Source organism: Dyella sp. Tek66A03, assembly GCF_052567735.1.
On the sequence record NZ_CP199584.1, the window covers coordinates 3,315,643 to 3,430,985 of the forward strand.

97 protein-coding genes, 1 tRNA gene and 1 riboswitch (1 of these 99 running past the window's edge) are annotated in these 115,343 nt (G+C 62.6%); of the genes, 39 read left to right on the plus strand and 59 right to left on the minus strand.

The genetic code is table 11. The annotated features are described in order from the left end of the window. Nucleotides 1-536: the final stretch of a hypothetical protein gene (locus ACT01B_RS14720; protein ID WP_445143984.1), read on the plus strand. Its footprint begins 724 nt before the window's first position; only the last 536 of its 1,260 coding nucleotides appear in the window; its start codon lies off the left edge, out of view; it ends in the stop codon at nucleotides 534-536. After that, complete coding sequence (gene greB / locus ACT01B_RS14725; protein WP_445143985.1) at nucleotides 533-1,030, plus strand: transcription elongation factor GreB; 498 nt, start codon at nucleotides 533-535, stop codon at nucleotides 1,028-1,030. The genes ACT01B_RS14720 and greB overlap by 4 nt, the downstream gene beginning before the upstream one ends. On the opposite strand, the gene ACT01B_RS14730 is transcribed toward greB, so the two are convergent. The 5 genes from ACT01B_RS14730 to ACT01B_RS14750 form a co-directional block, all read right to left on the minus strand. After that, complete coding sequence (locus ACT01B_RS14730) at nucleotides 1,024-1,545, minus strand: hypothetical protein (protein WP_445143986.1); 522 nt, start codon at nucleotides 1,543-1,545, stop codon at nucleotides 1,024-1,026. The genes greB and ACT01B_RS14730 overlap by 7 nt on opposite strands. A 104-nt stretch (nucleotides 1,546-1,649) precedes the next feature. Continuing rightward, nucleotides 1,650-2,693, minus strand: coding sequence for a phosphate/phosphite/phosphonate ABC transporter substrate-binding protein (phnD, locus tag ACT01B_RS14735; protein WP_445143987.1), 1,044 nt, complete (start codon nucleotides 2,691-2,693; stop codon nucleotides 1,650-1,652). 86 nt (nucleotides 2,694-2,779) lie between these two features. After that, entirely contained in the window at nucleotides 2,780-3,583 is an 804-nt protein-coding gene (locus ACT01B_RS14740; protein WP_445143988.1) for a DUF3025 domain-containing protein, read from the minus strand. A gap of 22 nt (nucleotides 3,584-3,605) precedes the next feature. Continuing rightward, nucleotides 3,606-4,943 (minus strand): 30S ribosomal protein S12 methylthiotransferase RimO, encoded by a 1,338-nt coding sequence (gene rimO, locus ACT01B_RS14745; protein ID WP_445147494.1) that lies wholly within the window; start codon nucleotides 4,941-4,943, stop codon nucleotides 3,606-3,608. 177 nt (nucleotides 4,944-5,120) lie between these two features. Next, nucleotides 5,121-5,801 (minus strand): TetR/AcrR family transcriptional regulator, encoded by a 681-nt coding sequence (locus ACT01B_RS14750; RefSeq protein WP_445143989.1) that lies wholly within the window; start codon nucleotides 5,799-5,801, stop codon nucleotides 5,121-5,123. 113 nt (nucleotides 5,802-5,914) lie between these two features. On the opposite strand from ACT01B_RS14750, the gene ACT01B_RS14755 reads away from it, so the two are divergent. From ACT01B_RS14755 to ACT01B_RS14765, 3 genes are all read left to right on the plus strand, one after another. After that, on the plus strand, nucleotides 5,915-7,462 hold the full coding sequence (locus tag ACT01B_RS14755; protein WP_445143990.1) for an MDR family MFS transporter: 1,548 nt from the start codon (nucleotides 5,915-5,917) through the stop codon (nucleotides 7,460-7,462). A gap of 190 nt (nucleotides 7,463-7,652) precedes the next feature. Beyond that, nucleotides 7,653-8,324, plus strand: coding sequence for a dienelactone hydrolase family protein (locus ACT01B_RS14760; protein WP_445143991.1), 672 nt, complete (start codon nucleotides 7,653-7,655; stop codon nucleotides 8,322-8,324). Beyond that, nucleotides 8,321-8,737, plus strand: coding sequence for an HIT domain-containing protein (locus ACT01B_RS14765; protein ID WP_445143992.1), 417 nt, complete (start codon nucleotides 8,321-8,323; stop codon nucleotides 8,735-8,737). Before ACT01B_RS14760 ends, ACT01B_RS14765 begins: the two co-directional genes overlap by 4 nt. A gap of 143 nt (nucleotides 8,738-8,880) precedes the next feature. On the opposite strand, the gene ACT01B_RS14770 is transcribed toward ACT01B_RS14765, so the two are convergent. From ACT01B_RS14770 to apbC, 3 genes are all read right to left on the minus strand, one after another. Continuing rightward, nucleotides 8,881-9,345 (minus strand): hypothetical protein, encoded by a 465-nt coding sequence (locus ACT01B_RS14770; protein WP_445143993.1) that lies wholly within the window; start codon nucleotides 9,343-9,345, stop codon nucleotides 8,881-8,883. 128 nt (nucleotides 9,346-9,473) lie between these two features. Then, a complete protein-coding gene (gene dcd / locus ACT01B_RS14775) occupies nucleotides 9,474-10,040 on the minus strand; it encodes a dCTP deaminase (RefSeq protein ID WP_445143994.1) in 567 nt (188 codons plus the stop codon). A gap of 1,023 nt (nucleotides 10,041-11,063) precedes the next feature. Next, nucleotides 11,064-12,152: an iron-sulfur cluster carrier protein ApbC gene (gene apbC / locus ACT01B_RS14780; protein ID WP_445143995.1), complete on the minus strand. Its 1,089-nt coding sequence runs from the start codon at nucleotides 12,150-12,152 to the stop codon at nucleotides 11,064-11,066. A gap of 135 nt (nucleotides 12,153-12,287) precedes the next feature. Between apbC and ACT01B_RS14785 the strand changes: the two genes are divergently transcribed. Beyond that, a complete protein-coding gene (locus tag ACT01B_RS14785) occupies nucleotides 12,288-12,734 on the plus strand; it encodes a DUF2147 domain-containing protein (protein WP_445143996.1) in 447 nt (148 codons plus the stop codon). A 175-nt stretch (nucleotides 12,735-12,909) separates the two neighbouring features. Here the strand turns inward: ACT01B_RS14785 and ACT01B_RS14790 are convergent, their stop codons facing one another. Genes ACT01B_RS14790 through ACT01B_RS14800 form a run of 3 tightly spaced genes read right to left on the minus strand, consistent with a single transcriptional unit; the run spans nucleotide 12,910 to nucleotide 15,519 of the window. Further along, a complete protein-coding gene (locus ACT01B_RS14790; protein ID WP_445143997.1) occupies nucleotides 12,910-13,716 on the minus strand; it encodes a DeoR/GlpR family DNA-binding transcription regulator in 807 nt (268 codons plus the stop codon). Next, complete coding sequence (locus ACT01B_RS14795) at nucleotides 13,709-14,350, minus strand: HAD family hydrolase (protein WP_445143998.1); 642 nt, start codon at nucleotides 14,348-14,350, stop codon at nucleotides 13,709-13,711. The genes ACT01B_RS14790 and ACT01B_RS14795 overlap by 8 nt, the downstream gene beginning before the upstream one ends. Further along, nucleotides 14,347-15,519, minus strand: a complete 1,173-nt coding sequence (locus ACT01B_RS14800; RefSeq protein WP_445143999.1) for an MFS transporter — start codon at nucleotides 15,517-15,519, stop codon at nucleotides 14,347-14,349. The genes ACT01B_RS14795 and ACT01B_RS14800 overlap by 4 nt, the downstream gene beginning before the upstream one ends. A gap of 317 nt (nucleotides 15,520-15,836) precedes the next feature. On the opposite strand from ACT01B_RS14800, the gene metG reads away from it, so the two are divergent. The 9 genes from metG to ACT01B_RS14845 all read left to right on the plus strand — a co-directional run bounded on the left by metG (nucleotide 15,837) and on the right by ACT01B_RS14845 (nucleotide 28,121). Further along, nucleotides 15,837-17,942 (plus strand): methionine--tRNA ligase, encoded by a 2,106-nt coding sequence (gene metG, locus ACT01B_RS14805; protein WP_445144000.1) that lies wholly within the window; start codon nucleotides 15,837-15,839, stop codon nucleotides 17,940-17,942. Nucleotides 17,943-17,955: 13 nt separating this feature from the next. Next, nucleotides 17,956-18,564, plus strand: coding sequence for an RnfABCDGE type electron transport complex subunit B (locus ACT01B_RS14810; protein ID WP_445144001.1), 609 nt, complete (start codon nucleotides 17,956-17,958; stop codon nucleotides 18,562-18,564). Beyond that, a complete protein-coding gene (gene nth, locus ACT01B_RS14815; protein WP_445144002.1) occupies nucleotides 18,561-19,199 on the plus strand; it encodes an endonuclease III in 639 nt (212 codons plus the stop codon). The genes ACT01B_RS14810 and nth overlap by 4 nt, the downstream gene beginning before the upstream one ends. Before the next feature lie 151 nt (nucleotides 19,200-19,350). Then, entirely contained in the window at nucleotides 19,351-19,659 is a 309-nt protein-coding gene (locus tag ACT01B_RS14820) for a hypothetical protein (RefSeq protein WP_445144003.1), read from the plus strand. A 266-nt stretch (nucleotides 19,660-19,925) separates the two neighbouring features. Continuing rightward, on the plus strand, nucleotides 19,926-20,591 hold the full coding sequence (locus ACT01B_RS14825) for a response regulator (protein WP_445144004.1): 666 nt from the start codon (nucleotides 19,926-19,928) through the stop codon (nucleotides 20,589-20,591). After that, nucleotides 20,588-21,988 (plus strand): ATP-binding protein, encoded by a 1,401-nt coding sequence (locus ACT01B_RS14830; protein ID WP_445144005.1) that lies wholly within the window; start codon nucleotides 20,588-20,590, stop codon nucleotides 21,986-21,988. Before ACT01B_RS14825 ends, ACT01B_RS14830 begins: the two co-directional genes overlap by 4 nt. Before the next feature lie 215 nt (nucleotides 21,989-22,203). After that, nucleotides 22,204-25,443, plus strand: coding sequence for an efflux RND transporter permease subunit (locus ACT01B_RS14835; protein ID WP_445144006.1), 3,240 nt, complete (start codon nucleotides 22,204-22,206; stop codon nucleotides 25,441-25,443). Beyond that, the gene (locus ACT01B_RS14840) at nucleotides 25,433-26,620 is read left to right on the plus strand and encodes an efflux RND transporter periplasmic adaptor subunit (RefSeq protein WP_445144007.1); all 1,188 of its coding nucleotides are present in this window, start codon (nucleotides 25,433-25,435) and stop codon (nucleotides 26,618-26,620) included. The genes ACT01B_RS14835 and ACT01B_RS14840 overlap by 11 nt, the downstream gene beginning before the upstream one ends. Nucleotides 26,621-26,624: 4 nt before the next feature. Continuing rightward, entirely contained in the window at nucleotides 26,625-28,121 is a 1,497-nt protein-coding gene (locus tag ACT01B_RS14845; RefSeq protein ID WP_445144008.1) for an efflux transporter outer membrane subunit, read from the plus strand. Between the two features lie 268 nt (nucleotides 28,122-28,389). On the opposite strand, the gene ACT01B_RS14850 is transcribed toward ACT01B_RS14845, so the two are convergent. Next, the gene (locus ACT01B_RS14850; protein ID WP_445144009.1) at nucleotides 28,390-29,991 is read right to left on the minus strand and encodes a hypothetical protein; all 1,602 of its coding nucleotides are present in this window, start codon (nucleotides 29,989-29,991) and stop codon (nucleotides 28,390-28,392) included. A gap of 189 nt (nucleotides 29,992-30,180) precedes the next feature. On the opposite strand from ACT01B_RS14850, the gene rnt reads away from it, so the two are divergent. The 6 genes from rnt to phoU all read left to right on the plus strand — a co-directional run bounded on the left by rnt (nucleotide 30,181) and on the right by phoU (nucleotide 35,803). Continuing rightward, the gene (rnt, locus tag ACT01B_RS14855; RefSeq protein ID WP_445144010.1) at nucleotides 30,181-30,840 is read left to right on the plus strand and encodes a ribonuclease T; all 660 of its coding nucleotides are present in this window, start codon (nucleotides 30,181-30,183) and stop codon (nucleotides 30,838-30,840) included. Nucleotides 30,841-31,120: 280 nt separating this feature from the next. Further along, the gene (gene pstS / locus ACT01B_RS14860) at nucleotides 31,121-32,083 is read left to right on the plus strand and encodes a phosphate ABC transporter substrate-binding protein PstS (protein ID WP_445147495.1); all 963 of its coding nucleotides are present in this window, start codon (nucleotides 31,121-31,123) and stop codon (nucleotides 32,081-32,083) included. A gap of 193 nt (nucleotides 32,084-32,276) precedes the next feature. Beyond that, nucleotides 32,277-33,296, plus strand: a complete 1,020-nt coding sequence (gene pstC / locus ACT01B_RS14865) for a phosphate ABC transporter permease subunit PstC (protein WP_445144011.1) — start codon at nucleotides 32,277-32,279, stop codon at nucleotides 33,294-33,296. Next, on the plus strand, nucleotides 33,296-34,168 hold the full coding sequence (gene pstA, locus ACT01B_RS14870) for a phosphate ABC transporter permease PstA (protein WP_445144012.1): 873 nt from the start codon (nucleotides 33,296-33,298) through the stop codon (nucleotides 34,166-34,168). Before pstC ends, pstA begins: the two co-directional genes overlap by 1 nt. Next, nucleotides 34,161-34,976, plus strand: coding sequence for a phosphate ABC transporter ATP-binding protein PstB (gene pstB / locus ACT01B_RS14875; protein ID WP_445144013.1), 816 nt, complete (start codon nucleotides 34,161-34,163; stop codon nucleotides 34,974-34,976). Before pstA ends, pstB begins: the two co-directional genes overlap by 8 nt. A 92-nt stretch (nucleotides 34,977-35,068) precedes the next feature. Then, on the plus strand, nucleotides 35,069-35,803 hold the full coding sequence (gene phoU / locus ACT01B_RS14880; RefSeq protein ID WP_445144014.1) for a phosphate signaling complex protein PhoU: 735 nt from the start codon (nucleotides 35,069-35,071) through the stop codon (nucleotides 35,801-35,803). A 64-nt stretch (nucleotides 35,804-35,867) separates the two neighbouring features. Here the strand turns inward: phoU and ACT01B_RS14885 are convergent, their stop codons facing one another. The 3 genes from ACT01B_RS14885 to rnr are packed head-to-tail and all read right to left on the minus strand — an operon-like array spanning nucleotide 35,868 to nucleotide 39,364. After that, a complete protein-coding gene (locus ACT01B_RS14885) occupies nucleotides 35,868-36,134 on the minus strand; it encodes a CBU_0592 family membrane protein (protein ID WP_445144015.1) in 267 nt (88 codons plus the stop codon). Continuing rightward, entirely contained in the window at nucleotides 36,131-36,877 is a 747-nt protein-coding gene (gene rlmB, locus ACT01B_RS14890; RefSeq protein ID WP_445144016.1) for a 23S rRNA (guanosine(2251)-2'-O)-methyltransferase RlmB, read from the minus strand. The genes ACT01B_RS14885 and rlmB overlap by 4 nt, the downstream gene beginning before the upstream one ends. A gap of 3 nt (nucleotides 36,878-36,880) precedes the next feature. Then, nucleotides 36,881-39,364, minus strand: coding sequence for a ribonuclease R (gene rnr / locus ACT01B_RS14895; protein ID WP_445147496.1), 2,484 nt, complete (start codon nucleotides 39,362-39,364; stop codon nucleotides 36,881-36,883). 264 nt (nucleotides 39,365-39,628) lie between these two features. Between rnr and ACT01B_RS14900 the strand changes: the two genes are divergently transcribed. Next, a tRNA-Leu gene (locus tag ACT01B_RS14900) sits at nucleotides 39,629-39,713 on the plus strand. Between the two features lie 72 nt (nucleotides 39,714-39,785). Here ACT01B_RS14900 and ACT01B_RS14905 read toward each other — a convergent pair. Both ACT01B_RS14905 and ACT01B_RS14910 read right to left on the minus strand, forming a co-directional pair. After that, nucleotides 39,786-40,079 (minus strand): GYD domain-containing protein, encoded by a 294-nt coding sequence (locus ACT01B_RS14905; RefSeq protein ID WP_445144017.1) that lies wholly within the window; start codon nucleotides 40,077-40,079, stop codon nucleotides 39,786-39,788. 215 nt (nucleotides 40,080-40,294) lie between these two features. Then, on the minus strand, nucleotides 40,295-40,714 hold the full coding sequence (locus ACT01B_RS14910; protein WP_445144018.1) for a VOC family protein: 420 nt from the start codon (nucleotides 40,712-40,714) through the stop codon (nucleotides 40,295-40,297). A 224-nt stretch (nucleotides 40,715-40,938) separates the two neighbouring features. Continuing rightward, a riboswitch (glycine riboswitch) is annotated at nucleotides 40,939-41,032 on the plus strand. Between the two features lie 53 nt (nucleotides 41,033-41,085). Between ACT01B_RS14910 and gcvP the strand changes: the two genes are divergently transcribed. Then, a complete protein-coding gene (gcvP, locus tag ACT01B_RS14915) occupies nucleotides 41,086-43,977 on the plus strand; it encodes an aminomethyl-transferring glycine dehydrogenase (protein ID WP_445144019.1) in 2,892 nt (963 codons plus the stop codon). A gap of 558 nt (nucleotides 43,978-44,535) precedes the next feature. Continuing rightward, complete coding sequence (locus tag ACT01B_RS14920; protein WP_445144020.1) at nucleotides 44,536-45,855, plus strand: carbohydrate-binding protein; 1,320 nt, start codon at nucleotides 44,536-44,538, stop codon at nucleotides 45,853-45,855. 180 nt (nucleotides 45,856-46,035) lie between these two features. Here ACT01B_RS14920 and ACT01B_RS14925 read toward each other — a convergent pair whose 3' ends face one another. From ACT01B_RS14925 to ACT01B_RS14965, 9 genes are all read right to left on the minus strand, one after another. Continuing rightward, nucleotides 46,036-47,328 carry an adenylosuccinate synthase gene (locus ACT01B_RS14925; RefSeq protein WP_445144021.1) on the minus strand — a complete coding sequence of 431 codons (1,293 nt, stop codon included), beginning with the start codon at nucleotides 47,326-47,328 and terminating at the stop codon, nucleotides 46,036-46,038. 129 nt (nucleotides 47,329-47,457) lie between these two features. Beyond that, a complete protein-coding gene (locus ACT01B_RS14930; RefSeq protein WP_445144022.1) occupies nucleotides 47,458-47,643 on the minus strand; it encodes a DUF2065 domain-containing protein in 186 nt (61 codons plus the stop codon). Nucleotides 47,644-47,656: 13 nt separating this feature from the next. Further along, complete coding sequence (gene hflC / locus ACT01B_RS14935) at nucleotides 47,657-48,526, minus strand: protease modulator HflC (protein ID WP_445144023.1); 870 nt, start codon at nucleotides 48,524-48,526, stop codon at nucleotides 47,657-47,659. Continuing rightward, complete coding sequence (gene hflK / locus ACT01B_RS14940) at nucleotides 48,523-49,698, minus strand: FtsH protease activity modulator HflK (protein WP_445144024.1); 1,176 nt, start codon at nucleotides 49,696-49,698, stop codon at nucleotides 48,523-48,525. The genes hflC and hflK overlap by 4 nt, the downstream gene beginning before the upstream one ends. A gap of 241 nt (nucleotides 49,699-49,939) precedes the next feature. Then, nucleotides 49,940-51,250, minus strand: coding sequence for a ribosome rescue GTPase HflX (hflX, locus tag ACT01B_RS14945; protein WP_445144025.1), 1,311 nt, complete (start codon nucleotides 51,248-51,250; stop codon nucleotides 49,940-49,942). Between the two features lie 163 nt (nucleotides 51,251-51,413). Then, entirely contained in the window at nucleotides 51,414-51,689 is a 276-nt protein-coding gene (gene hfq / locus ACT01B_RS14950; RefSeq protein ID WP_445144026.1) for an RNA chaperone Hfq, read from the minus strand. 172 nt (nucleotides 51,690-51,861) lie between these two features. Continuing rightward, nucleotides 51,862-52,776: a tRNA (adenosine(37)-N6)-dimethylallyltransferase MiaA gene (gene miaA, locus ACT01B_RS14955; protein ID WP_445144027.1), complete on the minus strand. Its 915-nt coding sequence runs from the start codon at nucleotides 52,774-52,776 to the stop codon at nucleotides 51,862-51,864. A 127-nt stretch (nucleotides 52,777-52,903) separates the two neighbouring features. Then, nucleotides 52,904-53,662, minus strand: coding sequence for a carbonic anhydrase (locus ACT01B_RS14960; RefSeq protein WP_445144028.1), 759 nt, complete (start codon nucleotides 53,660-53,662; stop codon nucleotides 52,904-52,906). Between the two features lie 283 nt (nucleotides 53,663-53,945). Further along, entirely contained in the window at nucleotides 53,946-55,157 is a 1,212-nt protein-coding gene (locus ACT01B_RS14965) for an MFS transporter (RefSeq protein ID WP_445144029.1), read from the minus strand. Between the two features lie 277 nt (nucleotides 55,158-55,434). Here ACT01B_RS14965 and tdh point away from each other — a divergent pair, with 277 nt between their 5' ends. The 3 genes from tdh (at nucleotide 55,435) to kbl (ending at nucleotide 61,605) form a co-directional block, all read left to right on the plus strand. After that, nucleotides 55,435-56,469, plus strand: a complete 1,035-nt coding sequence (gene tdh / locus ACT01B_RS14970) for an L-threonine 3-dehydrogenase (RefSeq protein WP_445144030.1) — start codon at nucleotides 55,435-55,437, stop codon at nucleotides 56,467-56,469. 183 nt (nucleotides 56,470-56,652) lie between these two features. Next, nucleotides 56,653-60,309: a DUF748 domain-containing protein gene (locus ACT01B_RS14975; protein ID WP_445144031.1), complete on the plus strand. Its 3,657-nt coding sequence runs from the start codon at nucleotides 56,653-56,655 to the stop codon at nucleotides 60,307-60,309. 102 nt (nucleotides 60,310-60,411) lie between these two features. Next, entirely contained in the window at nucleotides 60,412-61,605 is a 1,194-nt protein-coding gene (kbl, locus tag ACT01B_RS14980) for a glycine C-acetyltransferase (RefSeq protein WP_445144032.1), read from the plus strand. Nucleotides 61,606-61,720: 115 nt separating this feature from the next. Here kbl and ACT01B_RS14985 read toward each other — a convergent pair whose 3' ends face one another. From ACT01B_RS14985 to ACT01B_RS15000, 4 genes are all read right to left on the minus strand, one after another. Continuing rightward, nucleotides 61,721-62,518, minus strand: a complete 798-nt coding sequence (locus tag ACT01B_RS14985) for a pseudouridine synthase (protein ID WP_445144033.1) — start codon at nucleotides 62,516-62,518, stop codon at nucleotides 61,721-61,723. 184 nt (nucleotides 62,519-62,702) lie between these two features. Continuing rightward, entirely contained in the window at nucleotides 62,703-63,818 is a 1,116-nt protein-coding gene (locus tag ACT01B_RS14990) for an OmpA family protein (RefSeq protein WP_445147497.1), read from the minus strand. A gap of 669 nt (nucleotides 63,819-64,487) precedes the next feature. After that, nucleotides 64,488-65,603 carry an OmpA family protein gene (locus ACT01B_RS14995; protein WP_445144034.1) on the minus strand — a complete coding sequence of 372 codons (1,116 nt, stop codon included), beginning with the start codon at nucleotides 65,601-65,603 and terminating at the stop codon, nucleotides 64,488-64,490. 210 nt (nucleotides 65,604-65,813) lie between these two features. Then, nucleotides 65,814-67,265, minus strand: a complete 1,452-nt coding sequence (locus tag ACT01B_RS15000) for a bifunctional 2-methylcitrate dehydratase/aconitate hydratase (RefSeq protein ID WP_445144035.1) — start codon at nucleotides 67,263-67,265, stop codon at nucleotides 65,814-65,816. A gap of 531 nt (nucleotides 67,266-67,796) precedes the next feature. Here ACT01B_RS15000 and acnD point away from each other — a divergent pair. From acnD to ACT01B_RS15015, 3 genes are all read left to right on the plus strand, one after another. Beyond that, nucleotides 67,797-70,406, plus strand: coding sequence for a Fe/S-dependent 2-methylisocitrate dehydratase AcnD (acnD, locus tag ACT01B_RS15005; RefSeq protein ID WP_445144036.1), 2,610 nt, complete (start codon nucleotides 67,797-67,799; stop codon nucleotides 70,404-70,406). A gap of 106 nt (nucleotides 70,407-70,512) precedes the next feature. Further along, nucleotides 70,513-71,700 (plus strand): 2-methylaconitate cis-trans isomerase PrpF, encoded by a 1,188-nt coding sequence (gene prpF, locus ACT01B_RS15010; RefSeq protein WP_445144037.1) that lies wholly within the window; start codon nucleotides 70,513-70,515, stop codon nucleotides 71,698-71,700. A 250-nt stretch (nucleotides 71,701-71,950) separates the two neighbouring features. Then, the gene (locus ACT01B_RS15015; RefSeq protein WP_445147498.1) at nucleotides 71,951-72,634 is read left to right on the plus strand and encodes a TerC family protein; all 684 of its coding nucleotides are present in this window, start codon (nucleotides 71,951-71,953) and stop codon (nucleotides 72,632-72,634) included. 95 nt (nucleotides 72,635-72,729) lie between these two features. Here ACT01B_RS15015 and ACT01B_RS15020 read toward each other — a convergent pair whose 3' ends face one another. From ACT01B_RS15020 to ACT01B_RS15070, 11 genes are all read right to left on the minus strand, one after another. Further along, a complete protein-coding gene (locus ACT01B_RS15020) occupies nucleotides 72,730-74,025 on the minus strand; it encodes an acetate kinase (RefSeq protein WP_445144038.1) in 1,296 nt (431 codons plus the stop codon). 343 nt (nucleotides 74,026-74,368) lie between these two features. Then, nucleotides 74,369-74,926, minus strand: a complete 558-nt coding sequence (locus ACT01B_RS15025; RefSeq protein WP_445144039.1) for a hypothetical protein — start codon at nucleotides 74,924-74,926, stop codon at nucleotides 74,369-74,371. Between the two features lie 49 nt (nucleotides 74,927-74,975). Further along, nucleotides 74,976-75,662, minus strand: coding sequence for a C39 family peptidase (locus tag ACT01B_RS15030; protein ID WP_445144040.1), 687 nt, complete (start codon nucleotides 75,660-75,662; stop codon nucleotides 74,976-74,978). Then, complete coding sequence (locus tag ACT01B_RS15035; RefSeq protein WP_445144041.1) at nucleotides 75,659-76,054, minus strand: hypothetical protein; 396 nt, start codon at nucleotides 76,052-76,054, stop codon at nucleotides 75,659-75,661. Before ACT01B_RS15035 ends, ACT01B_RS15030 begins: the two co-directional genes overlap by 4 nt. Nucleotides 76,055-76,222: 168 nt before the next feature. Beyond that, on the minus strand, nucleotides 76,223-77,086 hold the full coding sequence (locus ACT01B_RS15040) for a hypothetical protein (RefSeq protein ID WP_445144042.1): 864 nt from the start codon (nucleotides 77,084-77,086) through the stop codon (nucleotides 76,223-76,225). A 447-nt stretch (nucleotides 77,087-77,533) separates the two neighbouring features. Then, nucleotides 77,534-78,679, minus strand: a complete 1,146-nt coding sequence (prpC, locus tag ACT01B_RS15045; protein ID WP_445144043.1) for a bifunctional 2-methylcitrate synthase/citrate synthase — start codon at nucleotides 78,677-78,679, stop codon at nucleotides 77,534-77,536. 75 nt (nucleotides 78,680-78,754) lie between these two features. Continuing rightward, nucleotides 78,755-79,642, minus strand: a complete 888-nt coding sequence (gene prpB / locus ACT01B_RS15050; RefSeq protein ID WP_445144044.1) for a methylisocitrate lyase — start codon at nucleotides 79,640-79,642, stop codon at nucleotides 78,755-78,757. 301 nt (nucleotides 79,643-79,943) lie between these two features. Continuing rightward, nucleotides 79,944-81,839: a propionate--CoA ligase gene (gene prpE / locus ACT01B_RS15055; RefSeq protein WP_445147499.1), complete on the minus strand. Its 1,896-nt coding sequence runs from the start codon at nucleotides 81,837-81,839 to the stop codon at nucleotides 79,944-79,946. Between the two features lie 131 nt (nucleotides 81,840-81,970). Then, nucleotides 81,971-82,312: a hypothetical protein gene (locus ACT01B_RS15060; RefSeq protein ID WP_445144045.1), complete on the minus strand. Its 342-nt coding sequence runs from the start codon at nucleotides 82,310-82,312 to the stop codon at nucleotides 81,971-81,973. Nucleotides 82,313-82,474: 162 nt separating this feature from the next. After that, nucleotides 82,475-83,461 carry a malate dehydrogenase gene (locus ACT01B_RS15065; RefSeq protein ID WP_445144046.1) on the minus strand — a complete coding sequence of 329 codons (987 nt, stop codon included), beginning with the start codon at nucleotides 83,459-83,461 and terminating at the stop codon, nucleotides 82,475-82,477. Nucleotides 83,462-83,544: 83 nt separating this feature from the next. After that, complete coding sequence (locus ACT01B_RS15070) at nucleotides 83,545-84,744, minus strand: pyridoxal phosphate-dependent aminotransferase (RefSeq protein ID WP_445144047.1); 1,200 nt, start codon at nucleotides 84,742-84,744, stop codon at nucleotides 83,545-83,547. Nucleotides 84,745-84,979: 235 nt separating this feature from the next. Here ACT01B_RS15070 and ACT01B_RS15075 point away from each other — a divergent pair, with 235 nt between their 5' ends. Then, the gene (locus ACT01B_RS15075; RefSeq protein ID WP_445144048.1) at nucleotides 84,980-85,237 is read left to right on the plus strand and encodes a GlsB/YeaQ/YmgE family stress response membrane protein; all 258 of its coding nucleotides are present in this window, start codon (nucleotides 84,980-84,982) and stop codon (nucleotides 85,235-85,237) included. Nucleotides 85,238-85,295: 58 nt separating this feature from the next. Here the strand turns inward: ACT01B_RS15075 and ACT01B_RS15080 are convergent, their stop codons facing one another. The 3 genes from ACT01B_RS15080 to ACT01B_RS15090 all read right to left on the minus strand — a co-directional run bounded on the left by ACT01B_RS15080 (nucleotide 85,296) and on the right by ACT01B_RS15090 (nucleotide 88,453). After that, entirely contained in the window at nucleotides 85,296-85,724 is a 429-nt protein-coding gene (locus tag ACT01B_RS15080; RefSeq protein WP_445144049.1) for a YidB family protein, read from the minus strand. A gap of 154 nt (nucleotides 85,725-85,878) precedes the next feature. Further along, nucleotides 85,879-86,388 carry a peptidylprolyl isomerase gene (locus tag ACT01B_RS15085; RefSeq protein ID WP_445144050.1) on the minus strand — a complete coding sequence of 170 codons (510 nt, stop codon included), beginning with the start codon at nucleotides 86,386-86,388 and terminating at the stop codon, nucleotides 85,879-85,881. A 118-nt stretch (nucleotides 86,389-86,506) separates the two neighbouring features. Next, nucleotides 86,507-88,453 carry a 3-hydroxybutyrate oligomer hydrolase family protein gene (locus ACT01B_RS15090; RefSeq protein WP_445144051.1) on the minus strand — a complete coding sequence of 649 codons (1,947 nt, stop codon included), beginning with the start codon at nucleotides 88,451-88,453 and terminating at the stop codon, nucleotides 86,507-86,509. Between the two features lie 184 nt (nucleotides 88,454-88,637). On the opposite strand from ACT01B_RS15090, the gene typA reads away from it, so the two are divergent. The 3 genes from typA (at nucleotide 88,638) to ACT01B_RS15105 (ending at nucleotide 93,030) form a co-directional block, all read left to right on the plus strand. Then, nucleotides 88,638-90,482, plus strand: a complete 1,845-nt coding sequence (gene typA / locus ACT01B_RS15095; protein ID WP_445144052.1) for a translational GTPase TypA — start codon at nucleotides 88,638-88,640, stop codon at nucleotides 90,480-90,482. A 225-nt stretch (nucleotides 90,483-90,707) separates the two neighbouring features. Then, a complete protein-coding gene (locus ACT01B_RS15100) occupies nucleotides 90,708-91,541 on the plus strand; it encodes a class I SAM-dependent methyltransferase (RefSeq protein ID WP_445144053.1) in 834 nt (277 codons plus the stop codon). Between the two features lie 199 nt (nucleotides 91,542-91,740). After that, nucleotides 91,741-93,030 carry a carbohydrate porin gene (locus ACT01B_RS15105; RefSeq protein ID WP_445144054.1) on the plus strand — a complete coding sequence of 430 codons (1,290 nt, stop codon included), beginning with the start codon at nucleotides 91,741-91,743 and terminating at the stop codon, nucleotides 93,028-93,030. Here the strand turns inward: ACT01B_RS15105 and ACT01B_RS15110 are convergent, their stop codons facing one another. After that, nucleotides 93,031-93,639: a class I SAM-dependent DNA methyltransferase gene (locus tag ACT01B_RS15110; RefSeq protein ID WP_445144055.1), complete on the minus strand. Its 609-nt coding sequence runs from the start codon at nucleotides 93,637-93,639 to the stop codon at nucleotides 93,031-93,033. 142 nt (nucleotides 93,640-93,781) lie between these two features. Between ACT01B_RS15110 and ACT01B_RS15115 the strand changes: the two genes are divergently transcribed. The 3 genes from ACT01B_RS15115 (at nucleotide 93,782) to ACT01B_RS15125 (ending at nucleotide 97,017) form a co-directional block, all read left to right on the plus strand. After that, a complete protein-coding gene (locus ACT01B_RS15115) occupies nucleotides 93,782-94,069 on the plus strand; it encodes a hypothetical protein (RefSeq protein WP_445144056.1) in 288 nt (95 codons plus the stop codon). A gap of 174 nt (nucleotides 94,070-94,243) precedes the next feature. Further along, complete coding sequence (locus ACT01B_RS15120) at nucleotides 94,244-95,803, plus strand: DUF1800 domain-containing protein (RefSeq protein WP_445144057.1); 1,560 nt, start codon at nucleotides 94,244-94,246, stop codon at nucleotides 95,801-95,803. 11 nt (nucleotides 95,804-95,814) lie between these two features. After that, the gene (locus ACT01B_RS15125) at nucleotides 95,815-97,017 is read left to right on the plus strand and encodes a DUF1501 domain-containing protein (RefSeq protein ID WP_445144058.1); all 1,203 of its coding nucleotides are present in this window, start codon (nucleotides 95,815-95,817) and stop codon (nucleotides 97,015-97,017) included. 157 nt (nucleotides 97,018-97,174) lie between these two features. On the opposite strand, the gene ACT01B_RS15130 is transcribed toward ACT01B_RS15125, so the two are convergent. The 8 genes from ACT01B_RS15130 to ACT01B_RS15165 all read right to left on the minus strand — a co-directional run bounded on the left by ACT01B_RS15130 (nucleotide 97,175) and on the right by ACT01B_RS15165 (nucleotide 106,070). Continuing rightward, nucleotides 97,175-97,621, minus strand: coding sequence for a DUF1579 family protein (locus ACT01B_RS15130; protein WP_445144059.1), 447 nt, complete (start codon nucleotides 97,619-97,621; stop codon nucleotides 97,175-97,177). A 3-nt stretch (nucleotides 97,622-97,624) separates the two neighbouring features. After that, a complete protein-coding gene (locus tag ACT01B_RS15135) occupies nucleotides 97,625-98,530 on the minus strand; it encodes a sensor domain-containing protein (protein WP_445144060.1) in 906 nt (301 codons plus the stop codon). Beyond that, entirely contained in the window at nucleotides 98,530-98,892 is a 363-nt protein-coding gene (locus ACT01B_RS15140) for a PadR family transcriptional regulator (protein ID WP_445144061.1), read from the minus strand. The genes ACT01B_RS15135 and ACT01B_RS15140 overlap by 1 nt, the downstream gene beginning before the upstream one ends. 633 nt (nucleotides 98,893-99,525) lie before the next feature. After that, complete coding sequence (locus ACT01B_RS15145; RefSeq protein WP_445144062.1) at nucleotides 99,526-101,031, minus strand: efflux transporter outer membrane subunit; 1,506 nt, start codon at nucleotides 101,029-101,031, stop codon at nucleotides 99,526-99,528. A 10-nt stretch (nucleotides 101,032-101,041) separates the two neighbouring features. Beyond that, nucleotides 101,042-102,157 (minus strand): ABC transporter permease, encoded by a 1,116-nt coding sequence (locus ACT01B_RS15150; protein ID WP_445144063.1) that lies wholly within the window; start codon nucleotides 102,155-102,157, stop codon nucleotides 101,042-101,044. A gap of 1 nt (nucleotide 102,158) precedes the next feature. Beyond that, the gene (locus ACT01B_RS15155) at nucleotides 102,159-103,289 is read right to left on the minus strand and encodes an ABC transporter permease (RefSeq protein ID WP_445144064.1); all 1,131 of its coding nucleotides are present in this window, start codon (nucleotides 103,287-103,289) and stop codon (nucleotides 102,159-102,161) included. After that, complete coding sequence (locus ACT01B_RS15160; protein WP_445144065.1) at nucleotides 103,286-105,064, minus strand: ATP-binding cassette domain-containing protein; 1,779 nt, start codon at nucleotides 105,062-105,064, stop codon at nucleotides 103,286-103,288. The genes ACT01B_RS15155 and ACT01B_RS15160 overlap by 4 nt, the downstream gene beginning before the upstream one ends. Then, nucleotides 105,057-106,070 carry an HlyD family efflux transporter periplasmic adaptor subunit gene (locus tag ACT01B_RS15165; RefSeq protein WP_445144066.1) on the minus strand — a complete coding sequence of 338 codons (1,014 nt, stop codon included), beginning with the start codon at nucleotides 106,068-106,070 and terminating at the stop codon, nucleotides 105,057-105,059. Before ACT01B_RS15165 ends, ACT01B_RS15160 begins: the two co-directional genes overlap by 8 nt. 126 nt (nucleotides 106,071-106,196) lie before the next feature. Between ACT01B_RS15165 and ACT01B_RS15170 the strand changes: the two genes are divergently transcribed. Then, nucleotides 106,197-106,880, plus strand: coding sequence for a TetR/AcrR family transcriptional regulator (locus ACT01B_RS15170; protein ID WP_445144067.1), 684 nt, complete (start codon nucleotides 106,197-106,199; stop codon nucleotides 106,878-106,880). Nucleotides 106,881-107,461: 581 nt separating this feature from the next. On the opposite strand, the gene ACT01B_RS15175 is transcribed toward ACT01B_RS15170, so the two are convergent. From ACT01B_RS15175 to ACT01B_RS15195, 5 genes are all read right to left on the minus strand, one after another. Continuing rightward, complete coding sequence (locus ACT01B_RS15175; protein ID WP_445144068.1) at nucleotides 107,462-108,073, minus strand: hydrolase; 612 nt, start codon at nucleotides 108,071-108,073, stop codon at nucleotides 107,462-107,464. Between the two features lie 364 nt (nucleotides 108,074-108,437). Beyond that, entirely contained in the window at nucleotides 108,438-108,932 is a 495-nt protein-coding gene (locus ACT01B_RS15180; protein ID WP_445144069.1) for a cupin domain-containing protein, read from the minus strand. A 90-nt stretch (nucleotides 108,933-109,022) separates the two neighbouring features. Beyond that, the gene (locus tag ACT01B_RS15185; RefSeq protein ID WP_445144070.1) at nucleotides 109,023-109,988 is read right to left on the minus strand and encodes an alpha/beta fold hydrolase; all 966 of its coding nucleotides are present in this window, start codon (nucleotides 109,986-109,988) and stop codon (nucleotides 109,023-109,025) included. 347 nt (nucleotides 109,989-110,335) lie between these two features. Continuing rightward, entirely contained in the window at nucleotides 110,336-110,974 is a 639-nt protein-coding gene (locus tag ACT01B_RS15190) for a response regulator (protein ID WP_445144071.1), read from the minus strand. Nucleotides 110,975-110,976: 2 nt separating this feature from the next. Continuing rightward, nucleotides 110,977-114,018, minus strand: coding sequence for a two-component regulator propeller domain-containing protein (locus ACT01B_RS15195; RefSeq protein ID WP_445144072.1), 3,042 nt, complete (start codon nucleotides 114,016-114,018; stop codon nucleotides 110,977-110,979). A gap of 157 nt (nucleotides 114,019-114,175) precedes the next feature. Between ACT01B_RS15195 and ACT01B_RS15200 the strand changes: the two genes are divergently transcribed. Next, nucleotides 114,176-114,535: a hypothetical protein gene (locus ACT01B_RS15200; protein WP_445144073.1), complete on the plus strand. Its 360-nt coding sequence runs from the start codon at nucleotides 114,176-114,178 to the stop codon at nucleotides 114,533-114,535. Between the two features lie 296 nt (nucleotides 114,536-114,831). Here the strand turns inward: ACT01B_RS15200 and ACT01B_RS15205 are convergent, their stop codons facing one another. Then, the gene (locus tag ACT01B_RS15205; RefSeq protein WP_445144074.1) at nucleotides 114,832-115,089 is read right to left on the minus strand and encodes a hypothetical protein; all 258 of its coding nucleotides are present in this window, start codon (nucleotides 115,087-115,089) and stop codon (nucleotides 114,832-114,834) included. Nucleotides 115,090-115,343 lie beyond the last annotated feature (254 nt).

Below are 115,343 nucleotides of genomic sequence, written 5' to 3' on the forward strand. Positions count from 1 at the left end.
ACGAGGTCCAGGCCATGGCAACCACGGACCGCCGTGGCGCGCTCGGCATGCTCGCTGCACGCCTGCAACATCGCAGCGCACCACCGTCACTGCATCAGGCCTATCGCGACCTGCTTCGCCAGGAAGGCTTGCGTGATGCCCTGCTGGTGCACGGCCAGATCTGGATCGCCGCCTTGATGGCGAATGGCGAGTCACGCCGCGCGCTGGGCATCGTGCAGGAATGCCTGGAGCTGGACAGCCACTTCATACCCGATGATCCCACCACCGCAGGACCACTGGCTGAACTCGCCGCGCGCTCCAGCATGAACCGTCTCGCGTTGCAGCTGTGCCGCGGTTTTCTTGCACAGTGGCCCCGTTCACCCCGGGCCCCGCACTATGGATTGGTGGCGGTGCGCCTGCTGGCCGCCATGCCCGACCGGCAGGCCGAGGCGGCGGTGTTGCTTGGTAAACTGGTAGCGGCCTGGCCAGATCATCCGTTGCGCGGCGAGTTCGACGCGCTGTCGCAACAACTGCATAAGCACGCGAAACCCGCATGAGCCGCTGGCGCCCACCTTCGCCCACCTCCACCGCCATCATCACGCGGGAAGGCTTTGAGCGGCTCAAGGCCGAGCTCGACCACCTGTGGCATACGCTGCGCCCGGAAGTGGTGAAGGCGCTGGCCGCCGCCGCGGCGGAGGGCGACCGCTCCGAGAACGCCGAGTACACCTACCGCAAGAAGCAACTCGGGGAGATCGATCGACGCGCGCGCTACCTGAGCAAGCGCATTCCCTCGCTCAAGGTCGCCGAGGGCGCACCGGCCGATCGCGAGAGGGTGTATTTCGGCGCCAGGATCGAACTGGAAAACGTGACGACCGGCGACAGCCTGCTCTATCGCATCGTGGGTCCGGACGAGACCGACGCCAAGCTCGGCTGGATCAGCATCGATTCGCCGCTGGCGCGCGCCGCGCTGAAGAAACGGCTGGACGACGAATTCGAAGCGGAACTGCCCGGCGGGCCGACCCGCTTCGTCATCGTGGCGGTGGATTACTGAGCCTGACCGCTGGGCTGGGGCTCGGCGCCGCCCTGCATCAAGGCCGCGACTTCGGCCTGGTGGGTATCGATGAAGCGAATATTCTCCGGATTGACCCAGACCTGGTTGAGGTTGCTCGCCAGCGCGGGATCGTTGCGCGACTGCACGGCGAGGACCGCGTTCGTCAGCGCGATATTGGCGAGCATGAATTCGCGCGGGGTAAAGCCGAATTTCTTCACCAGCGCGGGGATGCGCTGATCACCGGCCATCGCCTGCGCCGCCAGGTCGTCCAGGCTGTGCACCTTGCTCGGATCCGGTGCGCCCCTGGGGGTAATACCTTCGGCACGAGCCTCTTTCGTGGCGGCCACCAGGCGGTTGAATATGTCTTCGTTCAAGGTGTATTTCTTGATTTGCTGCTTGTCTGCATCGGGCAGACCGGATGGGGCTGTCTGCGCATGCGCCAACGGCATGGCGCCAAACACCACCACCAGCAAACCAAGCCAGCACGCGCGTAGTACACGATCAAAAGCAGACATCGATATCTCCATCAGAATGAACGTCTAACCGGCGCGCCCGAAGCTGCGACGCCGTCGTTGAATGTGCCGGACCAGCCCTGAGCGCCCGCCAGCTAACTACCGGTTCAGTGCCGCAGCAGGTCGCGCAAGGCCTTCTGGTAGTCCGCGTCGATCTGGGTCAGGCGCGCTTCCCGCGCGTGCTCGTTGACCCATTGGCCATGTTGGGCCTGTTCCCGTATCAATAGGAACTCCATATCGACAAAAGGTTGCAGTACCCGGTTATCGGCTGGCGCGAAGCCTGCCAAATCCGGAATGCGGGCCAGATTGACACGCTCACGCTCGCCGGTGGCGCCAGGGGAATGCCCGTAGCCGCGCATGAACGCCATTAGTGCACTGCGAACGGGCGCGGGCATCGCATCGCGAACCACCAGCACCTCCGAAGGGAGCGGGACCGATCGCCAGATCGGCTTCAGTTGCGAAGCCTCATTCGGGAAATCCTGGCGAAACAGGTCGAGGTCGGGACCGTTGTTGGTCGCCACATCGACTTCGCCATTGGCCACGGCCAACGCATTGTTTTGATGATTGCCCACGCGCACGCCCGCAAAAAACGTGTCCGAGTTGAGTCCTCGCGGCGCGAACACCGCAGCCTCCGGCGCAACATAGCCTGCGACAGAGAGCGTCTCGCCGCGCGCGTAACGCCATTGTCCCGGCTTGGCCAGCAGATCCTTGAGATTGTGGATGGGCCCATCTGCGCGCACGACGAGCATGGCGACGTCGCCTTTGCCGCCATCACCGCGCACGAACTGGGCGATCACGCTCATGTGCTGATGCTCGATGGCTTCAGTGGCCAGGCGGCCCGACACGAACGCAACGTCTACGCGTTGATCCTTGATCGCGCTGGCCAATCCCGCATAGCTGCTGACTGACACGATATTGACCGGACGCCCCAGCTTCTTTTCGAGATCCTGCAGCAGCGGCCGCCATTGGTCACGTGATTCGGCGGCACTTCCGACCGGCAGGATGCCGAAACGAAGGGTTTCCGGCGCCTTGGTCGTGGCCGCATCCCCGGCACGCAGGGGCAAACCGAACACCAGCAGGCAGGCCAGCAGACCGGCCTTGCACGATCTGGCCCATCCCTTCCCTAAGCGCACCCGACAAGCCGTGTCCATTGCCTGCTCCCCAGCGGTTCGCCGCTGCTGGCGTTGTAGCGCGATCGCCGCGCCACCGCAATTTCATAATTTCGCAAGTTCTTGAGCTACAGGACGCTTGGCAACGGGTATTCGCGCCCCGCACGGCGTGGCTGGTAACAGTCAGCGTGCAAGTGAAACGTCTCGTTTCCATTGTCCGGATGCCAGCCTGGGATGCCCGACAACGGCAAGGGCCGCAGTTCCAGCGGGTCGCGAAGCACCCTTCCCGCGGCAATCGCCTCTGCGCAAACGGCACCCGCCCCGCTACCGTCGGCGCCCGCAAGGAACACAAGGGCCTTGCCCACCAGCAGCTTGTCCGGGGTCAGCGCGTGCTCCAGCAGGGCGTGGCCGAAAACCTCGAGCGAAGCGCGACCATCGAGCCATGCGACCCGTTCGCGCCAGAACAACCCATGCCAGTCGTGGGCGTCCCACAGGTGGAGCAAGCGCCGATCGCGCAGGACCACGATGACACCCGCCTCGTCAAAATGCGTCATGGCGTATTGCGGCCGCGAACGCACCCTGGTTCCCATGTGCGCGATCTCGGCGACCTGCTGGGCGTTGAGCGCCCGCTTCAGTGCGGTGTGCCGCAACCACATGGCGGCGTTGAACAGGTCGTGCCAGTTCGACTCACGCGTGGCGATCTCGCCGGCCGCAGCAATGCGTTGCTCGTAATGCTGGCCATCCTCGAGCAACGCCAGCGTCTGCGCCACGAAACGTTCGTGCATGGTGGCGGGACGGGCTGCGTTGAGCATGTCGATCGACGGCCAATGTTCACCCAGCAGCCATTCGCTGGGCGCCTGCCAGTCCGACAAAGGCAGGCGCGCGAACGCGGCGGGATCGATGGTGCCGCGTGCGGGCGCGACGTATCGCATCACGCCCTCACCGCGGCAACGCTTAGCCGGCCAGGCGCGCGTGCAGGTCGTGCTCGTCGGCGTCTTCCACCACCACGTCGACGAACTGACCCGGCTTGAGCGACTGGCCACCGGCGATATGCACGACACCGTCGATCTCCGGCGCATCCGCGGCCGAACGCGCTACCGCGCCCTCGGCACCGGCTTCATCCACCAACACCTTGATGGTGCGGCCAATCTTGCGCTGCAGCTTGGCGGCGGAGATTTCCGCCTGCACGGCCATGAACTGTTCGAGGCGGTCTTCCTTGAGCTCTTCCGATACCGGGTTCGGTAGTTCGTTGGCTTTGGCGCCATCCACCGGCGAATAGGCAAACGCACCCACGCGATCCAGCTCGGCCTCGCGCAGGAAGTCGAGCAGCTCTTCGAATTCCGCATCCGTCTCGCCGGGGAAGCCGACGATGAAGGTGCTGCGGATGGTGAGATCCGGCACCACCTTGCGCCAGTTGCGAATGCGCTCCAGCGTCTTGTCGATATTGCCGGGGCGCTTCATCAGCTTGAGGATGCGCGGGCTGGCGTGCTGGAACGGGATGTCGAGGTAGGGAAGGATCTTGCCCTGCGCCATCAACGGCATCACTTCGTCCACGTGCGGATACGGGTAGACGTAGTGCAGGCGCGACCATACGCCCAGCTCCGACAGGCCTTCGCACAACTCGGTCATGCGCGTGCGGTAGCTCTTGTCGCGCCACTGGCGCTCGGCGTACTTCATGTCCACGCCGTAGGCACTGGTGTCCTGCGAGATCACCAGCAGTTCCTTCACGCCGCCCTTCACCAGGCGCTCCGCTTCCAGCAGCACTTCGTCGACCGGACGCGACACCAGGTCGCCGCGCATCGACGGGATGATGCAGAAGCTGCACCGGTGATTGCAGCCCTCGGAAATCTTCAGATACGCGTAGTGCTTCGGCGTGAGCTTGATGCCGGTATCCGGAATGATGTCCAGCAGCGGATTGCGCTGCGGCGGCAACGCCGCATGCACGGCCTGCATCACGCTCGCGTAATCCTGCGGGCCGCTGATGGCAAGCACGTCCGGGTAAGCCTCACGGATCAGCTCCGCGCGCTTACCCAGACAGCCGGTGACGATCACCTTGCCGTTCTCGTGCAAGGCTTCGCCAATGGCGTCGAGCGATTCCTGCACGGCCGCATCGATGAAGCCGCAGGTGTTGACCACCACAGCATCCGCGGCGCCGTAGCTGGGCACGATCTCGTAGCCCTCGACCTTCAGCTGGGTAAGGATGCGCTCGGAATCGACCAGGGCCTTGGGGCAACCCAGGCTGACAAAACCCACCCTGGCCGCGCGATCGGCGTTATTCGTTGATTTATGAATGCTTTTTTGAACGCCCACAGATGCACCAATGGTCGAAAGGCTTAGGAGACAAACGGGTGATTCTACAGCCCCGGGCGCCGATAGTCAGAAAAGGGCCTCGCCAGCCTGCAAATCGCAAGTATCAACCGATGGGAGACGGCGACCTGCGTCCACCCCAACCTCCCTCGCCTCATGAAATCACGCGAGCCGTTCCTCGCCAGCTCCGCCTGGGCCAATGCCATGCGTCAACATCGCCACGACATGGCGGGCAATGACCTGCGCGTCGACATGGGCCACCAACGGATCCCCCTTCCAGCGGCGCGCCGCGGCCATCGGCAATGTGGTCAGGCCAAGCAACGAAACGAACAGCAAGGACGGTTCGATGTCCGGGTTGAGCTTGCCTTCGTTCTGCCAGCGGCGCACGGCATCGAACATGGCAATCTGGCGTTCCATGCCAAAGCGCTTGCGCATGTGCTGCTTGAAGATGTCGTTGTCGCTGATCATCTCGCGGATCCATAGCACGCCGAACCAGGGCAGCCGCGCGTTGGTGGCCACCAGCCGTTCCGCCAGCAGGGTAAGTGCGCGTAGGGGATCGGCGGCATACTCCTTGAAAATGGCCTCGATGTTCGCCCGCGCCGGCATGATGCGCTCGTCGATCAGAAGGTCGAACAACTGCTCGCGCGTCTTGAAATAGTAATGCGCCATGGCCGGTGTCATGCCCGCCTTGCGCGCGATCGCACTCAAGGTGGTATCGGCCACGCCATTTCGCGCGAACAGCTCCAGCGCAATATCGAGCAGACGCTCGCGCTGGTCCTTGCTGGCGGCCGCTTTGGCAGGCCGACCGGGGCGCCGAGCCGACTGGGTGGTTTCGGTGGACACAAGGAACTCCCTTGATCGGGTCATTCTAGTGACGTTCGCCAAACGGGTTGACTGGCAGCTCGATTGGACCCAATATTAATAAACTCATTAATTAATTCCAAGCCCCCGTTGCCATGACTGTCCAACCCTCGTCTCAGGCCGCCATGCTGCAGGCGACCACATCTGCAGCACCGGCATCGCAGACGCACCCGCCGATCCATCTGCTGTTCGGGGCACTGATGCTGGTGCTACTGCTTGCCGCGCTGGACCAGACCATCGTCTCCACCGCCTTGCCCACCATCGTGGGTGAACTGGGCGGCTTCGAATCCCTGTCCTGGGTGGTGACCGCCTACCTGTTGTCTTCGACCATCGTGGTGCCGCTGTACGGCAAGTTCGGCGACCTCTTTGGCCGGAAGATCGTGCTGCAGACGGCGATCGTGATCTTCCTGGCGGGCTCGGTGCTGTGCGGCGTGGCGCAGACCATGAACGAGCTGATCCTGACGCGCGCCCTGCAAGGCCTGGGCGGCGGTGGCCTGATGGTGGTCACCATGGCCTCGATCGGCGACGTGATCCCGCCGGCCGACCGCGGGCGCTACCAAGGCCTGTTGGGTGGTGTGTATGGCCTGGCCACGGTGATCGGCCCACTGCTCGGCGGCTCCATCGTCGAGCATCTGAGCTGGCGCTGGATCTTCTACATCAACCTGCCACTGGGCTTGATTGCACTGGGCGTGATCGCCGCCGTGTTCCGGCCGCACACCAAGCACATCAAACACGAAATCGACTACTTCGGTGCGCTCTTCCTCGCCATTGCGCTGACCTCGGCCATTCTGTTCACCACGCAAGGCGGTACGATCCTGCCGTGGTCGTCGGGCCAGTTATGGGCCACCTTGCTGTTTGCCGTGATTGCGCTGATCGGCTTTGTGCACGAAGAGCGCCACGCCAAGGAGCCGATCATCCCGCTGGAGCTCTTCAAGCAGCGCACCTTCCTGCTGTGCAGCCTGATCGGTTTCCTGGTGGGTGCGGCGCTGTTCGGTTCGATCACCTATCTGCCGCTCTACCTGCAAGTGGTCAAGGGAGCCTCGCCGACGGGTGCGGGCACGCAGCTGATTCCGCTGATGGGTGGCCTGTTGACCACCTCGATCATCAGCGGCCGCGTCATCAGCAAGATCGGCCGCTATCGCCTGTTTCCCATCATCGGCATGGCGATCTCCACGATCGGCCTGGGCCTACTGAGCACGCTTGAAGTCGATACGCCCCTAGCCCTGCTCTATCTGTATGCCGGCGTGCTCGGCGCGGGCCTGGGCATGGTGATGCAGGTGCTGATCCTGGCCGCGCAAAACAGCGTGGACTTCAAGCACTTGGGCGTGGCGACTTCGGGCGTGACGCTGTTTCGCTCCATTGGCGGCTCCATCGGCGTGGCGGCATTCGGCGCGATTTTCACGCTGCGGCTCAACCACCGCCTGGCCCAATTCATGCCCGAACAACCCTCGGCCGCCCCGCGTGCCTGGCGGCCGGACATGATCAGCAAACTGCCACCGGACCTGCACCAGAAGTTCCTGGATGCCTTCGATCAATCGCTGCACGGGGTATTCCTGATCGCCGCCTGCGTGGCCGCGGCCGGTTTCCTGATGACCGGGTTGCTGCAGGATATTCCGCTGCGTTCCGCGGCGAAGCCTCACTGATCCAGGGCCCGGCGGAGAAGTCGCCGCGCCACTTTGGGGAACCTGTCGGCAGCACATCCGGCAGGTGGGGCACGGACGGCCCGTCATCGCTCGGACGGCCACGCTGCTTGATGACTCCATGGACGGCTGAGCACCGGTTTCGGCTTACGCGACTAGAATCTCCCCTTCACTGATTGGGAGTCGCGCTGCCATGGGCCAGACCATCCATCTCAACACCACGCGCATGCAATGCATTGGTGCCTACCTGGCCCAGCCCGAGGGCAAGCCCAAGGGTGGCATCGTGGTGATCCAGGAAATTTTCGGTGTCAACGCGCACGTCCGCAGCGTCACCGACCGTTTCGCCGAAGCCGGCTACACGGCCATCGCCCCCAGCTTCTTCGACCATCTTGAGACGGGTGTGGAACTGGGCTACGACGAGGCCGGCTACACGCGCGGCAAGTCCTTCGTAGCGGAATTGGGCCTGGACCGGGCCATCGAGGACATCGCCAGCGCGGCGGAAGCCATCGCATCCGCCGGCCGTATCGGCACGGTGGGCTATTGCTGGGGCGGCACGGTGGCCCTGCTTTCAGCGATCCGCCTCGGCCTGCCCTCGGTGAGCTATTACGGCGCACGCAATCTGCCGTTCCTGGGAGAGAACCCAAAGGCACCGGTGATGTTCCATTTCGGCGAACTCGACCGATCCATTCCACCCGAGATGGTGCAGAAGCATCGTGAGATGCTGCCGCAGATGGAACTCTTCACCTATCCGGCCGATCACGCCTTCAACCGTGACGTGGGCGATCACTATGACGAAGCCAGCGCAAAACTGGCATATCAGCGCACGCTGGCGTTCTTCGACAAGCATCTGGCGCACGCTGCATGAGCGAAAGTAACTTCACGCTCGACCCTCGGCTTCAGGCAGACACGCAACATGTCGTATCGCTCGGACTCAGCGACGTGCTGCTGATGAACGATGCGCGCTTTCCGTGGCTGGTGCTGGTGCCGCGCCGCGCTGGCCTGGTGGAGATTTGCGACCTGCCCGCCGATGAGCAGGCTACGCTATGGCAGGAAGCGAACCACGCCGCGCAAGCCCTGCGTGCTGTCGCTCCGTTCGACAAACTCAATCTCGGTGCGCTTGGAAATATCGTCCGTCAGCTGCATGTGCATGTCGTCGGCCGTCGCGAAGGCGATGCGGCGTGGCCGGGGCCGGTCTGGGGCAGTGGTCGTGCCCTGCCCTATGACGAAGGCTCGCTTGGACGGTTGATGCTGCGATTGCGGGGCGAACTGGAACGTTGAGACGTTGATCGCGCACAGGGTGCGCTCCTACAGAAATACGTCACCTTTGTTGGAGCGCACCCTGTGCGCGATCCCCTCTCGCGAAAACCCAACGAAAAAAAGCCCGCGGAGCGATCCGCGGGCTTTTTTAGAACGGACAACGATCAGTGGTGCTGCTGCGGCGGCGGTGCGTCGGCGGCCTTGGGCGGCGCCTTGTAGTCTTCAAGATCGCGAGCCTTGGTATCGACGACGCTGATCTTCTTCAGCTCGCCACCATCGTCGTAGTACACGGTGAAGCCATAGTCGAGCTGCAGGCGCGCCATGTACTGCAAGTGCTGCTTGCGGATCTTCGAATCGTCGCTGGGCTCGAGCAGGACGGTCTTGGGCAGCTTGCCCTGGTCCTTCAGGTAAGCGAAATGGCTACCGGTATCGAGCGCCGACAGTACCGCGCCGTCGACCACGAACTGGCCGCTCTTATAGGCCTGGATCACGGTGTCGAACTGGCTCTTCATATCAGACGTGCGCACTTTGTCCTTGGTGCTGCCACTGTGGCAACCGGCCAGCACCAACATGCTGCCCAGCAGGATGGCTGCAGCCGCACGGGTCAGCAGCGTGGAAAAACGGATCATGCGGATCTCCTGCAAAGAATCGATGTAATCAATGGAAGTGTAGCGCCGGGACGGATCATCGCAGCCGATCCGGACGGCAACCATTCAGGTGTATGACGAATTAAAGCGCAAGCCGGCAAGGTATACGCTCAGGTACGCGGCAGGGTCACGCCCTGCTGGCCCTGGTACTTGCCGCCACGGTCCTTGTAGCTGGTCTCGCATTCCTCATCGGACTCGAGAAACAGCATCTGCGCCACGCCTTCATTGGCGTAAATTTTTGCTGGCAGTGGCGTGGTGTTGGAGAACTCCAAGGTCACGTGGCCTTCCCACTCCGGCTCCAGCGGCGTCACGTTGACGATGATGCCGCAGCGCGCGTAGGTGCTCTTGCCCAGGCAGATGGTCAGGACTTTGCGCGGAATGCGGAAATACTCGACGGTGCGCGCCAGCGCGAACGAGTTGGGCGGAATGATGCAGACGTCGGCCTCGACGTCGACGAAGCTGGAAGGATCGAATGCCTTCGGATCCACGATCGTCGAGTTGATATTGGTGAAGATCTTGAATTCGCGCGCGCAACGCACGTCGTAGCCGTAGCTGGACGTGCCGTACGACACCAATTTGGTGTTGCCGCGCACCTTGATCTGCCCGGGCTCGTACGGCTCGATCATGCCTTGCTGCTCCGCCATACGGCGGATCCACTTGTCGGATTTGATGCTCACTCGAACTCCCGGAGGGGGTGGCCGCCGTAGCGGCCGGCATAAAGACTCGGAAAATAGCGGAAATGGCGGTCTGACCGCCAGTCGTCGGGGGTAAGACTGGTGGATCGGGCTTGTCGGATTAGGACTCGAACGGGTTGGGAATGGTGCCCTGTCGGCGACGGCAGGCCAGCCGGGACGCCTGACGGGCGATGCCTCTTTGTCCGTCATCCCAGCGGCTCTCAACAGCCGAAGGGCTGGTCAAGCTGGGATCCAGTGCCTTTCGCTTTTGCTTTGAGCGCGGCCGCCAGCCTGCTCGCCTGCGGCGGGCTTCCGTCCTCCTGCCGGAGGCCGGGTCACTTTCTCTTGCGTGCCCAAGAGAAAGTAACCAACGGAGAAGGGCACCCCGCTTGGCGCTTGCCGAGCTAAAGCTCGGCAAGTCCGTGAGGGCCGGCCGGGCTTTTCGACAGGGCTCCTGCCCTGACGAAAAGGGATCGGCGTCCTGCCGATCCCCCTGCGGGCCTGATCGTCCGCCCCTCACCGCTGCACAGGGGCCCCGAAGGTCAAAAGCAAGACCGAAGGCTCGAGCAGCGCTAGCGCTGCTCATCGCTCTTGGCTGTTCGCTTTGCTCTGGGGGTGGCTCTTCTGATCTTCGGGCCCCTATGGCGCGGCGGGTGGGTGGAGGAAAAGCCCGCAGGGTGGCCGGCAGGGATGCCGGCCAGTTTGTCGTCAGGGCAGGATGCCCTGTCGACAAACCTCCGTAACCCACCCGCGTACCTGGAGGGCGTAGCCCGGAAGGCGCGCCATCGGGGTGGCCTTTCTCTTGGTTACTTCTCTTTGGCCAAACAAAGAGAAGTAACCCGGCCTCCGGCAGGAGGGCGGAAGCCCGCCGCAGGCGAGCCAGGTCGCGGCCACGCTGCAAGAGAGCGAAAGGCACAGGATGCCAGCGTTCGCTGGGATGACGAGTGTGAGTACCCTGGATCATCAGCCTCGCTGCTGTGAAGCGCATCCAGCACTCGCTGGTAAGACGATGAAAGCGCCATCGCCCTACGGCGTACCCTGCACCAGAATCTTCCCAAGTCCCAACGACTTGTTGCGCGGCAGCCGCGACAACCGCCCCGTCGCATTGCGGGCGATTTCCCGGTAGCGCGCGGTCAAATCGGAATCGGGCATGGCCACCACGGTCGGCGTGCCGCCATCGGCCTGTTCGCGAATACGGATATCCAGCGGCAACGACCCCAGGTAAGCCACCTGGTATTGCTCGGCCATGCGCGCGCCGCCGCCCTCACCGAAGATATGTTCCTCAAGACCACAGTTCGAGCACACGTGGGTGGCCATGTTCTCCACCACGCCCAGCACCGGAACCTCAACCTTTTCAAACATCTTCAACGCCTTGCGCGCGTCCAGCAAGGCAATGTCCTGCGGCGTGGTGACGATGACCGCGCCGGCCACGGGCACCTTCTGCGACAGCGTCAGCTGGATGTCACCGGTGCCCGGGGGCAGATCGACGATGAGGTAGTCCAGTTGTTCCCAGCGGCTATCGTTGATCAGCTGCATCATGGCCTGGGTCACCATCGGGCCACGCCAGATCATCGGCGTCTCTTCGTCCACCAGGAAACCGATCGACATGGCCTGCAGGCCGTGCGCCTGCATCGGGATGATGGTCTTGCCATCCGGCGATTGCGGCCTGCCGCTGATGCCGAGCATGCGCGGCTGGCTGGGGCCGTAGATGTCCGCATCGAGCACGCCCACCTTGGCGCCCTCGGCGACCAGGGCCAGCGCGAGGTTGGCCGATACGGTGGACTTGCCCACGCCACCCTTGCCGGAGGCGACCACGATGATGTTCTTCACCCCGGGCAGCGGCGCCAGCGTGCCCTGCACCTTGTGGGCGTGAACGCGCGTGCTGATCGACACCGAAGCGGACGCGATGGCCGGGTCGGCCTCGAGCGCCTGCTTGACGCGCGCCGTGAGGGCGTCGATGGCACCGGCTGCGGGATAGCCCAGCTGGATATCCACCGAAACGCGCTCGCCATCCACGCCGATCGCGCGCACGGCATCGGCCAGCGGTGCGCCGCTGTGGGAATCAACAAGTGCGCCGAGAATGCGGCGGACCAGGGCTTCACTTGCCTGCGTCATAGGAAGATAGGGGTCGTCATGGGGGACTCCATTATGCCAGTCCGGGGAGGTGCACAGCCTTGCGCAATGCAGCTTGACGGCTTCGCGCAGCGTCGGTCAGGCTCCCGCCATACTCTTTCGTACGGGAGATCGCTCATGAAGTCATTGCTCCGCCTTGCGCTTGCTACCGGTCTCTTGTTGGGCACCGGCGCGGTCTTTGCCGCCGAAAACACCCCGGTAGGTACCTGGAAAACCATCGACGATGTCACCGGCAAGCCCAAGTCCATCGTGCAGATCACCAACGATAACGGTGAACTGAAGGCCACCGTGCTGCAGGTGCTGCAGTCCGACGAAGGCCCGCACCCGACCTGCAAGGCCTGCGACGGCGAACGCAAGGACAAGCCCGTCGAAGGCATGAACATCATGTGGGGCGTGCATCAGGACGGCGATGTCTGGGACGGCGGCAAGATCCTCGATCCGAAGACCGGCAAGGTCTACAAGGTCAAGCTGCAGACCGAGGACAACGGCAATAAGCTGACCGTGCGCGGCTACATCGGCTTCTCCTTGCTTGGCCGCAGCCAGGTGTGGGAACGCCAGCAGTAATACCCGCCAACACCCTGTCCCTCCGAGCGGCCCGAAGCGGCTCTCGGTGGGAGAGAGGGCTGGGGCGAGGGGTCAATCCTGCGGGGACATATTCGCAAAGCGTCGTACGGCAACGCTGCGGCGAGCCACCGCCTCGCCCCCGTCCTCCCCCAGCCGGGTGGGAACGTAGCGACGCTCAGGCCGGCGCTGCTTCTGCCCGATGCACGGCGACCCCGCGCACGCTGAAGGCGGAACGCGCCGCGCGATCCGCCGAATGCTCCACGACCAGGTGTTGCACCCGCGACAACTCAGCCACCTGATGCGTGGCGACGGCGCCCAGCTTGTCGTCCGTGGCGACCACCACCGTCTCGTCGCTCGCTTCGATCATCGCGCGCTTGAACAACGCCTCCTCGCTATCGAATCCCCACAAACCGTGAGCCGCATCAATGGCACACGCACCGGGAAAACACAGATCGGCACGGATACGTCGTACTTGCTCCACCGCTTGCGCCCCTACCGTGCCGCCGATAGCGGCATCAATACGGCCGCCGATCAAAAGCACCTCAAAGCCCTCGCGATCCAAAAGCAGCTGAGCGATATGCGGTGCATTCGTAATTACGATAAGCCTGGCATCGGCAGGCAGTACCGTAGCAATCGCGGCATTGGTGGTACCGGCGTCGATCAACAGCGTCTGTCCCGCCCGCACCAAGCTGGCGGCTTTGCGTGCGAGCATCAGCTTGCGCGCCGAATGCTCGCCTCGGCGCTGCTTCAAAGGTGTCGGTGTCGCCGCCGGTAGCAAGGCGCCGCCGTAGACGCGCTTGCAAAGCCCCTGCGCCGCCAACTCGCGCAGGTCGCGGCGAATCGAGTCCTCGGATACATCGAACGCGGTCGCCAGCTCGGTGGCCACGACCCTGCCGTCGTGGCGCAACCTGGCAAGGATGCGCTGCTGGCGCTCCTGCGGGAGCACGCCGCTGTCGGGCGGTACGACGGGAGATCTAGCCATGACGACGCTCACTGGCCGCGCTGTCCAGCAGCCCGAGCTCCACCAATCGCTGGCGCAAGCCGCCGGCATCGCGGAACCACAAGCCATGCATGCCCAGCGCTTCCGCTGCCGCTACATTGCGCGCCGAATCGTCGATGTACAGGGCACGAGCAGGGTCGACGGCGTAGCGTTCCAGCAGGCGCTGATAGATGCGCTGATCGGGCTTGATCAAGCGCTCCTCGCCCGAGACGACAATGCCCTCGAACCACGTCAGGAAATCGAAGCGCTGCCGCGCGATGGGAAACGTTTCCTGCGACCAGTTGGTCAACGCCAGCAAACGAATGCCGCGTTGCTTGAGGGCAGCCAGGATGGCCACGCTCTCATCCATGGCTCCGACCAGGGTCTCTTCCCACCGATCATGATAGGCGTCGATCAAATCGGCATGCTGTGGAAACTCACTGCGTAGCAAGGCGGTAGCTTCCGTCCACGGGCGACCGGCATCCTGCTGCTCGTTCCAGGCGCTATTACATACCTCGCGCAGGAACCACTCCATCTGGGCTTCGTCATCGAACAACTGACGATAGAGCCGGCGGGGATCCCAGGCGATCAGGACATTGCCCAGGTCGAATATCACGGTGTCGACAGATGCATTCATCGCTGGACAATCCTTGCTGAAATCCCGACCAGCACCAGCAAGCCGGCCACCGAGGCGAACGCCACCGGCAGACTGCTGGTCTGGGAAACGAAACCGATCAACGCCGGCCCACTGAGCAGGCCGCCGTAGCCAAGCGTGGTGGCCGTGGCAATCGCCATGGCCGGCGACGTGCCCGGCAGGCGACCGGCCGCACTGAACAGCACAGGCACGATATTGGCGGCGCCTAGACCAATCAGCACGAAACCGCACAAGGCCGACAGCGGCCACGGCGTACACGCGACGAGCAGAAAACCGCCGGCGGCCAATCCAGCGCCCGCACGCACTGCCCATATCGATCCACGGCGCGCGATAAGACGATCGCCCGTCAGCCGCCCCCCCGCCATGGCGATTGAGAAAAAGGCATAACCAACACCCGCAGATGCGGGCGCGAAGCCGCGGACATCGCGCAGGAACACGGCACTCCAGTCGAGCATGGCGCCCTCCGCCAGAAAGCTGACGAAGCACAGCAAGCCAAGCAGCCAGACCAGTGGGTGCGGCATACGGAGGCCGTCGCGCTGTGGCGTGGATGTCGCCGGTGCCTCATCCAGCAATCCTCCGCGCAAGGTCAGCACCAGCACGAGGAGCAGTGCGGCGATGGCTGTCGCGGAAAGCGTCAGGGACAAACCCGTCGCCAGCAACCCGCTCATCAGCGCCGCACCCGCCAGGCCCCCTACACTGAATAGGCCATGGAAACCCGACATCAGACGGCCTCCATCAAGCCGCTCCACCTCCACAGCATGCGCATTCATCGCTACGTTCACGGCCCCCAGCACCACGCCGAAATACAGCAGCGCAACAATCAGCCCGACCATGCTGGTCACCGTGGCCAGCCACGGCAAGGCCACGCAGGTGAGCAAGCCCGCACCGACGATGACCGTGCGATTGCCCAGCCGATGCGCCAGCCAGCCCACGAACGGCATCGAGAGCATCGAGCCACCGCCGAACACCAGCAGCGCGACGCCCAGTTGCGCGTCGTCCAGGTCGAGACGCGCCTTGGCATAGGGGACCATCGGTGCCCAGGCCGACATGCCGATGCCAGCCACCAGAAAAATCAGCCGCGTTGCCCGCTTGGCGGCGGAAAGCGACGGGGAAAGTGCGCCGAAGCGAACCGGCTCGGAGATGATTTTCAACTGCGCACCGTGGAGAGAGGCAACAGGAACAAATGTAGTAAATCGTGCAACAACACGCAACCATGAAGAGACACAATCGTTCAGGCACCGATCGAAACGACTCGGCAAGAGCATCATTCCAGAGAGCGCTGGAGGAGCTTTACAACAGCGAAGCTAGTCAACCCCTGCCGCTCATGTCCCGCAAAGGCGCTGGGTCCACAGTTGAGAGCCACCCGGTCGACGAACAAAACAACGCCGAAGCCATCACCGTGCGCACCTGAGCGTGTCTCCACAATCCACATGCCATAATGGACGGCCCATCGCAGCCGTCGCCGCCCATGAGCCGTCGTCTACTCGTTACCAATGCCCTGCCCTATGCCAATGGCCCCCTGCACATGGGTCATCTGCTGGGCTACATCCAGGCTGATATCTGGGTGCGCGCGCAGCGGATGCAGGGCAACGAGGCCATCTATGTATGTGCCGACGACGCGCATGGCACACCGATCATGCTGGCCGCCGAGAAGGCCGGCCTGTCGCCGGAAACCTATATCGAAGGTATCCGCGTCGGCCACGAGGCTGACTTTGCGGCGTTCGGCGTGGCATTCGACCACTACCACTCGACCCATTCGGACGAGAACCGCGAGCTTGCCTCGCTGATCTACACGCGCCTGCGCGATGGCGGCTTTATCGCCCGCCGCGATATCCAGCAGCTGTTCGATCCGGAAAAGGAAATGTTCCTGCCGGATCGCTACATCAAGGGCACCTGCCCGAACTGCGGCACGCTAGATCAGTACGGCGACAACTGCGAAAACTGCGGCGCCACCTACGCGCCGACCGACCTGATCAACCCATACTCGGTCATGTCGGGTGCCACGCCGGTGCTGCGCGCCTCGGAACACTACTTCTTCGAGCTGGGCAAATTCGAGCCGCTGCTGCGAGACTGGTTCGGCGGCAAGCTCACCGGCGGCCAGCCCGTCGCCAACAGCGGTGTCGTGGCCAAGCTGCGCGAATGGCTGGATGGCGGCCTGAAGGACTGGGACATCTCCCGTGATGCGCCTTACTTCGGCTTTCCGATTCCCGACGCACCGGGCAAGTTCTTCTACGTCTGGCTGGATGCGCCGGTGGGTTATCTAGCCAGCTTCAAGGCGTTGTGCGATCGCACCGACCTGAAATTCGAGGACTTTCTGGCGCCCGGCAGCCATGCCGAAATGCACCACTTCATCGGCAAGGACATCATCAACTTCCACGGACTGTTCTGGCCGGCGATGCTGCATGGCGCGAACTTCCGCACGCCGACCGCACTGCACGTCAACGGTTACTTGACCGTCAACGGCGCGAAGATGTCCAAGTCGCGCGGCACCTTCATCAAGGCGCGCACCTATCTGGATGCCCAGTTGCATCCCGAGTTCCTGCGCTATTACTTCGCCAGCATGCTGAGCGATACGCCGGTTGACGTGGACCTGGACCTGAAGACCTTCGAGGAGCGCGTCAATTCGCACCTGGTGGGCAAGTGGGTCAACATCGCCAGCCGCACGGCGGGCTTTATCCACAAGTACTTCGACGGCCGCCTCGCGCCCGCCTTCAGCCATGAAGAGCAGGAGCTGTGGGGCGAGTTGCTGTCCTTGTATGGCGATGTGCCTTCGCTGTACGGCAGCGGCGAGTTCGCCGAAGTGACGCGCCGGTTCGTGACCATGGCCGACATGGTCAACGGCTATATCGCCGCCAAGGCGCCGTGGGCCATTGCCAAGGACGACTCGCGCCGCGATGAACTGCAGCAGGTGTGCTCGTTTGCATTGGCTGCGTTCCGCCTGCTGTCGGGCCTGTTGAAGCCGGTACTGCCGGCCACCGTGGAGGCGGCGGAGCGTTTCCTCGCTGCGCCGATCACTGGCTTCGACGACGCGCGCGCCGAGCTGCACAACCATTCCGTCAACGCGTTCGAGCCGCTGCTTGGCCGCATCGACCCCAAGCATGTCGAGGCCATGGTGGAAGCGTCCAAGGAATCCCTTGGCGTGACCGAAACAAGGCCTGTACCCGCCAAGAAATTCAAGGAATCGAGCAAGACCATGAGCGAAGCCAGCACCACACCCACATCGCCCTCTGTCGACGGCGCCGCCATCATCGGCATCGACGACTTCGCCAAGCTCGACCTGCGCATCGGCAAGGTCACCGTGTGCGAATTCGTCGATGGCTCGGACAAGCTGCTGCGCTTCGAACTGGATGCGGGCCCGCTCGGCACGCGCCAGATCTTCTCCGGCATCCGCGCCGCCTATGCCCAGCCGGAAGCGCTGGTGGGACGCAATGTGGTGTTCATCGCCAACCTCGCCCCGCGCAAGATGCGCTTCGGCCTGTCCGAAGGCATGATCCTGTCGGCCGGCGAAGGCGGCGGCGACCTGTTCCTGCTCGACGCCGACCAGGGCGCCAAGCCGGGTGCCACCGTCCGCTGATCCCGCAACTAACATGTCGCTAGCCGATCGCATCGACGCCCTGCTGCCGCAGACCCAATGCGAGCAATGCGGCTATCACGGTTGTCGCCCCTACGCGGAAGCGATCGCGCTCGGCGCAGCAAAGATCAACCAATGCCCACCCGGCGGTGCCGCCGGCATCGCCCGGCTTGCTGCGTTGCTCGATGTGCCGGTATTGCCGCTCGACTCCGAGCATGGCGTGGAGAAACCACGTACCCTGGCCCGCATTGTCGAAGCCGATTGCATCGGCTGCACCAAATGCATCCAGGCGTGCCCGGTCGATGCCATCGTCGGTTCGGCCAAGCTGATGCACACGGTCATCGCCGATGACTGCACGGGCTGTGAGCTCTGTGTACCGGCCTGTCCCGTCGATTGCATCGTGCTCGAGCCCATGCCGTCGGCACGGGTGAGCGACCCGGTCCATGCGGATGCCGCGCGCGCGCACTTTCAGCAACGTGAGGCACGCCTGGCGCGCGATCAGGCGCTGCGAGACGCTGAGCTGGCCGCGCGCAAGGCAGCCGTGGACGCCGCCGCGGCCCAGGGCAACCCCGTGCTTGCGGCCCTGGCCCGAGCCCGGGCAAAACAGCAAGGAAAGACTTCGTGAAGCGTGCTGATGTTATCGAGCTGTTTACCCGCCTTCGCGAAATCGATCCACACCCTACGACCGAGCTCGTCTACAGCACACCGTTCGAGCTGCTGATCGCCGTGGTGTTGTCCGCCCAGGCCACCGATGTTGGTGTGAACAAGGCGACAAAAAAGCTTTATGCCGTCGCTAACACGCCACAGGCAATGCTCGATCTCGGTGAGGATGAGCTCAAGCGCTATATCAGCACGATCGGCCTGTTCAACAGCAAGGCCAAGCATGTGATCGCGCTATGTCGCATGCTCGTCGACCGGCACGACGGCGAAGTGCCCGATACACGCGAAGCGCTGGAAGCGCTGCCTGGCGTCGGACGCAAGACCGCCAACGTCGTGCTCAACACGGCCTTCGGCCACCCGACCATCGCCGTCGACACGCATATCTTTCGCGTCGCCAATCGCACCGGGCTTGCGCCAGGCAAGGATGTACGCGTCGTGGAAGACAAATTGGAGAAGGTGATTCCCGCTGAATTCAAGCAGGACGCACATCACTGGTTGATCCTGCACGGTCGTTACGTATGCAAGGCGCGCAAACCCGATTGTCCTCAATGTGTCATCCGCGATTTGTGCCGTTACAAGGACAAGACACTTTCTGCTTGAAAATGCATGACGAATGGCACAGAACACACTTTACGCAGCACCAAACCTCACGAATTCCTCAACCTTTCATGCATCTCCCTCAAGCATGGCGTGGCGTAGAAGCCTAAGGTAAAGCCTCCCCCGGAAGCTCCCCGTTAGAGAGGTGACCACCATGAAGCGCTTGATCATTCCCACCATCATTGCATTCGGTGTTGCCTGCATCGGTCAGGCGCAGGCCGCGGTCGACACTTACACGGTCGACATGCCTGGCGGTTACGCCATCGTCGGATTCGTAGGAACCACCCCTGCAGATTTCGCGCTGGCCCAACAGCAAGCCAACAGCTGGGAGGCGCAACGCCATCTCACGCTGAAACCACAGTCGATGAAGGCCGTGGCCATCGATGAGTCACAAGGCGTCGCCTTGAACCAGGTCGATCTTCGCAATGCGATCGTCGCTGCCGCACAATCGAAGCCACACTGAGGACTAGCCGCAGCAGCATATCGTTTCCAGCGGCGCCCCCTTAGGCGCCATGACAGGGCGAAAGGTGGCGGGTTGCAGCCCGCCGCCTTTCTTTTTGGGTCAAGCACCTGTCGCAGCTAAGATTGACGGGGCGCGTCTCACGCGCCAACGTGACGGCACCCTGCTGCTGCGCTGCCGGGAAAAGATCCACAAAAGGATGGTTGCGGATGATGGCACCGGGCGGTGGCACAGCCGCGCCCTTCCGAGGCCGACACGGGCGTTATGGCATGCATATTCTGCTGGTCGAAGACGATGCCGAGCTGGGCGCGGCCATCAAACATGCACTGGAACACCAGTCCTACGCGGTGACCTGGCTGCGTGACGGGCGCGAGGCCACCGAGGCCTTGCGCGGCGACCCGGTCGACCTGGTCCTGCTGGACCTGGGCCTGCCCGGCAAGGACGGCCTGGAGGTACTGGCGGAAGCGCGCCGTTCCGGCGTGAAGACACCGGTGCTGGTGATGACGGCGCGCGACGCGCTGGAAATGCGCATACGCGGATTGGACCTGGGCGCCGACGATTATCTGGTGAAACCGTTTCATCTTGGTGAGCTGGCTGCGCGCATCCGCTCCCTCACGCGTCGCACCCAGGGGCTGGCCGACAACCTGGTCGAAGTGGGCGGCTTGCGCCTCAATCTGGCCACCGCCGAAGTCGAATTCCGTGGCGAACGGGTGAGCCTGACCCGCCGTGAGTTCGGCGTACTGCGCGTGCTGATGGAGCGCGCCGGACGTATCGTGCGCCGGGAGACGCTCGAGAACTCGGTCTATGGGCTGGACACCGTGGTCGAGCGCAATGCCATCGAAGTCCAGGTGCACTGGCTGCGACGCAAACTGAGCACGGAGGTCATCCATACCGTGCGCGGCATCGGCTACATGATTCCTCGCGAACCCAAATGACGCCGCACACCGCCAGCCTGCGCACGCGCCTGACCCTGCTGATCATCGCCGTGATGGTGGTGGTGCTGATCCCGCTCGGCTGGATCAGCTATCGACGCGAACTGCGCGAGATGAACGAGCTGCTGGATGGCCGCCTGGCCCAGGCCGGGCGCACGTTGGGCACGCTTATCGCCCATGGCCAGCTCCCGCTGCACGACGCCGACCTGCCGGGTATTCCGCAAAACAGCGATGCCCACCGTCACGGCGTCGTCGTTTCAGTGCATCCGCGCAACTATGAACCCGAAGTCGGTTTTCAGGCTTATGACCCGCAGGGCGAGCTGATTGCCGCCACCTCGAACCTGGCCGACCTGCCGCCGCCCACCAGCGATGAACGCGGCTTCCGCGACATACAGCACGGCGGTGGGCTGTGGCGTATGTTTACCTTGCAGAACCGCGCCAATCTGGTCATCCGTATCGGCGAGCGCTCCGACAACCGTCTCGATATCGCGCGCGGCCTGGTGATTGAACACACCCTGCCTCTTCTTATAGGCCTCCCGCTGCTCGCTTTGCTGGTGAGCTTTGCAGTCAAGCGCGGACTTCGTCCGGTCGCCCTGCTGACCCAGTTGCTGGACCGACGTACCCCGGGCAGCCGCAAGCCCATGCCGCTCAACTACGCGCCGCAGGAGATCAAGCCCTTGATCGCCGCGCTGAATCAGCAGCTGGAGCGATTGGAAGATGCCTTGGAACGCGAACACCGCTTTGCCACCGACGTCGCCCACGAACTGCGCACGCCGCTGGCCGCCACCATGATCCACCTGGAAAGCGCGATGATCGCCGACGATCAGGCCGAGATCGAGTTCACCGTACGTCATGCACAGCAAAGCATGGCGCGCCTGGGACGCCGTATCGAGCAGATCCTGGCGATGGCGCGACTCGAAGCAGGCGCCGCGTCCCAGCAACGCATCCGCCTGGATCTTTCGCGCATCGCCATCGAAGTGATCGAGGAACTCGCTCCGCTGATTGCCGAGAAAGACATTGCACTGAGTCTCAACCACGAGGATGCGCCGCTGATGGTGCTGGGGCATGAAGTGGCCTTGACCGCCATGTTCCGCAACCTGATCGAGAATGCGCTGCGCTACACCGAGGACGAAGGCCAGGTCGAGGTGGCGATCCGCCGCGAGGGGCCACAGGCGGTGATCGATATCTGCGACAACGGTCCTGGCATACCGGAGGGACGGCGACAGGCGGTGTTCCAGCGTTTCCATCGCGAAGTGGAAAGCGCCACGCGCGGTTTTGGCCTGGGCTTGAGCATCGTGCAGCGGGCGATCGAGCTGCACGATGCCTCGATCGAGTTGATGGAATCGCCGCTGGGGCGCGGGTTGCTGGTGCGTATTCGGATGGAAGCGGAGCCTAGTTGAGGCCACGGCGCGTGGCCCCGTCAACGCTCCCTCATCGTCACTCCAGCTCTCGCCCCCTTTTCGGGGTTCGCTGGAATGACGGTGGAAGGGTTGCCTCGCGCTAGCTTCGCCTTAGTCACCAGCCAACCCTCCTTCCCCCCAAAAGGTTTCCACAAGATTGCCTTGCGATCATGGCCACACTGGGCCCCGGGCCCTGCATCGAGCCACGACACCCCATGCTTGGTCTTGTTCGAATCGCTCTTGCGCGACCGCTCACCTTCATCGTCCTGGCGGTGCTGATTCTCATCGCCGGCCCGCTGGCCGCATTCCGCACACCGACCGATATCTTCCCGAACATCGGCATTCCGGTGATCAGTGTGGTGTGGTCGTACAACGGCCTGCCGCCCGATCAGATGTCCGGCCGCGTCGTTTACTACTACGAGCGCCAGCTGAGCACCTCGGTCAACAATATCGAGCACATCGAATCGCAGTCGTTGCCCGGCATGGGCATCGTGAAGATCTTCTTCCAGCCTGGCGTGGACATCCGCACCGCCACCGCCCAGGTCACCTCGATCTCGCAGACCGTGCTGAAGCAGATGCCACCGGGCATCACGCCGCCGCTGATCCTCAACTACAACGCGTCCACCGTGCCGATCCTGCAGATGGCGTTGTCGAGCAAGCAGCTGTCCGAGTCGAAGATTCTCGACCTCGGCCTGAACCTGATGCGCCCGACCTTGACCTCGGTGCCCGGCGTGGCGGTTCCCACGCCGTATGGCGGCGCGCAGCGCCAGGTCACGCTGGACCTGGACCCCCAATCGCTGGCGGCGAAAAGCTTGTCCGCGCAGGACGTAAGCAACGCGCTTGCCGCGCAAAACCAGATCATTCCGGTGGGCACGGCCAAGATCGGCACCTATGAGTACCACGTCCAGCTAAACAACAGCCCCGAGGCGATCAACGAGCTCAACCAGCTGCCGGTGAAGACGGTACACGGCGCCACCATCACGATCGGTGAGGTGGCCCATGTGCGCGACGGCGCCGCGCCGCAGACCAACGTGGTACGCGTGGACGGCCACCGTGCGGTGCTGATGCCGGCGCTGAAGGTCGGCGATGCTTCCACGCTTGCCGTGGTGGCCGGCATCAAGCAGCTGCTGCCCCTGCTCAAGGAATCCTTGCCGAATACGCTGAAAATCTCGTTGCTCAGCGACCAGTCGATCTTCGTCAAGGCGGCCATCACCTCGGTGGCGCGCGAGGGCATTATTGCCGCCCTGCTTACGTCGGTGATGATCCTGGTGTTCCTGGGCAGCTGGCGCTCGACGGTGATCATTGCGGTATCGATCCCGCTATCGATCCTCTCGGCGCTTGCCCTGCTTTCGGCCACCGGTCAAACGCTGAACGTGATGACCTTGGGCGGCCTCGCCTTGGCCGTCGGCATCCTGGTCGACGATGCCACGGTGACCATCGAGAACATCAACTGGCATCTCGAACAGGGCAAGGACGTGCATACCGCCATCATGGATGGCGCCAAGCAGATCGTGACGCCCGCCTTCGTCTCGCTGTTGTGCATCTGCATCGTATTCGTGCCGATGTTCATGCTCGACGGCATCGCCGGCTACCTGTTCCGGCCGATGGCGCTGGCGGTGATCTTCGCCATGGTGTCGTCCTTCATCCTGTCGCGCACCCTGGTGCCGACCCTGGCAATGTATTTGCTGAAACCGCATCACATCGAGACGGGTGCTGGCGATCATCCCGAAGACGCCTACATCAACCACCATGAAGGCGACCAACACCCGCTGCGTCGACGCAACGCGCTGGTCGCCGCCATGGTGTCGTTCCAGCAGCGCTTCGAACATCGCTTCGCGCAAGTCCGCGACGTCTACCACGCCACGCTGACCATCGCCCTCGCCCATCGCCGTCGCTTCATCCTGGGCTTCCTTGGCTTCGTCGTGGCATCGTTCGCACTGGTGCCCTTGCTCGGGCGCGACTTCTTTCCCGAGGTCGACGCCGGCTCCATTGCCCTGCATGTGCGTGCGCCCATGGGTACACGCGTGGAGGAGACCGCTGCCGAGTTCGATCACATCGAGGCGGCCATCCGTCAAGTCATTCCGCGAGATCAACTGGACACGGTGATCGACAATATCGGTCTGCCGCTCAGCGGCGTGAACATGGTCTACAACAGCAGCGGCACCATCGGCCCGCAGGATGGCGACATCCAGGTGGTGCTGAAGGAAGGTCACGCACCTACGGCCGCCTTCGTGAAGCAACTGCGCGCACGCCTGCCGCGCGAATTCCCGGGCACGCAGTTCGCGTTCCTGCCCGCCGATATGAGCTCGCAGATCCTCAACTTCGGCGCGCCCGCCCCGCTGGACGTCTCCATCGCCGGACGCGACCTCGCCGCGAACCAGGCCTATGCGATGGAGATCATGAAGCAGCTGCGCGACGTGCCCGGTATTGCCGACGTGCGCCTGCAGCAGAGCACCAGCTATCCGCAGCTCAATGTGCAGGTCAACCGCACGCGTGCCAATGAGCTGGGCATTACGGAGCGCGACGTCACCAACAGCATGGTCGCCTCGCTGGCCGGCAGCTCGCAGGTGGCGCCTGCGTTCTGGCTGAATCCCAAAAGCGGTGTGTCGTATCCGATTGTCGCCGCCACGCCGCAATACAAGATGGACAGCATGGCCGACATCGCCAGCTTGCCGGTGACTCCGAACGGTAAGGGCGCCAGCCAGATACTCGGCGGCATTGCCACGTTTACGCGCGTGCCCAGTGCGGCGGTGGTATCGCATTACAACATCATGCCGTCCTACGACATCTACGCCTCGGTGCAGGATCGTGACCTCGGCGCGGTCGCCAGCGATGTGCAAAAGGTGCTCGCGCAATTCGCACCGAGCCGCCCCAAGGGCACGGTGGTGAGCCTGCATGGGCAGGTCGGCACCATGAACGAAGCCTTCAGCGGCCTGATCTTTGGCCTGGTCGGCGCGATCGTGCTGATCTATCTGCTGATCGTGGTGAACTTCCAGTCTTGGCTCGATCCGTTCGTGATCATCACCGCCCTGCCTGCCGCGCTGGCCGGCATCGTGTGGATGCTGTTCCTCACCCACACCACTTTGTCGGTGCCTGCACTTACCGGCGCGATCATGTGCATGGGCGTGGCCACCGCCAACTCGATCCTGGTGGTCAGCTTCTGCCGCGAACGCCTCGCCGAACACGGCGATGCGATGAAGGCAGCGCTCGAAGCGGGCTTCACGCGTTTCCGTCCGGTCTGCATGACCGCGCTGGCGATGATCATCGGCATGCTGCCGATGGCCTTGAGCCAGGAACAAAACTCACCCCTGGGCCGGGCCGTGATCGGCGGCCTGCTGTTTGCCACGTTCGCCACCCTGCTGTTCGTGCCGGTGATCTTCAGCCTAGTGCACGGTCGTGAGCAGGCGCAGGCGACCCCTGATACCTTGCTTGGAGATGCTGTCCATGTCGCATGACGCCCACGTTGCCACGCCGCAGCGACCACCGAAGCTGGGCCGCGCCCTGCGCATCGGTCTGGGCCTGGCCATTGTCGCCACCATTGCCGGCATCTCGGTACGCGCCTATGACTACCATCGCGTCGTGCAGTGGACTGACGCCCAGGTCGTGCCGAGCGTGCAGGTCATCGAGCCCGGTGTCGGCACCGGCAAGCAGGCAACCACCCTGCCCGGTCATCTGGACGCGTGGATCAGCGCACCCATCCATGCGCGCGTGAGTGGCTACCTGAAGAGCTGGAGCCGCGACATTGGCAGCCAGGTGACCGCCGGCGAATCGCTGGCGGAAGTCGACACCCCCGAACTCGACCAGCAGTCCGAGCAGGCCAAGGCGGGCTTGGCGCGCGCCAAGGCCAACGCACGTCTCGCCGCCTTGACTGACAAGCGCTGGAAGAACCTGCTTACTTCCAACTCGGTGTCCAAACAGGAAGCCGATGAAAAGGCCGGCGAAGCCGAAGCGGCACAAGCGAACGTACTCGCCGCGCAGGCGGATGTGGACCGCATCGCCGCACTGGAAGCGTTCAAGCACATCACCGCGCCCTTTGCCGGCACGGTGACGGCGCGCAATACGGACATCGGCGACCTGATCAGCACCAATAACGACAACAGCGCACCCTTGTTTACCGTCTCCGACACCAGCCGCATGCGCCTGTATGTGGAAATACCGCAGGGTTATGCCGATTCGATCAAACCTGGCATGAACGTGCAGTTGGACGTACCCGATCACCCGGGCGTGCAGTTCACGGGCCATTTGATCGGCAATTCCGGCGCGGTCAACCAGACCTCCGGCAGCCTGCTCGCGCAGTTCGAAGTGGACAACACCAAGGGCGGCCTGCTGCCTGGTGCGTATGCCGAAGTACATCTGCCGCTAAGCGAGGATAGCCACACCATGACGGTGCCGGCCACCGTGCTGATCTTCCGCGCGCAAGGCCCGCAAGTCGCCGTGCTTGGCGCGGATGGCAAGGCACAGCTGCGTGATGTGCATATCGCGTTGGACCTCGGCGATCGCCTGCAGATCGACCAGGGCCTGCGTCCAGGCGACCGCATCATCAACCATCCGCCTGACTCCCTGATGCAGGGCGACCGCGTGCAAGTGGCCGGTGCCACAGACGCGGCTGACGGCAACGTGAAGTCGGAGTAGCCCCATGCCTCTCGCACCCTCCAACCTGTCTTGCTCGCTACGACGCCTACTACCGCTCGCGCTGACCAGCGTATTGCCTGCGTGCTCATTAGCGCCGACCTATCAGAAACCGGATGTTGGTCCGTTGCCGGCTGCGTATGCCGGCCAGACCCAGGACGGACTCTGGTCGCCAGCTGACCCGGCCGACAGCGCCTCGCGCGGACCGTGGTGGTCGGTCTACGGCAACGCCGAACTGGACCGATTGGAAAAGCAGCTCGACGCATCCAATCCCAGCCTGTCCGTAGCACTGGCGCGCTATGACGCCTCACGCGCCGTGGTCGGCGAAGTCCGCTCGGATCTCTACCCGCACCTGGGGGTAGAGGCCAGCACGCTGCGCAACCGCCAATCCGACAATCGTCCCTTGCGTGGCAGCGACCAGCCCAATGAGTACAGCGCGAATACGCTGGGCCTTGGTGCGTCCTATGAGCTGGATCTGTGGGGTCGCGTGCGTAATGAGGTGGCCGCCGGCAAGGCCGATGAAGCCGCCGCCGCGGGCGATCTGGCCTCGGCCAAGCTGAGCCTCGAGGCGCAGCTGGCCGATCAGTATGTGCGCCTGCGCGGTTACGACGTGCAGGCACGCATTCTCAAGGACACGCTGGACGCCTATCGCCAGGGTCTCGACCTCACCCAGCGCCGCTTCGAAGGTGGCGTTGCCTCCGGCCTCGACGTCAGCCGCGCCAAGACCCAGCTGTCCGATGCGATGGCGCAGGTATCCGAAGTCGATGCGCAACGTGCGCTCACCGAACACGCCATCGCCAGCCTGACCGGGGAACCAGCGTCGAGCTTCTCGCTCGCGCCATCGGATACACCGATGCAGGTGCCGGCCATACCCCTGGGCGTGCCTTCGGTCTTGTTGCAGCGACGCCCTGATATCGCTTCGTCGGAGCGACGTGTCTTTGCTGCCAACGCGGAAATCGGCGTAGCACGCGCAGCATTTTTTCCGCGCCTGAGTCTCTCCGCCGTATTGGGCTGGCAGAACACCGGCATGGGCAGCCTGCTCAGCGCAGGCAACCGCTATTGGGCACTTGGCCCCGATCTGGCCATGAGCCTGTTCGATGGTGGCCTGCGCCACGCCAAGGTCCAGGCGGCCCAGGCGAATCTCGATGCAGCAGCAGGTCAGTATCGGGAAACCGTGCTGGGTGCGTTCCAACAAGTGGAAGACAACCTCACTCTGTTGCAACAACTCGGCAAGGAAGCGAGTCAGGAAGACGACGCCGCCAGCGCCGCGCGCGATTCGCAGACCATCGCCACCAACCGCTATCGCGAAGGCGCGGTGAACTATCTCGACGTCGTCAGTGCACAAACCGCCACGCTGCAGGCCGAACGTAATGCCGAGCAGGTACGCACCCGTCGGTTGCAGGCCAGCGTGGATCTGATTCGCGCGCTTGGTGGCGGCTGGGACAGCAGCGAGCTGCCCAGCAGCGATACCGCCATGAACCGAGCTGCCCCGCGGGCTCGCTAACGAACTGCCCTGAGCCGAGAGCCCGTTCGCGGGGTATGAAAGCCCGTAGCGCTTTCGAACAACCTGCTAAGTGGTGGGAGCGACTGCAGTCGCGATCGCTTGTATCGAGGCTGGCCGTTGTCGCGACTGAAGTGGCTCCCACCAGAAAATCAGGCGGCGCGCAGTCTCTTCGACGCGAGCTCACCACCCGCCAAAAACAGAAACGGCGGGCATCATGCCCGCCGTTTCTCCATCCTTGGGTCGAACTCCCTTGCGATAACCGTACCGCTTAGAACGGGTAGTAGCGGAAGCTGGTGAAGAACATGTTTTCCTTGGCCGTCGGCGACGCTGCGCCGTTGACCAGCACGCCGTTGACGAAGCCCTGACCATCGAAGGCTTCGCGCTGGGTGTGCGAGTACTGTGCACCGAACTGCATCTTGCCGAACTTGCCCTGGTAGAACTTCCACCAGAAGCCCAGCGTGCCCTGCCAGATGTTCTTGCTGTTGCCTACGCAGGTGCCGCCTTCGATTTCGCAGCCGCTGTTGTTGTAACCCGGGTTGCCCAGGCCGAGCGGGACGCCCTTGTACAGGAAGTCCTTCTTCGACTGCTGTTCGCGGCCGGCGAATGCATAGACGTCGATGTCGGAGTTGGCGTGCCAGGTCAGGCCCGTCAACATCATGTTCTCCTTGATCGGAGCGAGGTTGCCGTTCGGGCTGAAGGTCACGTCCGCCATCTGGGCGCTGCCGTAACGGCCAATGCCCTTGCCGCTCAAGCCCGAGAACTGCCAGTCGAGCTGCTTCTCGATCACCGGCAGGATGACGCCGATACCAACGCCGCCACCGAACGTGTCCTGATTCGAACCGTTGTAGCGGTTGTAGAACGCGCGGCCGAGGCCTACCAGTTCGTAATGACCGAAGCCCGGATCCACGGCCAGCTTCACGACCACATCGGGGATGTGGTTAAGCGACAGCGTGTTGGCCGAATTGAAGCCCGAACCGGCGTTAATGTTGTACACCGACTGCACCGGTGCCTTGGACTGGTTCGGGCTGGTGTAGAACGTGGTCTGCGGGTTCTCGAGCGAGATACCCAGCCACCACATCTTGTTCCAATCCTTGACCAGGCGAATCTGCGGCTGACGCGTCCAGGTGAAGCCCGGGATGTACTGGGCGTCGATCTGTGGCGGGGTCAGCTCGGAGCGCGGCAACATGCCCTTGCTGTTGAGCGTGACCAGCGACCAGTTCTGGCCAGCCAACAGGTGCCAGCCGCCGTTGTCCCAATCCGCGGTCATATAAACGTTACGGATACGCGGATTGTACGAATTGCTCTCGTTCGAGTTCGCGGTCTGCGCAGCGCCCAGGAAGTCGAGTTCGAAATAGCCGGCCAGATGCGTCTGCGGATCCACATCACCCTGGGCCAAGGCCGAGATACGGCTCTGGCGGGCGGAGAAGCGGAGCTCATTGGTATGAGCCGTCGGGACGTTGTTGAACGGAATCGCGCTGTAGTTGGACGCGATATCCGCACCCTGGTTGGCCGAGCGATAGATCGTCGCAGCCTCGAGGAAGCCGCCCAGCGTGATGTTCACGCCCTTGTAGGCAATCCGGTCAGACGACTTCTTGATCTGCTCGGTCGTAGCAACCTGGGTCTTCTGCACCTGCTCCACGGCCTGGCCGGTGGAGACGTTGATATCGGACTGAGCGTCAGTACGCTGCTCCAACTCGACCACCTTGGCCTGAAGTGCCTGCAACTGGGCCTTCAGCGCCTGGATCTCTGCATTCTGGGCAGAGGACTGGCTGGTCTTGGAAGACTGCGCCGGCGCCGGATCGGCACTGGCGTAGAAACTGGTAACGCCCAAACCGGCAGCAATAGCTACCGCGAGCAACTTGGAACGCATGGAATATCTCCGCATGTTGGTAAGAAACACCTCGACCGCCCCCCTCGATCACATGGCCGGTCAGTTAAGGTTCGGTTAGGGAGGATGAGGTCCCCGCTTTACCGTCTTGTGCAGTTTTTGTGACAAAACGAAGACACGTACTCCGCCGAACGGAGACGGCGCGTCAGCGACGGCTGATATGCTTGTCGGATGGAGATACTCAGCAACAGCATGGCCGGCCGTATGGCCGAGCGCTTCCGCGGTTTCCTGCCGGTGGTCGTGGACGTGGAGACCGGCGGCTTTGATTCAGAGCGCGACGCGCTGCTGGAAATCGCCGCCGTCGTCCTGCGCATGACACCCGAGGGTTTTCTGCAGCCCCTGCCGGCGGTGTCGGCGCACGTGCATGCCTTCCCCGGTGCCAATATCGATCCCCGCGCGCTGGAGATCACCGGCATCGACCCGGAAAATCCGCTGCGTGGCGCCCTCGATGAGCGACTGGCGCTGGACCACGTGTTCAAGCCGATCCGCGATGCGATGCGCGACGCCGATTGCCAGCGCGCGATCCTGGTGGGACACAATGCGGCATTCGACCTGGGCTTCCTCAATGCCGCCGTGCGCCGTTGTGCGCACAAACGCAACCCGTTTCATCCGTTCAGCTGCTTTGATACGGCTACGTTAAGCGGACTGGCCTTCGGACAGACCGTATTGAGCAAGGCCGTGCAGGCCGCTGGCATTCCTTTTGATACACGTGAAGCTCATTCGGCCATCTACGATGCCGAGCGCACGGCGGAGCTGTTCTGCACCATCATCAATCGCTGGCGCACGCTCGAGACGATCGAACGCGAGTTTGTTGGCGTCGACGCGCCCTGAAAGCGATGCATCGCTAGATCTTGCGGGATCGGATGCGTGCAACAACCGCCCTTGAGTTGCGCTGCCGCGGCGTTGCCGAGGGCCACAAAATGACAGTCCATGACGGATTGTCATAATGCTGAAACATTAAGCTCATCTCATTGCAACACGTTGCGCATGAAATTGAGGGCGGGCGGGAATCCCCGTAACCCTTCGCTAAGGAGCCACCGTGTTGACCTCAACCAAGTCCCTATCTCGCATCGGCGTGACCGCCGTGTTTGCCGCCGCCTCGCTGTTCGGCATGGCCGCCCAGGCTACCGACATTACCGGTGCCGGCTCGAGCTTCGTCTACCCGGTGCTCTCGAAGTGGTCCGCCGGCTACGCCGAAAAGACCGGCAACAAGCTGAACTACCAGTCGGTGGGTTCGGGCGCTGGCGTCGCGCAGATCAAGGAAGGCACCATCGACTTCGGCGCGACCGATGCACCGGTCAAGCCGGAAGATCTCGCCCAGTTTGGCCTGGGCCAGTTCCCGGTCGTGGTCGGCGGCATCGTGCCGGTGGTCAACATTACCGGTATCGAAGCGGGCCAGATCAAGCTGGACGGTGCCACCCTCGCCGACATCTTCCTCGGCAAGATCACCAACTGGAACGACCCGCGCATCGCCGCGCTGAACGCCGGCCTGAACCTGCCAACCGCCAAGATCACCGTCGTGCATCGCTCGGACGGCTCGGGCACCACCTTCAACTTCACCAACTACCTGTCCAAGGTCAGCCCGGATTGGGCCGGCAAGGTCAAGTACGGCACGGCCGTCGAATGGCCGACCGGCGTGGGTGGCAAGGGTAACGAAGGCGTGTCGCAGTACGTCAAGCAGATCAAGGGCTCGATCGGCTACGTCGAGTATGCCTACGCGGTCAAGAACAAGATCAGCTGGATCAACCTGAAGAATGCCGCCGGCCAGTTCGTGGCTCCCAGCGCCGAGGGCTTTGCCGCCGCCGCCGCTACCGCCGACTGGGCCAGCGCCAAGGACTTCAACCTGATCATGACCAATGCGCCGGGCGCAACTGCTTGGCCGATCACGGCGACCACCTGGGCCGTGATGTACAAGAAGCCGAAGAACGCCGAGCACACCAAGGTCGCGTTCGACTTCTTCAAGTGGGCGCTGGAGAACGGCCAGAAAGATGCCGCTTCACTCGACTATGTCGCTCTGCCGGATACCCTGGTCAAGAAGATCGAAGCTTATTGGGCTAGCGAGTACAAGCACTGAGATCCGCTCGTGCCGGTCATGCTATGGCAACCGGCACGATCTAACGTCAACGCTGCTTGATCGCACCGCATGGGCCGCCCGACCAACGTCGGGCGGCTTGTTGCTGGAAAGACACCAGGCTTTGGCGCACGCTTACCGACCGGAAAGGCCCCGTGCCAGCCGGACCTCGAGAAACCTGAGGGATCGACATTACATGCAAGCGAACGTAGGCGCCGTCTCCACGGCCATGGCACAGGAAGCGCGCTCGCACCGCGACGCGCGGCACGATCGCCTGTTCGGCTGGATACTCAGAGCCTGCGCCCTGCTGGTCCTGGCCTGCCTGCTGGGCGCCGCGGGCGCCACCCTGTGGGGTGGCCGTCACGCCTTCAGCACCTTCGGCTGGCACTTCCTGGTCAGCGATGCATGGGACCCGAGCAGCGACACCTACGGCGCGCTGGTGCCTGTGTACGGCACTGTAGCCACCTCGCTGATCGCCCTGCTGATCGCCGTGCCGGTGAGCTTCGGCATCGCGCTCTATCTTTCCGAAGTGGCGCCACCGTGGCTGCGCACCCCGGTCGCTTCGGCGATCGAGCTGCTGGCCGGCATCCCTTCGATCATCTACGGCATGTGGGGCTTGTTTGTCTTTGCGCCCTTCTTCGCCGATCACATCAAACCCTGGCTGACCAACTACCTGGGCAGCAAGCCCGACGACGGCAAGCTGTCGTGGGTGGCCCAGCATGTGCCCTTCGTCGGCAGCCTGTTCGGCAGCGACTATCCGTTCGGCGCCAGCGTACTGACGGCCGGCATCGTGCTGGCGGTGATGATCATCCCGTTCATTTCCTCGGTGATGCGCGAGGTGTTCCAGACCGTACCGACGCGCCTGAAGGAGTCGGCCTATGCGCTCGGTTCGAGCACCTGGGAGGTGTCGTGGGACATCGTGCTGCCCTATACCCGCTCGGCGGTGATCGGTGGCATCTTCCTGGGCCTGGGCCGTGCTCTGGGCGAGACCATGGCGGTGACCTTCGTGCTGGGCAATGCGATGAAGCTGTCGCCCTCCATCCTGGATCCGGGCGCGTCGATTGCCTCGACCATCGCCAACCAATTCAGCGAGGCCGCCGGCCTGCAGAAATCCACCCTGATGGCACTAGCCTTCCTGCTGTTCGTGGTCACCTTCATCGTGCTGCTGATCGCGCGCTTCATGCTGCGGCAGCTGGCCCATAAGGAGGGTCGCTGATGGACAGTTCGTTCCTCTACACCCGTCGTCGCATCACCAATGCGTTGGCGCTGACGCTGAGCATGTTCGCCACCCTGATCGGCCTGATCTTCCTGGCCTGGATCCTGTGGGAAACGCTACGCCAGGGCATTGGCGCGCTCAATCTGAATCTGTTCACCAAGATCACCGCGTACGGCGAGGATGGTGGCCTGCTCAACGCGATGGTCGGCAGCCTGATCATCAACTTCATCGGCATCGCCATCGCCACGCCGATCGGCGTGCTGGCAGGCGCCTGGCTGGCGGAATACGCCAACCGCACCCGCCTGGGCGAGTCGATCCGCTTCCTCAACGACATCCTGCTGTCCGCGCCATCCATCGTGTTGGGCCTGTTCGTCTACACCATCATCGTGCTGCCAACCACGGCGCTCACCAGCGGCAACACCACCTTCTCCGGCCTGGCCGGTGGCGTGGCGCTGGCGTTGATCGCGCTGCCGGTGATCGTGCGCACGACCGACGAGATGCTGCGCCTGGTGCCCTCCACCTTGCGCGAAGCCTCGCTGTCGCTGGGCATTCCACAATGGAAACTGACCACGCAAATCCTGATGCGCGCAGCACGCTCGGGCATCATCACGGGTGTGCTGCTGGCGCTGGCCCGCATCAGTGGCGAGACGGCCCCGCTGCTGTTCACCGCCTTCGGCAACAACTACATGACCTTCAACCCGATGGACAAGATGTCCAGCCTGCCGCAGATGATCTACCAATACGCCAACGATCCAGGCGAGGGATTGCACGCCATTGCCTGGGCGGGTGCGTTCGTTATCACCATGTTCGTTCTGCTGCTTAGCCTTGCTTCCCGTCTGGTCTTTTCACGCAACAAGGTGTCCCATGACTGAGTCCGCCGCCGCCGGCATCCACCCGCAGTCCGCGGCTACGCCAGCCCAGATCGCGCCGACCAAACTGAAGGTGCGCGACCTGCACTTCTACTACGATGGGTTCCATGCGCTGAAAGGCATCAACATGGACATCCCGGAGAAGAAGGTCACCGCGATCATCGGTCCCTCGGGCTGCGGCAAGTCCACCCTGCTGCGCATCTTCAACCGAATCTACGCGATCTATCCCAAGCTCGAGGCCAAGGGCGAAATCGTCCTGGACGAGGAAAACATCCTCGATGCGAGCTATTCGATGAACCGCCTGCGCAGCAAGGTCGGCATGGTGTTCCAGAAGCCGGTGCCGTTCCCGATGACGATCTTCGAGAACGTGGCCTACGGTATCCGCCATCACGAAAAACTTTCGCGCGCCGACATGGATATCCGCGTGGAGCAGGCCCTGCGCAGCGCAGCCCTGTGGGACGAAGTGAAAGACAAGCTAAAGCAAAACGCGCTGAGCCTCTCCGGCGGACAGCAGCAGCGTCTGTGCATCGCGCGCGGCATCGCGCTGAAGCCGGAAGTGCTGCTGCTGGACGAGCCGACCTCCGCCCTCGACCCGATCGCCACCAGCCGCATCGAGCAGCTGGTGGAAGAGCTCAAGAGCGAGTACACCATCGTTATCGTTACGCATAACATGCAGCAGGCGGCGCGCTGCTCCGATCTCACCGCCTTCATGTACCTGGGCGAGCTGATCGAGTTCGATCGCACCGAGCAGATCTTCACCAAGCCGACCAAGAAGCAGACCGAGGACTACATCACCGGTCGCTTCGGCTAAAGCGATAGGCTCCCTCTCCCCTCCGGGGAGAGGGTTGGGGTGAGGGGTCACGCCGCCTCACCCCACCCTACTGGACGCATAAGAGAATCCACATGAGCGGCAGCAGCAAAGAACACATCATCAAGAGCTACGACGACGAGCTGACCCGCCTCACCGGCGAAATCGTCCGCATGGGCGAGCTCGCGGTGGGCCAGCTTGAATCGGCCATCGACGTGATCGAGCGCCGCGACGAACGCGCCGCCCAGCACGTGGTCGGCAACGATGACGCCATCGACCTGCTCGAGCAGGAAATCAGCCATGACGTGGTGCGCCTGTTGGCACTGCGCGCGCCGATCGCCGGCGACTTGCGCAACGTGTTCGCCGCGCTGCGCATCGCCGCCGACATCGAACGCATCGGCGACTACGCTGCCAATGTGGCCAAGCGCTCCATCCCTCTGTCGATGGTCGCTCCTGTCGCGCCCACCAGCGGCCTGGGCTACCTGGCCGAGCTCGCCGCCGCCGAAGTGCGCGAGGTGCTGCTTGCCTACCGCGACCGCGATGCCGAACGGGCCTATCAGGTGTGGAAGGACGACGCCGAACTGGATGAGGCCTATACCGGCTACTTCCGTCAGCTGCTCACCTACATGATGGAAGACCCGCGCAACATCACGCCGTGCACGCACCTGTTGTTCATGGCCAAGAACATCGAGCGCATCGGCGACCACGCCACCAACATCGCCGAGAACATCTGGTACCAGGTGAACGGTGAACCGCTGACGGCGCAGCGCGCGAAGCGCGACTTCACCTCGAGCCCGGAGTTCACCAGGCTCGGCGAGAAGAAGGACTGACCCCACCGCGGCCTGGTCGCGTGTGTTGTAGGAGCGCACAGGGTGCGCTCCTACAACAACAAAGTCAGCGCAGGCGGCGATTCAGGCGTGCGGAATGCACGATGCCGTAGATGCCGATGACGATCCACGCCACCTGCATCAGGAACGCCGGCCAGTTCATGGTCGCGGCACCGAAGATCAGCGAGAGCACCACGCCGACGGCGCCCAGCACGTTCATCAGCTGGTAGATGATGCCGTTGCCGTGCAGCTTGCGCAGCTGCAGCAACAGGAAGGCGCACAGCACCAGCACTACGCCGATGTAGCCCGCCCAGTCGTGCCAGAAGAACGTCATCGCTTTTCACTCCTTTGCCGCAATGCCTCGAACAGCACGACGCCGGTCGCCACGGAGACATTGAGGCTCTCCATTGAACCGGGCATCGGGATCTTCGCCACGAAATCGCAGGTCTCGCGTGTAAGCCGGCGCATGCCTTCACCTTCGCTACCCAGCACCAGGGCCACCGGGCCCTTCATGTCGACGCTGTAGATCGAGGTATCGGTATCGCCCGCCAGGCCGGTGATCCACACGCCAGCATCCTTCAAGGTGCGTAGCGCGCGTGCCAGGTTGGTGACGGCAATCAGCGGAACGCGATCCGCACCGCCAGCCGACGCGCGACGCACCACGGGCGTCAGGCCCACCGCGCGGTCCTTGGGCACGATGACCGCCGTGGCGCGCGCGGCCGCCGCACTACGCAGGCAGGCACCGAGATTGTGTGGATCGGTGACACCGTCCAGCACCAGGATCAGCGCGTCCTGCCCGGCCTGCTCGACCAGGCCGTCAATATCGTTTTCACTACCCATCGGCGGCGCTTCGTAGCGCGCCACCACACCTTGGTGCCGCGCCTCACCCGCCAGCTTGTCCAGGTCCTCGCGCGGCCGATGGTGCACAGGAATATTCAGCGACTTGGCCCGCGCGGCCAGTTCCTGCACGCGTGCATTGCGCTGCCCCTGCTCCACCAGCAACTCGCTCACACGCGCAGCGTCATTGCTCAACGCACCTTCGACCGGGTTGATCCCGACGATCCAGCTGTCACTCATTAGTTAGCCTTTCTTCTTGCCGCCCTTGCGGGCTCTTGAGGTTGCCTTGGACGCAGCGTCCTTGACGGCCTTGAACTTGCCCTGGGCCGCTGATTTGACCTTGGAGAACATGCTTTTCCCGGCAGCCGGGCTCGTTGCCGCCGACGGAGGCCTGTCAGCGCTCGGTGCGTCCTTCCTGCCTGTTGCCGCCGCTCGCGGCGCAACCGTGCCCGCATTATCGCGCGAGCCCGGTCGCGCCGTCGCCTTGCGTCCCGCGGGCAATGAGTAGCGATCGCCTGCAGCCGCATAGTCGTAACGGCGCTCGGTGCCGGTCGGCTTGGCTTCGGCGCGCGGCGCCACCAGGCGGAAGTCGATCTTGCGATCCTCCAGGCTGGCACGCAGCACCTGGATGCGCACGTGATCGCCCAGGCGATGTTGCGCGCCGGTACGCTCGCCCTTCAACAAATGCCGAACCGGGTCGAAGTGGTAGTAGTCGTTGGACAGCTGGCTGATATGCACCAGCCCCGACACCTTCGATTCGTCCAGCTCCACGAACAGGCCGAAGGAAGTGACACCGGTGACGGTGCCCTCGAATTCACTGCCTACGTGCTTGGACATCCACGCGCACTTGAAGCGCTCGTCGACATCGCGCTCGGCCTCTTCCGCACGTCGCTCGCGCTGCGAGCAGTGCACCGCCATACCGGCCATCTCGGTGGGCGTATAGCTGTAGCCCGACGGCTTGCCGCCGGTAATCGCATAACGGATCGCGCGATGCACCAGCAAGTCAGGATAGCGGCGGATCGGCGACGTGAAGTGCGCGTACGCCTCCAGCGCCAGTCCGAAATGCCCGCGATTGTCCGGCTGATAAGCGGCCATGCTTTGCGCGCGTAATAGCACCGACTGGATCAGCTCACGCTCCGGGCGATCCTGCACCAGCCGCAGCACATCGGCGAAATCGCCCGGCGTCACTTCGTCCACGGGTGGCATGCTCAACTTGAACTCGCGCAGGAACTGCTGCAGATCCTCGTACTTTTCCGCCGGCGGCGGTTCGTGCGCACGGAACAGCGCAGGGATCTTCTTCGTCTCGAGGAACAGCGCCGCCTGTACGTTGGCGGCGATCATGCATTCCTCGATCAGCTTGTGCGCATCATTGCGCTGGGTGGCGCCCATCGCGGCCACTTCACCGGTCTGATCGAGACGGAACTTCACTTCCGGTGTTTCGAAATCGATGGCGCCACGACGTTTGCGCTGCGCCGCCATGAGCTTGTAGAGCCCGTGCAGATGCTCCAGCTGCGGCATCACGTCGGCCAGCTCGTGGCGCGCATCCGCCTCATTAAGACCAATGGCCTGCCACACGCGGTCGTAGGTCAGACGCGCATGCGAACGCATCACCGCGTCGTAGAACTTCGAACGAATCACCACGCCTTCGGCATCAATCTGCATATCGCAGACCATGCACAGGCGCTCGACCTTGGGGTTCAACGAGCAGATGCCGTTGGAGAGCGTCTCCGGCAACATCGGCACTACAAACCCCGGGAAATACGTGGACGTGCTGCGCTCGTAGGCCTCGCGGTCCAGAGCCGCACCCACCCGCACATAGTGCGATACGTCGGCGATGGCCACGACCAGGCGATAACCGCCACCACGACGCGGCTCGGCAAACACGGCATCGTCGAAATCACGCGCGTCGGCGCCATCGATGGTGACCAGCGGCAGCGTACGCAGATCCATCCTGCCCTCGCGCTCCGCCGCGCTCACCTCAGGCTCGACCTGAGCCGCTTCGCGCACGACCACATCCGGCCATTCGTGTGGCAAGTCGTGGCTGGCGATCGCCATCTCCACCAGCAACGACGGCTGCAGCCGTTCGCCGAGCACCGCGCGGATCGCGCCGAGCGGGCCACGATGCGGCGATGGCGGATCGGTGATCTCGGCCACCACAATCTGGCCGGAACGCGCCCCCATGTCCTGCCCAGGCACGATCATGATGTCCTGATGCAGGCGCCGGTCATCGGGCGCCACCAACATCACGCCATTTTCGATCACCACGCGACCGACCAGTCGCGGCGAGCGACGCTGGAGCACTTCGACGATCGCGCCCTGCTTGCGGCCGCGACGGTCGATACCCACCACGCTGGCCAGCACGCGGTCGCCGTGCAGCACCATGCGCATCTGTTGCGGCGAAAGATAAAGATCATCGCCACCATCATCGGGACGCAGGAAGCCGTAGCCTTCTGCGTTGGCCAGCACGACGCCGGGAATCAGGTCGAGCTTGTTGGCCGGCGCATAGCCGCCACGTCGGCCGAGCAGCAGCTGCCCATCGCGCACCATCGCGCCAAGGCGCTTACGCAGTGCATTGAGGTCGTTTTCGTCGTGCAGCGACAGCGTCTCGGCGATGCGCGCCTCGGTCAACAACTCGCCTCGCTCGGCCAGCAGGGCGAGGATCGCCTCACGACTGGGAATGGGACGTTCATAGCGCTGAGCCTCACGCTCTGCATGCGGGTCGTTCATTTCGCCCCCACGCTTGCGCGAGGACGGATCGACGGCCGAGCGCTTGGCACGGGGAGCGGGTTTCTTCGGCGCAGCGGGGCCCTGCTTCGCTCCCTGCTTGCTGCTGCGCGGTTCCTTGTTTCTGGTCACATCCTTGCCTTTGTCTGGGGTGTCGAACCGCGAACGCCGCGGCTCGATGAAAAATCAGTGAAAGAATAGTTGACAACCTACCGTCACATGCCTAATCTACGCGGCTCACGCAGCCCGTAAAGCAGCGCGACACCTGCCCAGGTGGCGGAATTGGTAGACGCACTAGTTTCAGGTACTAGCGGGTAAAACCGTGGAGGTTCGAGTCCTCTCCTGGGCACCAATTGTAGACGAAGCCCGCCGCAAGGCGGGCTTCTTCGTTTCCCGGTCCGTTCAACATCGAACACGGTCCGCACTATCCGACCTTGCTCAAGATGGCCTGCATTTCTTCTGCTGGGAAAGCACGCAAGGTTTGCGAGCGCGTATTGCCGGCAGCGCCGATGGTCAGCGCGAATGCCGTTGCCGCCAGTTCGTCCGAGGCCTCGATAACGATCACCATGTCGTATTGCCCGAGCGTCCAGTAGATATCCTTGATCCTCGCGCCATATTTGCCTGCCGCCGACTTGACGGCTTCGGCCCGCTTGACCGTATCCTTGACCGATCGTATGCCCTGGTCGGTGAAGTGAATGAGGGAGACGTAGGTTGCCATGTTCGAACTCCTCGACAAGATCGACTATCGACACGGGAGCGTGGGCGGCACCTGAGCCGGCGCCGGTCCCATGGCGTCCGCCTGTGGTTTTGCGTTGCGCAGCGGAGCGAGACGAGACATGGCAACGCCCGCCATTCGGCGAAGCATCCACCGGACTCTAGCCCGGCGAGCGAATGCGCCGGGTGAAGGCTTGGCAAGTCTTCAGGCACAACCACTCAGGCTGCCGGCGGCCCCTTCAACTCCACCATGTTGCCCTGTGGGTCGTATAGATAGATCGACGGACCTTCGCCCTTGGCGCCATAACGCGAACCGATCTCTCCCACACGTACGTCGTGCGCTTTGAGGTGAGCGACGATGGCGGCTTCATCGTAGTTCTCCACCCGCAGGCACAGATGGTCCATGTTGTGCCCTTCCGCGCCCGGCCCGGCGCCACCCAGCCGACCCAGCCTGCCGTCGAGCGATACCAGGTCGATGAGCGAATCACCGGCGCGCAACTGCACCAGGCCGATCTCGTCCTGCCGTCGCTCCTCCCGACACCCCAGCACGTCGCAATAGAAACGCTGCATGGCGGCGGTATCGCGCACGCGCAGCACCACGTGATCAATTTGGGCCAGCTGGAACGGGGGCTGTTTCATGCAGGTCTCTGCCTAGGCGGGCCTTTCATCTTATGCCTCCTGAGACACCCTGCCGCAACCGATAAAAGCCGGGGCAGTACCGCGACTGAAGACTCCGCTCGCCAGGGAGGCAAACTGCCCCGGCGCGTTCTATAATTATGGTTTAGCGCGTGGTGGGAGAAGCGGTGAGAGCCGCTGCCGAAGGCGCAACGCCCGTAATCGCTCAGGCCCCATACCATCACCCGCAACAACACTCTGGAGAGACCGGTTGAATCCGGCGCCGAAGGGGCACGAAGCGCGAGCTTCCAAACTCTCAGGCAAAAGGACAGAGGGGCGCTCCACGTGCGGCTTGCACGTCCGGCCTTTATCGGCCATTTCCGGACGCCCCTGTCATGAGTCAGAACGCTAATCCTTCCCTGCGTGACCTCGAGCACCACGACGCTTTCATCGAGCGTCATATCGGCCCCAACGACGCCGAAATCGCCAGCATGCTGCGCCTGCTCGGTTACGACTCGCTGGAAGCGATGACCGACGCCATCGTGCCGGGCAAGATCAAGTCGCCGGCCCCGCTGGCCCTGCCCTCGCCGATCACCGAAGTCGAAGCACTGGCCAAGATCCGCGCCATCGCCGACAAGAACCAGGTGTTCCGCAGCTTCATCGGCCAGGGTTACTACGGCACCCTCACGCCCAACGTCATCCTGCGCAACATCCTGGAGAACCCCGCGTGGTACACGGCTTATACGCCGTATCAGGCAGAGATCTCGCAAGGCCGCATGGAAGCGTTGATCAACTTCCAGACCATGTGCGCCGACCTCACCGGCATGGAGATCGCGAATGCGTCCCTGCTGGACGAAGGCACCGCCGCCGCCGAAGCGATGACCCTGGCCAAGCGCTCGGCCAAGTCGAAGTCGAACGTGTTCTTCGTGTCCAACGCCGTGCATCCGCAGACGTTGGAAGTGCTCAAGACCCGCGCCGAAGCGATGGGCATTGAGCTGCATATCGGCAATGACAGCGAAGCCACCCACGTCGAGAGCTACGGCGTGCTGCTGCAATACCCGAATACCTTTGGCCAGATCGGCGACTACAAGGCGCTGGCGGACCACGTGCATGCACGCCACGGCGTGGTCTGCGTCGCCACCGACCTGCTCGCACTTACCTTGATCGCCTCGCCAGGCGAATGGGGTGCCGATATCGTGGTGGGCAACACCCAGCGCTTCGGCGTGCCGTTCGGTTTCGGCGGCCCGCATGCTGCGTTCATGGCCTGCCGCGACTCCTACAAGCGTTCGATGCCGGGCCGCCTGATCGGCGTCTCCATTGATGCCGAAGGCAAGCCGGCCTATCGCCTCACCTTGCAGACGCGCGAACAACATATCCGCCGCGAGAAAGCCACCTCCAACATCTGCACCGCCCAGGTGTTGCTCGCCGTGATGGCCAGCATGTACGCCGTGTACCACGGCCCGGAAGGCCTCACCCGCATCGCCCGTCGCGTGCATCGCCTGGCCGCGATCCTGTTCGTGGCACTGCGCCAGGTTGGCGTGGCCGTCGGCACTGACTTCTTCGACACGCTGCACGTTACCGGTGTGGATGCGGCCTCGCTGCATGCCAAGGCAAGTGCCGCAGGTATCAATCTGCGCCCGATCGACGCCAGCAGCGTCGGCGTGAGCCTTGACGAAACCACCACGCGGGCCGACGTGGTTGCCCTCGCAACCGTGTTCGGCGCTGCCATCACCGACATCGATGCACTCGATGCCAACACGCACGACGGCCTGCCCGCCAACCTGCTGCGCAAGACCAAGTTCCTTACCCACCCGGCCTTCAATACGCATCACAGCGAGCATGAGCTGCTGCGTTACATGCGTTCGTTGGCCGACAAGGACCTGGCGATGGATCGCACCATGATCCCGCTAGGCAGCTGCACCATGAAGCTCAATGCCACCGCCGAGATGATACCGGTGACGTGGCCTGAGTTCGGCAATATCCATCCGCTGGCGCCGACCGAGCAGACCACCGGCTACAAGCAGCTGATCGAAGAGCTGGAAGCGATGCTGGTGGAATGCACCGGCTACGATGCGGTCAGCCTGCAGCCGAACTCCGGCGCCCAGGGCGAATACGCAGGCCTGCTGGCGATCCGCGCCTATCACCGCTCGCGCGGCGAAGCGCATCGCGACATCTGCCTGATCCCGGAATCGGCCCACGGCACCAACCCCGCTTCCGCGCAGATGTGCGGCATGCAGGTGGTGGTGACCAAGTGCGATGCGAACGGCAACGTCGATGTCGACGACATCAAGCGCGCCGCCGAGAAATTCAGCAACCGCCTCGCTGCGCTGATGATCACCTACCCGTCCACGCACGGCGTGTTCGAGGAAGACATCGTCAAGATCTGCGAGATCGTGCACGAGCACGGTGGCCAGGTGTACACCGACGGCGCCAATATGAATGCGTTGGTCGGCGTGGCCAAGCCCGGCAAGTGGGGCTCGGACGTCTCGCATCTGAACCTGCACAAGACGTTCTGCATTCCGCATGGCGGTGGTGGCCCAGGTGTGGGGCCGTGCGCCGTGAAGTCGCATCTCGCTCCCTTCCTCCCGCGCACGTTTGGCGGTGAAGGCGAAGTGGGCATGGTCAGCGCGGCCAGCTTCGGCTCGGCCTCGATCCTGCCGATCAGCTGGATGTACATCACCATGATGGGCGCCAGTGGTCTGCGCCGTGCCACCCAGGTGGCTCTGCTCAACGCGAACTACATCGCCAAGCGCCTGGCACCGCATTACGAGACGCTCTACACCGGTCGTAACGGTCTGGTGGCGCATGAGTGCATTCTCGACCTGCGTCCGCTCAAGGATGCCACCGGCATCGGCGCCGAAGACGTGGCCAAGCGCCTGATCGACTTCGGCTTCCACGCCCCGACGTTGAGCTTCCCGGTGGCCGGTACGCTGATGGTCGAGCCGACCGAGAGCGAGAGCCAGTACGAGCTGGATCGCTTCATCGATGCGATGATCCAGATCCGCGACGAAATCCGCGCCGTCGACGAAGGCAAACTCGATCGCGAGGACAACCCGCTCAAGCACGCGCCACACACTGCCGTCATGGTGTCGGCGACCGAGTGGACCCACGCCTATCCGCGCGAACTGGCCGCCTTCCCGCTGCCCAGCCTGAAGTTCCAGAAGTACTGGTCGCCAGTGGCGCGCGTGGACAATGTCTACGGCGACAAGAACGTATTCTGCAGCTGCGTGCCGGTGGAAGCGTTCAAGGGCGAGATCGAAGCCTTCAGCGAACCGAACGTGGCGTAACGTTTCCTAGGCTTGCTGAGAAGGGCTCCGCATGCGGAGCCCTTTTTTATTTGCCCGTCACCACACCCCCGTCCTGTTGGAGCGCACCCCGTGCGCGATAAACCTACGTAGCGGTGACGCTGACGAGCCGTGATCACGCACGGGGTGCGCTCCTACATAGGCGGACAACGTTGTCAGCGAGTGTCGACTTCCGGACAGCGAAGCATTGGCGTAGCAGTGACCGTCCTTCTGCAATGCATCATCCATCCAAGCCAAATGCCAGCTTGCGTACTCTCGGCATACGCCGCAATGCGCCATAAACGTGCTGCATTGCGGTAGATAACAACTCGTTATATGCGCTTGTCACCTCTTTGCAATTTCACGGCAGCCGTCACAGTTTGGCGGCCAGGTTGGAGACAACGTTGTCATTGGGGACTCATGACGACATCGCTCCGACCACGGCACAGCGTGGCGTGTGCAGGGACGCTTCGGGACGACCAGCCCAGATGGCTAAGTGGGACACGGCCAGTCGTCCACACCATTCCGCTCTAGCGATGCAATATCACCAGGAGAGATCCCATGCGTGTGAAGCAATCGGTCGTGTGGTTACGTACAGCCATCCATGCCCTCGGCACTACTGCCGGTGGCGTCATGGCTGTGAGTTTGATGACGATGGCACCCGTGCAAACGGTGCAGGCACAGAGCCTTCCGGCCTGTGCAGCGGCCTGGAGTGCCTCGGCCGTTTATACGGGCGGCAATACCGCCAGCGAAAATGGCACCAACTACAAGGCCAACTGGTGGACCCAAGGCAACGACCCTGCCACCAACAATGGCGGCGCCGGCTCCGGTCAGCCCTGGACATCGCAAGGCGCTTGCGGCAGCGGTAGTGGTGGCGGTAACCCGCCTCCGCCCCCACCGCCCCCACCGCCGCCGCCGGCCCCGGGTACCGGAAAGAACCTTGTGTTCAGTCCGTACAAGGACGTGACCATCAACCTCAACTGGAACACCAACGTCATGCAGACGGCGGCCGCCACAGGCTCGTCGATCCCGGTCGTCGGCACGGGTAGCCTGAAGTCCAGTTATGTCACGAACCTGAGCGGAATCACCCTCGCCTTCGCCACCGGTGAATGCGGCAGCGAAAACTGGGGCGGCGTGCCGGGTGCGACTTTCGCCAGTGCAAATATTTCCGCGCTCTCCAGCGCCGGCCTGCCCTATATCGTTTCCACCGGCGGCCAGGCTGGTACGTTCACCTGCGGCAGTACGGCGGGATTCGCGCAATTCCTGTCGCGCTACATGTCGCCACAGTTGGTCGGTGTGGACTTCGATATCGAAGGTGGCCAGTCCCAGGCGCAGATCAACGCCTTGGTTGCCGCGGCCGTGTACGGGCAGAGCCTGTATCCCAACCTGCGCTTCTCGTTCACCCTGGCTACGCTCGGCGCATCGGACGGCAGCTACGGCGGCCTCAACAGCCTCGGCAACGAGGTGATGACGGCGATCAAGGCCTCCACGCTCACCAACTACACCATCAACCTGATGACGATGGATTTCGGTGGAGCGAGCAGCGGCGTTTGCGTGGTCTCGGGCGGTGTGTGCGACATGGGCCAGTCCGCCATCCAGGCGGCACTGAACCTGGAACACACCTACGGCACCCCGGCCAGCAAGATCGAGCTGACCCCGATGATCGGCGTCAACGATGTGTCCAGCGAGAACTTCAGCGTGGCCAACGCCGACACCGTGGTGAACTACGCGGCCGCCAACGGCCTCGCTGGCGTGCACTTCTGGTCACTCGATCGCGACACGCCGTGTAACCAGAGCACCGCCTCACCGACGTGTAACTCAGTCAGCACGAGTACGCCACTGCAGTACACCAAGCGGATCTTGAGTGACTTGGGTAGGTAAGCGTTGGGAGCGGGTGGGCGATATCTCGCCTGCCCGCTCCTTTTCAATGCAATAGTCCGACTCTCGAGCCGCTGGGATGACGGGTTGTGGAGGCGCCAGCCCGGGAGGAGAGACAGGAATATGCGAAACAAGAAGCCCCGCGATGCGGGGCTTCTTTTTTTAGCTATCGATGCGTAACGATCAGGCGAACGGGTCATCCAGCACGATGGTGTCGTCACGATCCGCGCCGGTAGCAACCAGGGCCAAACGGCAGCCGGACAGTTCCTCCACCGCACGCAGATAGGCGCGGGCGGCGGCGGGGAGCTTGTTCCAGTCGCGGATGCCCGCGGTGGATTCTTCCCAACCCGGAAACTCGAGGTATACCGGCTTGCACTCGTCCCAGCCGTCCGCGTCGAGCGGGGCCAGTTCGCGGCGCTTGCCGCGGTATTCATAGGCGATGCATACCTTGATGCTGGGCAGGCCGTCGAGCACGTCGAGCTTGGTGATGGCCAGGCCGTTGATGCCGTTGATCTGCACGGCGCGCTTCAGCGCGACCAGGTCGATCCAGCCGCAGCGGCGCGGACGGCCAGTGCTGGCACCGAACTCGTTGCCGACCTTGCGCAGGCGCTCGCCCATCTCGTCGTTGAGCTCGGTCGGGAACGGACCGCCACCGACGCGCGTGGCGTAGGCCTTGCAGATGCCCAGCACGTAGTCGATATCGCCTGCGCCCACGCCGGTACCGGCGAGCGCGCCACCCACCGTGGTGTTGGACGAGGTGACGTACGGATAAGTGCCGTGGTCGATGTCGAGCAGCGCGCCCTGCGCACCCTCGAACAGGATGTTGCCGCCTTCCTTGCGCACGTCGTGCAGGATGGTGGCGACGTCGTCGACCATCGGGCGGATGAACTCGCCATAGGCCAGCGCGTCGTCCAGCACGGTCTGGAAATCAACCGGCTCGGCCTTCAGCCACTGGGTGAGGATGAAGTTGTGGTACTCGACGGCCGCCTTTAGCTTCTCGGGCAGCTCATGCGGGTACATCAGGTCCGCGACGCGCACGCTGCGACGGGCCACCTTGTCTTCATAGGCCGGGCCGATGCCGCGACCGGTGGTGCCGATGGCCTTGCCGCCGGCGGCTATCTCGCGCGCCTTATCCACGGCAATGTGGTACGGCATGATCAGCGGCGTGGCCGGGCTGATCTTCAGGCGCGAACGCACTTCCACGCCCTGCGCTTCCAGCTCTTCGATTTCCTGCTTCAGCGCGGCGGGCGACAGCACCACGCCGTTGCCGATCAGGCACAGCGCGTCATCGCGCAGGATGCCCGAGGGGATCAGGTGCAGCACGGTCTTCTTGCCGCCGATCACCAGCGTGTGGCCGGCGTTATGGCCGCCCTGGAAACGCGCCACCGCGCCGACTCGCTCGGTCAACAGGTCGACGATCTTGCCCTTGCCTTCGTCGCCCCACTGAGCACCAAGGATGACTACTGACTTGCCCATGATGTTGCTCTCGCTAATTTGAAAATCGGATGCCCCGGGCGGGGCGATTGGTTTCGGCTGAAGAGGCTTGCTCGTCACTCCAGCGCCGATGAGGCGCGATGGATTGAACGGCCCATCTACCGCATTAACTCAATGCATCAGCTGCAGCGCCACCAGACCGACACCTATGGCCGCTGCACCGAACAGGCGCAACGCGCGCGGGCTTAGCTTTGCCGCCTCGCGCATGGTGGCTTGCCAGCCACGCGGCGCGGCGAACAGCACCAGGCCCTCGATCACCAGCATCAGGCAAAAGGCCAGCAACAGCTCACGCGACATCGTCCATTACCACTCAGTGTTTGGACGATGCGCCGTCGTTGAAATACTTCAGGAACTCCGAATCCGGCTTCAGCACCAGCACGCCCTTGCCGTCCTCGAACGACTTACGGTACGCCGCCAGGCTTCGATAAAACGCGAAGAATTCGGGGTCCTGGCCGTAAGCCTGCGCGTAGATCGCCGCCGCCTGGGCATCGCCCTCACCGCGCACCTTGGCCGCGTCACGCTCGGCCTCGGCCTTGATGACCTGGGCCTGGCGGTCGGCATCGGCCTTGATCGTCTCGGCTGCCTGCTGTCCGGTGAAACGCAGCTCGTTGGCCAGCTGGGTGCGCTCGGCGCGCATGCGCTTGTAGACCGACTCGCTCACTTCGTCCGGCAGGTCGATGCGCTTGATGCGCACGTCGACCACGGTGATACCGAGGCTCTTGCCTGCCGCGGTGTCGGTCTGCTTGCGCACGCGCTCGGTAATGTCCTTGCGGCCCGCAGCCACCAACTCTTGCAGGGTGCGTCCGTTGAACTCGAAGCGCAGCGCGTCCTTGACGATGGGCGTCAGGCGATTGGCCGCCTGCAGCTCGTCACCGGCCGTCGCGCGGTAGAAGGCCGCGTTGTCGGCAATGCGCCACTTCACGAAGAAGTCGACATTGACGCTCTTCTTCTCCGAAGTGAAGTAACGCTCAGGCGGTGCTTCCAAGGTGAGGATGCGGTTGTCGAACGTCATGACCTGCTGCACGAAGGGCAGCTTGAAGTGCAGGCCGGGCTGGTCGCCGGTGCGCACGATGCGACCGAACTGCAGCACCAGGGCCGTTTCGCCCTCTTTGACGACGAACAGGCTGTTGAAACCGATCAGCACGACCAGTATCGCGATGATGCCGGAGACAAACTTCATGGCTGCTTCTCCTTGCCGACCAGGGCATCGTTGCCCGCGGACTGCATCACCGCGCCCACACCAGGCACTTCCTTGCCGGTCACGCGATCGAGCGGCAGATAGATCATGTTGCGACCGCCGGAACCGTCCAGCACCTTCGGGTTCTTGGACATCACGTCCTCGACCGTCTCCAGCCACAAGCGCCTGCGGGTCACCTCCGACGCGGCCTTGTATTCCCTGAGAATCAGGTTGAAGCGCGCCGCCTCACCGGTGGCGATGGCCACGCGCTGGGCCGAGTAGCCCTGCGACTCGGCGGCGATGCGCGCGGCATCGCCGCGAGCCACCGGCACGACCTGGCTGGCGTAGGCGCGGGCATTGTTCTCGGTACCCTGCTTGTCTTCGCGCGCGGCGTTGACGTCGTCGAAGGCGTCCTTCACTTCCTGCGGCGGCGCCACGTTCTGGAAGCTGACATCGGTGACCAGCAGGCCGGCGTCATATTCGTTCAAGGTGGCCTGGAGGATTTCGCGCGTCTGCTGCTGCAAGGTGTCGCGGGTCTGCGCAACCGCTGTCGCCACGGGCGCCACCGGGACAACCGCCGTGGAGGACGCCGCGGCGACACCACCGGCCGGTGCCGGTACGGGCGCAACGCTAGGCTCGGTGACCTGGCTGGTGAGAATGTTGTCCATCACGTTGGCGCCGACCACGGTGCGCACGGCTGCCTCGGCTGCCTGGCGCAAGGTGTCTTCCGGCGGGCCGCTCAGCGAGAACAGGTATTTGCGTGCATCGGAGACCTGGTACTGGACGTTGAAGTCGACCGAGATGATGTTCTCGTCGCTGGTCAGCATGCGCACCTTGTCGGATACCGAACGGATCTCGGTGGTGCCCACCTTGGTGACCGTCTCGATCGGCGCCGGAAGCTTGAGATGGAAGCCCGGGGGCAAGGTGCGCGAGTACTGGCCAAAACGCAGCACCACGCCAGCCTGGCGTGCATCGACGATGGTATAGCTGCCGATCAGCAACCACGCCAACGCCAGCGCCAGCAGGATGGTGAAGATGCCGCCGACACCACCACCGAAGTTGCCAAGGCGGTTGCGAAGCTGCTTGAGCATGTCCTCCAGGCCCGGCTTGTTGCCGGACTGGCGGTTCTTGCCCCAGGGATCACGTTGCCCGTTACCGGGTTCGTTCCAGGCCATGGTCAGTCTCCTTGAGGCCGCTGGGAGGCCGGCAACTTTGGCCGGAAAGCACGTTGAATGGGTTTAGACATGGTGGCGAAGGCGCGTCGTGGCAAGTGTGCCGCCGAGGCACGGAATGGCCGCACAAACGCCGCTCATTCTATCAGAGCCGAGCGGCGATTCCTCCCCCGGCCCTGCTTACCCCCGATCCTGCGCCGGAGCGCGGTTCTTGCGCGCCCCCGCCCAGGCCCGGGGTACCTTCCTACAGGGTTTCCTCGACGGTCCCCAGCAAATCTTGCAGCAAGGCCGCCTCGGCCGCACTGCCACCGCTCAGCGGCGCGATCACGCTACGCGGCGCGTCGATGGCCAGGCGCCAGCCGTCTTCGTCCACCATTTCGCCGGCGATCGCCCCCGCCGCCTTGAGGCGGGCATGCAGGCGACCGGCGGACAGCGGCAGATGCAGCTCGGACTGCACGCGCTCGCCCCCCAGGAGTTCGCCCAGGGCCTGGCGCAGCAGATCCAGGCCCTCGCCGGTCGCGGCGGATAGCCAGACCGTCTGCGGCCGCCCCTCGCTATCGCGATCGATACGCGGTCCGACGCCAGCGAGGTCGATCTTGTTCATCACCCGCAATTGCGGCAGCTCGCCAGCATCGATTTCGTCGAGCACGCGGTCGACCACGTGCGACAGGCGCACGCGCTCCTCGTCAGCGGCATCGCTGATGTGCAGCAGCAGGTCGGCGTCACGTGCCTCGGCCAGCGTGCCGCGGAAGGCGGCCACCAGGTCGTGCGGTAGCTCTCGGATAAAGCCTACCGTATCGGCCAGCACAGCCGGACCGCACGACAAGCCCTCGAGCTTGCGCACGGTCGGGTCGAGCGTGGCGAACAGCAGGTCGGCGGCGAACACTTCGCCTTCGGTCAACACATTGAACAAGGTCGACTTGCCGGCATTGGTATAGCCCACCAGGGCTACGCGCGGCACCGTATTGCGCAACCGCGCCCGGCGCTGCTGGCCGCGCTGCGTCTGCACTTTCTCCAGCCGCTTGGTGAGCATTTTCACGCGCTCGGCCAGCAGGCGGCGGTCGGTCTCCAGTTGGGTTTCGCCGGGGCCGCGGTTGCCGATGGCTCCACCGCGCTGGGTGTCCAGATGGGTCCAGCCACGGACCAGGCGAGTGGCCAGGTGCTTGAGCTGGGCCAGTTCCACTTCGAGCTTGCCTTCGTGAGAACGGGCACGCTGGGCGAAGATGTCCAGGATCAGGCCGGCACGGTCGACCACGCGGATATTGAGCAGCTTCTCGAGGTTGCGCTCCTGCACCGGCGACAGGATGTGGTCGACCAGCACCACATCCGCCTCGAGCGCGCGCGCCGCCTCGGCGACCTCGTCGGCCTTGCCGGTACCGATGTAATAGCGGGGATTGGGGTCCTCGACGCGGGCGGCAATGCTGCCCAGGATCTCGGCACCGGCCGACTTCACCAACTCGGCGAATTCTTCAGCTCGCCGCCCCGCATCACCCTCGCCGCGCGAATGCGGGAGAACGAGTACGGCGCGGTCGCCTTTCTTTTGACGATCAAACACGAGGGTGGGATGACCTATATGGGCGGGCCGCCCCGCGAGCCATGGGCCCGCGGAGCCTTGCCGGAATGGTGAAGTGTATGTCGATACACGACCAACGGATAACGCCACGCCGGCTCTAGGAGCCTGGCGCCATCCTTCCATATGGGTTGTCAGGCCGGTTGAATCAACCTTCCGCCTCGGCGGTCCCGGCCGGCGCGTCGTGTCCGTCGTGCCCGTCATGGCCGTTGCCCATGCGCACATTGCGGCTCGGCACCACGGTGGAAATGGCGTGCTTGTAGACCATCTGGCTCACCTGGTTGCGCAGCAGCACCACGAACTGATCGAAGGACTCGATGGTGCCCTGCAGCTTGATGCCGTTGACCAGGTAGATGGCGACCGGAACGCGCTCACGGCGCAATGCGTTCAAAAATGGATCTTGCAATGATTGCCCTTTGGACATTTTTTGTTCTCCCCTCGCAACGGACAGGCCGGAGAAAAGACGCACGCGGCGCCCCGACCCAATGCCTGGAATATTAACCACTTTTAAATCGTTGATGAAAGAGAAAATGCAGCTTTCCGGCAGGTGTGAAAAAGACGTTTAGAAGGCGCCTCAGCCAAATCCTGATCGCGCCCTAGCCGGGACTGCCAAGAAACAGCTGCAAAGCCTGCTCGGCGTGCTCCAACAAGCCGGGTCGCTCCGGCTCGAACGCGCGTGCATCGAGCTCGCCGCGTAACCAGGTGATCTGCCGTTTGGCCAATTGCCGGGTCGCGAAGATGCCCCGGTCACGAAACTCGGCGGCGTCCGACTGGCTGTCCAGATGCTCCCAGGCCTGTCGATAACCCACCGCCCGGATCGCCGGCAAATCGACATGCAGGTCGCCACGCGCGCGCAGCGCGCGCACCTCATCGAGAAATCCATCGGCGAGCATGGTGTCGAAGCGCTGGGCAATCCGTTCGTGCAAGGGCGCGCGATCGGTCGGCAGCAAGGCCAGCTTGAGCACGCGCCAGGGGAATCGCTCGCCACTTCCACCGCGTTGTTGCTCGGAAAGCGGCCGACCGGTCAGCGCGATGACCTCGAGCGCGCGCTGTACGCGCTGGGCATCGTTCGCACCAATGCGTGCGGCCGCAGTCGGATCAAGCTGGGCGAGGCGCAAATGCATGGCCGGCCAGCCGAGCGTCGCCGCCTCGGCGCTGAGCTGTTCGCGTAGCGCGGGGTCGGCCTCGGGTAGTTGCGACAAACCGTGTTGCAGCGCACGGAAGTACAGCCCTGTCCCGCCTACCAGCAGCGGCACGCGCCCCTGCGCCGTGATCTCCTGCATCGCAGCCCTGGCGTCGGCGCGAAAATCCGCCGCCGAATAGGGCTCGGCCGGATCGCGGATATCAATCAGTCGATGGGGGTAACGGGCTAGCGTGGCCTGGTCGGGCTTGGCCGTGCCGATATCCATGCCGCGATAGACCAGGGCCGAGTCGACGCTGATCAAATCCACCGGAAAACGCTCGCTTAGCGCACAGCCGAGCGCGGTCTTTCCCGAGGCGGTGGGCCCCATCAGGAAAATGGCGGGCGGGCGGTGTGCAAAGGAAGTGACAGCAGCAGGCATGGCGCCAGTGTAACCGGCGCAACACACTTCCCCGACCGCCACGCTCCTACGCGGTGCGCATCACCATACAAGCAGGTCAGCTTAGAAAATCGACCTTGCCGCCAACCAGCTGATACATCGAGCCGACGATCTTGATCTTGCCTTCCTTCTCAAGCCCGGCCAGCACCGGACTGTGGCGACGAATCTCATCGATGGTCCGATGAACATTGGTGGTGGCCACGGCGTCCACGAATGCATCGTTCTTGCTGCTGCGATCTCCGCTGAACGACGTGGCATCGACTGCGGGTTTGATTTTGTCGAGTAGCCCCGTGAGGTTGCCCAGCTTGGCACCGTCGATGGCGCCCTTGACCGCGCCGCAAGCCGTGTGGCCCATCACCAGGATCACCTTGGCACCCGCGACGGCGCAGGCGAACTCCATGCTGCCCAGCAGGTCGTCGTTGGCGATATTGCCGGCCACGCGGCCATTGAAGGTTTCGCCGATGCCCATGTCGAGAATGATCTCGGCCGGTGCACGCGAATCGATGCAACTGAGTATCACCGCCGCAGGGAACTGGCCTTCCGCGGTAGCGCGCTTCTGGGCGAGATAGTCGTGTGGCTTCGCTTTGCCGGTGCGAAAGCGTTCATTGCCTTCCTTCATCGCCGCGATGATCTGGTCCGGCGTCATCGCGTCGCGCTGCTCCTTGGTGAGCGCTGCCGCTTCGACCAAGCCTGGCATCATCCATGGCAGGCCGCCCACGGCGGTGACGGCAGCGAATCCAAGCGCCGATTTGAGCATCGTTCGCCGCTGGCCATTGGCTTCAACCTGCACACAACATTCGTCCGAATGCATCTTCATGGTGATCTCCGCAGGCTGGTGGCGAAACGCCGGCGTACTACATGCTTCGCGCCATGAAACCCGTGTGAAGCCTGCCGGCCACGCACCGCGATCCCACGCGACCTGCCGATCGCGTGGGATCCGATTCGCGCAACCTGGATCAGTGGGTCTCGTGCGCGGGCACACCCAGTTCCTGCAGCAACTGCGGTGCCGGGTACACCTTGTCCATCAGCCAGCGCATTTATAGAGCTGCTCAGCCACAGCCATAAACAACGTCATCGGCGACACTCCATGACACGATTCCTTACGCTCTCGCTGATTTCGTCTCGGGCGATTGACTCTGCTTGGCGAGGTAGCCGTAACCGTACAGCGACACAGCCAGTACGCAACTGCCCGCTCCTAGCGCGACAAAGAATCCCGCCCGTGTACCCAACAGATCGATCACCCACCCAGACAAGGCCGCTCCGCAAGCCACGCCAACACCGAGTCCCGTGATCAACCAAGTAAGGCCTTCCGTAAGTTTTGAACTCGGCACCGAAGCTTCGACCAGAGTCATCGCGACAATCATGGTCGGCGCGAAGAAAATTCCCGCCAAGAACACGGCGAACGCCAGCGTCGCGATATTCCACACGAACAGCAATGGGACCGCGGTGAGGGCTGTAGCCATGCCACCGTAGAGCAGCAGACAGTGGAGCGGTGTCTTCAACTTGGCCGCTCCAAACGCCATCCCCGCCGCGCAAGAACCCAGCGCATACGCCGACAACACCAAACTTGCAGCCGCAAGAATGCCTTGATCTTTTGCAAAGGCGACGCTGACGACATCTATCGTACCGACGATGATTCCCATCGCCATGAGCAAGGCAGTCAGGATTTTCACGACACCCGTCCGGATCGCCGAGCCGGAATTCGATGACGATTGCAGATGAACAGGTGGCTCGGTAGCTTTCTGCAAAACAAATGCTGTGACACCCACAGTGAGCATGAGCAACGCTATCAGCGGACCAGCCTCGGGAAATACGGCGACGCTTAGCCCCACGGAAATTGGCGGTCCGACGATGAAGCAAACTTCATCCAGGACGCTCTCCAGTGCGTAGGCCGTTTGCACTTGCGGTCGACCGCGGTACACCTCAGTCCATCGCGCCCTCACCATCGCTGACATGCTGGGCATGGTTCCGGAAAGCCCTGCGAAGACGAACAGACTCCATGCCGGAGCATCGAGCCAAGTGCACAGCAGCAGCGAGAGCATACCCAAGGCGCTAAGGCCGGCCGCCACAGGCAAGACCCTGCCTTGGCCGAAGTGGTCAACCATTCGAGAAATCTGCGGCGCAAGAATCGCACAGGAAAGCGCAAACGTGGCTGCAACGGAGCCGGCAAGCCCATAACTTCCCTTGACCTGGGACAGCATGGTGATGATCCCGATCCCGGTCATTGAGATCGGCATTCGAGCGATCATTCCTGCGAGGGCGAACGCTTTTGTACCCGGGGCTTTGAACAAGTCAAGGTAGGGATTGGTCACAAAGCGTCTCCTGTCCAAACTTGTCGGCGGATTTGACCGCCGCGCTGTGTGGCACCTTGGTCAAGTCAGCCGGGTCCGCCGGGTTGCCCAGGAAGCCCGCGGCGCGCAACTCCTTGCCAATCGTCGGCAACTGCGAACGCATCCACATACCCAGCGGATCGCATGAACTTGCGAATATATTCCCGTTCGCTGTCGCAGCAACGCTGCAGTGCAAGAAAGCGGCGCGGCCTCCCGCCTTCTATAATTGGCGTTTTCCCGCCATCCCCACGGAAACCCCATGCCTCAGATGATGAAAGCCCTGGTCAAGCGCAAGCCCGAGCAGGGCATCTGGATGGAAGAAGTACCCGTTCCCGAAGTCGGCGCCAACGAGGTGCTGATCAAGATGGAGAAGACCGCGATCTGCGGTACCGACCTGCACATCTATAAGTGGGACGACTGGTCGCAGCGCACCATCAAGCCCGGTCTGACCATCGGCCATGAGTTTGTCGGCCGTATCGTGGAGATCGGCCCGGGCGTCACCGGCTACAAGATCGGCGACCGCGTCTCGGCCGAAGGCCACATCGTGTGCGGGCACTGCCGCAACTGCCGCGCCGGCCGCCAGCACCTCTGCCCGAATACGGTCGGCATCGGCGTGAACCGCAACGGCGCCTTTGCCGAATACATGACCATGCCGGCGTCGAACCTGTGGCCGATCCCGGACCAGATTCCGTCCGAGCTGGCCGCGTTCTTCGACCCGTACGGCAACGCTGCGCATTGCGCGCTTGAGTTCGACATGATCGGCGAGGACGTGCTGATCACCGGCGCCGGCCCGATCGGCATCATTGCCGCCGGTATCGCCAAGCACGTGGGCGCGCGCAATGTCGTCGTCACCGACGTCAACGACTACCGCCTGAAACTGGCGGCCGACATGGGCGCCACCCGCGTGGTGAACGTGTCGAACCAGTCGCTGAAGGACGTGATGAAGGACCTGCACATGGAAGGCTTCGATATTGGCCTGGAAATGAGCGGCAACCCGCGCGCCTTCAACGACATGCTCGACTGCATGTATCACGGCGGCAAGATCGCCCTGCTCGGCATCTTGCCCAAGGGCGCCGGCATCGACTGGGACAAGGTGATCTTCAAGGGCCTCACCATGCAAGGCATCTACGGCCGCCGCATGTACGAGACCTGGTACAAGATGACCCAGATGGTGCTCACCGGTTTCCCGCTGCAAAAGGTGCTCACGCACCAGATCGCCATCGACGACTTCCAGAAGGGTTTCGACCTGATGGACGCCGGCAAGTGCGGCAAGGTCGTCTGCTCCTGGAACTGAGTTTCCACAAAGCCATCACATAACGCGCTTCCCCGCCGGCCAACCGGCGGGGAAGACGCTCTGCGGTCAGGATCGCCCTAGTACACTGCAACAAGGCGGCCGACAGAATCGCCGGGATTGTGAAGGTGTACGGCTAGAGGGCTGTGCACGGTCGGCGCGCGATGATACGGGAGCGTCGTCCGCATGGCTGATCTTTTCAGCAACCCTCATTTGGCCAAGGGGCGCGAGCGCGCCCTCACCGTCTATCGATCCCACCGAGTACGCAAGACGCTACTGATCCTGGCCATCGTGCTGGTGATCTTCGGACTGCTCGGCTTTCTTGCGGCACCCTCGATCATCCGCTCGCAGATCGAATCTCGCGCCAGCGTCGCGCTGCAACGCCCGGTCACCCTGAGCGCCGTGCACCTGAACCCGTACACGCTGCGACTGCAACTTGACCAACTGCATATCGCTGACCGCGACGGCAAATCGGCCTTCGTGGACATCGACCAGGCCGTGATCAAGGCGTCCTGGTCGTCGCTGTTCCGCATGGCGCCCGTACTGAACGAACTCGCCCTGCAGCATCCACGCTTCCGCATCGTGCGCACGGCGGACCAGCGCTTCAACTTCAGCGACATTATCGAACGCCTCGCATCCAAGCCTACGGACCCGAAGACACCACCGGCGCGCTTTGCGCTGTCCAATATCAGCGTGCACAACGGTGACATCCAGTTCGACGACCAGCTGATGAAGGCCAATCATCACGTCGAACAGCTGGAACTGGGCATCCCCTTCATCGCCAACCTGCCCAGCGACACCGATGTCTTCGTGCAGCCGCTGCTGGCGATGCGCGTGGACGGCAGCCCGCTACGTATCGACGGGCGCACCAAGCCCTTCGCCGACAGTCGTGATTCGACGATCGACTTCCGGCTCGATCGACTCGACCTCCCTCGCTACCTCGGCTATGCGCCCACGCCGCTGCCGATCGCCATTCCCAAAGGTCTGCTCAGCGGCACGCTGGTCCTGCACTTCGTGCAATCCAAGGCCACGCCGGAGCTGCAACTCACCGGCAACCTGCAGCTGGATGACTTCACCCTCGACAGCAGCAGCGGTGCCGCCATCGTGCAGCTCGAACACGCCAGCGCCGAACTGGTCGACGTGCAACCGCTTGTATCGCGCTATCACCTCGGTGTAATGAAGCTGAATAAGGCCCAGCTCCATTACACCCTGAGCGCGGACGGGCACAGCAACCTTGATGCGCTCACCGCACCTTCCGCGCCCCCCGAACCAGGCAAACAGGCAACGCCCACCGACCTGCGCATCGCGTCACTCGCTCTCGCCGGAGGTGCCGTCCACTACACCGACGCGACGCAGAACAAGCTCGACATCCTCGACCTGCATGGCAGCCTGCAAGGGCTGAGCATGCTCGCCGCGCCGCCTGCAAAGCTCGATCTCGCCGGCAAGCTCTTCGAGGGCGACATCAGTGCCAAGGGCACGCTCGACTTGCCTGCGTCAAAGCTGGTGGCGACGCTCGGCCTGAAGCAGGTTGAGATGGTGCCGCTACAGGCTATTGCCGCTCCGAGCGTGGGCGCGCGCATGACCAAGGGCAAACTCGATGCCACGGGCCCACTGCAGCTCGACTGGGGCAAGACCACGAATGTGCGCCTTGCCGACGCACATGCCACCGTCACCGACTTTGCCCTTGAGCCGCAATTCAGCGGTCACGGCGCACCGGTTGCCTGGGGCAAGCTCGAAGCCGAGCTCACGCTGATCGATCTGGCCAGCCGCCAGATCCAGCTTGGCACGGTGACCGCGAGCAACCTGAGCCTGGATGTACAGCGCAGCAAAAACCAGCACATCAGCATCGTCGACTTGTTCGCGGTCAAGAACGCAGCACGCCAGACCGCCCCGGACAATGGACCGCCGTGGCACTGGAGCATCGCCCATCTCGGCTTCGACAACGCGTCGGTCGCGCTCACCGACTTGGCGGCTGGCGACAAGCCGGTAACGATCAACATCCAGTCGCTGACGGGCGGCCTCGAACATCTCAGCGACAAGTTCAACGAGCCGCGCGATCTCAAGCTCAATGGCGCCATCGGCAAGGGCAGTTTTGTCGCCACCGGCAAGCTGCAGCCGCTACCCACGATGGCCGACCTCCAGCTGACCACCAAGCAGCTGGATATCGCCCCGTTCGAGTCGTACATCAGCGTACCGCTGAACGTCACCATCTCCACGGCCCGCATCAGCAGCGACGGCAAGCTGCATTACGACGGCCGCGGCGCGGCACCCAAATTCACCTACCGCGGCAACGCGGCCTTGGAGCAGGTGCGCATACAGGACAAGCTCACCGGTGACGACTTCCTGCGCTGGCGGACGCTCAGCGCGGCCAATGTCGAGCTGACGTACGGTAGCGGCGCGCCGCGCATGCATATAGGCAGCCTGGTGCTCAGCTCGTTCTATGCCCGCGTGATCGTCAATGCGAGCGGCAAGCTGAACCTGTCTGAGGTGGTGGCGCAGCCCGAGGCTGCGCCGGTGTCGGTGACCCGTACCGAAGGCAACGCGCCCAGTGCACCTGCCGCGCCTACCGCCGCCAAACCGCAGGCGGCGATCGCCACGGCGGCGCCCGCCACCGCGCCCGGCGGCCCCGCGGCGGACATACTTATTGGCGGCATCACGCTGGTGAACGGCCAGCTCAACTACACCGACAACTTCATCAAGCCCAACTACACCGCCAACCTCACCAAGTTGACCGGCAAGATCGGCACCATCGGCAGTGCCGCAGGCGGCCCGCCGGCCGATCTATCGGTACAGGCCGCGCTCGACGACAACTCGCCCGTGGATATCGACGGCACCATCAACCCGCTGCAGCCGGTGGCCTTCCTCGACATCAAGGGCAAAGCCAACGACGTGGAGCTGACCCGCCTCACCGCCTATTCCACCCGCTATACGGGCTACCCCATCACCCAGGGCAAGCTCACCATGGATGTCCACTACATGCTTGACCAGCGCAAGCTCAACGCGGACAACCACATCTTCATCACCCAGCTCACGTTTGGCGATCGCGACGAAAGCCCCGGCATTGCCCATCTGCCGGTGAAGCTGGCGGTGGCGCTGCTGAAGGATACCCAGGGCAATATCGACGTGAACGTGCCGGTGTCCGGTTCGCTGGATGATCCGCAGTTCAGCATGGGTGGCCTGATCTGGCGTGCCATTGGCAACCTGATCGCCAAGGCCGCCACCGCTCCGTTCCGCTTGCTGGGAGCGGCCTTCAGTGGCGGCAACCACGAGGACCTGGGCTTTGTTGAGTTCGAGCCTGGCTCGGCGGTGCTGGACGCCCAGGCACAGGAGCGGCTCGGCAAGATCGTCGCCATGCTCATCCAGAAGCCCGCGCTCAATCTGGACATCACCGGACGGGTCGATCCGTCCAAAGACGAGGACGGCCTGCGCAAGGTCACCGTGGACAACATGGTTCGCCAACAGAAGGCCCTGGATCAAACCGGCAAGAATGCCGACACCTCGGCCGCGGCCTTGGCGGCGGTCAACGTGACGCCTGATGAATACGAGCGCTACCTCAAGCGCGCCTACAAGGACGACGACTTCAAGGGCAAGCCGAAAAACGTCATCGGCCTGAAGAAGTCGCTCGAGCCGGACGAAATGCGCAGCCTGATGGAAACCAATGTCGCGGTGGATGCCAAGGCCATGCATGACCTGGCCGATCGGCGCGCCGCTGCCATACAGGCGTGGCTGAAGGGGAAGCTGGACGACAAACGCGTTGCCCTGAAGGACCCCAAGCTCACGCCCGACGGCATCGACGACAAGGGCAAGACGACCAGGGCGGAGTTTGGCCTGCATCAAAGTTGATCGGCCTGTCGCGGGGCGCCGGCAACGGTTGCCCCGCACCACTTCCTTCCCAGCGCGGCCCCAAGGGCTCAAAATGTCCCTTTGCCCCTGCTGGAATTCCCCATGAGCTACCCCGGCCAGTCGCGCTTCGCCAGCGAACTCGAATCGATCCGTGAGCAAGGCCTGTTCAAGGCCGAGCGCATCATCACCTCGCCGCAGTCGGCCAAGATCCGCCTGGACAGCGGCCAGGAAGTACTCAATTTCTGCGCCAACAACTACCTCGGACTGGCCGACCACCCCGAGGTGATCCAGGCCGCGAAGGATGCGCTCGATAGCCACGGCTTCGGCATGGCGTCGGTACGCTTCATCTGCGGCACCCAGGATCTGCACAAGCAGCTGGAAAAGAACATCGCCCAGTTCTTCGGAACCGAGGACACCATCCTCTACGCCGCCTGCTTCGACGCCAACGGCGGTTTGTTCGAGCCGCTGCTGGGCGAGGAGGACGCGATCATCTCCGACGCCCTCAATCATGCTTCCATCATCGACGGCATCCGCCTGTGCAAGGCCAAGCGCTTTCGCTACGGCAACTGCGACATGGCGGATCTGGAGAAGCAGCTGCAGGCCGCCGACGCGGCCGGCGCGCGCACCAAGCTGATCACCACCGATGGCGCGTTTTCGATGGACGGCTTCATTGCCCCGCTCGACCAGATCACCGCACTCGCGCAGAAGTACGGCGCGCTCGTGCATATCGACGAATGCCATTGCACCGGCTTCCTCGGCGACACGGGTCGCGGCTCGGCCGAAGTGAACGGCGTACTGAACAAGATCGACATCATCACCGGCACGCTGGGCAAGGCCCTCGGCGGTGCCCTGGGCGGTTTCACGACCGGCCCTCGCGAGATCATCGAGATGCTGCGCCAGCGCTCGCGCCCGTACCTGTTCTCCAACTCGTTGCCGCCGCACGTGGTGGCCGCTGGCATCAAGGTGTTCGAGATGCTTGCCGCCGCTGGCGACTTGCGTGACCGGGTCAAGGAAAACACGCGCTACTTCCGCGAGCAGATGACTAAGGCGGGCTTCGATATCAAGCCGGGCGTGCATCCGATCGTGCCGGTGATGATCTATGACGCCAAGAAGGCCCAGGCGATGGCCACCGAATTGCTCGACGAAGGCATCTACGTCACTGGCTTCTTCTACCCCGTGGTGCCGCAGGGCCAGGCGCGCATCCGCACCCAGATGAGCGCCGCGCATACGCGCGAACAACTTGATCAGGCGATTGCGGCGTTCACCAAGGTCGGCAAAAAGCTCGGCGTGATCTGAGTTCTTGCTCCCTCTCCCCTCCGGGGAGAGGGTTGGGGTGAGGGGTCAATCTTGCGATAGAGCCTGAGCGAAGCAGGCTCCTATTGAACCTTCCCGCGAGCACCCGCCCCTCACCTCAATTCTCTCCCCGGAGGGGAGAGGAAGCTGGTCGAGGCGCCGTCGTGGACAGCGCTTGGATCTCTGCCGGCTCCAGATGCCGCCACTGGCCTTTCGCCAGCTCACCCAGCACCAGCGGCCCAATCGCCACGCGAATCAACCGCAGCACGCTGATGTCATGCGCGGCCAGCAACCGGCGGATGTGCCGGTTGCGACCCTCATCGAGCACGATCTCCAGCCACGCGTTCTTTTCGCCGCTGCGTAGTAATACGGCACGCTTGGCCGTCAAGCGCTCACCCTGTTCGACCACGCCGGTAGACAGCCGATCCAGTAGAGCCTGATCAGGAATGCTGTCGATCTGCACGTGATAGGTCTTGTCCACGTGATGCCTGGGCTCGGTGAGCTGTGCGGCCCAGACGCTGTCGTTGCTCAAGAGCAGCAAGCCTTCGCTGGCTTTATCCAGCCGTCCTACCGGACCCAACCAGGGTAAGCCGGCTTCTTTCAGCAAGTCGTAGACGGTGTCGCGACCACGCTCGTCAGCAGCGCTGACCACAATGCCACGCGGCTTGTTGAGCGCCAGATAGAGGCGAGTCGTCGCCACTACGGGCTCGTTGTCGAGTCGGATCTGTTGGCGCTCCGCATCGGTTGGACGCTCAGGATCGAGTACCACCTTGCCGTCCACACTTACCCTGCCCTCGCGCACGGCCTTTTCGGCCTGGCTGCGCGAGCACACACCCAGCTTGCTGAGCACTCGCGCCAATCCAAATCGCGGCGCTGCCGCAGTACGCGTTGGTGTGCTGGGTCGGGATGTGCGCATGAGTCGTCGAACGATGTGATCTCGGCGAAGGCCGTCGACGACATGGTAGGCGATTGGGACGCGAAGTGCGCCCATGAGATCAAAAGCGCGTCGACCCGAGTGCGCGACTCATCCAACGCACTATGTCGACAAAAAAGAAAAGCCCGGCATAAGCCGGGCTTTTCGGTACGGCTTTACAGGTCGATTACTGCTTGACCTGCAGCTCCGTACGACGGTTACGGGCGCGGCCGGTATCCGTGTCGTTGGTGTCGATCGGGTTGTTCTTGCCGAAACCGATCGGACCTTCCAGGCGGTCGGCAGCGATGCCGTGCATGGTCAGGTAGTCGAACACGATCTTCGCGCGACGCTCGGACAACGCCTGGTTGTACTCGGCGGTGCCGACGTTGTCGGTGTGGCCGGCAACGGTCACGTGCACCTGCGGGTAACGCTGCAGGGTGTCGACAGCCTGATCCAGGATCGCGAGCGAGTCAGCGGTCGGCTCGGCCAGCGCCTTGCGGATGTCCGCCTCGCCCTTCTTCGGACGGTCGAACTTGAAGTTCACGCCGCGCAGGTCGATGACGACCTTTTGCGGGCAACCGTCAGGACCGACGATCGTGCCTTCCGGCAGATCCGGGCACTTGTTGTCGCACAGGTTCACGCCGTTGCGGAACTGCTTGGAGCAATCCGGAGCAGCCGGTGCCGGTGCGGGAGCTGCGACCGGAGCGGCGGCCGGCTCACCGAAGCGCGACACGATGCTGACGCCGAGGAACACGTCGCCGTAGCCGTTCTTGTTCGGCTGGGTCTTGTCGTCCCAGTCATAACGGTAACCGGCTTCGACGCGCAGGTCGGTGCTGTCGGTGACGGTCTTCGAGATGCCTGCACCCAGCTCAGCAGCCGGTGCCCAGCCGTTGTCGACCGCGTTCTGATGCTGGCTGCCCATCACGCCTGCGAGCAGGTACGGGCGCCATGCGGTCCATTCGCCGAAGTAGTAGCGAGCGGTCACGCCGTAGTTGTTGTTTGCCCAGCGATTCTGCAGCGCCGCGTTGCCGTCGACGGTGCGCTTCGTGCGATCGACGAACAGATCGATCGAGACGTTCGGAGCAATGAAGCGACCAACGCCCAGGCCATAATAGAACTGGCGGCTGTTGGTGTTGCGATCGGTATCGTTGTAGTAGCCGCCCACGGTCGGAGCGATATACCAGCGACCATCGTAGCTCGGCGTGGTCGTGGTGGTAGCACCGGCAGTGTTGTCTTGTGCGTGAACGGCACCTACGCCGCCCAGGGCCAGGGCAATCATGAAGTACAAGCCCTTACGATTCATCATCTGGTGTCTCCTAGTTATTGGTATTCGCGTCCATTCCACCCCAGACGGAAATCGCGCGTCTAAAACAAACTTCACCATCCAGGGATTTGTGTCATCCCTTTGCTTCACGCCTCGATCAAAAAAAATTCACGGGATCGTGAGCGCGGCGGAGTGTAGCAAAATCGTTAAGCGCATCGCACGCAATGCGAGACGTCGTTGGTGAACTGAGGTTCAGACAAGCGTATTTGCGTGCGCCGCGATCATGTTGATCACTGCGACAAAGTGTCGCTACCTATCGCTTGCTATTCGCACGATAGCGATCACCACATGCGACTTGTCATACGCACGACGTCGATGAAAAACCTGATGTGCCATGGCATGCGGGCATCATCGACGAAGAAAATCTGCGCGTGTTGCGTAGGCCATCGGCAACGATGTCGTTGCTCGCCCACATGCGCGACGTCGACCATCGCGCAGGGTTTGCCTCGGCACGCGCGCAACAGCTACAGAAAAAAACCACGGACGAAGCGCACGAATCCTACAAAGAGATGCGTATGAAGCTGACGAAGTGTAGCCATTGCCGTGCGCGCGACCTTCGCTTGAGCGATAGCGCACAGCGTGCGCAGTCAGGCAAAAAAAAGAGCCCGGCGATGCCGGGCTCTCCCTCGAACTTTACCGTCAGTCCGATTACTGCTGAACGTCCAGCTCCGTACGACGATTGCGAGCGCGACCTTCGGCCGTGTCGTTGGTGTCGATCGGCTTGGTCAAGCCATAACCCACCGGAGGATCGAGGCGGCTCTGGTCGATGCCGTGAGCGATCAGGTAGTCGTACACGATCTTCGCACGACGCTCCGACAGGCTCTGGTTGTACTCGGCCGTACCGACATTGTCGGTGTGGCCAGCCACCAGCACGCGCACCTGCGGGTAACGCTTCAGGGTATCAACCGTCTGATCGAGGATCGCCAACGAGTCCTGGGTCGGCTCAGCCAGCGACGGCCCGATGTTCGTCTCTTTCTTCTTCGGACGATCGAACTTGAAGTTCACACCGCGCAGATCGATCACCACCTTCTGCGGGCAACCATCCGGACCGACGATCGTGCCTTCCGGCAGATCCGGACACTTGTTGTCGCACAGGTTCACGCCGTTGCGGAACTGCTTGGAGCAATCCGGCGGCGGCGGCGGCGCCGCAACCACGGGCGCAGCGGCCGGCTCGCCGAAGCGAGACACGATGCTGACGCCGAGGAACGAGTCGCCATAACCGTTCCTGTTCCGCAGGGTCGTGTTGTCCCAGTCATAGCGGTAGCCACCTTCGACGCGGAAGTCGGTGCTGTCGGTGATCGTCTTGGACAGACCCACGCCTACTTCAGCTGCCGGCGACCAACCGTTACTGATCTGCGTGATGTGCTGGCTACCCATGACACCACCCAACAAATACGGGCGCCAAGCGTTCCAATCCAGGAAATAGTAGCGGGCGGTCACGCCGTAGTTGTTGTTGGACCAACGACCGCCACCCAAGCTCGAATCAATGGTTCGCTTGGTGCGATCCGCAAAGAAGTCGAGCGAGAAGTTGGGCGAGAAGAACCGACCAACGCCCAGGCCATAGTAGAACTGAGTGCTGTTGGTGTTGCGTTTGTGGTCGTTGTAGTAGCCACCGACCGTGGGGGCTATATACCAGCGACCGTCATAGCTCGACGTTGGGGTCGTTGGGGTCGGCGTGGAGCTGGAAGTGTTGTCCTGTGCATGAGCGGCACCGGCGCCGCCCAGGACGAGGGCAATAAGAATGTATAGGCCCTTACGTTTCATCAGGTGTCTCCTCGTTTATTGGTGTGCGCGTCCGTTCACCCCAGACGGGAATTACATCAGCCGTGGAAACCAACTCCTCTCGAATCCCCGGACATGACTTTAGAACCTATGAAGCCAAAATTACCCGAAACGGGCGCGGAGTAGTTTAGCAAAAATTAAACAATTGCGAATCGACCCCAAACGCCCGTTCATTTTCAGCTCACGCCGTCTTTACAACGTGAAGAAGCCCAGGAATTCCTGAATGGGCATGGCATCCAGCGTGGCTGGGTCAGCCGTGGCCTCAAGAATGGCCTTGACCCGATGGGCTGGCAAGTGGCCGCGCAAAGCCGCCTCGAACTTCTTGAGCAGGACCGGGATACCCTCGGCACGGCGCTTGCGGTGGCCGATCGGGAAGTCGATGGAGACCTTTTCCGTACTGGTGCCGCCCTTGAAGAACACCTGGACCGAGTTGCCGATATAGCGCTTGTCCGGGTCGAAGTAGTCCTGGGTGAACTGCGGATTCTCGCTGACCACCATTTTGTCGCGCAGGGCATCGATGCGCGGGTCGGCGGCTACGCCGTCGCTGTAATCATCGGCGGTGAGACGGCCGAAGATGAGCGGCACGGCCACCATGTACTGGATGCAATGGTCGCGATCGGCATAGTTGGCCAGCGGGCCGGTCTTGTCGATGATGCGGGCACCGGCTTCCTGGGTCTCGATCACCACTTTGTCGATCTGTTCGATCCTGCCGGCGACGGCGCCGTGCAGCCTCATGGCGCACTCCACGGCAGTCTGCGCATGGAATTCCGCCGGGTAGCTGATCTTGAACAGCACATTTTCCATCACGTAGCTGCCGAACGGGCGCTCGAACTCGAACGTCTTGCCCTTGAAGGCCACGTCGTAATAACCCCAGGTCTTGGCACTCAGGGCCGACGGGTAATCCACCACGCCACGGTAGACGGCATTGATGGCATGGGTCACGGCACGACGGCAGGCATCACCGGCAGCCCAGCTCTTGCGCGGGCCGGCATTGGGGGCGTGGCGGTAGGTGCGCAGCGCGCCGTTGTCGATCCAGCTGTGCGACACGGCGGTGACGATCTGCTCCCTGGTGCCGCCCAGCATCGCCGTGGCGACCGCCGTGGAGGCCAGGCGCACCAGGATCACGTGGTCCTGGCCAACGCGGTTGAAGCTGTTCTTCAGCGCGTAGCAACCCTGGATCTCATGCGCCTTGATGGCATACGTCAGCACCTCGCGCACGCTCAGCGGCTTGCCGCCTTCGCGCTCGGGCTTGCGGCTGAGATAGTCAGCCACCGCCAGGATGCTGCCGAGGTTGTCCGACGGATGGCCCCATTCGGCGGCCAGCCAGGTGTCGTTGAAGTCCAGCCAGCGGATCTGCGTGCCGATGGCGAAGGCCGCCTGTACTGGATCCAGCTCGTGACTGGTACCGGGCACGCGGGCACCACCCGGCAAGGTCGCGCCCGGCACGAGCGGACCCAGGTGCTTGACGCACTCGGGGAACTTCATCGCGAGCATCGCGGTACCCAGCGAATCGAGCAGCATGTAGCGCGCGGTGTCGTAGGCCTCGGCCGAGGCGATCTTGTAGTCGATCACGTAATTGGCGATGTCGACCATCGGCTGGTCAGGATCGGGACGCTTGGCGGAACGAATGTCATGCCCACTCATGGGGAGATCTCGCGGCTACGGAAAGAGGAAGATGCTGCCCAGATGGTCTGGACCGATGACCCCACTTGTCGGGAACACGACACTCGGTCGCCTTCGCCAACAACCGGTTTTGCAACGAGTTAGCGCCCGCCAGATGGTGAACGCGCGCCGACCGCCACAGCGTTCGGGCTATTTTGCGCCCCCGCGACACGCGACGGCTACGTCACCCGTCCTAACATGAGCATGCCCCCTTGCCTTAGCTCCGACGCCACTTACAGCACTACGCTGTTCGACTGCCCGCCTCGGGCTTGGCGCCGTGTTCCTGCCGCAGATTCGCGCATCTCCCCCCACCGATCGGGGGGGCGCGAACGCACCCTTCCTCCGGGTCGCGCCCGAGGGGGTGCGTTACAATCACAGGCTGATAGTGCGATTTTTTGGTCGTGCCTTTGTCACGGCGACGCGCGCGGGGTGCCGCTTCCACCCGCCCGGACGCGCGCCGAGTGTCTGGCCTGCGCTCAGCTGAGGCGTTTATCACTAGGGTTCTTGATATTTATGAATACCGTCTACCGCCAATCCCTTCCCGGCACGTCGCTGGACTATTTCGACGCGCGCGCCGCCGTGGAGGCGATCCAGCCGGGCGCCTACGACGCGCTGCCTTATACCTCGCGCGTGCTGGCCGAGAATCTGGTGCGCCGTTGCGATCCGGCGATCCTCACCGAGTCGCTCAAGCAGCTCATCGAGCGCAAGCGCGAGCGCGATTTCCCCTGGTTCCCGGCGCGCGTGGTATGCCATGACATCCTCGGCCAGACGGCCTTGGTCGACCTTGCCGGCCTACGCGACGCGATCGCCGAGCGCGGTGGCGACCCGGCCAAGGTGAACCCGGTGGTGCCGGTGCAGTTGATTGTCGATCACTCACTGGCGGTGGAGTGCGGTGGCTTCGACCCGAATGCGTTCGCCAAGAACCGCGCGATCGAGGATCGCCGCAACGAGGACCGCTTCCACTTCATCGACTGGACCAAGAAGGCGTTCGAGAACGTCGACGTGATCCCGCCGGGCAACGGCATCATGCACCAGATCAACCTGGAGAAGATGTCACCGGTGATCCAGATACAGCAGGATGATAACGGCAAGGGCGTGGCCTATCCCGATACCTGCGTGGGTACCGACAGCCATACGCCGCACGTGGATGCGCTCGGCGTCATCGCCATCGGCGTGGGCGGCCTGGAAGCAGAGAACGTGATGCTCGGCCGTGCCTCGTGGATGCGCCTGCCCGACATCATCGGCGTGGAGCTCACCGGCAAGCGACAGCCCGGCATCACCGCCACCGACATCGTGCTTGAGCTCACCGAGTTCCTGCGCCAGCAGAAGGTGGTCGGCGCGTACCTGGAATTCCGCGGCGAAGGCGCGTCCAGCCTCACCCTGGGCGATCGCGCCACCATCTCCAACATGGCGCCCGAATACGGTGCCACCGCGGCGATGTTCTTCATCGACGGCCAGACCATCGACTACCTGCGCCTCACCGGGCGCAGCGCCGAGCAGATCAAGCTGGTGGAGACCTACGCCAAGGCCGCAGGCCTGTGGGCCGACGCGCTTGCCGCTGCGCAGTACGAGCGCACGCTGACGTTCGACCTGTCCGCGGTGGTACGCAACATGGCGGGCCCGTCCAACCCGCACAAGCGCCTGCCCACGTCCGATCTCGCTGCGCGCGGCATCGCCGGTCAGTGGCAAGAACAGCCAGGCCAGATGCCCGATGGCGCGGTGATCATCGCCGCGATCACCAGTTGCACCAATACCAGCAACCCGCGCAACGTGATCGCAGCGGCGCTGCTGGCGCGCAACGCCAATGCGCGCGGCCTCACGCGCAAGCCGTGGGTGAAGAGCTCGCTCGCGCCCGGGTCAAAGGCGGTGGAGCTGTACCTGAAGGAGGCGAACCTGCTGCCGGAACTGGAGCAGCTCGGCTTCGGCATCGTCGCGTTCGCGTGCACCACCTGCAACGGCATGTCCGGCGCGCTCGATCCGGCGATTCAGCAGGAGATCATCGATCGCGACCTGTACGCCACCGCCGTACTGTCCGGCAACCGCAACTTCGACGGCCGCATCCACCCGTATGCCAAGCAGGCCTTCCTGGCCTCGCCGCCACTGGTGGTGGCTTACGCCATCGCCGGCACCATCCGCTTCGACATCGAGAAGGACGTGCTTGGCGTCGACGCCAACGGCGAACCGGTGATGCTCAAGAACATCTGGCCCAGCGACGAGGAAATCGACGCCGTCGTGTCCGCCAGCGTGAAGCCCGAGCAGTTCCGCAAAGTATACGAGCCGATGTTCGCGCGCAGCGGCCACGCCGGCACGAGCGCTGCGCCGTTGTACGACTGGCGTCCGCAGAGCACTTACATCCGCCGTCCGCCGTACTGGGAGGGCGCCCTCGCGGGCGAGCGCACGCTCAAGGGCATGCGTCCGCTGGCGGTGCTAGGTGACAACATCACCACCGACCACCTGTCGCCGTCCAACGCGATCATGCTCGACAGCGCGGCGGGCGAGTACCTCGCCAAGATGGGCTTGCCGGAAGAGGACTTCAATTCCTACGCGACCCATCGCGGTGATCACCTCACCGCGCAGCGCGCCACCTTCGCCAACCCTACCCTGGTCAACGAGATGGCCGTGGTCGATGGCGAAGTAAAGAAGGGCTCGCTGGCCCGCGTGGAGCCGGAAGGCAAGGTCATGCGCATGTGGGAAGCCATCGAGACCTACATGGACCGCAAGCAGCCGCTGATCATCATCGCCGGTGCCGACTACGGCCAGGGATCGTCGCGCGACTGGGCCGCGAAGGGCGTGCGCCTGGCGGGCGTGGAGGCGATCGCGGCGGAAGGCTTCGAGCGCATCCACCGCACCAACCTGCTCGGCATGGGCGTGCTGCCGCTGGAGTTCAAGCCCAGCACCGATCGCAAGACGCTGGGCATCGACGGCACCGAGACCTTCGACGTGGTCGGCGCACTCACGCCACGCGCGGACCTCACGCTAATCATCCATCGCAAGAACGGCGAGCGCGTCGAGGTACCGGTGACCTGCCGACTGGATACCGCCGAGGAAGTCTCGATCTACGAAGCTGGCGGCGTGCTGCAGCGCTTCGCGCAGGATTTCCTCGAAGCTACGCAGGCGGCCTGACCGCGCGCTGATCCGCAGGACCATGCCACGCGACATGGTCCTGCGCTGGGTGACTTCGCTCGCGTGCGAAGCGAGCGAAGTCCAGTCACCACAGGACAACACATACATGGCACAGCTTCCCCAGATCCGGATTCCCGCCACTTACCTGCGCGGGGGCACCAGCAAGGGCGTGTTCTTCCGCCTTGAGGACCTGCCTGAAGTGGCGCGAGTGCCCGGGGCCGCGCGCGATGCGCTGCTGCAACGCGTGATTGGCAGTCCCGATCCCTACGGCAAGCAGATCGACGGCATGGGCGGCGCCACCTCCAGCACCAGCAAGACGGTGATCGTGTCCGGCAGCAGCCGCCCGGATCATGACGTGGATTACCTGTTCGGCCAGGTGGCCATCGACAAGGCCTTCGTCGACTGGAGTGGCAACTGCGGCAACCTGTCGGCGGCAGTCGGCCCGTTCGCCATCGCAAGTGGCCTGGTCGATCCCGCGCGCGTGCCGCGCGATGGCATCGCCACCGTGCGCATCTGGCAGGCCAATATCGGCAAGACGATCATTGCCCATGTACCGATGACCGACGGCGCAGTGCAGGAAACCGGCGACTTCGAGCTGGACGGCGTGACCTTCCCCGCCGCCGAAGTGCAGCTGGAATTCATGGATCCGGCCGCCGAGGAAGAAGATGGCAGCGGTGCGGCAATGTTCCCCACCGGGCATCTCATCGATGACCTGGAGGTGCCCGGCATCGGCACGCTCAAGGCGACCATGATCAACGCCGGCATTCCCACCATCTTCGTCGAGGCCTCCGCGATCGGCTACACCGGCACCGAGCTGCAGGACGCCATCAACAGCGACGCCAAGGCGCTGGCGATGTTCGAGACCATTCGCGCGCACGGCGCGCTGCGCATGGGCCTGATTGGCTCGCTCGACGAGATCGCCACGCGCCAGCACACGCCCAAGGTGGCCTTCGTCGCCAGGCCGGCCGATTACGTCGCGTCGAGTGGCAAGGCCGTGGCGGCGGGCGACATCGACCTGCTCGTGCGCGCGATGTCGATGGGCAAGCTGCATCACGCCATGATGGGAACGGCGGCGGTGGCCATCGGCACCGCAGCGGCCATTCCAGGCACGCTGGTGAATATCGCGGCAGGCGGTGGTGAGCGCCAGGCGGTACGTTTTGGCCATCCGTCAGGAACGTTGCGGGTGGGCGCAGAGGCGGTGCTGGTTGACGGTACGTGGACCGTCACCAAGGCGGCCATGAGCCGCAGCGCGCGCGTGCTGATGGAAGGCTGGGTGCGGGTGCCTGCGGGGTGAACACTGCTCGCTTCCGCCACGGCGGCGTGACTTGACTGGCAACGCTGGCGACATCGACAATGCTTAGATACTGATCCCAAAAGGGAGTAGTTCCGGATACGGATTTTTCTGTATCTATGCAGTGGTCGTCATCACGAGCGGAACCCCGCTCCGGTCACTGCGGCGGCTCTGCCGCGAACGAGACTTTTGCAGGCATGACGGGCCGCGCGTGTCCGTCGTTTCTGCAATGTCCACGCGCAGGGACCCCACGATGGACTTCTTCAGCACCGATTTTCTCTCTGGCCTGCTCGCCATCATTCTGCTTGATCTTGTGCTGGCCGGCGATAACGCCATTGTCATCGCACTGGCCGCGCGCAACCTGCCACGGCAGGTTCAAAAAAAGGCGGTTCTTTGGGGCACCGTCGGCGCGGTCGCGGTGCGACTGGCGCTCACCGGTGTGGTCGTCTACCTGTTGGAGCTGCCCGGCCTGATGCTGGCGGGTGGTCTGCTGTTGATGCCGATTGCGTGGAAGCTGCTGCAACCGGAGGCGAAACCCGCGCACTCGGTCGGTCCCGCCCACAGCTTCTGGACGGCCATGCGCACCATCATCATTGCTGACGCGCTCATGGGCCTCGACAACGTCCTTGCCATTGCCGGCGCCGCAGATGGGCAAATGGTGCTGGTCGCCATCGGCCTGGCCATCAGCGTGCCGCTGGTGGTGTGGGGCTCGTCGCTGATTTTGCGCCTGATCGAGCGCTTCCCGGTCATTATTTACATCGGCGCCGCAGCCATTGCATGGACGTCCGCGCGCATGATCACCGAAGACCACTGGGTGTCCCCGTGGTTCGAAGAGCATGCCTGGGCCGGATGGGCGCTCAGCGCGCTGCTGGTCACCGCTGTCTGCCTGGGCGGCTGGCTGGCGCAACGCAAACAGGCACGCCTCAACCAAGCTTGAGGCGAAGTCACCCGACAGGCGACACTGGAGAGCTTCACCAGTCCAAGGGGACAGCCCCACCACGTTTCACCGCTCGTCGGAGCGGTGAGTACGTCCTAGTACATCATTGGCACGCGCACGGTGACCGTCGCATCCGGCGTATCGCGCGTCACGCCCACACCCAGAGTGAAGTTGAGTGTGCGTTTGTCGGTCATGCGCCATGAGCCGCCGATCAACAGCGTGCCGAGCACGGTTTTTACCGAGCCAGGCACGGTCTTGTTGTTCTGCTTGGTTACGCCGACAAAGCTCTGGTCATAACCGATACTAAGCGAAGCCTTCTCGTTGAGCGACAGGCCCATGCCGATACTGACATCGGCTATGTCACCCTCCGAAATATTGCCCAGAAACTCCTTGCCCTGCAGCAAGACGGTTCGACTGACGTTGTTGCGCGGGAAGTTGTGCAGGTAGCTCAGGTTGCCGAAGAACACCACGGGATCGGACGGATACAGCCAGGTCACGCCCGGCTGCAGCGCATAGAAACCCGAGCCGGTCGGCTGCTGCAATGGCAGGCCGGTGCCTGTTGCCTGGAGGTTCGTCTGGTCCAGCCCATTGATCACACTTTCCACGCAGCGCTGTATGCAGTCGGTGGTGACTTCGAACGGGTCCTTGCCGGTGCGGGATTTGAAGCGCAGCCAGCCCACATAGAACGCCTTGTCCGGACCGCCCACGTTGATCTGGTAGCGTGCCGTCGCTTCGACATCGCCGATTCCATTGCCGCTGGATCCAAAGGCCACATCGGTCGCTGAGCCGGTGAAGATTTCGCGACTCACCGTGTCGGTATGTTGGTAGACATACGGCACGCGCACCTCGACTTCCAGCCGATTGGTGATGCCGTAGCGCACAGCCAACGCGCCCGTCTGGGTGGTGGTCTTGACCTGGCGCGCGTCGATAAGGCCAATAAGAATGGCGGGAATCACCGTGTAACCGACCAGTGCGACGCGATTAGCGGAGGAGTACTCGAATTGGTAGGCCGGCTCGATAACGAACTTGCCCTTTGGCGTGAGCACGCCAGGTTGTTGGAAGATAGGCGCGACCTCGGGCGGACGCGTATCAGCCTTGGGTGCCTCACCGACGGGTTGTTGACCTGACCTACCGGATGACTGCTGATCGGCCGACGGTGCATTGGACGCCAATGCCTGGCCAGCCGGCATCGGTAGCGCCGACGCACCGGGTCCGCCCGCCGAAATGCTGCCCGCACGCTGCTTGTCCAGCTCATCCATGCCCACCGCGTGCCGCAACGCCTGGTAGTCGGCTTCCTGCGCCGCCAGAGCGCGCTTCATCGCATCGAGCTGGTCGATCTGCGCGGTGATCTGGCTGCGCATCGCGTCGATGCGCTCGCCCTGCTCCGCCACTCTCTTGCGAACATCGTCCGCACTTAAACCGCCCGCTGATGGAGGGGGCGATGATGCCGCTGCTGCTCCATCGGGTAGAGTCGCCGGGACCTGTTGTGTTGTCGCGGGCGGTTGCGTTGTCGGGACCTGCTGCGGCCCCGCGCTCTGTTGCGCCGCGACTGGAGCTCCGAGTGCCACCAAGCCTGCGCACCCGGCCGACCATAGGTATCGCCACGCTGCGTATCGCATCATGCTTCCTTATGATTCTGTGACTAAGGTCGAAGGAGTGCGAGCGCGCCGCAGCCAATGGCCGCGGCGTCCGGATGCGAAGCAAAGGCCTCCGATATGGCGCATCCCATGGCGATCAATGCCCCAAAGATTGCAGCTGGGTCTGTTGCAACGCGTTCTGAAAATTCGCCTGTCGGAATACGTTCAGAGAATTGACCGCAGCGTTGAGTGTGGTGATGCTCTGGATGTTCTGTTTGTTCAGTGTGTTCTGGATGACAGTCGCGGCTGAGGTTTGCCCCAACGCCGAAGGGTCGAACGTATTGTTCGGACCTATCTGGGTCAGTGAAACCGAGTTGAGCGCGGAATTCATCGCAGCAGCCTGCGTCGTGGTGATATGGGCGATATCGGGGATGTTGAAGCTGGTCGACGTGACAAGATTGCCGTTGACGTACACGGCGCGATCGATGCCGAACGACGCCACCAGTCCGTTGCCCATGTCGAAGCCACCTCGCATGTCGTCCAGTGTTTCAGCACTGACGGGAGTCCAGCCAGCCACATCGTTGTTGCTGGCGGAATCGCTGACGGGCGCAGCTGCGACTTGGGAAAGCGCCTGCGAGGATGCTGGAGGTGTCGTCGACAACGGCACGGTGTCTTGCGCCAGCGCACCGTGAATCCAGGGGCTGCCGGCCAGCAAAACCGTGCTCACGCAAATGACACGGGTGATCGGTTTCATCGCCATGCCCTCAGAGGTCGTCCGGCCCGCGTTTGGGCATCACAAGGTTGAAGAGACCGCTGCGATCGATGCCGGTGCTCAACGGCGCCAAAGGAGCCACTTTCCAGTCGTTTTGGCTGTTGAAAACAGCCAGATTGCGCCGATTGTGGATCACGAAGAGCAGTCCGTTCTTCCACAGCGTCATGAATTGATCGACCGGTATGATGCGCGTACCGCGCGCGGGATCGCCGACGAGCACGCGATCATTGCGCATGCCCTTGATCACCACGAAGTGGTGATAACCCTTTTCGTCGATCAGCACGATAGCCGGAAGATTTTCCTTCTCGAGCCGGTCGAGTGGCACCTTGAAGCCATCGGCCTCAAAACCATTGGCACCAAGGAAGCGCTTGATGTCCAGCAGGGAAAATCCTTCCTTGTTGATCTTGGCCTGGTTGCCATTCGTATACATCTGCTCGAACGCGGCCTGCTCGTTCACTGGATACCCGTATTGGTAGGTAAGCAAGGTGGCCACCGCGGCCGAGCCGCAGCTGAAATCGTACTTCTGGTGGATGGTGCTCTTGTAACGAGCCTCCTTAAGGCTCGTTAGATGCACCGTGTAGGTATTGCCCTGTCCGCCGATCACGCCAACCGGCGTGGATGCCTGGCTTCCCAATGGCAGCGCCACGATCAAAGTCAGTAGCGCCGCCCGCTTGTTCATGGTTTGAATTGCACGTTGAGGACGGTAGCGTTCTGGATCAACACATTGCTGCCCGAGTTCTGTATCACCACGGGAACGCCAGCCTCACCGGCGAAGGCATTTCCGTTGATGATGTTGTCGCCAGAATAGACATGGCTGGCACTGTCGTTGCTGACTGTGCCCGTGAGATTGGTATTCTGCAGGACCAATTCAGTACCGCCGCTCATGCCAGCAAGCGTCGAGTTGTCTACGCCCTGGCCAAGATCGTTGGCGGCCGCTGCTCCCTCGACGCGAGCCGCAGCAACATAAACGCCAATCGATGAGCTGGGACCATCGGCGATGTAGGCGGGCGGTATATTCGCGTCTTCCGCACAGACAGCTGCAGACACAGACAGTAGGCCGAACGCCGACAAGCTAAGCATCCGATTTAAGGATCGCACGGCAATCTCTCCCTGCGGGTGTATTACACCGATGCATGGATCCCGACTCATGTCGACATCCTCCCGAACGATTGTTTACGTGTGCTTCTGCGGTCGTGCACGGCGGAACGCAAGCGCCCCGCCGTGCAAGACCCTCGTCACTCAGTGAACGGTCAGATTTGCCTGAACAGTTACACCTTGCTGGATCAAGGCTGCCGCACCGCTGTTCTGCGCCAGGAGCGAGATACCCGCCGCTGCAGCTGCTGAGCCGCTCATGGTGTTGGACATGTTGAAGGTGCCTGCAGTGGTGTCGATCGTGCCGCCCGCGGCACCCGAGCCACCCGAGCCACCCGAGCCTGAGCCGCCCGTGCCGCTACCACCAGCACCGCCGGCCGCACCTGCACCACCCGCAGCCATGGACGCACCACTGGTGCCGCCCGTGGCCGTGGCAACGCCACTGGTACCGGTCCCCGCACCCGCACTACCTGCGCCACCCGGCCCTGCGCCACCGGCGCCCGAGGTGTCGTTACCGCCGGTTGCGGAGCCGGAGCCATGGTTGTGATTGTGGCTGTTGGCGTTACCCGAACTACCGCCCGACCCGTCACCGCCGGCCGCGGCACTTAGGCCACCAGCATCACCCGACGAGGCACCCGAGCCACCGGCCCTGCCGCTGTGTGAATGCGCGTCACCGCCATCACCGCCGGAGCCGCCCCTTCCACCGTCGCCGCTGCCGCCACGGCCATCGCCGCCGCTGCCACCCCTACCACCGTTGGCATTGCCCCAATTCTGTGCGTTATTGCCGATGCCCGATACCGATAGATTGGTCACGGCGCCGTCCAACGTGGTGTTGGCAGCGACGGAACTGGTATTGAACGAGTCCGTGACCGTGGCAAGGATCGACGTATCGTTGTTGGTGTTGTGGATGTCGCCGGAACCACTGTTGGTGTTGGTGTTGTTACCTGCAAATGCGGGGAGGGCCAAACCCAGTCCCAGCACTATCGCGGTTGCTATTAGAGTCTTACGCATAGTCATTACTCCTGGAACGATGCGGTGACCCCCTGTGTTGCTGGAGTTGTCGACCCAGCACAACATCATCGCAACATGCGTGCCACCGGGCCGATGACCGTGTTCACCTCCGTGATGTCCTAGAAATCAGTGGCTTGGAAGGACTCTTGGCGATCGAATCTGGGTTTGGTCAGGCTGTAACGAACAGCAACTGATTCATGCCCGTTACACCGTAAATCCGCGAATCGCGAATATGGCTCGAATCGCTCGACCGTAGCGATCGGCAAAACAATGCATTGCGACACATTGCGAACAACTTTCGTTGCATGAGATCGGGTGTATCAAGCGCGTTACACCAGTGCACACAAAATGATAGCAATGTCGTACAGGGTCCTGAACCTAAACGAAAGACCGAAAAAAAAAGGGAGCCAAGAGCTCCCTTTTCTTCGACATCGAATCGGCGTGAAATCAGCGCTTTTCGATCGGCACGTAGACCTGGTCTTCCGGCCCGATGTAGTTCGCGCTGGGGCGGATGATCTTGCCATCCTCACGTTGCTCGATCACATGGGCGCTCCAGCCGGACGTACGCGCAATGACGAACAGCGGCGTGAACATGGCGGTCGGCACGCCCATCATGTGATACGCGCTGGCCGAGAACCAATCGAGATTGGGGAACATTTTCTTTTGTTCCCACATCAGCTTCTCGATCTTCTCGGACACATCGAACAGCGTCGGATTGCCTCCCTCGGTGCAAAGCTTGCGTGAAACTTCCTTGATGATCTCGTTACGCGGATCGGACACGGTGTAAACCGGGTGGCCGAAACCGATGATGATTTCCTTGCGCTCCACGCGGGCGCGGATGTCGGCTTCCGCTTCTGCCGCGTTGCGGTAACGCGCGATGATCTCCATCGCCACTTCGTTGGCGCCACCGTGCTTCGGGCCACGCAGCGCGCCAATGGCACCGGTGAGGGCCGAATACATGTCCGAACCGGTGCCGGCGATGACTCGTGCGGTGAAGGTGGACGCATTGAACTCGTGCTCGGCGTACAGCACCAGCGACTTGTCCAGCGAATGCGCATGCAGTTCGCTGGGTCTCTTGCCATGCAACAAATGCAGGAAGTGCGCGGCGATCGACTCGTCTTCGGTTTCTGTCTCGATGCGCTTGCCGTTGTGGCTGTAATGGAACCAGTACAGCAGCATCGAACCGAAGCTCGCCATCAGGCGGTCGGCAATATCACGCGCGCCGGTGAGGTTATGGTCGTCCTTCTCCGGCAGCACGGTGCCGAGCACCGAGCAACCCGTACGCATCACGTCCATCGGATGGGTGGCGGCCGGCAGCAGCTCCAGCGCGCTCTTTACGGGCGCCGGCAGGCCGCGCAGACGCTTGAGCTTGGCGCGGTAGGCATTCAGTTCCGCCCAGTTCGGCAGCGCGCCGTACACCAGCAGGTACGCGACTTCCTCGAAGCAACCCTTGGCCGCCAAGTCGTGGATGTCATAACCGCGATAGTGCAGATCGTTACCGCTGCGGCCCACCGTGCAAAGCGCCGTGTTGCCAGCGGTTACGCCGGACAGGGCGACGGATTTCTTCGGCTTGGGAAGGGTTTGCTCAGTCATTCGGTACATCTCCTGAAGACGCGTGCAACTTCAAACGTAGGCGACAGCGAGCTGCCGCGTGGATCCATGGGACGATCAGCTCTTCTTGGAAAAAAGCTCGTCCAGGCGGCGCTCGTACTCGTGATAACCGATGCGGTCGTACAGCTCTTCGCGCGTCTGCATGCTGTCGATGACATTGCGCTGGTGACCGTCGCGGCGAATCGCGGTGTAGACGTTTTCGGCCGCCTTGTTCATGGCCCGGAACGCCGATAAGGGATAAAGCACGATGCCGACACCGGCCGTGGCCAACTCTTCCACGCTGAACAGCGGCGTCTGGCCGAACTCGGTGATATTGGCCAGCACCGGCACCTTCACCGCGTCGACAAAACGGCGGTAGGTCGGCAGGTCGTAGGCCGCCTCGGCGAAGATGCCGTCGGCACCGGCTTCGACGCAGGCAATGGCCCGCTCAATCGCCGCATCCACGCCATCCACGGCGATCGCGTCGGTGCGGGCAATCAGGAAGAAATCCGCATCGGTCTTGGCATCGGCGGCAGCCTTCACGCGGTCGGCCATCTCGCCCACCGGCACGATTTCCTTACCGGGGCGATGGCCACAGCGCTTAGCGCCGACCTGGTCTTCGATATGGCAGGCCGCCGCACCGAACTTGATCAGGCTCTTGACCGTGCGCGCAATATTGAAAGCGCTCGGACCGAAGCCGGTATCGATGTCCACCATCAGTGGCAGATCGCATACGTCGGTGATGCGGCGCACGTCAGTGAGCACGTCGTCCAGCGTATTGATGCCAAGATCAGGCAGACCCAACGAACCGGCGGCCACACCGCCGCCCGACAGGTAGATGGCGCGATAGCCTGCCCGCTTGGCGAGCAAGGCGTGGTTCGCGTTGATGGCGCCGATCACCTGCAAGGGGTGTTCAGCCGCCAGAGCCGCGCGAAACTTCGCGCCGGGGGATGCGATCTGGGCCATGGAACCTCCGCGTTAAAACATCGATTTTAGCGCACCGTGTGTGCAAACCCTGTTGCGCGGCAGCATGAAATGTTTCGAACGCTGCATGCGCTAAACGTGGCTCGTGGCGCTCATCTTTTCTCCCCGAGGGGAGCCCCGAAGGCCTTCCCCGTGGGAGAGCAGAGATTGGGATGAAGGGTGGGTACTCGCGGCGGAGCCGAAAGCAAAACCAAGCCAGCTTCGAACCGTCGCGATCGCCAGATTGGCGTCCGACCCTGCCCTCCGCCCCCCCAAAAAAGGAGAGGGAAACAAATGCAACAGTTCAGCTACCTTGGTCCGGGCCGCGCTCCAGTGCTCGCCGAACCTCGTCCAGCGCGCCTGGGTCGTCCAGTGTCGAGAGATCGCCCGGATCAGTGTGCTGCACCAGCGCCTGCAACGAACGTCGCAGCAGCTTGCCGGAACGCGTCTTGGGCAGCGCGTTCACCACATACACCCGCGCGGGCTTCGCCACGCCGCCGAGTTGTTCGACCACGCGCTGCTGCATCGCCTTCGCCACGACGCTCAGCTCTTCCGTGACACCCTGCTTGAGCGTGGCGAATACCACAGGCACTTGCCCCTTCAGATCGTCATGTACGCCTACGACGGCGACTTCCGCGCACGCCGGATGGGTGGACACCGACTCCTCGATTTCACGGCTGCCCAGGCGATGGCCGGCGACATTGATGACGTCGTCGGTGCGGCCAAGAATGGTCGTATAGCCGTTCTCGTCGCGTATCGCCCAGTCCAGCGAGCTATAGAGCAGCTCGTTGAAGTGGCTGAAATAGCTATTGACGTAACGGTCGTCGTCGCCCCACACGGTGCTCAGGCAACCCGGCGGCAACGGCGGCACGAAAACCAGGACACCCTTCTGGTTGGGCGGCAGTTCCTCGCCCGTGCCCTCGTCGATCACCTTCATGCGATAGCCAGGACTGGGCAGCCCTGGCGAACCGAACTTTATGGGTTTGAGATCCAGCCCTGGCATCAGGGTGATGGCGGGCCAGCCGGTCTCCGTCTGCCAGTAGTTGTCGATCACCGGCACACCGAGGCCTTCGGTAATCCAATGCGCCGTGGGCTCGTCCAAGGGCTCGCCGGCAACGAACAACCACTTGAGCCGCGACAGGTCGTACTTCTTCAGCCAGCTGGCGTCCTGCTTCTTCAGCACGCGAATGGCGGTGGGGGACGAGAACATGGCACGCACGCTGTAGCGCTCGCACAGCTGCCACCAGATGCCCGGATCGGGCTGGCTCGGCAGTCCTTCATACAGCAGTGAGGTTGCGCCACCGATCAGCGGTGCGTAAACGTTGTAGGAATGACCCACCGCCCAGCCCACGTCGGAGGTGGAGAACATCACCTGCCCCGGCGCGACGTCGAAGATCGTGGTGATCGACATCGCCATCGCTACCGCATAACCGCCGACATCACGCTGGATGCCCTTGGGCTTGCCGGTGGTACCCGAGGTATAGAGCAGATAACTGGGCTCGTTCGATTCCAGCCAGGTGACGGGCACTTCCATGCCTTCATACGAGGCACGCAAACTGGCGTAGTCAAGATCGCGCCCGGCGATGCGCGTCATTTGCGGATCGAGTCCCCGATCGACCAACAGTACGTGGGCCGGCTGATACCGCGCCTCTTCGAGCGCCGCGTCGACCAGCGGCTTGTAGGGAAAGACCTTGCCGCCACGCATGCCGGCGTCCGTTGCGATCACCAATTTGGGCTGTGCGTCGTCGATGCGCAACGCCAGGTTATGCGCCGCGAATCCGCCGAATACCACGGAGTGAATGGCACCGATGCGCGCGCAGGCCAGCATCGCAAATACCGCTTCGGCGATGTTCGGCATATAGACGACGACGCGATCGCCCTTGCCCACACCGAGCGAACCAAGCACCGCTGCGAAGGTATTCACCTCGCGATAAAGGTCGCGATAGGTGAGCTCGCGCGTGATGCCGGTTTCGGTAGAGATGGCGACGAGCGCGAGCTGCCCGCCGCGCTCGGACACGTGGCGGTCGACGGCGTTGAAGCAGAGATTGGTGGTGCCGCCGACAAACCACTGGCGAAAGGGCGGATGGGAGGCGTCGAGAATCTGCCGTGGCGGCGTATGCCAATAAATCCGTCGCGCCTGTTCGGCCCAGAACAGCTCGGGCTGCTCCACCGACTGCCTATAAAACTCCTCGTAGCGCATCGCTCCACCCTGCTCGATCAACCCATGATCCAGGCCAGCCTAGATCAGCAGCGCGAAGCGGGCCTTGCGACCTTGGTCGAGGCTGGGGCGGCGGTCGATCCGGCGATGCGATCGTCACGCCGCCACAGGCCTTACAGGCAGGACACCGCGGCGTCGCGATAAGCCGAGTTGTAGTCCTTCTTCTCGCCCTGGTGCTCGTACATGGTCACCAAGGCGCCGGTGCCATCTGCCTTTACGTCCAGAAGCTCGTGCGCACCCGCCTTGTCGTTGGCCGACAGGGTGCCCTCTTCCTTCTTGTTCGACAGGCTCACTTGCGCAGACTCGGCCCACTTCGCGCGAACGCATTCGAGGTAGGTCGGCACGTCCTTGGTCGTGCGGCTGCTCATCTTGGGCGTGCTGTCACGCAATCCATGGGTACCGCCACAGGCAGTCAGCAAAACACTACAGACAGCGATCGCAAGAAGTTGTTTCATGTCCAGTTTCCGGTTGACGGTCAGGGGATTCTACCCATCCGTGTCCGCGTCGCCAGCACTCTCGTGCAGGAGGTTCAGCTGCACACGGCGAGTACACAGCAAAATGGGCGGCCAAAGCCGCCCATTCCGTCAGTCGCACGCATGACGCGTGGGATCCGATGCTTACTTCTTGGCGAACAGATGCTCGACACCGGCGCGCTCTTCGCGCAGTTCCTTGTCGGTGGCGTCCATGCGGGCACGCGAGAAGTCGTTGATCGCCAGGCCCTGCACGATTTCGTACTTGCCGTTCTTCACCGTCACCGGGTAGCCGTAGATCACGCCCGGAGCGATGCCGTACGAACCATCGGACGGGATGCCCATGGAAACCCAGTCGCCCTCGGCGGTGCCCAGTGCCCAGGTGCGCATGTGATCGACGGCGGCCGACGCAGCGGAGGCCGCCGACGACGCGCCACGCGCCTTGATGATCGCCGCGCCGCGCTGCTGCACGGTGGGAATGAAGTCGCTCTCGTACCAGGCCTGGTCGATCAGGGACAGCGCGGCCTTGCCGCCGACGGTGGCGTGGTGCAGGTCCGGGTACTGGGTGGAGCTGTGGTTGCCCCAGATGGTCATCTTCTTGATGTCGGTGTTGTGCTTGCCGGTCTTCTCGGCCAGCTGCGACAGCGCACGGTTGTGGTCGAGACGGACCATCGCGGTGAAGCGACCCGGGTCGAGGTCCGGGGCGTTCTGCTGGGCGATCAGCGCATTGGTGTTAGCCGGGTTGCCGACCACCAGCACGCGCACGTCGCGCTTGGCGTGATCGTTCAGTGCCTTGCCCTGCGGGCCGAAGATGGCGCCGTTCGCTTCCAGCAGATCCTTGCGCTCCATACCCGGGCCACGCGGACGCGCACCGACCAGCAGGGCGTAATCCACGTCCTTGAACGCGACATTGAGGTCATCGGTGGCCACGACACCGGCCAGGGTCGGGAACGCACAATCGTTGAGCTCCATCACCACGCCTTGCAGGGCGGGCAGAGCCGGGGTGATTTCCAGCAGGTGCAGGATCACCGGCTGGTCAGGACCCAGCATGTCGCCCGCGGCGATGCGGAACAGCAAGGCGTAGCCGATCTGGCCGGCTGCGCCGGTAACGGCAACTCGAACGGGGGCTTTCATCAGGGTAACTCCTTCAACTTGGCTAGATACGCGACTAGACACAAAACAAAGGGCCCATGCCTTGCAGCATGGGCCCGGTACGATCAGGTCAGTTCGGCGAAGAACGCCTGGATCCGCTCCAACCCAGGCTGCAACTGTGCCGTGGGACAGGTGTAGGAAATGCGCAGGGCGCGTGGCTCACCAAAGGCCGAACCCGGCACACAGGCCACGCCCTTGGCTTCGAGCAGCGCCGCGCAGAAGTCGACATCGCTGTCGATGCGCACGCCGTTGTGGCTCTTGCCGAACGCGACGGAAATATCAGGGAAAGCGTAGAACGCGCCCTGCGGACGCGGGCACACCACACCGGGAATCGCGCGCAAGGCGTTCACCACGATGTCGCGCTTGCCAGCGAATTCCTCGCACTTGGCTTGCGGCACATCCTGCGGACCACCGAACGCAGCGATCGCCGCGGCGGTGATCACTTCTGGCAGGCTGGTGATGTGATTGGAGTTGAGCGTGGTGATGGCCTTGGCCACCACTTCAGGACCCGCGATAAGACCGACGCGCCAACCTGGCATGCCGTAAGTCTTGGACACGGAATCGACGAAGATCAGGCGATCCTTTAGCTCCGGCTTCGCGTGCACGAAGTTGTGATAACCGATGCCGTCGAACACCATCGAGTTGTAGATGTCGTCGGTGATGATCCAGGTGTCCGGGTACTTCACCAGCACCTCGGCCAGCGCAGCGATTTCGTCGCGCGTGTAGACCATGCCGGTGGGATTGGACGGATTGTTGAACAGGAACACCTTGGGCTTGCGCGCCAGCGCGGCATCGAGCTGCGCGGCCGTGAGCTTGTAGTTCTGCTCCGGCGGGCACGGCAACACATTGATCTTGGCGCCAAGAATGTCGGCGATATCGCGGTAGGTGGTCCAGTACGGCGCGGCAAAGGTGATTTCGTCGCCCTCGTTCAACAAGGCCTCGGCCAGGTTGTACAGCACGTGCTTGGCGCCGATGCCGATGGAGAGGTTGCTGCGGCCGTAGCCGGTGAAGCCCAGCTTTTCGATGTGCGCCAGAAAGGCATCCAGCAAGGCATCGGCGCCACGGTTGCTGCCGTACTGACCGGAGTCGCGCTGAAGCGATTCGCGCGCGGCAGCATAGACATGCTCGCCAGGAAGAAAATTCGGTACACCAATGGAGAAGCTGATGATGTCGCGACCGGCAGCCTTGAGCTGCTTGGCCTTCTCGGCGATGACCATGATCGCGCTGGGTTTGGCGCGACCGACACGCTGGGCTAGCTGGGGCATGACTTCCTCGTAACAGGGGGACGAAGGCAGCAAACCCGGCGATTTTAGCATGCGGCGGCGCGTCATCCGCCAGGCTGGCCCGCGAACACCTGTGCTACAGGCAGCGAACGATGCATGATGGCCAAGCCGCTATCGCCCGATTCGAAGGGGGTGGGACGGGGCGACGGAGCTCGCCGGAGGCGGCTCGGCACACGATTCAGGGGGTTTTCCTAACCATCACCAAGGACACGCGAATATGCATTGGCTATGGGTAATCATTGTCGGTCTGGTCGTGGGCATCATCGCCAAGGCGCTGACGCCAGGTAAAGAAGCGATGGGTTTTATCATCACCGCCATCCTGGGTATCGCCGGCTCGTTTCTCTCCACCTATGTCGGTGAGAAGCTTGGGTGGTGGGGGGAAACGGGTATGGTGCATTTCCTGGGATCGATCGGCGGCGCGGTCATTCTGCTGGCGATCTACCACTTCCTGTTCAGGCGCAACGCCTTGACGTGACGCACCTCGATATCGGCGGTGCCTTGCGCACCGCCGATCTTGATCGCGCGACCGGGGCTCAGGCCGCGTTGTTGCCAAACAGCTTGCCCGCCAGCGAGGCGAGCGAACCCAGATCCAGACCGCCCTGACCCGCAGCTGGCGCCTCACCATTGGGCGTGAGGTGATCGACCGCATGCGGCAGCACCTGCGAGAGCTGTCCCAGCAACTGACTCGGATCGACGCCCAACTTGCCCGCGGCCTCCTGTACGACTGGACCCAAGCCACCATTCTGCAAGGCCTGGCCAAGCTGCTCGCTGGATACCGGCTGATTGGAACCGTTGCCGACCCAGGACTGCGCCGCTTCGCCCAAGCCATGTTGCTGCAGCATGGCCACCAGTCCCTGCACGCCGCCCGCTTTTTCAATCAGCGCACCGGCTATCGAAATCAGTGAAGCGCCGCCGGCCTGATTGCCCTGACCACCACCGAGCAGATCATTCAAAAATGACATGGCTACATCTCCTTGGAATGTGGGATGACGCAGATCGCGTGGAGCCCATCGATTCTAGGCCTCTGATCCGTACGCTGCCATGACAGCGTGAGGCATGAAAAAAGCCGCCGTTCGGAGAACGGCGGCTTCTTCACGTCAGCTCGACAAAAAGCGCTTAGCCGCGCTGATCGAGCACGTCGTTCCATTCCTTCACACGCTCAGCCTGGGCGGCCAGCAGCGCGTCGACGTCACTTTCAAGTATCACCTTCTCGATGACGTCGCCCTGGACGATGGCGTCGACCACGGCCTGATCTTCCGGGCCGACCACTTCGCCAAACACGCTGTGCTTGCCGTCCAGCCACGGCGTGGCGCCATGGGTGATGAAGAACTGGCTGCCATTGGTGCGCGGACCGGCATTCGCCATCGACAGCACGCCCGGCTTGTCATGACGCAGCGAAGCGTCGAACTCGTCTTCGAAACGATAGCCCGGGCCGCCACGACCACTGCCTTCCGGGCAGCCGCCCTGGACCATGAAATCGGCGATCACGCGGTGGAACGACAGGCCATCGTAGTAGCCACGGCGGACCAGGTTGACGAAGCTGGCCACGGTCACCGGGGTCTTGTCCTCATGCAGGCGCAGATGGATCGGACCGCGGTTGGTGTTGAAGGTGACGTTGATGGTCATCGGAAATCCTTAGGTTTCGAGGCAGCGCGCAGCCACAGGCGCGCTGCAGGGCGGCAAGGATACCGTAGCTGGGGTCGCATGCAGCGGCTCACAAGGTGTGCGACTGCCAAAAGCCGGATCAAGTCGGCCGAGGGGACCAGGCTGCCGGCAAGTCCAGCGCCGCTGGCACAAGCGCCCCCGTTCCACGCGGCTGGGCAGCAGGCGTCGGTACCACGACCGGCCACGGCGCCCCCTCATAGAGATGCGCCCATAACCGATCGAGCGCGGCGTAACCGTAGGGCAATAGCGGCACGTGCTTGTCGCCAAAGCCCGGCAGCGCAAGAAAGGCATCGAAATGCTGCGCGTACGGCACCTTCCAATACAACGGGTGTCCACCCTTGCCGCGCAGCCAGGCTATATAAGGTTCCGACGTGAATGCGGTGGGCAACAGCCCGTCGGCCGCACCATGCACCACCCACACCGGCAGGCTGGCCCGGGGCAGCTTTACCGTGGTGGCCGCTACACCGTCGCGCAAGGCCTGGGTGCTGGCATCGGTATCCTCCCAAAGCGAGCGCAGGCACAGCGCGCCCGGCAGGGTCGGATCGAGCGAGTGATCGGTTCCGCCTAACAGGCCCACCCCGTTCCCTGGAGGGATGCCCGAGGCGTCAGCCCACCAGGCGGCGCGCATCGCCGGATCCGCCGCGCCGGGCGCACCGTTTGCGCCCACCGCGGCGTAGTGAAAACCGCACGGCATGTCCGCCGGGCCACGCCTCATATAGGCGGAGGCATAAGCGGCTGTCACGGCGCGCCACATATCGAACGTCGTGGTGGTGGCGGCGACCTTCATCGCCTCATCGGTCCAGCCGACGGCACGAAGATGCTCATACGCCTGCGCCGCCTGTTCGCTTACCACCGTCCCGCTGACCAAGCCATGCTCGTGCAATTGGTGACAACGCTGCGCCCATGCGGGCGGCGCCTCATCCTTGGGCGTGCGTGCCATAGGTGTGGCATCGAAGCGGGCATCGAGCAGCGCGCAAGGCATCCATATCGAAGCCTCGGTCGCATAATCGAAAAGCGCACGACCCTGCTCCGGTACGCGGACATTGGGTTCCAGCGCGACCACGCCTGCGAGCAGGTGCTCGTCGTCCAGCCCCGCCGCCTGCAGCACCGCGCCGCCGCCATTGGAAAGACCGGTGGCGATGATGCGGGTGTTCTGCGCGGTAAACGGCGCCTGCTCGGGAAACGCGCGATCGAGCATGGCCAGGCCAAACTGCGCGGCCTGCAGCACATGACGGCCCCAGTCGGCCTCGGGGTTGTCGCCGGAATTCGCATGCTTGACGGCGATACCCGCATGCGACCTGCTGGCCACCGGTTCGAATTCCAGCGTCGCCGTATCGCGCCTGGCCCGCGTGCCATCGAGTGCTACACCACTATCGTCGGCAAAGTCGAAATAGCCGGAGCCGGTGCCCTTGTCCGTATACGCCACCGCACAGCCCCGCGGCAGCCCCCACGCACCCGCCAGCGCAATGGCACCGTAGATGCCGCGCGATCCGGAGGATGCCGTCACCACCAGGCAGCGCCTCGAGCCGTCGAATTGATCGGGCACCTGCAGCAGGACACGATGCGGCGCGTGCGCGCCGGGAATCCACGCGAAAGCCTGATACTCGCGGCCAGGTACCTTGGGCACAGCCCCATACGCGCTACCGAAACCGCCAAGCGGGCCGAGATCGGCTATGCCCTTCCAGCTGGACTGGATCGCGCGCCGACGCAACTCTTCCGGCGTAGGCCGCAAGGAATGCGCAAAGGGCGATGGCGCGCCCGCCAGGCCAGCCAGGCCAAGACCCGCGCTGAGCAGGTCGTCACCCGCACGATGCTCCGTTATGCGCACCTCGCCACGCAAAAAATCAGGGTGTGGCATGCCGGACTCCTTGGGCGCGGGCGTGGTAGCGCACGACGCCAGCAAGGGCGCGAGCAGCAGGATCCATCGAGGGAAACCCTTCTTCATGCCGTCCACCAGGAACGTGGGAGCAGACGCATCATCGTACGAAAGTCCAGCACAGAAGCGGTCGCAGTCACGTGACGCCATGAACTTGCGATCCTGACGCTAGACGCCCCGTTGCCCCCTGGCGACACCCGGCGCGGGCCTTTTTTCGTTGCCTGAACAAGGTTGCAAGCGGATTTGAGGCAAGTTGTCACATAAGTCCGTATAATCGTCCGATTCGCCCTTCAGAAACCTCACGTGACGGCCCAGAGCCGCCCGAGCCGACCTCATGTCCATCGAAAATCTGCGCAATATCGCCATCGTCGCCCACGTCGACCACGGCAAAACCACGCTCGTCGATCAGCTGCTGAAACAGTCCGGCACGCTCAACGAGCGCACCGTGCTGGCCGAGCGCGTGATGGACAGCAATGACCAGGAAAAGGAGCGTGGCATCACGATCCTGGCCAAGAACACGGCCATCACCTGGGAAGACAAGAAGACCGGTGCCAAGAACCGCATCAACATCGTCGACACCCCTGGCCATGCCGACTTCGGCGGCGAGGTCGAGCGCGTGCTGTCGATGGTCGACACGGTGCTGATCCTGGTCGACGCGATGGATGGCCCGATGCCGCAGACCCGCTTCGTGACGCAGAAGGCGTTCGCGATGGGCTTCAAGCCGGTGGTCGTGGTCAACAAGGTCGACCGCCCGGGCGCCCGCCCGGAGTGGGTCGTCGAGCAGGTATGGGACCTGTTCGAGCGCCTCGGCGCCACCGATGAGCAGATGGACTTCCCGATCGTCTACGCCTCGGCACTCAACGGCTATGCCTCGCTCGACGAGAACGTCCGCGAAGGCGACATGACCCCGCTGTACGAAGCGATCATGCAGCACGCGCCGAAGCCGGATGTCGATCCGGACGGCCCGTTCCAGATGCGCATCAGCCAGCTCGACTACAACAACTTCGTCGGCATCATCGGCATTGGCCGCATCCAGCGCGGCATGCTGAAGAAGAACATGCCGGTGGCCGTGATCGACCGCCATGGCAAGAAGCGCCAAGGCAAGGTCGCGCAAGTGCTCGGCTTCCTCGGCCTCGAGCGCATCGAGCAGGAAACCGCCGAAGCTGGCGACATCATCGCTATCTCGGGCATCTCCGAGCTGACCATTTCGGACACCATCACCTCACTGGACACGCCGGAAGCGCTGCCGCCGCTGACCGTTGACGAGCCGATGATCAGCATGACCTTCCAGGTCAACAACTCGCCCTTCGTCGGCAGCAAGGACCTGTCGGGTGGCAAGTTCCTGACCAGCCGCCAGCTGCGCGAGCGCCTCGAGCGCGAGACGGTGCACAACGTCGCCCTGCGCGTGGAAGACGGCTCCGACGCCGACAAGTTCCTGGTGTCAGGCCGTGGCGAACTGCATCTGTCGGTGCTGATCGAAAACATGCGTCGCGAAGGCTACGAGCTCGCCGTGTCGCGTCCGGAAGTGATCATCAAGGAAATCGACGGCCAGAAGATGGAGCCGATCGAACAGCTGGTGGTCGACCTCGAGGAAACCCATCAGGGTCCAGTGATGGAGCGCCTGGGCATCCGCAAGGGCCAGCTCAAGAACATGGAGCCGGACGGCAAGGGCCGCGTACGCCTTGAGTACATGATTCCGGCGCGTGGCCTGATTGGCTTCCAGAACCAGTTCAAGACCCTGACCCAGGGTTCGGGCCTGCTGTTCCACGTGTTCGACCATTACGGTCCGATGGAAGTCGGCGCGATCGCCAAGCGCCTCAACGGCGTCATGATCGCCAATGCGGGCGGCACCACCCCTGCCTACTCGCTTGGACCGCTGCAGGACCGTGGCAAGCTGTTCGCTGCCGAGGGTGACTCGATTTACGAAGGCCAGCTGATCGGCATCCACGCCAAGGACAACGACCTTACCGTCAATGCCATCAAGCCGAAGCCGCTGACCAATATGCGCGCCTCCGGCAAGGACGATGCGATTCAGCTCACCCCGGCGACCAAGTTCTCGCTGGAGCAGGCGCTGGACTTCATCGACGACGACGAGTTGGTCGAAGTCACCCCGAAGGAAATCCGCATGCGCAAGAAGCATCTGACAGAGAACGATCGCAAGCGCGCTTCGCGCGGTTGATCGTCCACGCCAAGTAAACCAAAAAACGCCCGGCTTGCCGGGCGTTTTTTGTTGGCGCCCATCCTCCCCACGTGCTAAATGAGAAACGCCAGCCAGCATGCCCGTGTTGCAATTCACCCCTGAATCGGTGACCGTTACAAGGGATAGCAAGCCAAGATTCACCCAGTCCCGCGAGAGCGCGCATGCCCTGCGCCACGCGGTAGCCACCGCAGCGGCGATGATCACATGGATATAGACATCATGGCGGATGTGATACGGACGCATGACGCGCGGGTCTACCAGGAGTTTTGCGCGCTCTTCGAACGCTACGGCGGTACGCCGATCGAGTATCTCTCAGACCACTTCCAGCGCTTTGCAACCACGCTCGATGAATTCCAATCGACGTGGAAGCATGACGGCCGTCGCGTCCTGGACATCGGCGCGCATTGGCTGCACCAGTCCGTCATGTGGCGAATGGCAGGCTTTGACGTCAGCGCGGTGGATCTGCCTGGCACGTTCCAAGCCGAAAACGTGAAGAATATAGCCCAGGCCCTGGGCATCCCGCTGATCCCGTGCGCCGATCTTGAACGTGCCGACGAATTGGCCGCGTTACCCGACAATTCTGCGGACATCGTTTTGTTCACGGAAATTATCGAGCACATCACCTTCAATCCGATCGCGTTCTGGCGTCAGGTGCATCGCATCCTGGCGCCTGGTGGACGGATTGTCGTGACGACACCCAACTACTACTCATGGAAAGGGCGTGCATGGCAATTCATGCGCTATCTCAGGGGGATGGGAGGCGGGATTTCGGTCGGGGAAATTCTTCATACGCACACCTACGCGCATCACTGGCGCGAATACAGCCGACGAGAAGTGTTGGAGTACTTTCGGCTACTGTCGCCGGACTTCGTGCCAGTGAAAGCGCGGCTCATGCCGACCTACATGCGATCGGCGGTTCGCTGGAAAAACGTGGCACAACGGACGCTGGACCTGATGCCACTGCTGCGTCCGAATCTGCACATCGAAATCGCGCTGCCCAGCAAGAACCACGGGATTGTTGTTACGGCCTCCTGGTAACCCGCTCGAAAGCGCAAATCGCAGCTTCCACAGCGACATCGGTGAAAGCGGGGCTATCCTCGTAACAGTGGCAAGTCGCCACATGCCAGCCTCTTTCATGGGCCGCGTCGCCTTCGTGAGCTAGCGTTCGCCCCTCTGCCCCTATCGACCCTCATCTCGAACCATGCGATTAGCACGTATCCAAGCCATGGCGTACCTGATGCTCGCCTCACTGGCCCTTCATGCTGATGAGGCGCGCCTGTGGGTGCCGCAATGGCTCGGCGCGCAATACACCTTTGTTGACCAGCACCAGGATTCGCTGCACTCGCCCTACGCCGGCAACCTCAGCCTGCACCCTGAGGGCGACACCGCGCGCTCCCACACTTTTGGTGCCTACTTCGGCGTGGCCCTGCCCGCACACTTGCAGCTCTATGCGGACGTGGAGATGTTCAAGGGTGAAGGTGTTTCCGGCGCCACCGGTCTTGGCGGTCTCACCAATGGCGATGTGATCCGCTCGGGCACAGCCGGACTCGGCAAGGGACCGTATCTCGCGCGCGCCTTCCTGCGCTGGAGCCTGCCGCTGGGCGAGGACAGCGTCGATGTCGAACGCAGCCAGGACCATTTGCCGGGCAAGGAGTCCACCCAACAGATCGAGGTGAAGCTGGGCACGATGGCCGTCAATGATGATCTCGACAAGAACCGCTATGCCGGCAGTACCCGCACCCAGTTCATGAACTGGTCGTTGTTCAACAATACCGCCTGGGATTTCGCTGCCGATACGCGCGGCTATACCGACGGCTTGGTGGTTGCGTGGGCCCATCGGAGCTGGAGTCTGCGCTATGGCATCTACCTGATGCCTTATGAAGCAAACGGGCAACGGCTGGTCTATTCCCTTCCCGACTCCAACGGTCAGCAGCTCGAGCTGACCCTGCAGCCGCGAGTCGATGGATGGGCGCTGCGTCTGTTGGCCTTTCGCAACAAGGCCCGCATGGGCATCTACGAGGACGCCATCGCCATCGCGCAGGCCACCGGCCAGCTACCCGATATCCGGGCCGACGATCAGCCGGGACGGCACAAATACGGTTTCGGCCTGAACGGCGAACTGCCACTGGCCGACGACGGCGACACCGGACTGTTCATGCGCGCCGGCTGGAACGACGGGCGCACCGAATCGTTCGTGTTCACCGAGGTCGACCGCACGCTTAGCGGTGGACTGCAACTGTCCGGCGCCCATTGGGGTCGTCCCACCGACCACTTCTCGATCGCGTTGGCGATCAATGGACTATCGTCGATCCATGCCGACTATCTTGCCCTGGGCGGCGAGGGATTTGTCCTGGGCGATGGTGCGCTCAACTACGGTCGCGAACAGATCCTCGAGGCGTATTACAGCTTTACGCCTGTCGCACATCTCACCCTTAGCCCGGATCTGCAGCTGATCCATAACCCCGGCTACAACCGCGATCGGGGGCCCGCGCGTTTCGTCGGCTTGCGCGCCCATCTCGAGCTCTGATCACCTCGCCAGCTGCGCCCTTTCCAGCGCCGCAATACGACGATCCAGCCGGGGCCCGAGATAGCAATGCGAGCCACATGGCAGCAGGCCCACTTCGCCAAACGCTTTCAGATACCAGGACGGCGCGCGCGAATGGAAGCCGTCCATATCGCCATCCACGCCATCGCGGCTGGTAAATACTTCGAGAAAGGCCACTCCCTCCAGCATGTCGCTGATACCCACCAGGCCGGCGCGTATCTCCGCGGGCTTGAGGTAGTGCAGCACGTCGGTACAGACGATCAGGTCGAAGCGGTGGTCGAAGCGCAGCTGTTCCAGTTGCCCGAAGCGCGCAAGCCCGATATTCCGGCGGGCGCCATAACGCGCCACCGCATATTCGCTCGCATCCAGCCCCTGGTAATGAAGGTCGGGCCGCAACGCACGCAGCGGTGCCCGCCAAACGCCTTCACCGCAGCCCACGTCCAGCACGCTGCGCACGGATCGCCCGAGGTAATACTCGGCCTGGCCCACCGCCATCGCCACCTTGCGCCGCAGCTCGGCCGGCGAGGCAACCGCGTGGTCGGGGTGGCGATACCATTTATCGAAATAGGCGCGGTCGTAAATCTTGGGCACAAGGCTGCTCCGGCAAACACCACATGATAAGGCGTGTTCGCCCTCATCACGCGGCGCTGGTTGCTTTGCCGGCGTCGACGATCACCTGCCGTGAACATGGATCGCGGGAGCATAGTGACAGTGGAAACGAGAGCAGAACACCATGCCCACGATCCGCATCCGCATGACCGGCAGCCGCAATGATGCTGACACGCTGCTTACCGTTCTTCACGGTATCGATGGCATCGAGCACGTGGAGGAAATCGACGACCCTGCGCCGTCCTTGCGTGACGACTCCAGCTCCAGCGACCTGATCGACGACAACCGCGGCGAGTTGTTCCTGATCGAGGTGCGGGCGGCCGATCACCTGCACGCCGATGCCGTGCGTGCGGTCACCGAGCTCGAGTCCAGCCAGCTGGGTGCCGTGGTCGAGTTCGTCGACGAGTTCTAGCGTCGCCAGCCCCCCCCGCGACCCCAGGGAGGCCTATAGGGCGGGTCCGGCGGATGAATCCGCGCCTAATCGGTCACATTTTCGAAGCGTCCCCGGTAAGCGGGACGACAACTCCCGCGTTGACACTACCTGGCAACGGTTGTCGTTCACTCTCGTCACCAGGAAACCCGACGCATGCGCCCTACCCCGAAGGCCTCGTCCCGTCGCGCCCGCCCCTGGCTGGCCCTGCTCGGTTTGCTGCTGGTACTCGGCCCTGCCGGTGCCATGGCGCGAGAGCCACATCCGCTGAGCGACGACGACATCGCCTGGCTACGCCGCGACAGTTTCGAGCTCGATAGCGCCACGGTCACCCGGTACCGCGAACTGGGCCGCTCGCGCTTCCTGGACGAGCAGCTCGATGGGCATGGCAGCGACGATCGCTTGCCGCCGCAGATCGCTGCCCTGATCAGCAGCTACGAAGTGGCGAGCACGCCTTTGGAGCAATTGCTCACCAATTTCCGCGACGAGCAGCAGAAGATCAAGGACATGCCCGACGGCGACGACAAGACGGCCGCCAAGAAAGCCGAGCAGCAGCGCGCCAATGATCTGGGTCAGCAGGCGCAGCAGATCGAGATCTTGCATGCCATCTACGGCGAGAACCAGCTGAAAGAGCAAATGGTGTGGTTCTGGCTGAATCACTTCAGCGTGTACGCCGGCAAGGGCCGCGTGCGCTGGGTCGCCAACGACTATGTGCAGAACTCCATCCGGCCGCACGCCCTGGGCAAGTTCCGCGACCTGGTGATGGCCACGCTGGAAAGCCCGGCGATGATGGAGTTTCTCGACAACGCCCAGAATGCCAAGGACCACGTCAACGAAAACTACGCACGTGAGTTGATGGAGCTGCACACGCTCGGCGTCGGTTCTGGCTACACCCAGCAGGACGTGCAGCAGCTGGCCCTGATCCTCACCGGCTCCGGCGTCGCACCGCTGCGCGACCGTCCCGCGCTCCTCCAACATCCGCGCTACGCCGCCATGTTCGTGCGCAACGGCATGTTCGAGTTCAACCCCATGCGCCACGATTACAGCGACAAGGTGTTGCTGGGACAAAAGATCAAGGGCCGCGGCTTCGATGAAGTGAGCGAGGCGGTCGAACTGATCACCCGCCAACCGGCCTGCGCGCAGTTCATATCGAAGCAGCTCGCGGAATACTTCGTCGCTGATGAGCCACCGCCGGCCCTGGTCGCGAAGATGGCCAAGACGTTCCAGCGCACCGACGGCGACATCGCGGCCGTCCTACGCACCATGCTGGAGTCGAAGGAGCTGGCCAGCAGCTACGGCAAGAAGTTCAAGGATCCCATGCAGTTCGTGGTGTCCTCGGTGCGCATGGCCTACGACGGCAAGCCCATCGCCAATGCCAAGCCCCTGCTAAATTGGTTGAACCAGCTGGGCGAACCGGTATTCGGCCGACTCACGCCGGATGGCTGGCCGCTGGAAGGCAGTGGCTGGTCCAGCTCGGGACAGATGGCCAAACGCTTTGAGATCGCCGGAGCTATCGGCACTGGCAACAACCGCCTGCTGACACCCGAAGGCACGGTCAAGGTGGGTGGCGATTTCCCCATGCTGACCACGCGACTCTATTACGACACGTTCGACCCGCGATTGGCCCCGCAGACGCGCGATGCACTGGCCAAGGCTACTTCGCAGCAGGAATGGAACACGTTCCTGCTCTCCTCTCCCGACTTCAACTATCGCTGAGGCCGACCGCCATGAATCGCCGAGAATTCCTGCTCGCCGCCGCTACTGCCGCTGTCGCCGCCCCGACCCTGTCCTTCTCCGGCAAACTTTTTGCCGCACCGGCCAGCGCACCCCGTTTCCTGCTGGTGTTCCTGCGCGGCGGCTACGACTGCAACAACCTGCTCATACCCTATGGCAGCGACTTCTATTACGAGTCGCGCCCCACGCTGTCGATCGCCAGGCCTGACCCGTACAACCAGAACAGCGCGATTGGGCTCGACAGCGAGTGGGGGCTTAATCCAGCGCTGCGCGATTCACTCTACCCGCTATGGCAGAAACGCCAGATCGCCTTCGTGCCGTTCGCTGGTACCGACGATATGTCGCGCAGCCATTTCGAGACGCAGGACAATATCGAATCCGGCGAACCCAGCAGCCAGCGCAGCGACTTCCGTTCTGGCTTCATGGCGCGCCTGTCGGGTCAGATGGCAAAGGTGCCTTCCATTGCGTTCACCGACGCATTGCCGCTGAGCTTCCAGGGCGGCAATCACGACATTCCCAATATCTCGCTGCGCGGCAATACCAAGGCGGTCTTCGACGATCGGCAAGCCAGCATCCTCGCCGGCATGTACCAGAACACCTCGCTCGCCTCGGCTGCTGCCGACGGCCTGGAACTGCGCCAAAGCGTGTCCAAGGAATTGCAGGACGAGATGATGAAGGCCAATCGCGGCGCCGCCAACGCCAAGAGCTTCGCCGAAGAGACCCAACGCATGGCGACAATGATGCGTGACCAGTACCGCCTGGGCTTCGTCGACGTAGGCGGCTGGGATACCCACGTCAATCAGGGCAGCACCAGCGGACAGCTTGCCAACAATCTTACCAACCTCAGCAAGGGTTTGGCCGCCTATGCAGACGCGCTGGGCGATGAGTGGAACAACACCGTGGTGGTGGTGATGTCGGAGTTCGGGCGCACGTTCCGCGAGAACGGCAACAAGGGCACCGACCACGGCCACGGTACCGTGCATTGGGTGCTGGGTGGCAAGGTCAATGGTGGCCGCATCGCCGGGCCGCAGGTAGCTGTAAACGCGCAGAACCTGCTGCAGAATCGGGACTACCCTGTGCTGACCAACTATCGCGACATGTTGGGCGGATTGCTCAGCAAAACCTGGGGCCTTTCCGGCAGTCAGATACAGACTGTGTTCCCGGGTTCCAAGCCGAAGGATCTGCAGCTGGTGTAAGCAGACCGCAGATCACGCACCTCGTGCGCGATCTGCGCGTAAGGGAACCTCGAATGGCCTCGTGCCAAGCTGGTCATCCCAGCGGCTTTGAACGGCCGTAGGGCTGGTCAAGCTGGGATGACGTAGAGGAAGGGGTGTCTTTCGCAGCTCTCTTAACTCAGTTCGTTCGACGATAACTACCCGTCATCACCGACTCCCAGCTGACACCGCTATCGAACGAACTTTCCAGCTTCAACAAAAACGCGCCCTCACCCAGCAACTCGTAAACATGCCGCGTCTGCCCGCGTGACGAGCTGCGCACAAACGTAAGACGCTGCCCGTCCCACAGACCCGGCGCCGGCACGGCAGGCGTAAAGCCGTAACTGTCAAACCAGTACAAGCCGTACTGATCATGCTCCGGACCGGCTACGAAGACCGCATGAACCTGTAGCGCCGTCTTGCCATCACGTTCTTCGCGATAGTCCTGCACCAGCGCGCGGCCACCTAGTTCGAGGCGCGCATGGATGTGACCCACGGCGGGTCCGCCCTGGCCCCAGCGCGTCGTAGCGATCTGTTCGTCACCGATCCAGTCACCGGCCAATGCGGAAAGCGCGAGCATCGCCATCGCTTAAGCCCTTTGATCGTCCGAGCGAACCAGCAGGCCCTTCGCGATGGCACCGTGCAGCTTGCCCAGCGCACGCACCAGATGCAGCGTGGCAAACAGCAGGACGATACCGATGATGCAAAGGACGATCGCGTCGCCAAAGCCCGGCTCATGCGATCCCAGGCCCCAATTGATCAGGACATTGTCGTTGTTGAAAGCCAATCCGATCGGCGACGCGATAAAAGCCAGCGACACGACCATGGGCACGACGGTAAAGACGAAATAGATGATGCCCAGCGGCAGCATCAGGATCATGTAGAACAGCATGGTCCACGTGCGCCCATCCGTGAAGATGGCTCCCACACGCTGCATGAGCGACATGCCTGCGAGTGCCGGATAAGGAGGCCGACGCGGCATGCGCACCCCCAGCATCGTCTCGACAATGCGCCCTTCCAACAGCGACAACGCACGCACCGTGCTGAGAAACAGCACGACAAAGGGGATGCCGACAATCAGCACCAACAGCCCCAGCGATAGCGAAATACCGGTCACTGCCCAGGTGAAATAGAAGATTCCGGTGGCCAACGCCAGCACCATGTAGAACATGGCACCCCAGGTGCGCGGATCTGCAGCGACACCGAAGAAGCGCCCCATGGCAGAGCTGCGCTTGGGCATCGGCGGCGGACGCAGGGCGCGCTGGATCTTGATCTCCTGATCGCGGTAGAGATCCGCCACTTCATCTGGTGCGCCGTAGGTACCAACCACATGCGCCAACATGTCCGCTTCACTGCGCTGGGGATTTTCCGCCAGCTCGGCGCGCAGATGTTCTTCCGCGTCATACAGCGCGTCCTGGACCAAGGCCGGATCAGCACCGCGCAAAGCATCCCGCAGTTGCTTCAGATACTCGTTGATCGTACGTGGTGCGTTCATTACACCCCTCCTTGCAAAACGGAATCGACCGAATCGCGCGTGGCATTCCAGGCATCCACCCAGTCACGCAGCACGTCGCGACCCAACTTCGTAATGCGGTAGTAGCGGCGAGGTGGCCCACTGCTTGATGGCCCCACCTCGCTGGCCAGCAAGCCAGCGGCCTCCAAGTTGCGCAGCACCGGATACAGCGCGCTCTGCTTGCCCGCCAACACCCCTTCCCCCACATCCTCGAGGCGTTTGGCGATTTGATAGCCATACATAGGCTGCCGCGACTGCCCCAGCACCGCCAGCAACACCAGGGACACGGTGCCAGCCGAGAGCTCCTTCTGGAATTTCTTCAGATGGCTGCCGGTATCTTCCATAACCCACCCGCACTGCTACGTACCTTGGAGTCAACCATAGTATCGAGTTAACACTAGTGCATGGGCCTGAAGTCATGGACTGGCAGCCGGATAACCTGGGCATGACACCAATGTATGTACCGGCTGTACAAACATTGGTATCAGCGAGCTCAGCCGACTGAGGGGACAGGCGGCAGCTGGGTACTCGGGGGATCAGTTCGCGAGCTTCGGGCCACCGGCACGGCTCGGCCTCGCTTTAGTGGCCCACGAAAGGTCTGCTTCATGCCCTGAGCCGTTCCGTCAACTATGTGACGAAGCCAGGCCGGCGAGCCAGGGCGAGCCGCGACGCTGCAGGGCCTTAAGGTCGGCAGCGGACCTTTCCAGCGTGCCAATGAGCCGCCCTCGGCACAAGACCTGCTTTCGGCCGAACGGCGGTCATGGAGCTCGCGGAATCGAGCAGCTTTCCGACCGGACTCGCTAAATCTGACTAGTAGTGACCTTCGAACGACTAGACATTGCCCGTCGATGATGGCGGCATCCGTGATGCCCGGCATCGCCCAGTCCTAATTCCGCAAAGGGTGTGCCTTTCTCACGCAAAGCTTCGCGTGGCTTTAGCGTGGCTTCGTCCCCAGCGGCAGCGCCACCCTCGTATTTCTAGCTGCCGCCAGGCGTATTGCCTACAGCACTGTTCACGGCGACGAACTGGATATGGAGCTGTCCTTCGCTGGCCACGAGGTCGCGCCGCGCCTGAAGATAGGTGCGGTGACTGTCGAGGACGCTGAGAAAGTCGACGGTACCGGCGTCGTACTTGACCTGGATGAGCTTGTAGGCCTCATTGGCGCTGGCGACGCGAGCTAGCAGTTGTTGCGTCTGCTGCCGGTCGGCGGTGTATCCATTCAACGCGTTGTCGATCTCTTGCCAGGCCTGAAGCACAGTGTGGTGATAATCGATGGCGGCTTCCTGCTGCTGCAACTCGCGCAGGTGGACAATACTGACGCGGCGGCCATGATCAAACAGCGGCAAACTGAGCGAAGGACCGATCGACCACGTGCGGCTTCCCCAGTTGCCGAAGTCGCTGCCTAGATAGGACTCGTAGCCAAACTGGGCGCCCAGCGTTACTCGCGGATAAAGGTCTGCCTTGGCAACACCGATATTGGCGGTGGCGCTGCGCAAGCGTTGTTCAGCGGCACGGATGTCGGGCCGGCGGGCGGCGACGTCGGAAGGCACGCCGGGGCTGAGATCAGGAGGCATCTGCCATGGATCAGCCGTCGATGGCTGCAACAGGTCGTGCAGCGCGCCCGGATGTTCGCCCAGCAGCAGACCGAGCTGGTTCTCGTACGTGCTGGTCTGAACCATCAAGCCGGGCAGTTGCGCCCGCAGGCCCGACAGTTCGGCGCGCTGCTGCTCCAGGTTGACGTGATCGAGCGTGCCGGCGTTGACGCGCACTGCAATCAGATTGAGTCGCTGCTCCATCGCCGTGATGTCGTCCTGGGTCAACCGAAGCTGACGCTGCGCGACACGCAACTGGACATAGGTGCGGGCCACATCGCTGGCAACGCTCAAGCGGGTGGCGTTCAGCAGGGCAGACTGTTGCGCGACGTCTGCATCCGCGGCCTCCACGGAGCGGCGCACGCGACCCCAAAGATCGAGCTCCCAGGAAGCATCGACACCTGCCTGATAGAGATTGTACGGTCGACTGAGCAGATCGATCAGCTGCTTCTGCTGCTCTGGCTGCCCGAGACCCTGCACGATGCGCACGCTTGCGCCTGACTCGCTCATGCGCTGGCGATTTTCGCCGGCACTGGCATTGACGTCTGGCCAGCGCTGCGCCGCCACCGTGCTGCGTTGCACGCGCGACTGGGCAAGATGCAGTACGGCCTTCTGAAGGTCCGAGTTGGCTGCAAAAGCGCGATCTTCCAGCTGGTTCAACACCGGATCATCGAACGCTTTCCACCAGTCCGGCGTGAGCGGAGTATTCGTAAGCACGGGGGTGACGAGCGTGGGATCTGCGCTACGCCAGCTTGCCCAGTCCTGGGGCGCACTGGCCTTGGGCGCGACAAAGTCTGGCCCCACCGCGCAACCTGCCACCGCCAATGAGAGGACATACACGCCAAGATGGGTGGCTCGAGTAGCGAATGAAGAGCGCTTCGGAGTGATCATGGGTGTGGCCTTAGGCGAGGCGGTGGCGAAAGAGCCACGCCGCCAGTGGCAGCGTGATCGCGGCAATGATCAGCAGGGGTATGAAGTCGGTGGCGACGTCCGTTATTCCAGCGCCTTCCAGATACACGCGACGCACGATGCTCATGCCAAACCTCAGCGGATTCACATACGTGGCCAACTGCAGCACGACGGGCATGTTACGCACGGGCGTCAGCAGTCCCGACAAGAGCATGAGCGGCATGATCAGAAAGAACGTATAGAGCATGGCTTGCTGCATGGTCAGTGACAACGCGGAAATGGATAACCCGATGCCGACCGATGCAACCGTAAAGGTGAACAGGCCCAGATAGAGAAGCCACGCCGAGCCTACAAGCGGGATCTGAAACCAGAAGCGTATGATCAAAAAGATAATGGTGGACTGAACCAGACCCACCGCAATCGATGGTAACGCCTTACCCACCAAAATCTGCATGGGCGTCATCGGCGTCACCAGCAACTGATCGAACGTGCCCTGCTCTCGCTCGCGCGCCACCGACAGCGAGGCGATCAACAGCGTCTGTAGCATGCTCAGGGCAGCGATCAACGCCGGCATGATGTTCCAGCGTGCCTCGAGGTTGGGGTTGAACCAGGCACGCCGCTCCACGCTTATGCCGCCACTGGCATGGCCCAGGGACTGATTATAGGAAGCCACGATGTTGCCGAGATACGCGCCAGCCGTTGCCGCGGTCGTCGAGTTGCGGCCATCGAGGATCGCCTGCAGCGGTGCGGACTGATTGGCCGACAGTCGATTCTCGAAATCCGAGGGAATGCTGATGACCATCAACGCGTCGTTATCATCGATGACTTTTGCGATATCCCGCGGCGACGTCAGCGTGCGTTTGCGCTCGAACACGCCCGTTCCGTCCAGGCGGTTGAGAATTTCCGTGGAGGCCCTTCCTCGGCTTTGATCAAGCACCGCGTAGGCCACGTGGTTGAGATCGTAAGTCGCGCCATAACCAAACAGCAGTGCCTGCATCAGTGCGGGCGCAATGAGAATGGCACGACTGGACGGCTCCTTCAGCAGTGCGAGCAGCTCCTTGCGGCAAAGCGCGCCGATCTGCGCCAACAGGGCAATGAATGCGCTCATATCATCGGTCCAATGTCTTGCGCAGCGTGTGACGCGCCGCAACGATCAGGACCGATGCGTAAAGCGCCAGGATGCCGCACTCACGTAGAACGATGGCGGTATTGTTGCCTGCCAGAAACAGTGTCTTGATCAGATTCATGAAGTGAGTGGCCGGCAAGACCTCACCGATCACGCGGATGACGACAGGCACATTGCGCAAGTCGAACACGAAACCAGAAAGCATCATGGCCGGCATGAAACTGGTGAGTAGCGCGATTTGGCTGGCCTGGAACTGATTACGCGTAACACCCGAGATGAATAGTCCCATCGATAGCGACACGACTAGATAGAGAAACGATGCCAGCACCACCACGATCAGCGAACCCCGAATGGGCACGCCGAATAGCCAACGCCCCGCGATGAGGCACATGGTCATGTCGATGAGACCGACGACGACGTATGGCACGAGCTTGGCGAGCACCAGCTCCAGCGACCTCACCGGCGTCACGAACAATGGCTCTAGCGTGCCACGCTCCCATTCGCGGGCAATCAGCAACGAGGTGAGGAAGGCGCCAGTGAGCGTCATGATCAATACCAGCAAACCTGGCACGAGATACCACGTGCTGATGCCCGCTTCGTTGAACCACATGCGCTGCTGAACGATCACGCCGCCGCCCTCGGCTTTGCCGCCAGCACGATCAGCCATCTTGAGTCCTTGATTGGCTAGCGCCCCCATCACGTAGCCTTCGACCGAGGATGCCGTGGTGGAATTGACGCCGTTGAGCAATAACTGGATCTGCGCGTCACCCGCCGCCAAGCGTCGCGAGAAATTGGACGGGATGCGCACGATGGCGTCGAGATCGCCTGCCAGCATGCGTCGCTGGGCATCCTGCATGTTGGGTGACCACATGGGATCGATGTAAGGCGTGCCCTGGAAGGCTGTGAACACCTCACGGGCGGCAGGCGAGGTGTCATCCATCACCACCGCTACCGGCGAGTGATCGACATCCAGAGAAAGGCCGTAACCAAAAAGAAGAATCAGCGCGATCGGAAGCACCAGGCCCACCGCGAGGTTGCTGCGGTCGCGCAGCATCTGGCGAACCTCCTTGCGAGTCAGCGCAATCATGCATTGCGCAAAGCCAGACCGGCTCATGCGGCTTTCTCCGTGCCGGCTTGTTTCTCATGGGCACGCGCCTGCTCCACGATGGCAATAAACGCAGCGTTCATGTCCGCGTCGTGATCCGTACCCGCCTTTTCGCGCACCTCTTGGGGCGTACCCAGCGCGAGCACGCGCCCGGCATCCTGGATGGCGATGCGATCGCAGTACTCGGCCTCTTCCATGAAGTGCGTGGTAATGACCACCGTCACGCCACCCTGCACCAGGGCTGTGATGGTGCGCCAGAACGAACGACGCGCGAGCGGATCGATGCCGCTGGTGGGCTCGTCGAGGAACAGGATGTCGGGTTGGTGCAGCAACCCTGCCGCCATGGCGAGTCGCTGCTTGTACCCGCCCGGCATGTCGCCGCTGATCGCGTCTGGGTCGAGTTGAAACTGGGTCTGCATGGCCTGCACGCGTGAGCGAAGCGCGTTCCCACGCAGACCATAAGCTCCGCCGAAAAACTGCAGGTTCTCGCTGACGCTCAAATTGCCGTAGAGCGCGAACTTCTGTGACACGTAGCCGATTCGCCCGCGCGCCTGCGCACGGGCCGTGCGCAGATCCAGTCCGGCCACTTCAAGGTGACCGCTGGTGGCCGGCAGCAACCCGCAGAGCATGCGGAACGTGGTCGTCTTGCCCGCGCCGTTGGGGCCAAGCAAGCCAAAAATCTCGCCACGCTGAACCTCGAAGGAGGTGCTGGCAACAGCCCTGAAGTCACCGAACTTGCGCACCAGATCGCGCACGATGATCACCGGCTTCCCGTCGCCCCTTGCCGACGCCTTCTTTTCGACAAGTGAATCGCCCGTGGCGGCTGGCGGCGCGTCCTCGCCGTGATGTTGACGAAGCAGCATCATGAACGCGTCTTCGAGTTCCTCGGGCCGCTCCTTGGGCGACAACCCCTGCAGCAATGGCTGCAGCTTTCCCGCATCGGCGTCGGGCTGGCGAATGAAGCGTACGCTGCCGCCGCTGGGCACGGCGTCGATGATGAGATCGCTGGCGTCGATCAGCTTGGCCTGCAGATCGCGGGCAGGCTCGTCCTTCGGCGGAGCGACGATGTAGGTGAGACCTTTGGCACGCTTGCGCAACGCGTCCGGCGTGCCGTCGGCCAGTAGCTTGCCCTGATGCATGACGAACACTTGCGCGCATCGCTCGGCCTCATCCATGTAAGCGGTGCTGACGATCACGCTCAGGTGCTCATCGACGATCAGCTGCTCGACGATCTCCCACAGATCGCGTCTCGACAACGGGTCCACACCTACGCTGGGTTCGTCCAGCACCAACAGGTCGGGCGAACGAACCAGCGTGCAGGCCAGCCCCAATTTCTGCTTCATGCCGCCGGATAACTGGCCGGCGGGGCGGTTGGTAAAGCGGGCGAGGTCCGTCATGGCGAGCAAACGCTCCAAACGCTGCTTGCGCTGGTCCTGGTTGACGCCGTGCAGGTCGGCGTACAGATCCAGGTTTTCCTGCACGCTGAGATCTTCATAGAGACCGAACCGCTGCGGCATATAGCTGACGCGATCCTGGATCGATTGCGGATCCTTCGTCGCATCGATACCCAGCACCTGCAGTTGTCCTTCGTCTGGCTTGAGGAGGCCGACGACCATGCGCAGCAGGGTCGTCTTGCCTGCGCCATCGGGGCCGACCAAGGCAGTCAACTCACCAGCCTTGACGGTCAGCGCGATGTCATCGACCGCGTGTATCGACTTCTTGTCTGGTCCGGCGAACGACTTGCGCAATCCTTTGGCAACGATGGTGGGCCCGTTATCAGCCATCGTGGCGTTCCGCCGATACATCGATGCGCACGGTGGCGGGCTGCCCCAGCCGGAGCGCGTTGTTGGCGTCCTGCACCAACACACGCACTTCGTATACAAGACTGGTGCGCAGCTCTTCCGTCTGTACGCTTTTCGGCGTGAATTCAGCGGTGGAGGAGATGAATCCGACGGTGCCTTGGACGGGTTGATTGGGGTGGGTGTCCGTCGTGACGCTCGCAGTCATGCCCGGCCTGACGAGGGCCAGCTGGGTCTCGCTGACATAGACCCGCACCCACTTGGGCTGCGTGAGTGCCAGCGTGAATACCGGTCGCTGCGGCGTCGCCATGTCACCGGGCTCCAATAAGCGTGATCGCACAACGGCGTCCGCCGGGGCAATCAACTCACCCAGCTTGATCTCGTGCGTATACACGGCGAGCTGAGCCTGCGATGCCTTCAACTGTGCCTCGGCACCAGCCACCTCCTCCTCGCGTGGCCCCAGTTCCGTCAGGCGCAATGCCTGCTGTTGCTCGTCGGCTTGTGCGCGCGTGACCTGCGCATTGCTGCGTGCGCTGTCGAGATCCTGGGGGCTCACGCCGTGTCCCTGCGTCTGGGCGGCGATGTCCTGAAGTCGGGCGAGGTCTTGCGCCGCCTTGGCGGCGCTGGCTTGCGCGGCCGCCAGGCGACTCTTTGCTTGCGCCAGTTCCTGCGGACGCGAGCCGTGCTGAAGACGCAGCAGGTTTTGCTGCTGCACATCGATCTGTGCCTGCGCCTGAGCCGCCTGCAGCGCGAGCGTGCGCGTATCCAGCAGGCCCAGCACCTGCCCCGCCTTAACCTGGTCGCCTTCCTCTGCCCTCAACTGCAACACCCGACCATTGCCATCAAAGGCGAGCGATATCTGGCGGATATCGACGTTACCGTTCAGGACCACGTGGTCGTTGTCCTGTGCAATACGGTGGTGCCACCACAGCAGCCCAGCGATCACGAGCACCAGAAGGACGGCCACACCGGCAATAAGCGCTTTCTTCATGAGGGGCAACATCCTGGGTTGGTGATGGGTTTTGCCACGCGCCGAATATTAACTTTAAATTGTCTTTAATTTGTATAGGTCGCATCATGCACCCGGCGGGCGAACCGTACGATCAGAGATCCAGACATGAGCAAGGTCCGCGCCATCCGTAGCGACGGCGAAGCCACCCGAAACCGCATCCTTGAAGCTGCAGGTGAACTCTTTGCCACCAGTGGCTATGCCGAGACGACCAGCAAGGCCATCGCCGAGCGGGCTGAGGTCGATCTGGCCTCGATCAACTACCATTTCGCGAGCCGTAATGGCCTCTATCAGGCGGTATTGGCGGAGGCCCATACGCAGCTGGTCAGCCTTGCCGATCTGAAAGCGCTGGCCGACAGTGAGCTGTCAGCCAGCGATAAGTTGATGAAACTCTTCGAGCATCTAGTCCAGCGCTCCCAGGGTGAGCGCAGTTGGAGCATCCGCGTACTGGCCCGGGAGCTGCCAGCCCCTACTTCCCATTTGAAGGTGCTTCTTCAGACGGAAGTGCTGCCCAAGATCCGCGTGATCCGACAGATCCTGGCGGATATCACCGGCATTCCTATCGACGATCCGGCACTGACGCGTTGCCTCATCAGCGTGGCGGCACCGTGCGGCATGCTGCTGGTCGGCAAGCGCGGCGTCCCAGGACCGCTCAACGATGTGCTGCACATGCCTGGTCAGGTGGTCGCGCGTCACCTGCACGTGTTCGCGCTAGCGGGCCTGGAGGCCATTCGCTGCGATTACGCCGATAGAGGAATAAAGACGAAGCCACGTGTCACCCGTAGAAAATGATACCGACGAACCGCACGGATGTAGCTCGCCGCAGGTGGTTGCTTGCAGAGCTAAGTTAGGACGTTGCCGTTCCAGCCATGTCAGCCTTCGGTCGGAGGCGGACCTGCACATCAGATAGCCGAGCGCCGCTTTGCGCGCAAAATCTGAACGCGTTGGCGAAGGCCGAACAGCAGCGCGGCTGCGCTAACCAGCCCAATAATGATCCGCCATGGCCCCAGCTACGACGCGGCGATGCCACCAACATTCCTGAGAAGTGGACTGCCGGCCTTCGCGGTAGAGAGCTGCGCTGCAGAGCTGGACTGCCCCCCCCCGGGGAAGAGAGTCGCAGGCCTCACGGTGAGGCTTGCCCAAAGACCTTGGAATCGACGCCACGCAAGTGTCTTGGGAAGCCTGGTCGATTCAATGCCCAGCCTCGTCGATCCAGCCTTCTATAAAGCTGAGCAAGATCAGCGTTCCAAGCATTTGACCAGCCAGCGGCATCCGCCGCGACAACTCGCTGCGGATGCCGCACTGCAACGGCAGAAACACTCCGCTATGGAGCATTTCAAGCTATCTGCCAGCCACAAATTCGCCGTTTGAAATCAATCGCCGACCTCTGCGAAAACAATCTGGGCGAATTCCGCTGCAGTTTCCTTTCTGAGCCAATCCCTCTGCAGTTCACACGCAAGTTGAATCCAGCTTACCGGCTTTGCGCCGGCCTGGACGATGCGTTCGAGCCCTGCGCGATGAGCCTCTAGTGACGTTCCGCCAACAGCATCAACTACGGGATAGACCTCGAACCCAGCGTGCATCGCATCGAGCGCAGGGAATACGAGGCACACCTCGGTCCAAAGCGCGACCATGATTAACTTCTTACGCTGGGTAGCTTTGACCGCGGCGACGAACTCTTCGTCCTCCCAGGCATTGATCGAAGTCCGGTCGATGATCGTTTGATCAGGCAAGACATCGGTAATTTGATGGATGGTCGGCTTGTTGAGGCCGGTCTCCACGTTGACTGAGGAAAGAACGACAGGCAATCCATACAGCTTTGCGATTCTGGCGACGGCCACCACGTTTGAAACCAGGGAGCGCTTGTTCATCGTGGCGATTGATGCCACTTGAACCGGCTGATAATCGATGATCACGACTGCTGCGTTTTGCGGTGTCAAAAGGTGGTCGGCTTTCGGGTCGCGAATGGTTTTCGGTGACGTCATGGCGTGCTCCCATTTAGGTACGGCTTGGATGACCAAGGGTTGCTGAGTGCGACTCGTTGATTGACCCTGCCTGACGATGCTGGCAAGAGGGCCCTGACCACGATGGAGAGCAAGGCCCGTTACTTCCGCGTCATGCCGCTTTCCCGGACGTCCTTACTTCTGTGCGAGAAACGATCGAATGGCTTCGATCGTGGTAGCGGGCTGTTCTTCCATGAGCCAATGTCCGGAGTTGGGGACTACGACCCAGAAGAAGCATGGATCCTGCGCGTCTTCTCGCTACTGCTCATGCGGTCGGGGCTTGGACACGTCAGTCAGATGGCCACGACCTGCTTCTCTCGAACAAGAACAAGGGGCGATGCAATGCCTACTTCTTGTGCGTGGGCTCGTCGCTTTGACTCTCGTAATGAGTGCCAGAAGGTCCGTAGCCGGCAATATCGACAACAACGGCCGAGTCACCTGTTTGAGCAAAATGTGGCTGCTTGGGCGGTTCGGTGTAAAAGCTGCCTGGCGGCAAGGCCTTCAGTTTCGCTTCGTCGAATTGATCGCCGTAGCCAAAGAGCCAGGTCCCGGAGACAACGGTGGCTACGCGGTCGTCAGGGTGATCGTGAGGCATGATCTTCGTGTGGGCCGGAACCACTAGGCGGATCATGTAGACGCCGGGCTTCGTCGCGTCACCCTTGAGCGCGATGGTCTGGATACCTGTAACACCGGAACTTCCTGTTCCTGCGCCCGAATGCGCCTGCGCTTCGATCTCCGCCGGACTCATGCGCTGTTCCGGTGACTGGACTTGCGCCATGGCTTCAAACGAAACCAACAGCGCAACCATTACGCAGCCTTGAAGGACCTTGATTCGGTTCATGGATTATTTCTCCGCGGGGTTCCGCTGTGGGAGAAGGCCTCGGTCGAGGCCTGTACCTGGATGTACGCGCTTTGCCAAAAGCTACAGCCGTTACCGATTGAGGAATTTGACCAGCTGTGGCATGACCTGATCGGGCGCTTCTTCAAGCAACCAATGACCTGAACCTTTGACGATGACACCATCGACATTGTTTGCCACGAGGTGTCCCTGATCGATGAGAAATTGCCCGCCTGCTTTTTCGCCGCTGAGAATCAGCATGGGCATCGTCAGCTTGGTCTTGGCCAGCGCTTCGAAATCGGTCGCGTCCTGCGGAAAGGCTTTGAAGTACTCAAACCCAGCGCGCATGCCACCAGGTTGCGAATACGCTTTGGTATAGAACTCCCTGTCCGCTTCGGAAAGCGAGTGGTTCTTGTCGGCCGCGAAATCATTCCAGAAGTGTTCGAAATAGATTCGCTCGCGACCATCGACCAGCTTGAGCGGCGTTTCTCCGTAGAAATGGAAATGCCATAGGTCGTGCAGAAGCCACACGTGGGTCCAGTCGCCAACACCGGGAAGAAAGGCGTCCAACAGCACGACGCTATCGGTTTCACTCGGATATTGCGCAGCGTATGCGTAGGCCACCATTAAGCCGATATCGTGGCCAACCACCTGGACATGTTTGTAGCCGAGCGACTGTACGAGTGCATGGATGTCGACGGCCATGTTCTTCTTCTCGTAGCCGCTGTCAGGCTTGCCGGAGTCGCCGGCTCCGCGCAGATCCGGCGCTATGACGGTGTGGTTCTTGGCCAGTAGAGGAATCAATGGGAGCCACATATGGCTTGTTTCGGCATAACCATGAAGCAGGACCACGACCGGGCCTTTGCCGGCCTTCATGTAGTGAATCTTCACGCCGTTGACGGTGGCATCGTGGCTTTCAATGCCCACACTATCCTTCTTCGCGGTCTGTGCGGCAGTTGGGTCAGCGGGATTGGGGGATGCGTAGGCCGGAGTAAGTGAGGTGAACGATAAGGCGAAGAGCACGAACAGATATTTGCCGCTAAGGGTCGAGCCTTTCATGGGGGGGTCTCCTGAAGAAGTCTTGTTGAGCCATTTGCCACTGCCACCGATCGCGCCAGTTACGTAAATCAGGCTTCGCACTCATAACCGACGGTCAGTGCAACCATCACACAGCCTTGAAGGACCTTGATTCGATTCATGAGCTGATCCCCTCTACGTTGGAGACATGACAAGCGTCTCTGGACCCGGGAAATCCTAGGTCGAGGGCCACGAGTGGGCCATCCACAGAAGCGGGAGTGCGGACTTACCCTGTTGGGGGATAGGCGCGCCAGACTGGCGCTATTGAGCGGCGCCCCATCCAAGGACGGTGACCGCCGCACTGCGAAGCGGATCGGAGGACCAAAGGTCTAGATTTCGATGATGCCCCGCCTGACCGCAACGGTGACGGCAAGCGTGCGGTCGCCGACAGCCAACTTTGCGAAGATATTCTTCAAATGCGCCTTCACGGTGTCGTCTGAGATCACAAGCTGCCCGGCGATCTCCTTGTTGGATTTGCCAGCGGCAACCAAACGCAGGACGTTCACCTCCCGGCTGCTGAGGGCGTCGTCGATCGCATGCATGGCAATGGCACTGGCCACTGCGGGCGTCAAATGGCTACGCCCTGCGTGAACAGTACGGATCGTATCGAGTAGTTCCTTGCGCAGCGAACTCTTGGCGAGATAGCCAGCCGCGCCAGCCTTCAACGCATCGAGGGCCTGAACGTCGCCAACGTATGTCGTCAGAACGATGATGCGCGCTTTGGGAAACTCGGCGCGGATCGCCCGGATCGCGTCAAGGCCACTCATGCCAGGCATCTGCAAGTCCATCAGGACAACGTCTGGCCTGAGCTGCCGGTATAGATCGATGGCCTCAGCGCCATTGGTAGCCTCCCCCACCAGCAGCATATCGGCTTGTCGCTCAATGACCACAGCCACACCCTCGCGAAGCAAGGGATGGTCATCAACGGACAGGATGCGAATCGATGGATTGGATTCGTTCAAGGACATGCTCAATCCAGTAAGGCGAAGAAGCGATGAAGTGCTAGTAATGATCGCCGGTCACGCGTGATGGCATAGGCCACCTTGGAGGGAACGACCAGTTCGATCTCCGTGCCGGCGCCCGTCCGGCTCGCCAGCGTGAGCTCCGCCCGGATTTTTTCGGCACGCTCGCGCATGCCAGTCAGCCCGAAGTGGCCTTGCCGGCCTCCGCGCTCAAGAATGTCCGGATCAATACCAATGCCATCGTCGCGGACGCGCATGATGAACTGTTTACGCTGATACACAAAGCCAACCTCAATGCTCTCGGCCCTGGCGTGCCGAAACGCGTTGAAGATGGCTTCACTGCCAATCTTGAAGACCTCCGCCCGAACAAGAGGATGGAGACTGCGCGACGCCCCCTCGACGGCAACGAGAAATTTGACGAGTGGGTCCGGTGTAAGCTTCTTCACCGCCGCGGCAAAGGCGAGTGCCAAGTCGCCGTGGCAGTCAATCGCGCGAAGGTCGCTTACGCGGTCGCGTCCTTCAACCAGGACGTCATCCGCGCGCTCCAACGCCCGCTCCATCAGCTCGTGGGCGGGCTGGCCAGGCGGCATGCTGTCCGCCACGCTCTGAAAATGCAGCATCAAGCCTTGAAAGCCTTGCAGAAGGGTGTCATGCAGTTCGCGCGCGATACGTTCGCGCTCCGCCAGACGCTCCTCCAGACCCACGCGGATGCGGGCGGCGACTTGCTGCAGTCGCATTGAGTACAAGAGCCAGGCGACCCCCATGCCTGCGGCAATGCACAGCAACAGAAACCACTTTGTCTGGGTGAAGGTGGGTGGGATGACGAACGCGAGAGTGGCACCCTCGTTGTTCCATACACCGCTGCCGTTCGCAGCGACGACATTAAACGTGTATTGGCCCGGCGCGAGCTTGGTGTAGAAGGCCTGGCGACGCCCATTGGCATCGATCCAATTCGCGTCCACTCCCTCGAGGCGGTAACGGAAATGCACGCGCTCAGGCGTCGAAAGGCTCAACGCGGTGTAGTCGATCTGCAGGTTTGCGACACCTTCGGGTAAGGATAGCCGCGTCGGAGCGGGGTACTCCCGGCCATTGGCGGTAAGCGATCGGATCAGAACAGCTGGAGGGAGGGTGTTCTTGTATACATGCGTGGGATCGACCCACGCGATGCCGTGACTGGTGATGAACCAGAGACGATGGTCCGGCCCACGGACGGCGGTATTGGAGAACGAGTCCTGCTCGGCGACACCCGGGAGGCCATCGCGGAAGTTCAGGAGTTCGTAGTTCAACGCGGGACCAGCTTCTTCAAGCGCAAGAGCCAGGTCCTTCGTCGCTGTTCGGACGATGCCCATCTGGGTGTTGATCCATGTCTCACCCTGAGGGGTCTCAACGATCCCTGATGCGAGGGTCAAGGATGGAATCACTGACGAACGCAATGTGTGGAACCGGTGTCCATCGAATCGCGCAAGACCGAACTCGCCGCCAAACAGGACACCTCCAGCGGAATCGGGATAAATCACTTCGATCACCCCGATATTGGGACCGTCCCCCGCGGCAAACGATTGCACCTTCTCGCCCGCGATGCGCAGAAGCGCACCGTTGAGGTAATAGAGCCAGATGCCTCCTTGTCGGTCCCTTTGCATGATGAAGGGTGGTCTGTTCGACAGATCTGGACGGACCTGGACGGGAGACCAGGCGTGACCGTCGAAACGGAAAATCCCCTTGTCGGCCACTGATATCCAAAGAACGCCGGACTCATCTTCCGTGGCGGCCCACACTTGCCTTCCCTCGCTTCCGTGAGGCAAAGCAACTTCCAGCATGGCGTTGTTTGCCCAGCGTTGAAGGCCATTGATGTCACCAATCCAGACATCGCCATTGCTGGCGGCGAAGATGACATCGGGAGGCGTCCGCAAGGGCACGACCGCCTCCGGCGGTCCATCAGGCCGAATGCGATACAGCGAACCCGCACCTGCAATGTAGAGCGTGCCGTGATCGGCCGTGGCCGCGCGATATCCATGTTGCGATGTTTGCGATATTGCCGATTCGACCACCACGTTGGCGTGCCGGAATCGGTCGAGGCCAAGGTTCGATCCGACCCAGATGTTGCCTTCCCGATCCTCAAATACAGACGTGGCGATGTCGGAGGAAAGACCGTCCTTGAGCGTGAACGTGTCCATTTCGCCGGGCTGCGGCGGTTCACCGGATGCCCCAGGTTTCTCTCGGAACCGTATGCGGCGGAGCCCGGCTTGTCGGTCAACGCCCCAAAGCGTGCCATCTCGGTCGAATAGGCTGCGAGCGGAGGTTGAGAGACGATTCGTCGTTCGCCCATCGGGCGATGTAAATTCTGGGAGAATTGTCGGGGAGTGCTCGGCATCTGACGCCCAAAGGCGACCATCTGCAGCGCGTGCGAAACTTCTCCGGGATTGGGGATGCTCGCCAATTCGTTCAAAGCGCCCTGAGCCGTGCTGCATGGCATACACGGCATCGATGGTTTCCGCCCAGAGGGTGCCGTCACGTCCGACGGCGACGTCCCAGACTGAAGCGGCGGGCAAGCCCTGGGCGGGCCCGATCTTCAGCCAGTTTTTACCGTCAAATCGCCTCAAGCCATCGAAGGCCGCGACCCAAAGCACGGCATCCTGGTCCTGCGCAAATGCGAGCACCAGATCGCCTGGCGCACCGTCCCGTGGGGAGTAGCTCGATAGCTTCCCATTGTGGAGGAAGGAGACTCCGCCCTTCTGGTAACCGATGACGATGTCACCCGAAGGCGTTGAAGCCAGTGCGGTGATATCCACACCCAATAATTCACCACCGCCAGAGGGCCGCACTTCTTCGAAACGCAAACCATCGAAGCGGTACAGGCCCATGCCCGTGCCGAGCCAAAGATAGCCATCGGGCGTTTGCGCCATGGCCCAAACCGCCGCCGGCAACCCCTCGGTATTCGTCCAGGTGGTGTGATGGAATTGCCTGATGTCCCGGTCTGGTTCAAGCGCGGCTGCGCGACCCCAAATGAAAAGGCAGGTCAGGCAAACGACCATCAGCATCCGTTTCTGCAAGGCCCGCTCCATTGAACGCCGGAACTACGGTCAGACTTGACCGGGGCGTCGGCCCGATAGTTCTGAAGACGGGCTAGCCACGCATCACCCTAAAGAGTGGGGCCAGCATAGCCTGATGTGGTCTGCATTAAAAACGATGCCGTTCTAGTCTGCGAGCGTGAAGTCCCTGTTCTCCATGTTTCCAGCTGGCGCGCCCGGTGCAGCACTGTTGCTGCTTCGACTCTCCGCTGCATCACTTGTCTTTGTGGCGTCGAGCCAATTCGGCACTCTGCCAACATGGACCATCGTGGGGTTCGCCATCCTCGCCGCTGCGCTGGTTCTTGGCTTGTTCTCACGTGTGGCCGCAGGAATGAGCGCTGTTCTAGCCGCGTCGGCTTTTGTGGCATTCGGTGGCGCTTTGGGCTTCGTGATGCTGTTGCATGCGTTCAACGCCATTGCGCTGGCCATTCTCGGGCCCGGGGCATATTCGATCGACGCACGACGTTTTGGGCGGCGCGTGATCAAGCTGGACCACTGATCTGACGGCATCCGACTGGGCGGCTGAGATTCACTCACTCCCAGGCGGTTATGGCCCACAGAGGCTGGAAGCGATGCAAACGCTTCCTCTTAATCGTGGATGCATGCCAAGGAGAGCACCCTTTTCGAAGGCCCCGCCCCTCCATGGCTGCTCGTCATCCAGAACTGAGCTGCCCCTTGAAGCCGCCTTAAGCGGCGGTACCGAAATATCTGTTCTTCGCTAGTCGATAAGGCCAGCCCAGCCGCAAGGCGATTCTGTAAAGGCCATCTTCGAGGCGGAGAGCACTTCCGCGACTGCTAGGGTCGAGTCCGCTTGGCCGCACTCTTTTTGATCTTTGCCATCGGTGCAAAGGAAGCAGACTTAGGCAACGCATCTGAGGCGGCCTGCTTGACGGCTTGCAGCTGCACTACTTGGGCGGCGAATTTCTGCGCAGCGACTTTGGCGTCGAGACCTTGAACGGCGATGCTGTCGTACAGGACACCGAATAGTTTCTTGAGTTGATCCTGATAGGCTTCGTTGATGATTTGTACGTCATCTATCGGTGCGTCGGGCATGGTGGTCTCCTCGACCTCAGCGTAACGACAACGGTGCAGGTGGCGAAATGCCAAGGCTAGGCGCGTCTGCCAGCCCCATGGAGCGTTCTCCGGACCGCCAGAAGAGCTGACGAGCCCCAATGCAGTACACACTTTGCTCGTCAAAGTTCGCCTGTCGTCGGCCGAGCCTTCCAGCTAAGCGCCTGATCTAAAGGCCAATGTACAATCTTTGGTGTTTAGCCGTCAGCAAAGTACCTAGATGACGTGCTTCTGCG

Bases quoted from the DNA above. Each gene is read 5' to 3' on its own strand.
- greB (WP_445143985.1), top strand. From the start codon at position 533: ATGAGCCGCTGGCGCCCACCTTCGCCCACCTCCACCGCCATCATCACG.
- ACT01B_RS14730 (WP_445143986.1), bottom strand. From the start codon at position 1,545: ATGTCTGCTTTTGATCGTGTACTACGCGCGTGCTGGCTTGGTTTGCTG.
- phnD (WP_445143987.1), bottom strand. From the start codon at position 2,693: ATGGACACGGCTTGTCGGGTGCGCTTAGGGAAGGGATGGGCCAGATCG.
- ACT01B_RS14740 (WP_445143988.1), bottom strand. From the start codon at position 3,583: ATGCGATACGTCGCGCCCGCACGCGGCACCATCGATCCCGCCGCGTTC.
- ACT01B_RS14755 (WP_445143990.1), top strand. From the start codon at position 5,915: ATGACTGTCCAACCCTCGTCTCAGGCCGCCATGCTGCAGGCGACCACA.
- ACT01B_RS14760 (WP_445143991.1), top strand. From the start codon at position 7,653: ATGGGCCAGACCATCCATCTCAACACCACGCGCATGCAATGCATTGGT.
- ACT01B_RS14765 (WP_445143992.1), top strand. From the start codon at position 8,321: ATGAGCGAAAGTAACTTCACGCTCGACCCTCGGCTTCAGGCAGACACG.
- ACT01B_RS14770 (WP_445143993.1), bottom strand. From the start codon at position 9,345: ATGATCCGTTTTTCCACGCTGCTGACCCGTGCGGCTGCAGCCATCCTG.
- apbC (WP_445143995.1), bottom strand. From the start codon at position 12,152: ATGACGCAGGCAAGTGAAGCCCTGGTCCGCCGCATTCTCGGCGCACTT.
- ACT01B_RS14785 (WP_445143996.1), top strand. From the start codon at position 12,288: ATGAAGTCATTGCTCCGCCTTGCGCTTGCTACCGGTCTCTTGTTGGGC.
- ACT01B_RS14790 (WP_445143997.1), bottom strand. From the start codon at position 13,716: ATGGCTAGATCTCCCGTCGTACCGCCCGACAGCGGCGTGCTCCCGCAG.
- ACT01B_RS14795 (WP_445143998.1), bottom strand. From the start codon at position 14,350: ATGAATGCATCTGTCGACACCGTGATATTCGACCTGGGCAATGTCCTG.
- metG (WP_445144000.1), top strand. From the start codon at position 15,837: ATGAGCCGTCGTCTACTCGTTACCAATGCCCTGCCCTATGCCAATGGC.
- ACT01B_RS14810 (WP_445144001.1), top strand. From the start codon at position 17,956: ATGTCGCTAGCCGATCGCATCGACGCCCTGCTGCCGCAGACCCAATGC.
- ACT01B_RS14820 (WP_445144003.1), top strand. From the start codon at position 19,351: ATGAAGCGCTTGATCATTCCCACCATCATTGCATTCGGTGTTGCCTGC.
- ACT01B_RS14825 (WP_445144004.1), top strand. From the start codon at position 19,926: ATGCATATTCTGCTGGTCGAAGACGATGCCGAGCTGGGCGCGGCCATC.
- ACT01B_RS14830 (WP_445144005.1), top strand. From the start codon at position 20,588: ATGACGCCGCACACCGCCAGCCTGCGCACGCGCCTGACCCTGCTGATC.
- ACT01B_RS14835 (WP_445144006.1), top strand. From the start codon at position 22,204: ATGCTTGGTCTTGTTCGAATCGCTCTTGCGCGACCGCTCACCTTCATC.
- ACT01B_RS14840 (WP_445144007.1), top strand. From the start codon at position 25,433: ATGTCGCATGACGCCCACGTTGCCACGCCGCAGCGACCACCGAAGCTG.
- ACT01B_RS14845 (WP_445144008.1), top strand. From the start codon at position 26,625: ATGCCTCTCGCACCCTCCAACCTGTCTTGCTCGCTACGACGCCTACTA.
- ACT01B_RS14850 (WP_445144009.1), bottom strand. From the start codon at position 29,991: ATGCGTTCCAAGTTGCTCGCGGTAGCTATTGCTGCCGGTTTGGGCGTT.
- rnt (WP_445144010.1), top strand. From the start codon at position 30,181: ATGGAGATACTCAGCAACAGCATGGCCGGCCGTATGGCCGAGCGCTTC.
- pstS (WP_445147495.1), top strand. From the start codon at position 31,121: ATGGCCGCCCAGGCTACCGACATTACCGGTGCCGGCTCGAGCTTCGTC.
- pstC (WP_445144011.1), top strand. From the start codon at position 32,277: ATGCAAGCGAACGTAGGCGCCGTCTCCACGGCCATGGCACAGGAAGCG.
- pstA (WP_445144012.1), top strand. From the start codon at position 33,296: ATGGACAGTTCGTTCCTCTACACCCGTCGTCGCATCACCAATGCGTTG.
- pstB (WP_445144013.1), top strand. From the start codon at position 34,161: ATGACTGAGTCCGCCGCCGCCGGCATCCACCCGCAGTCCGCGGCTACG.
- phoU (WP_445144014.1), top strand. From the start codon at position 35,069: ATGAGCGGCAGCAGCAAAGAACACATCATCAAGAGCTACGACGACGAG.
- ACT01B_RS14885 (WP_445144015.1), bottom strand. From the start codon at position 36,134: ATGACGTTCTTCTGGCACGACTGGGCGGGCTACATCGGCGTAGTGCTG.
- rlmB (WP_445144016.1), bottom strand. From the start codon at position 36,877: ATGAGTGACAGCTGGATCGTCGGGATCAACCCGGTCGAAGGTGCGTTG.
- rnr (WP_445147496.1), bottom strand. From the start codon at position 39,364: ATGAACGACCCGCATGCAGAGCGTGAGGCTCAGCGCTATGAACGTCCC.
- ACT01B_RS14905 (WP_445144017.1), bottom strand. From the start codon at position 40,079: ATGGCAACCTACGTCTCCCTCATTCACTTCACCGACCAGGGCATACGA.
- ACT01B_RS14910 (WP_445144018.1), bottom strand. From the start codon at position 40,714: ATGAAACAGCCCCCGTTCCAGCTGGCCCAAATTGATCACGTGGTGCTG.
- gcvP (WP_445144019.1), top strand. From the start codon at position 41,086: ATGAGTCAGAACGCTAATCCTTCCCTGCGTGACCTCGAGCACCACGAC.
- ACT01B_RS14920 (WP_445144020.1), top strand. From the start codon at position 44,536: ATGCGTGTGAAGCAATCGGTCGTGTGGTTACGTACAGCCATCCATGCC.
- ACT01B_RS14925 (WP_445144021.1), bottom strand. From the start codon at position 47,328: ATGGGCAAGTCAGTAGTCATCCTTGGTGCTCAGTGGGGCGACGAAGGC.
- ACT01B_RS14930 (WP_445144022.1), bottom strand. From the start codon at position 47,643: ATGTCGCGTGAGCTGTTGCTGGCCTTTTGCCTGATGCTGGTGATCGAG.
- hflC (WP_445144023.1), bottom strand. From the start codon at position 48,526: ATGAAGTTTGTCTCCGGCATCATCGCGATACTGGTCGTGCTGATCGGT.
- hflK (WP_445144024.1), bottom strand. From the start codon at position 49,698: ATGGCCTGGAACGAACCCGGTAACGGGCAACGTGATCCCTGGGGCAAG.
- hfq (WP_445144026.1), bottom strand. From the start codon at position 51,689: ATGTCCAAAGGGCAATCATTGCAAGATCCATTTTTGAACGCATTGCGC.
- miaA (WP_445144027.1), bottom strand. From the start codon at position 52,776: ATGGGGCCCACCGCCTCGGGAAAGACCGCGCTCGGCTGTGCGCTAAGC.
- ACT01B_RS14960 (WP_445144028.1), bottom strand. From the start codon at position 53,662: ATGAAGATGCATTCGGACGAATGTTGTGTGCAGGTTGAAGCCAATGGC.
- tdh (WP_445144030.1), top strand. From the start codon at position 55,435: ATGCCTCAGATGATGAAAGCCCTGGTCAAGCGCAAGCCCGAGCAGGGC.
- ACT01B_RS14975 (WP_445144031.1), top strand. From the start codon at position 56,653: ATGGCTGATCTTTTCAGCAACCCTCATTTGGCCAAGGGGCGCGAGCGC.
- kbl (WP_445144032.1), top strand. From the start codon at position 60,412: ATGAGCTACCCCGGCCAGTCGCGCTTCGCCAGCGAACTCGAATCGATC.
- ACT01B_RS14985 (WP_445144033.1), bottom strand. From the start codon at position 62,518: ATGCGCACATCCCGACCCAGCACACCAACGCGTACTGCGGCAGCGCCG.
- ACT01B_RS14990 (WP_445147497.1), bottom strand. From the start codon at position 63,818: ATGAATCGTAAGGGCTTGTACTTCATGATTGCCCTGGCCCTGGGCGGC.
- ACT01B_RS14995 (WP_445144034.1), bottom strand. From the start codon at position 65,603: ATGAAACGTAAGGGCCTATACATTCTTATTGCCCTCGTCCTGGGCGGC.
- ACT01B_RS15000 (WP_445144035.1), bottom strand. From the start codon at position 67,265: ATGAGTGGGCATGACATTCGTTCCGCCAAGCGTCCCGATCCTGACCAG.
- acnD (WP_445144036.1), top strand. From the start codon at position 67,797: ATGAATACCGTCTACCGCCAATCCCTTCCCGGCACGTCGCTGGACTAT.
- prpF (WP_445144037.1), top strand. From the start codon at position 70,513: ATGGCACAGCTTCCCCAGATCCGGATTCCCGCCACTTACCTGCGCGGG.
- ACT01B_RS15015 (WP_445147498.1), top strand. From the start codon at position 71,951: ATGGACTTCTTCAGCACCGATTTTCTCTCTGGCCTGCTCGCCATCATT.
- ACT01B_RS15030 (WP_445144040.1), bottom strand. From the start codon at position 75,662: ATGAACAAGCGGGCGGCGCTACTGACTTTGATCGTGGCGCTGCCATTG.
- ACT01B_RS15040 (WP_445144042.1), bottom strand. From the start codon at position 77,086: ATGCGTAAGACTCTAATAGCAACCGCGATAGTGCTGGGACTGGGTTTG.
- prpC (WP_445144043.1), bottom strand. From the start codon at position 78,679: ATGACTGAGCAAACCCTTCCCAAGCCGAAGAAATCCGTCGCCCTGTCC.
- prpB (WP_445144044.1), bottom strand. From the start codon at position 79,642: ATGGCCCAGATCGCATCCCCCGGCGCGAAGTTTCGCGCGGCTCTGGCG.
- prpE (WP_445147499.1), bottom strand. From the start codon at position 81,839: ATGCGCTACGAGGAGTTTTATAGGCAGTCGGTGGAGCAGCCCGAGCTG.
- ACT01B_RS15060 (WP_445144045.1), bottom strand. From the start codon at position 82,312: ATGAAACAACTTCTTGCGATCGCTGTCTGTAGTGTTTTGCTGACTGCC.
- ACT01B_RS15065 (WP_445144046.1), bottom strand. From the start codon at position 83,461: ATGAAAGCCCCCGTTCGAGTTGCCGTTACCGGCGCAGCCGGCCAGATC.
- ACT01B_RS15070 (WP_445144047.1), bottom strand. From the start codon at position 84,744: ATGCCCCAGCTAGCCCAGCGTGTCGGTCGCGCCAAACCCAGCGCGATC.
- ACT01B_RS15075 (WP_445144048.1), top strand. From the start codon at position 84,980: ATGCATTGGCTATGGGTAATCATTGTCGGTCTGGTCGTGGGCATCATC.
- ACT01B_RS15080 (WP_445144049.1), bottom strand. From the start codon at position 85,724: ATGTCATTTTTGAATGATCTGCTCGGTGGTGGTCAGGGCAATCAGGCC.
- ACT01B_RS15085 (WP_445144050.1), bottom strand. From the start codon at position 86,388: ATGACCATCAACGTCACCTTCAACACCAACCGCGGTCCGATCCATCTG.
- ACT01B_RS15090 (WP_445144051.1), bottom strand. From the start codon at position 88,453: ATGGCGTCACGTGACTGCGACCGCTTCTGTGCTGGACTTTCGTACGAT.
- typA (WP_445144052.1), top strand. From the start codon at position 88,638: ATGTCCATCGAAAATCTGCGCAATATCGCCATCGTCGCCCACGTCGAC.
- ACT01B_RS15100 (WP_445144053.1), top strand. From the start codon at position 90,708: ATGGATATAGACATCATGGCGGATGTGATACGGACGCATGACGCGCGG.
- ACT01B_RS15105 (WP_445144054.1), top strand. From the start codon at position 91,741: ATGCTCGCCTCACTGGCCCTTCATGCTGATGAGGCGCGCCTGTGGGTG.
- ACT01B_RS15115 (WP_445144056.1), top strand. From the start codon at position 93,782: ATGCCCACGATCCGCATCCGCATGACCGGCAGCCGCAATGATGCTGAC.
- ACT01B_RS15120 (WP_445144057.1), top strand. From the start codon at position 94,244: ATGCGCCCTACCCCGAAGGCCTCGTCCCGTCGCGCCCGCCCCTGGCTG.
- ACT01B_RS15125 (WP_445144058.1), top strand. From the start codon at position 95,815: ATGAATCGCCGAGAATTCCTGCTCGCCGCCGCTACTGCCGCTGTCGCC.
- ACT01B_RS15130 (WP_445144059.1), bottom strand. From the start codon at position 97,621: ATGGCGATGCTCGCGCTTTCCGCATTGGCCGGTGACTGGATCGGTGAC.
- ACT01B_RS15135 (WP_445144060.1), bottom strand. From the start codon at position 98,530: ATGAACGCACCACGTACGATCAACGAGTATCTGAAGCAACTGCGGGAT.
- ACT01B_RS15140 (WP_445144061.1), bottom strand. From the start codon at position 98,892: ATGGAAGATACCGGCAGCCATCTGAAGAAATTCCAGAAGGAGCTCTCG.
- ACT01B_RS15145 (WP_445144062.1), bottom strand. From the start codon at position 101,031: ATGATCACTCCGAAGCGCTCTTCATTCGCTACTCGAGCCACCCATCTT.
- ACT01B_RS15150 (WP_445144063.1), bottom strand. From the start codon at position 102,157: ATGAGCGCATTCATTGCCCTGTTGGCGCAGATCGGCGCGCTTTGCCGC.
- ACT01B_RS15155 (WP_445144064.1), bottom strand. From the start codon at position 103,289: ATGAGCCGGTCTGGCTTTGCGCAATGCATGATTGCGCTGACTCGCAAG.
- ACT01B_RS15160 (WP_445144065.1), bottom strand. From the start codon at position 105,064: ATGGCTGATAACGGGCCCACCATCGTTGCCAAAGGATTGCGCAAGTCG.
- ACT01B_RS15165 (WP_445144066.1), bottom strand. From the start codon at position 106,070: ATGAAGAAAGCGCTTATTGCCGGTGTGGCCGTCCTTCTGGTGCTCGTG.
- ACT01B_RS15170 (WP_445144067.1), top strand. From the start codon at position 106,197: ATGAGCAAGGTCCGCGCCATCCGTAGCGACGGCGAAGCCACCCGAAAC.
- ACT01B_RS15175 (WP_445144068.1), bottom strand. From the start codon at position 108,073: ATGACGTCACCGAAAACCATTCGCGACCCGAAAGCCGACCACCTTTTG.
- ACT01B_RS15180 (WP_445144069.1), bottom strand. From the start codon at position 108,932: ATGAACCGAATCAAGGTCCTTCAAGGCTGCGTAATGGTTGCGCTGTTG.
- ACT01B_RS15185 (WP_445144070.1), bottom strand. From the start codon at position 109,988: ATGAAAGGCTCGACCCTTAGCGGCAAATATCTGTTCGTGCTCTTCGCC.
- ACT01B_RS15190 (WP_445144071.1), bottom strand. From the start codon at position 110,974: ATGTCCTTGAACGAATCCAATCCATCGATTCGCATCCTGTCCGTTGAT.
- ACT01B_RS15205 (WP_445144074.1), bottom strand. From the start codon at position 115,089: ATGCCCGACGCACCGATAGATGACGTACAAATCATCAACGAAGCCTAT.